The sequence below is a fragment of the Curtobacterium sp. PhB115 genome (assembly GCF_003752025.1).
GTDB lineage: Bacteria > Actinomycetota > Actinomycetes > Actinomycetales > Microbacteriaceae > Curtobacterium.
On record NZ_RJKR01000009.1, the window covers coordinates 172,010 to 287,352 of the forward strand.

The 115,343-nt window shown below is 71.6% G+C and carries 99 protein-coding genes and 1 tRNA gene (2 of these 100 running past the window's edge); 62 read left to right on the plus strand and 38 right to left on the minus strand.

The features are described from left to right. A protein-coding gene (locus EDF19_RS13750) for a polysaccharide pyruvyl transferase family protein (RefSeq protein WP_185022856.1) crosses the window boundary here: on the plus strand, positions 1-75 show its final stretch. Its footprint begins 1,149 nt before the window's first position; 75 of the gene's 1,224 nt are visible here — the last part of the coding sequence; the start codon falls outside the window, past its left edge; its stop codon occupies positions 73-75. Positions 76-235: 160 nt separating this feature from the next. Here EDF19_RS13750 and EDF19_RS13755 read toward each other — a convergent pair whose 3' ends face one another. Both EDF19_RS13755 and EDF19_RS13760 read right to left on the minus strand, forming a co-directional pair. Beyond that, complete coding sequence (locus EDF19_RS13755) at positions 236-1,300, minus strand: GH25 family lysozyme (RefSeq protein ID WP_123681439.1); 1,065 nt, start codon at positions 1,298-1,300, stop codon at positions 236-238. Positions 1,301-1,404: 104 nt separating this feature from the next. Then, positions 1,405-2,721, minus strand: a complete 1,317-nt coding sequence (locus tag EDF19_RS13760; RefSeq protein WP_185022857.1) for an acyltransferase — start codon at positions 2,719-2,721, stop codon at positions 1,405-1,407. 139 nt (positions 2,722-2,860) lie between these two features. On the opposite strand from EDF19_RS13760, the gene EDF19_RS13765 reads away from it, so the two are divergent. Further along, complete coding sequence (locus EDF19_RS13765; RefSeq protein WP_185022858.1) at positions 2,861-4,720, plus strand: glycosyltransferase family 39 protein; 1,860 nt, start codon at positions 2,861-2,863, stop codon at positions 4,718-4,720. Between the two features lie 72 nt (positions 4,721-4,792). Beyond that, positions 4,793-5,824 (plus strand): lysylphosphatidylglycerol synthase domain-containing protein, encoded by a 1,032-nt coding sequence (locus EDF19_RS13770; protein WP_185022859.1) that lies wholly within the window; start codon positions 4,793-4,795, stop codon positions 5,822-5,824. Between the two features lie 515 nt (positions 5,825-6,339). Here the strand turns inward: EDF19_RS13770 and EDF19_RS13780 are convergent. Together EDF19_RS13780 and EDF19_RS13785 are read right to left on the minus strand one after the other, a co-directional pair. Further along, positions 6,340-7,908, minus strand: coding sequence for a DUF2142 domain-containing protein (locus EDF19_RS13780; RefSeq protein ID WP_185022860.1), 1,569 nt, complete (start codon positions 7,906-7,908; stop codon positions 6,340-6,342). Positions 7,909-7,924: 16 nt separating this feature from the next. Then, on the minus strand, positions 7,925-8,377 hold the full coding sequence (locus tag EDF19_RS13785) for a GtrA family protein (protein WP_123681445.1): 453 nt from the start codon (positions 8,375-8,377) through the stop codon (positions 7,925-7,927). A gap of 112 nt (positions 8,378-8,489) precedes the next feature. Between EDF19_RS13785 and EDF19_RS13790 the strand changes: the two genes are divergently transcribed. The 5 genes from EDF19_RS13790 (at position 8,490) to EDF19_RS13810 (ending at position 14,150) form a co-directional block, all read left to right on the plus strand. Further along, positions 8,490-9,626, plus strand: a complete 1,137-nt coding sequence (locus EDF19_RS13790; protein ID WP_123681446.1) for a 5-(carboxyamino)imidazole ribonucleotide synthase — start codon at positions 8,490-8,492, stop codon at positions 9,624-9,626. Between the two features lie 449 nt (positions 9,627-10,075). Continuing rightward, positions 10,076-11,653: a glycoside hydrolase family 6 protein gene (locus EDF19_RS19300; RefSeq protein WP_260217187.1), complete on the plus strand. Its 1,578-nt coding sequence runs from the start codon at positions 10,076-10,078 to the stop codon at positions 11,651-11,653. Positions 11,654-12,207: 554 nt separating this feature from the next. After that, positions 12,208-13,305, plus strand: coding sequence for a glycosyltransferase (locus EDF19_RS13800; RefSeq protein WP_123681447.1), 1,098 nt, complete (start codon positions 12,208-12,210; stop codon positions 13,303-13,305). Between the two features lie 54 nt (positions 13,306-13,359). After that, the gene (gene purE, locus EDF19_RS13805; RefSeq protein ID WP_123681538.1) at positions 13,360-13,827 is read left to right on the plus strand and encodes a 5-(carboxyamino)imidazole ribonucleotide mutase; all 468 of its coding nucleotides are present in this window, start codon (positions 13,360-13,362) and stop codon (positions 13,825-13,827) included. Positions 13,828-13,865: 38 nt separating this feature from the next. Beyond that, on the plus strand, positions 13,866-14,150 hold the full coding sequence (locus tag EDF19_RS13810; protein ID WP_123681448.1) for a hypothetical protein: 285 nt from the start codon (positions 13,866-13,868) through the stop codon (positions 14,148-14,150). Between the two features lie 58 nt (positions 14,151-14,208). Here the strand turns inward: EDF19_RS13810 and EDF19_RS19410 are convergent, their stop codons facing one another. Continuing rightward, positions 14,209-14,340 carry a hypothetical protein gene (locus EDF19_RS19410; protein WP_260217188.1) on the minus strand — a complete coding sequence of 44 codons (132 nt, stop codon included), beginning with the start codon at positions 14,338-14,340 and terminating at the stop codon, positions 14,209-14,211. A gap of 20 nt (positions 14,341-14,360) precedes the next feature. Between EDF19_RS19410 and EDF19_RS19305 the strand changes: the two genes are divergently transcribed. Continuing rightward, entirely contained in the window at positions 14,361-14,768 is a 408-nt protein-coding gene (locus EDF19_RS19305; RefSeq protein ID WP_260217189.1) for a hypothetical protein, read from the plus strand. Between the two features lie 50 nt (positions 14,769-14,818). Here EDF19_RS19305 and EDF19_RS13820 read toward each other — a convergent pair whose 3' ends face one another. Then, positions 14,819-15,397: an NADPH-dependent FMN reductase gene (locus EDF19_RS13820; RefSeq protein ID WP_123681449.1), complete on the minus strand. Its 579-nt coding sequence runs from the start codon at positions 15,395-15,397 to the stop codon at positions 14,819-14,821. 232 nt (positions 15,398-15,629) lie between these two features. Here EDF19_RS13820 and EDF19_RS13825 point away from each other — a divergent pair, with 232 nt between their 5' ends. The 3 genes from EDF19_RS13825 to EDF19_RS13835 all read left to right on the plus strand — a co-directional run bounded on the left by EDF19_RS13825 (position 15,630) and on the right by EDF19_RS13835 (position 20,158). After that, on the plus strand, positions 15,630-17,279 hold the full coding sequence (locus EDF19_RS13825; protein WP_185022861.1) for a collagen binding domain-containing protein: 1,650 nt from the start codon (positions 15,630-15,632) through the stop codon (positions 17,277-17,279). Next, positions 17,276-19,135, plus strand: coding sequence for an O-antigen ligase family protein (locus EDF19_RS13830; protein ID WP_123681451.1), 1,860 nt, complete (start codon positions 17,276-17,278; stop codon positions 19,133-19,135). Before EDF19_RS13825 ends, EDF19_RS13830 begins: the two co-directional genes overlap by 4 nt. Positions 19,136-19,402: 267 nt before the next feature. Further along, the gene (locus EDF19_RS13835; RefSeq protein WP_123681452.1) at positions 19,403-20,158 is read left to right on the plus strand and encodes a glycoside hydrolase family 16 protein; all 756 of its coding nucleotides are present in this window, start codon (positions 19,403-19,405) and stop codon (positions 20,156-20,158) included. Positions 20,159-20,173: 15 nt separating this feature from the next. On the opposite strand, the gene EDF19_RS13840 is transcribed toward EDF19_RS13835, so the two are convergent. The 6 genes from EDF19_RS13840 to EDF19_RS13865 all read right to left on the minus strand — a co-directional run bounded on the left by EDF19_RS13840 (position 20,174) and on the right by EDF19_RS13865 (position 27,622). Then, positions 20,174-21,316: a glycosyltransferase family 1 protein gene (locus tag EDF19_RS13840; RefSeq protein ID WP_123681453.1), complete on the minus strand. Its 1,143-nt coding sequence runs from the start codon at positions 21,314-21,316 to the stop codon at positions 20,174-20,176. 165 nt (positions 21,317-21,481) lie between these two features. Next, the gene (rfbD, locus tag EDF19_RS13845; protein ID WP_123681454.1) at positions 21,482-22,333 is read right to left on the minus strand and encodes a dTDP-4-dehydrorhamnose reductase; all 852 of its coding nucleotides are present in this window, start codon (positions 22,331-22,333) and stop codon (positions 21,482-21,484) included. 10 nt (positions 22,334-22,343) lie between these two features. Further along, on the minus strand, positions 22,344-23,330 hold the full coding sequence (gene rfbB, locus EDF19_RS13850; protein ID WP_123681455.1) for a dTDP-glucose 4,6-dehydratase: 987 nt from the start codon (positions 23,328-23,330) through the stop codon (positions 22,344-22,346). After that, positions 23,327-25,129, minus strand: a complete 1,803-nt coding sequence (locus EDF19_RS13855; RefSeq protein WP_123681456.1) for a glycosyltransferase family 39 protein — start codon at positions 25,127-25,129, stop codon at positions 23,327-23,329. Before EDF19_RS13855 ends, rfbB begins: the two co-directional genes overlap by 4 nt. Continuing rightward, positions 25,126-26,691, minus strand: coding sequence for a DUF2142 domain-containing protein (locus EDF19_RS13860; RefSeq protein WP_123681457.1), 1,566 nt, complete (start codon positions 26,689-26,691; stop codon positions 25,126-25,128). Before EDF19_RS13860 ends, EDF19_RS13855 begins: the two co-directional genes overlap by 4 nt. Beyond that, positions 26,681-27,622, minus strand: coding sequence for a glycosyltransferase family 2 protein (locus EDF19_RS13865; protein ID WP_123681458.1), 942 nt, complete (start codon positions 27,620-27,622; stop codon positions 26,681-26,683). The genes EDF19_RS13860 and EDF19_RS13865 overlap by 11 nt, the downstream gene beginning before the upstream one ends. 87 nt (positions 27,623-27,709) lie before the next feature. On the opposite strand from EDF19_RS13865, the gene EDF19_RS13870 reads away from it, so the two are divergent. Genes EDF19_RS13870 through EDF19_RS13880 form a run of 3 tightly spaced genes read left to right on the plus strand, consistent with a single transcriptional unit; the run spans position 27,710 to position 31,098 of the window. Continuing rightward, a complete protein-coding gene (locus EDF19_RS13870) occupies positions 27,710-28,318 on the plus strand; it encodes a dTDP-4-dehydrorhamnose 3,5-epimerase family protein (RefSeq protein WP_123681459.1) in 609 nt (202 codons plus the stop codon). A gap of 10 nt (positions 28,319-28,328) precedes the next feature. Further along, on the plus strand, positions 28,329-29,192 hold the full coding sequence (gene rfbA, locus EDF19_RS13875; protein ID WP_123681460.1) for a glucose-1-phosphate thymidylyltransferase RfbA: 864 nt from the start codon (positions 28,329-28,331) through the stop codon (positions 29,190-29,192). A gap of 7 nt (positions 29,193-29,199) precedes the next feature. Continuing rightward, on the plus strand, positions 29,200-31,098 hold the full coding sequence (locus EDF19_RS13880) for a glycosyltransferase (protein ID WP_123681461.1): 1,899 nt from the start codon (positions 29,200-29,202) through the stop codon (positions 31,096-31,098). 403 nt (positions 31,099-31,501) lie between these two features. Here the strand turns inward: EDF19_RS13880 and EDF19_RS13885 are convergent, their stop codons facing one another. The 5 genes from EDF19_RS13885 to EDF19_RS13905 all read right to left on the minus strand — a co-directional run bounded on the left by EDF19_RS13885 (position 31,502) and on the right by EDF19_RS13905 (position 36,844). Further along, complete coding sequence (locus EDF19_RS13885) at positions 31,502-32,356, minus strand: glycosyltransferase family 2 protein (RefSeq protein ID WP_123681462.1); 855 nt, start codon at positions 32,354-32,356, stop codon at positions 31,502-31,504. Beyond that, positions 32,353-33,567, minus strand: a complete 1,215-nt coding sequence (locus EDF19_RS13890; protein ID WP_221180674.1) for a glycosyltransferase family 1 protein — start codon at positions 33,565-33,567, stop codon at positions 32,353-32,355. The genes EDF19_RS13885 and EDF19_RS13890 overlap by 4 nt, the downstream gene beginning before the upstream one ends. A gap of 86 nt (positions 33,568-33,653) precedes the next feature. Then, a complete protein-coding gene (locus tag EDF19_RS13895; RefSeq protein ID WP_123681464.1) occupies positions 33,654-34,793 on the minus strand; it encodes a glycosyltransferase family 2 protein in 1,140 nt (379 codons plus the stop codon). Next, positions 34,712-35,941 (minus strand): ABC transporter ATP-binding protein, encoded by a 1,230-nt coding sequence (locus tag EDF19_RS13900; protein ID WP_123681465.1) that lies wholly within the window; start codon positions 35,939-35,941, stop codon positions 34,712-34,714. Before EDF19_RS13900 ends, EDF19_RS13895 begins: the two co-directional genes overlap by 82 nt. A gap of 3 nt (positions 35,942-35,944) precedes the next feature. Continuing rightward, positions 35,945-36,844: an ABC transporter permease gene (locus EDF19_RS13905; RefSeq protein ID WP_123681466.1), complete on the minus strand. Its 900-nt coding sequence runs from the start codon at positions 36,842-36,844 to the stop codon at positions 35,945-35,947. Between the two features lie 205 nt (positions 36,845-37,049). Here EDF19_RS13905 and EDF19_RS13910 point away from each other — a divergent pair, with 205 nt between their 5' ends. After that, entirely contained in the window at positions 37,050-37,664 is a 615-nt protein-coding gene (locus EDF19_RS13910) for a hypothetical protein (protein ID WP_123681467.1), read from the plus strand. After that, positions 37,664-40,216, plus strand: a complete 2,553-nt coding sequence (locus EDF19_RS13915) for a hypothetical protein (protein ID WP_123681468.1) — start codon at positions 37,664-37,666, stop codon at positions 40,214-40,216. Before EDF19_RS13910 ends, EDF19_RS13915 begins: the two co-directional genes overlap by 1 nt. Before the next feature lie 173 nt (positions 40,217-40,389). On the opposite strand, the gene EDF19_RS19205 is transcribed toward EDF19_RS13915, so the two are convergent. Then, positions 40,390-41,748: a glycosyltransferase gene (locus EDF19_RS19205; RefSeq protein WP_185022862.1), complete on the minus strand. Its 1,359-nt coding sequence runs from the start codon at positions 41,746-41,748 to the stop codon at positions 40,390-40,392. Positions 41,749-41,886: 138 nt separating this feature from the next. Here EDF19_RS19205 and EDF19_RS13925 point away from each other — a divergent pair, with 138 nt between their 5' ends. Both EDF19_RS13925 and EDF19_RS13930 read left to right on the plus strand, forming a co-directional pair. Beyond that, positions 41,887-44,376, plus strand: coding sequence for a glycosyltransferase (locus EDF19_RS13925; RefSeq protein WP_123681469.1), 2,490 nt, complete (start codon positions 41,887-41,889; stop codon positions 44,374-44,376). Further along, complete coding sequence (locus EDF19_RS13930; RefSeq protein ID WP_123681470.1) at positions 44,373-45,119, plus strand: polyprenol monophosphomannose synthase; 747 nt, start codon at positions 44,373-44,375, stop codon at positions 45,117-45,119. Before EDF19_RS13925 ends, EDF19_RS13930 begins: the two co-directional genes overlap by 4 nt. Before the next feature lie 296 nt (positions 45,120-45,415). On the opposite strand, the gene EDF19_RS13935 is transcribed toward EDF19_RS13930, so the two are convergent. Beyond that, complete coding sequence (locus tag EDF19_RS13935; protein ID WP_148071107.1) at positions 45,416-46,705, minus strand: O-antigen ligase; 1,290 nt, start codon at positions 46,703-46,705, stop codon at positions 45,416-45,418. A gap of 137 nt (positions 46,706-46,842) precedes the next feature. Between EDF19_RS13935 and EDF19_RS13940 the strand changes: the two genes are divergently transcribed. Then, entirely contained in the window at positions 46,843-48,222 is a 1,380-nt protein-coding gene (locus tag EDF19_RS13940; RefSeq protein ID WP_123681472.1) for a hypothetical protein, read from the plus strand. A gap of 8 nt (positions 48,223-48,230) precedes the next feature. Here the strand turns inward: EDF19_RS13940 and EDF19_RS13945 are convergent, their stop codons facing one another. Both EDF19_RS13945 and EDF19_RS13950 read right to left on the minus strand, forming a co-directional pair. Then, complete coding sequence (locus tag EDF19_RS13945; protein ID WP_185022863.1) at positions 48,231-49,610, minus strand: O-antigen ligase; 1,380 nt, start codon at positions 49,608-49,610, stop codon at positions 48,231-48,233. Between the two features lie 50 nt (positions 49,611-49,660). Beyond that, entirely contained in the window at positions 49,661-51,793 is a 2,133-nt protein-coding gene (locus tag EDF19_RS13950; RefSeq protein ID WP_123681474.1) for an acyltransferase family protein, read from the minus strand. Positions 51,794-51,832: 39 nt separating this feature from the next. Here EDF19_RS13950 and manA point away from each other — a divergent pair, with 39 nt between their 5' ends. From manA to EDF19_RS13975, 5 genes are all read left to right on the plus strand, one after another. Further along, positions 51,833-53,041 carry a mannose-6-phosphate isomerase, class I gene (manA, locus tag EDF19_RS13955; protein ID WP_123681475.1) on the plus strand — a complete coding sequence of 403 codons (1,209 nt, stop codon included), beginning with the start codon at positions 51,833-51,835 and terminating at the stop codon, positions 53,039-53,041. A gap of 45 nt (positions 53,042-53,086) precedes the next feature. Then, complete coding sequence (galE, locus tag EDF19_RS13960; RefSeq protein WP_123681539.1) at positions 53,087-54,049, plus strand: UDP-glucose 4-epimerase GalE; 963 nt, start codon at positions 53,087-53,089, stop codon at positions 54,047-54,049. Positions 54,050-54,238: 189 nt separating this feature from the next. Further along, positions 54,239-54,571, plus strand: coding sequence for a WhiB family transcriptional regulator (locus EDF19_RS13965; RefSeq protein ID WP_395860290.1), 333 nt, complete (start codon positions 54,239-54,241; stop codon positions 54,569-54,571). A gap of 124 nt (positions 54,572-54,695) precedes the next feature. Beyond that, a complete protein-coding gene (locus EDF19_RS13970) occupies positions 54,696-57,533 on the plus strand; it encodes a glycosyltransferase family 2 protein (protein ID WP_123681476.1) in 2,838 nt (945 codons plus the stop codon). Next, the gene (locus EDF19_RS13975; protein WP_123681477.1) at positions 57,530-58,930 is read left to right on the plus strand and encodes a DUF5719 family protein; all 1,401 of its coding nucleotides are present in this window, start codon (positions 57,530-57,532) and stop codon (positions 58,928-58,930) included. The genes EDF19_RS13970 and EDF19_RS13975 overlap by 4 nt, the downstream gene beginning before the upstream one ends. A 6-nt stretch (positions 58,931-58,936) precedes the next feature. Here EDF19_RS13975 and EDF19_RS13980 read toward each other — a convergent pair whose 3' ends face one another. After that, on the minus strand, positions 58,937-59,377 hold the full coding sequence (locus EDF19_RS13980) for a metallopeptidase family protein (RefSeq protein WP_123681478.1): 441 nt from the start codon (positions 59,375-59,377) through the stop codon (positions 58,937-58,939). Between the two features lie 59 nt (positions 59,378-59,436). On the opposite strand from EDF19_RS13980, the gene EDF19_RS13985 reads away from it, so the two are divergent. Both EDF19_RS13985 and ahcY read left to right on the plus strand, forming a co-directional pair. Then, positions 59,437-59,652: a DUF3499 family protein gene (locus tag EDF19_RS13985; protein WP_123681479.1), complete on the plus strand. Its 216-nt coding sequence runs from the start codon at positions 59,437-59,439 to the stop codon at positions 59,650-59,652. 105 nt (positions 59,653-59,757) lie between these two features. Continuing rightward, a complete protein-coding gene (ahcY, locus tag EDF19_RS13990) occupies positions 59,758-61,236 on the plus strand; it encodes an adenosylhomocysteinase (RefSeq protein WP_123681541.1) in 1,479 nt (492 codons plus the stop codon). 39 nt (positions 61,237-61,275) lie between these two features. Here ahcY and EDF19_RS13995 read toward each other — a convergent pair whose 3' ends face one another. Further along, a complete protein-coding gene (locus EDF19_RS13995) occupies positions 61,276-62,145 on the minus strand; it encodes an RDD family protein (RefSeq protein ID WP_123681480.1) in 870 nt (289 codons plus the stop codon). A gap of 64 nt (positions 62,146-62,209) precedes the next feature. Here EDF19_RS13995 and EDF19_RS14000 point away from each other — a divergent pair, with 64 nt between their 5' ends. Next, positions 62,210-63,208: a stage II sporulation protein M gene (locus EDF19_RS14000; RefSeq protein ID WP_123681481.1), complete on the plus strand. Its 999-nt coding sequence runs from the start codon at positions 62,210-62,212 to the stop codon at positions 63,206-63,208. A gap of 10 nt (positions 63,209-63,218) precedes the next feature. Here EDF19_RS14000 and EDF19_RS14005 read toward each other — a convergent pair whose 3' ends face one another. The 5 genes from EDF19_RS14005 to EDF19_RS14025 are packed head-to-tail and all read right to left on the minus strand — an operon-like array spanning position 63,219 to position 68,584. Continuing rightward, complete coding sequence (locus EDF19_RS14005) at positions 63,219-64,571, minus strand: DUF58 domain-containing protein (protein ID WP_123681482.1); 1,353 nt, start codon at positions 64,569-64,571, stop codon at positions 63,219-63,221. Continuing rightward, a complete protein-coding gene (locus tag EDF19_RS14010; RefSeq protein WP_123681542.1) occupies positions 64,571-65,527 on the minus strand; it encodes a MoxR family ATPase in 957 nt (318 codons plus the stop codon). Before EDF19_RS14010 ends, EDF19_RS14005 begins: the two co-directional genes overlap by 1 nt. A gap of 56 nt (positions 65,528-65,583) precedes the next feature. Continuing rightward, positions 65,584-66,804 carry a DUF4350 domain-containing protein gene (locus EDF19_RS14015; protein WP_123681483.1) on the minus strand — a complete coding sequence of 407 codons (1,221 nt, stop codon included), beginning with the start codon at positions 66,802-66,804 and terminating at the stop codon, positions 65,584-65,586. Then, positions 66,801-67,439, minus strand: coding sequence for a DUF4129 domain-containing protein (locus EDF19_RS14020; protein ID WP_123681484.1), 639 nt, complete (start codon positions 67,437-67,439; stop codon positions 66,801-66,803). Before EDF19_RS14020 ends, EDF19_RS14015 begins: the two co-directional genes overlap by 4 nt. Continuing rightward, positions 67,436-68,584 (minus strand): glycerophosphoryl diester phosphodiesterase membrane domain-containing protein, encoded by a 1,149-nt coding sequence (locus tag EDF19_RS14025; protein WP_185022864.1) that lies wholly within the window; start codon positions 68,582-68,584, stop codon positions 67,436-67,438. The genes EDF19_RS14020 and EDF19_RS14025 overlap by 4 nt, the downstream gene beginning before the upstream one ends. A gap of 304 nt (positions 68,585-68,888) precedes the next feature. Here EDF19_RS14025 and mtrA point away from each other — a divergent pair, with 304 nt between their 5' ends. The 6 genes from mtrA (at position 68,889) to secA (ending at position 77,660) form a co-directional block, all read left to right on the plus strand. Further along, positions 68,889-69,563 carry an MtrAB system response regulator MtrA gene (gene mtrA, locus EDF19_RS14030; protein ID WP_123292246.1) on the plus strand — a complete coding sequence of 225 codons (675 nt, stop codon included), beginning with the start codon at positions 68,889-68,891 and terminating at the stop codon, positions 69,561-69,563. A 5-nt stretch (positions 69,564-69,568) separates the two neighbouring features. After that, complete coding sequence (mtrB, locus tag EDF19_RS14035) at positions 69,569-71,269, plus strand: MtrAB system histidine kinase MtrB (RefSeq protein WP_123681486.1); 1,701 nt, start codon at positions 69,569-69,571, stop codon at positions 71,267-71,269. After that, the gene (locus EDF19_RS14040; protein WP_123681487.1) at positions 71,269-72,951 is read left to right on the plus strand and encodes a GerMN domain-containing protein; all 1,683 of its coding nucleotides are present in this window, start codon (positions 71,269-71,271) and stop codon (positions 72,949-72,951) included. The genes mtrB and EDF19_RS14040 overlap by 1 nt, the downstream gene beginning before the upstream one ends. A 199-nt stretch (positions 72,952-73,150) precedes the next feature. Next, positions 73,151-73,813, plus strand: coding sequence for a ComF family protein (locus EDF19_RS14045; protein WP_123681488.1), 663 nt, complete (start codon positions 73,151-73,153; stop codon positions 73,811-73,813). A 208-nt stretch (positions 73,814-74,021) separates the two neighbouring features. Next, the gene (hpf, locus tag EDF19_RS14050) at positions 74,022-74,723 is read left to right on the plus strand and encodes a ribosome hibernation-promoting factor, HPF/YfiA family (RefSeq protein ID WP_123681489.1); all 702 of its coding nucleotides are present in this window, start codon (positions 74,022-74,024) and stop codon (positions 74,721-74,723) included. A 153-nt stretch (positions 74,724-74,876) separates the two neighbouring features. After that, entirely contained in the window at positions 74,877-77,660 is a 2,784-nt protein-coding gene (secA, locus tag EDF19_RS14055; RefSeq protein ID WP_123681490.1) for a preprotein translocase subunit SecA, read from the plus strand. A gap of 197 nt (positions 77,661-77,857) precedes the next feature. Here the strand turns inward: secA and EDF19_RS14060 are convergent, their stop codons facing one another. Beyond that, complete coding sequence (locus tag EDF19_RS14060) at positions 77,858-78,298, minus strand: Rv3235 family protein (RefSeq protein WP_148071108.1); 441 nt, start codon at positions 78,296-78,298, stop codon at positions 77,858-77,860. Between the two features lie 120 nt (positions 78,299-78,418). On the opposite strand from EDF19_RS14060, the gene EDF19_RS14065 reads away from it, so the two are divergent. Next, positions 78,419-79,918, plus strand: coding sequence for a sensor histidine kinase (locus EDF19_RS14065; RefSeq protein ID WP_123681492.1), 1,500 nt, complete (start codon positions 78,419-78,421; stop codon positions 79,916-79,918). A gap of 213 nt (positions 79,919-80,131) precedes the next feature. On the opposite strand, the gene EDF19_RS14070 is transcribed toward EDF19_RS14065, so the two are convergent. Next, a complete protein-coding gene (locus tag EDF19_RS14070) occupies positions 80,132-80,380 on the minus strand; it encodes a WhiB family transcriptional regulator (protein WP_017888820.1) in 249 nt (82 codons plus the stop codon). A gap of 263 nt (positions 80,381-80,643) precedes the next feature. Here EDF19_RS14070 and EDF19_RS14075 point away from each other — a divergent pair, with 263 nt between their 5' ends. Continuing rightward, positions 80,644-81,066 carry a hypothetical protein gene (locus EDF19_RS14075; RefSeq protein WP_123681493.1) on the plus strand — a complete coding sequence of 141 codons (423 nt, stop codon included), beginning with the start codon at positions 80,644-80,646 and terminating at the stop codon, positions 81,064-81,066. A 78-nt stretch (positions 81,067-81,144) separates the two neighbouring features. On the opposite strand, the gene bcp is transcribed toward EDF19_RS14075, so the two are convergent. Continuing rightward, positions 81,145-81,615: a thioredoxin-dependent thiol peroxidase gene (gene bcp, locus EDF19_RS14080; protein ID WP_123681543.1), complete on the minus strand. Its 471-nt coding sequence runs from the start codon at positions 81,613-81,615 to the stop codon at positions 81,145-81,147. A 94-nt stretch (positions 81,616-81,709) separates the two neighbouring features. Between bcp and EDF19_RS14085 the strand changes: the two genes are divergently transcribed. Beyond that, positions 81,710-81,785: transfer RNA gene (locus tag EDF19_RS14085), tRNA-Lys, on the plus strand. A gap of 103 nt (positions 81,786-81,888) precedes the next feature. Here EDF19_RS14085 and EDF19_RS14090 read toward each other — a convergent pair. Continuing rightward, positions 81,889-82,539, minus strand: a complete 651-nt coding sequence (locus tag EDF19_RS14090) for a YigZ family protein (protein ID WP_123681494.1) — start codon at positions 82,537-82,539, stop codon at positions 81,889-81,891. A 75-nt stretch (positions 82,540-82,614) separates the two neighbouring features. Here EDF19_RS14090 and EDF19_RS14095 point away from each other — a divergent pair, with 75 nt between their 5' ends. The 8 genes from EDF19_RS14095 (at position 82,615) to EDF19_RS14130 (ending at position 88,733) form a co-directional block, all read left to right on the plus strand. Then, a complete protein-coding gene (locus EDF19_RS14095) occupies positions 82,615-83,055 on the plus strand; it encodes a hypothetical protein (RefSeq protein WP_123681495.1) in 441 nt (146 codons plus the stop codon). After that, on the plus strand, positions 83,052-83,513 hold the full coding sequence (locus EDF19_RS14100) for an ImmA/IrrE family metallo-endopeptidase (protein ID WP_185022865.1): 462 nt from the start codon (positions 83,052-83,054) through the stop codon (positions 83,511-83,513). Before EDF19_RS14095 ends, EDF19_RS14100 begins: the two co-directional genes overlap by 4 nt. After that, entirely contained in the window at positions 83,510-84,436 is a 927-nt protein-coding gene (locus EDF19_RS14105) for a hypothetical protein (RefSeq protein ID WP_123681497.1), read from the plus strand. The genes EDF19_RS14100 and EDF19_RS14105 overlap by 4 nt, the downstream gene beginning before the upstream one ends. A 172-nt stretch (positions 84,437-84,608) precedes the next feature. Further along, positions 84,609-84,821: an SCO4848 family membrane protein gene (locus tag EDF19_RS14110; RefSeq protein WP_123681498.1), complete on the plus strand. Its 213-nt coding sequence runs from the start codon at positions 84,609-84,611 to the stop codon at positions 84,819-84,821. 201 nt (positions 84,822-85,022) lie between these two features. Further along, positions 85,023-85,700, plus strand: a complete 678-nt coding sequence (locus EDF19_RS14115; RefSeq protein WP_123681499.1) for a response regulator transcription factor — start codon at positions 85,023-85,025, stop codon at positions 85,698-85,700. Next, positions 85,693-87,111, plus strand: a complete 1,419-nt coding sequence (locus EDF19_RS14120; RefSeq protein WP_260217193.1) for a cell wall metabolism sensor histidine kinase WalK — start codon at positions 85,693-85,695, stop codon at positions 87,109-87,111. The genes EDF19_RS14115 and EDF19_RS14120 overlap by 8 nt, the downstream gene beginning before the upstream one ends. A gap of 48 nt (positions 87,112-87,159) precedes the next feature. Then, complete coding sequence (locus EDF19_RS14125; RefSeq protein ID WP_123681500.1) at positions 87,160-87,816, plus strand: PepSY domain-containing protein; 657 nt, start codon at positions 87,160-87,162, stop codon at positions 87,814-87,816. An 80-nt stretch (positions 87,817-87,896) separates the two neighbouring features. Continuing rightward, on the plus strand, positions 87,897-88,733 hold the full coding sequence (locus tag EDF19_RS14130; protein ID WP_123681501.1) for a VOC family protein: 837 nt from the start codon (positions 87,897-87,899) through the stop codon (positions 88,731-88,733). Positions 88,734-89,089: 356 nt separating this feature from the next. Here EDF19_RS14130 and EDF19_RS14140 read toward each other — a convergent pair whose 3' ends face one another. Next, a complete protein-coding gene (locus EDF19_RS14140) occupies positions 89,090-89,671 on the minus strand; it encodes a TetR/AcrR family transcriptional regulator (protein ID WP_260217194.1) in 582 nt (193 codons plus the stop codon). A gap of 92 nt (positions 89,672-89,763) precedes the next feature. Here EDF19_RS14140 and EDF19_RS14145 point away from each other — a divergent pair, with 92 nt between their 5' ends. Beyond that, on the plus strand, positions 89,764-90,705 hold the full coding sequence (locus tag EDF19_RS14145; protein WP_123681504.1) for an aldo/keto reductase: 942 nt from the start codon (positions 89,764-89,766) through the stop codon (positions 90,703-90,705). Between the two features lie 4 nt (positions 90,706-90,709). Here EDF19_RS14145 and EDF19_RS14150 read toward each other — a convergent pair whose 3' ends face one another. Both EDF19_RS14150 and EDF19_RS14155 read right to left on the minus strand, forming a co-directional pair. After that, a complete protein-coding gene (locus EDF19_RS14150) occupies positions 90,710-91,015 on the minus strand; it encodes a hypothetical protein (protein ID WP_123681505.1) in 306 nt (101 codons plus the stop codon). Between the two features lie 77 nt (positions 91,016-91,092). After that, complete coding sequence (locus EDF19_RS14155; protein ID WP_123681545.1) at positions 91,093-92,625, minus strand: amino acid permease; 1,533 nt, start codon at positions 92,623-92,625, stop codon at positions 91,093-91,095. Positions 92,626-93,054: 429 nt separating this feature from the next. Here EDF19_RS14155 and EDF19_RS14160 point away from each other — a divergent pair, with 429 nt between their 5' ends. The 4 genes from EDF19_RS14160 (at position 93,055) to EDF19_RS14175 (ending at position 97,608) form a co-directional block, all read left to right on the plus strand. Further along, positions 93,055-94,383 (plus strand): glycine betaine/L-proline ABC transporter ATP-binding protein, encoded by a 1,329-nt coding sequence (locus EDF19_RS14160; RefSeq protein ID WP_123681506.1) that lies wholly within the window; start codon positions 93,055-93,057, stop codon positions 94,381-94,383. Further along, positions 94,380-95,405, plus strand: coding sequence for a proline/glycine betaine ABC transporter permease (locus EDF19_RS14165; RefSeq protein WP_123681507.1), 1,026 nt, complete (start codon positions 94,380-94,382; stop codon positions 95,403-95,405). The genes EDF19_RS14160 and EDF19_RS14165 overlap by 4 nt, the downstream gene beginning before the upstream one ends. 14 nt (positions 95,406-95,419) lie before the next feature. Next, positions 95,420-96,334 carry a glycine betaine ABC transporter substrate-binding protein gene (locus EDF19_RS14170; RefSeq protein ID WP_123681508.1) on the plus strand — a complete coding sequence of 305 codons (915 nt, stop codon included), beginning with the start codon at positions 95,420-95,422 and terminating at the stop codon, positions 96,332-96,334. Between the two features lie 110 nt (positions 96,335-96,444). After that, positions 96,445-97,608: a mechanosensitive ion channel family protein gene (locus EDF19_RS14175; RefSeq protein ID WP_123681509.1), complete on the plus strand. Its 1,164-nt coding sequence runs from the start codon at positions 96,445-96,447 to the stop codon at positions 97,606-97,608. A gap of 114 nt (positions 97,609-97,722) precedes the next feature. Here the strand turns inward: EDF19_RS14175 and EDF19_RS14180 are convergent, their stop codons facing one another. Next, a complete protein-coding gene (locus tag EDF19_RS14180) occupies positions 97,723-97,914 on the minus strand; it encodes a hypothetical protein (protein ID WP_111085947.1) in 192 nt (63 codons plus the stop codon). A 93-nt stretch (positions 97,915-98,007) separates the two neighbouring features. On the opposite strand from EDF19_RS14180, the gene EDF19_RS14185 reads away from it, so the two are divergent. Next, positions 98,008-99,159, plus strand: a complete 1,152-nt coding sequence (locus EDF19_RS14185) for an SLC13 family permease (protein ID WP_123681510.1) — start codon at positions 98,008-98,010, stop codon at positions 99,157-99,159. Positions 99,160-99,749: 590 nt separating this feature from the next. Here the strand turns inward: EDF19_RS14185 and EDF19_RS14190 are convergent. Together EDF19_RS14190 and EDF19_RS14195 are read right to left on the minus strand one after the other, a co-directional pair. Next, on the minus strand, positions 99,750-100,721 hold the full coding sequence (locus EDF19_RS14190; RefSeq protein ID WP_123681511.1) for a magnesium transporter CorA family protein: 972 nt from the start codon (positions 100,719-100,721) through the stop codon (positions 99,750-99,752). 83 nt (positions 100,722-100,804) lie between these two features. Next, the gene (locus EDF19_RS14195; protein WP_123681512.1) at positions 100,805-103,468 is read right to left on the minus strand and encodes a hypothetical protein; all 2,664 of its coding nucleotides are present in this window, start codon (positions 103,466-103,468) and stop codon (positions 100,805-100,807) included. A gap of 135 nt (positions 103,469-103,603) precedes the next feature. Here EDF19_RS14195 and otsA point away from each other — a divergent pair, with 135 nt between their 5' ends. From otsA to EDF19_RS14250, 11 genes are all read left to right on the plus strand, one after another. After that, positions 103,604-105,196: an alpha,alpha-trehalose-phosphate synthase (UDP-forming) gene (gene otsA, locus EDF19_RS14200; protein WP_123681513.1), complete on the plus strand. Its 1,593-nt coding sequence runs from the start codon at positions 103,604-103,606 to the stop codon at positions 105,194-105,196. Beyond that, positions 105,189-105,971, plus strand: a complete 783-nt coding sequence (gene otsB / locus EDF19_RS14205; RefSeq protein ID WP_123681514.1) for a trehalose-phosphatase — start codon at positions 105,189-105,191, stop codon at positions 105,969-105,971. Before otsA ends, otsB begins: the two co-directional genes overlap by 8 nt. 93 nt (positions 105,972-106,064) lie before the next feature. Next, positions 106,065-107,759 carry a dihydroxy-acid dehydratase gene (gene ilvD / locus EDF19_RS14210; protein WP_123292267.1) on the plus strand — a complete coding sequence of 565 codons (1,695 nt, stop codon included), beginning with the start codon at positions 106,065-106,067 and terminating at the stop codon, positions 107,757-107,759. A 45-nt stretch (positions 107,760-107,804) separates the two neighbouring features. Continuing rightward, positions 107,805-109,628 carry an acetolactate synthase large subunit gene (locus EDF19_RS14215; protein WP_123681515.1) on the plus strand — a complete coding sequence of 608 codons (1,824 nt, stop codon included), beginning with the start codon at positions 107,805-107,807 and terminating at the stop codon, positions 109,626-109,628. Beyond that, positions 109,625-110,125, plus strand: a complete 501-nt coding sequence (gene ilvN, locus EDF19_RS14220) for an acetolactate synthase small subunit (RefSeq protein WP_123681516.1) — start codon at positions 109,625-109,627, stop codon at positions 110,123-110,125. Before EDF19_RS14215 ends, ilvN begins: the two co-directional genes overlap by 4 nt. A 77-nt stretch (positions 110,126-110,202) precedes the next feature. After that, positions 110,203-111,228 (plus strand): ketol-acid reductoisomerase, encoded by a 1,026-nt coding sequence (gene ilvC, locus EDF19_RS14225; RefSeq protein WP_111085939.1) that lies wholly within the window; start codon positions 110,203-110,205, stop codon positions 111,226-111,228. Positions 111,229-111,439: 211 nt separating this feature from the next. Next, complete coding sequence (locus EDF19_RS14230) at positions 111,440-112,630, plus strand: mannitol-1-phosphate 5-dehydrogenase (protein WP_123681517.1); 1,191 nt, start codon at positions 111,440-111,442, stop codon at positions 112,628-112,630. A gap of 91 nt (positions 112,631-112,721) precedes the next feature. After that, positions 112,722-113,186, plus strand: a complete 465-nt coding sequence (locus EDF19_RS14235) for a hypothetical protein (protein ID WP_123681518.1) — start codon at positions 112,722-112,724, stop codon at positions 113,184-113,186. Next, positions 113,183-113,563, plus strand: coding sequence for a hypothetical protein (locus EDF19_RS14240; RefSeq protein ID WP_123681519.1), 381 nt, complete (start codon positions 113,183-113,185; stop codon positions 113,561-113,563). The genes EDF19_RS14235 and EDF19_RS14240 overlap by 4 nt, the downstream gene beginning before the upstream one ends. Before the next feature lie 156 nt (positions 113,564-113,719). Next, complete coding sequence (serA, locus tag EDF19_RS14245) at positions 113,720-115,309, plus strand: phosphoglycerate dehydrogenase (RefSeq protein ID WP_123681520.1); 1,590 nt, start codon at positions 113,720-113,722, stop codon at positions 115,307-115,309. A gap of 9 nt (positions 115,310-115,318) precedes the next feature. Beyond that, positions 115,319-115,343, plus strand: partial view of a 3-isopropylmalate dehydrogenase gene (locus tag EDF19_RS14250; protein ID WP_123681521.1) — the beginning only. It continues 1,043 nt past the right edge of the window; the window shows 25 of its 1,068 coding nt (coding positions 1-25); the start codon lies at positions 115,319-115,321; its stop codon lies off the right edge, out of view.

Below are 115,343 nucleotides of genomic sequence, written 5' to 3' on the forward strand. Positions count from 1 at the left end.
CTCGCCGAGGGCGTCGCACGGATGGCGACCGCGCTCGACGCCGACTTCGCCGAGGCGACCCGCGACGTCCGCTGACACGAGGCGACCCGCGACGTCCGCTGACACGCGGCGACCCGCGGCGTCCGCTGGCGCCGCCGGCTCGCGTTCGTGAGCAGACGACGGACGGGAGGCCCGTGGCGGTGTCGCCACGGGCCTCCCGTCCGTCATCAGCACCGTCCGACGTGCGTGACGTGCGTCACTCGGTCTTGGACGCGAAGCGCTTCAGGTACGTGATGTCGTTGCGGTAGACGTCCTGGTCGCCCGGGAGGGTGCCGCTAGCCGCCCACTGCCAGAAGGTCCACTTCGACCAGCTGCGGCCGAGCGTGCCGGGGGTCGTGAAGTTCTTCACCGGGTAGATCGCGACGAACAGCGGGTTCTTCGAGAACTGGTTGCTGTTGTTCGTGCAGCGCTTCCACCAGTCGGTCGTCGTGTAGATCGCCGGGTAGCGGTGGACCTTCTTGTAGACCGTGTTCGAGAAGTCCTTGATCCAGCTGCGCATCTGCCCCCAGGTCTTGCCGTAGCAGGTGCCCTGCGCCGCGCTGCCGTACTCGATGTCGAGCAGGGGCGGCAGCGTCTTGCCGTCCTTGCTCCACTGGCCGCCGTGCGCGAAGAAGTAGTTCGCCGTCGCGGCGCCGCTCGCCTGGCTGGGCTGCGCGTAGACGTAGCCGCCGCGGTACAGGTTGCGCTGCTTGGCGGTGGCGTACTGCTGCTTGTAGGTCGAGCTGACGTAGGACGTGCCCTCCGTCGCCTTGACGTAGGCGAACCGGGCGCCGTTGCGGTACGCCTGCAGGAAGTTGACGCTCGGCTGCCACGCGCTGATGTCGAAGCCCTGGATGCGTCCCGGTGGTGGGCCGGACGCGGTCGCAGCGGCAGCGGCGCTGAGGGACTGGGCGCTCACGCCGCCGGCAGCGCTGTCGGGGGCGGCGACCGTGACGTGGGACTGCCCGGCGTTGGCGGCGATGCCGGCGCCCATCGTGTGGTTGCCGGTGCGGTCCATCTCGGCGATGGAGAGCTGCTCGGTGGTGGCCGTCGCGGCCGGTGTGGCCGCGGTCGTCGCCGACGCGGCTGGTGTGGCCGCGGTCGTGGCCGCGGTCGTGGCCGACGCGGCTGGTGTGGCCGCGGTCGTCGCCGTCGCGGCCGGCGTCGGTGCGGGGCTCGTGGTGCTGCTCACGGCGGCCGCCGGGCCGCTGGCGAAGGTGATGGCCCCGGCGACGGCGGCAGCGGTGCCGAGCCCGAGGAGTCTGCTGATCGGTGCGCGCATGTGGTCTCGTCTTCCCTGTCGAGATGCCGTGGGCTGATCTCCCACGCCGCGGTCCGAGCGATGCTACCTGCCGATCGGCAGCGGTGTCCGCCAGACGCAGGCCGTCAGCGCGCGGTGCTGCTGCGCTCGGTGCTGCCCGCTGCGCCGTCGTCGGTCGTGACGGTGCCGTCGGTCTCGACCTCGGGCAGGCGACCGCGCTGCGAGACCTCGGCCGTCGCGTGCTTCTGCCGGCGGTTCAGGAAGTTGCGCTCCACGAGCCACCAGAAACCGACGCAGATGGCCAGCACGATCGGGATCACCACGAAGATCATCAGCAGGAACTGCCACTTCGGGTACAGCCCCAGCGGCAGCAGGACCAGGTTGCCGAGGCCCAGCAGCGGACTGTGGAACAGGTAGATCGAGTACGAGACGAGTCCGGCCAGCACGAACGGTTTCCAGGCGAAGAACCGGGCGAGCCAGGTGTGCTTACCGGTCACCGCCTGCCGTCCCATCCAGGTGAGCAGGATGCCGGCGAAGATACCGGTGACGACCTCGGACGGCCAGGTCTGGTGCTGCCAGTAGTCGCGGTTCCGGAAGAAGACGAGCAGGGTGCCGATGGCCATCGCCGCGACGAACGCACCGCTCGCCCAGCGCGGGCCGCCGAGCTTCGTGCGCTCGCGGATCGTGCCGGCGAGGTGCTCGTCGCGGGCCTTCACCGTGAGCTCGGCGGCGAGCATGCCGACCGCGAAGAGCCCGACGAACCACGGGTGCATCCACGAGTACCGGCTCTCGGAGCCCATCCACATGCCGATCAGCACGAGCCCCGAAGCCGTCGCCCAGCCGCCGAACACGCGCCACAGCGGCAGGATCAGGAGCGGCATCAGGAAGTAGATCTGCCACTCGACCGCGACGGTCCACATCGGCCCGTTGATCTTGCCGATGTACTGCGGGAAGAAGTCGTGCACCAGGAAGAAGTGCGTGAGGAACGTGCCCCAGCCCATCGGGAGCTTCGTGTCCCACTGCGTGCCACCGGGGTTGTGCATCACCGGCACGAACATGATGATCAGCGCGAACAGCACCAGCGACGCCCAGTACGGCGGGATGATCCGTCGGGCGCGACGCCAGATGAACTTCCAGAAGCCGCCGGGCAGCCGGTACCGGTCGAAGCGGGTCAGCACGGGCAGCATCAGCACGTAGCCGGACAGCACGATGAAGAGCGGCACGCCGAGGTAGCCCCAGCCGATGTACGGGCGGAGCCACGGCAGCTCGGTCGGGCCGGTGCCGGTCGTCCCGGTGAAGAGGTAGGCGTGGTAGAACACGACCGCCAGCGCCGCCAGGCCGCGGAGGCCGTCCAGGTACGGGAACTCGAGGCGGCCGCCGGCTCGGGGAGCGGCGCCGGCACGATCGGCTGCGGTGTCGGCTGCGCGGGTGTCGGTGGCCAAAGGAGCGTCCTCGTGGTGGTCGGATCGTGGTCGCAGGCAGTCTCCCACACGCCGCCCGTGCCATCGCGATCCGGCCCGTGGTGGGTCGGGACCGCCCCGCTGCGGCCGGTGTTTGGGTTCGGATGTCATGATGAAGCACGTGACCTCGACGACCGCACCAGGACCGCAGATCACCCACGAGACCGCGGGACGGCGTTCGGGGGCGGTTCCGCGTCGGTACAAGCACATCGTCGCGCCGCTGATCCTGGCCGTCTTCGTGGTCATCGGCGTCGCGTTGAGCGCCGCCGTGGCGTACCACAACCGTCTCGGCGTCACGAACGTCGACGGCATCTCCTACATGGGGATCGCACGCGAGTACGCGAACGGCTGGCTGCCGGACGCGATCAACGCCTACTGGTCGCCGATGGTGTCGTGGATGATGGCGCCGTTCATCGCCGCCGGCCTCGGCATGCAGACCGCCTTCGGCATCGTGAACGTCTTCGCCGTCGCCGTGGTGCTCGGCATCGGCGGGTGGCTCGTCTGGTCGCAGAACCACCGCATCGTGCCCGCCGTCCTGTTCATGGTCACCGTGATCCCGGCCCTGATGAGTGCCGTGTCGGTGCAGACCCCCGACCTGCTCGTCGTGGCGTGGGTCGTCGGGTACCTCTGGGCGCTCCGCTGGGCCGACCAGGCGCTGCACGGCTCGACCCGCGCCCGGATCGCGTCCGGCGTCGTCCTCGGTGTCGTCGCGGCGCTCGGGTACTTCACGAAGCTGTTCCTGCTGCCGGTCGCCGTCGGTGCCGTTGTGTTGTGGCTCGTGCTGCGCGTCTGGTCCGCCCGTCGCCGCCGCGAGCCCGTGCTGCACTGGTGGACGGTCCCCGTCGCGACGATCGTGGTGTTCGCCGTCGTCATCGCCCCGTGGGTCGGAGCCCTGACCGCGAAGTACGGCTCGCTCACCCTCGGCTCGTCGCTGTCGGTCAACATCGGCTCGAAGTTCGACGACGGCGGCCGCGCGACCGACTGGCCGTTCCTGCCGGTCCCGCCGAACTCGCACGCGTTCTCGCCGAACGAGGACTTCACGCCCTCGGTCTACAAGCAGGGCCCGATGGACAACCCGGACCCCGCGGTCGTCCCGCCCACCGACTCCGCCTCGACGGCCACGGCGCCGACGGTGACGAAGGACTCCGGCATCGCCGCCCGCGCCGGGTACTACCTGCACGAGCGCATGCTCGCCCTGCCGTACTACCTGCAGAAGATCACCACGTTCGCGCCGTTCGCGGCCCCGATCGCCCTGCTCTTCGCCGCGGCGCTCGTCATCGGCATCGTCCGCTTCCGCCGATACGCGTTCACCTGCATCGTGGCCGCGACGACGCTCGTGTACTTCGTCGGCTACGGGATGATCACGTCGTCGTCGAGCGGCGGCGGGAACGCCCGGTACTACTGGCCGCTGTTCTACACGACGACGATGATCGGCGCGCTGATGCTCCCGGCCGCCTGGCGACTGGTCCGTCGCCGCGGGGTCGTCCGCACGATCGTGGCGTGCGTCGCGATCGCGGTGGTGCCGATCGCCTCCTACACGCAGAACTGGTTCGGGTCGCCCGCGCCGTTCTACCCGTCCGTGAACCGGACCGAGCCCCTGCGCGTCACCGGCCCCACCGACGTGCCCGAGATCGTCCGGCTCGCCGACCAGATCCGGGCGAGCGGTGCCCTGCCCGAGGACGCCACCGTCATCGGCTCGAACTACCGCTCGCTGTCCTCGTTGGCGTTCCTGACCGACACCCGTGTGTACGGTCGCTCAGGTCAGGGCTACACGTACCACTCGGACGCGATGCGCAAGCTGTTCATCGACGAGGGCGTGCAGTACTTCGTGCAGTTCGACCCCGCGAACGCGCCAGCCCGCGACTACTCGGTGGCCGGTGAGCTCGTCGGCACCTTCAACGCGACGATCGCGTGCAGCGCCGACCGGTCCACGGATCCCGAGATCCCGTGCCGCGTCCAGATCGTGAAGTTCGCGAAGTAGCCGCCGCTCCAGGGAGCGCGCCACACCAGCGTCTACGATGACCTGGTCCCGAAGCCCGGCAGGAGACCACGTTTGTCAGGAACCACCAGCGACACGCCCGCACCCGAGGGGAAGCGTCAGCCGACCTGGCGACGGTTCCTCGGCAAGGCGATCCCCATCGCCTTCTACGTGCTGCTCGCGGTCTTCCTCGTGCTGTACGTGCGGAGCGTCGACTGGCGACAGCTCGCCGGACTCGACTGGCAGTGGTCGTGGGTGGTCGTCGCGACGGTGATCAGCCTCGGGTTCCGCTACTGGGGCGTCGGCATCTGGTTCTACCTGCTGCGACGGCTCGGTGCGACCGGGCTCAAGGGCAGCGGCGTGACCCTGACGTACGTGTACGCGAAGTCCTGGATGGGCCGCTACATCCCGGGTGCCGCGACCTGGATCATCGGCAAGGTCTACTTCGCCTCGAAGCACGGTGTCTCGAAGGCCCGGCTCGGCGTCAGCGGGCTGCTCGAGGGCGCGCTGCAGATCGCCGCGACCCTGGCCCTCGCACTCGTCCTGCTGCTCATCGACCCGCGCACCCACAAGCTCGACCCGTGGCTCATCGTGCTGATGATCGCGGCGTTCGTCGGCTGCGTCGTGTGCCTGATCCCGCGCGTGTTCGTGTTCCTGATCGGGCTCGCGCTGAAGATCCTGCGCCGGAAGCCGCTCGAGGCCGACGTCCGCCCGAACCTCGGCACCGTCCTCGGTGGCGCCGGCCTGTACGTCGCCGGTGCGATCCTGTCGGGCACCGCGTACTACTTCATCACGCTCGGGGTGTACCCGTCGCTGAAGCTCAGCGACGCGGCGTTCGTCATCGGTGCCGCGAGCATGGCCTCGGCGATCAGCATGCTGGCCGTCTTCGCCCCCGGCGGGCTCGGCGTCCGCGAGGGTGTGCAGGCCCTGCTCCTCACCCTCGTCATGCCGCCGGGGATCGCCCTGGTCGTGGTCGTCGTCACCCGCGTGTGGAGCCTGGCGGTCGACGGCCTGTTCCTGCTCTGCGCCGCAGCGCCGACCTGGTTCCGCCGGGACCGCCCGACCGACGACCCCTCCGCGGTCGAGGGTGGCGTGCCCGCCGCCTGACGCGCGGCACGCGGGTCGAGCGCGGGTCGCGCGCGCACTTCGTGAGCAGAAATGGTCGAGTCGCCGTGCGCGACCCGACCATTTCTGCTCACGATCCGGCGCGAGCGGGGCACGAGACGCGCGGGACGACGGACGGGAGGCCCGGTGCCAGCTGGCACCGGGCCTCCCGTCCGTCTCGTGGGGCGCCCACCCCGTCAGCCGCTCGCCCGGCGTGTGGTCACGACATGCCGCGCGCTGCCCGCCGAGGTGTCACGAACTGTCGCTCGCGAGCCCGCGAACCGACAGTTCGTGACCCCTCGGCGGCACGCCGGCGGCGGGTCGTGACCTCTCGGCGGTGGGCGCTCGCGCGTGTCCTGCACTCTCGGTGACAGACGCCCGCGCGTGTCGTGACCCCTCGGCGGCACGCCGGCGGCGGGTCGTGACCTCTCGGCGGTGGGCGCCCGCGCGGGTCGTGACCTCTCGGCGGCGGGGGCTCGCGCGGGTCGTGACCCCTCGGCGGCGGGCGCCCGCGCGTGTCAGGGGACGGGGGCCGTCGTCGGGAGGGGGGCGTGACGGTCAGCACGGGCCACCTGCACGACCGACGCCACCAGGCCCACGGCGACGAGCACCACCACGACGCCGAGCACCGCGGGTGGCACGGGGCCGATCTCCGAGTAGCGCAGCAGCCCACGGCCGGTCACCGGGAAGAGTGCGGCGTTCCAGAACCACGCCGATGCCACCGCGAAGCCGTAGACCCCCACCGCCGGCAGCAGCACGGCCAGCGCCACGGCGACCCAAGAGCGTGCACGACCCGCGGGCACGAGACGGCGCCAGGCGATCGCGCTCAGCACGATGAGGCAGATGATCGCGGGGAAGTAGTAGCGGCCCTGGGTCGCGGCGACCTCGGTGGTGGTCAGGTACGAGTGCGCGCTCGTGCGGTTCTGGATGCCGATGAGGAGCGCCGGGAACACCGCGAGGCAGAGTGCGACCCGCAGGTCCGGCCCGCGACGGAACGCCCAGCCCACCAGGACCACGAGCGCGATGATCGTCAGGACCGCGGTGAGCAGGTCGCCCATGCTCACCTGTGCCCGACCGCCGAAGCTGCCCCAGAACGTGCGGGCGAGGGTGCCCCAGCTGACGTCGAGGAAGTGCCCGAGCGTCGGGTGCTCACCCGGCGGGAAGTCCTTCGGCGGCCGCATCGCCGTGTAGCCGTTCGGCTGGACCCGGCCGTACGCGACGAGGTTGTGGAGCCACCACCACGCGCCGATCCCACCTGCGATGACCATCGCCACGACCGTCCGAACCACTCGTTGCCCGAGCGTCAGCACGCCGGCGCCCGCGAAGAGCACCACGACGGCGACGAACGGCACGGCGGGCAACCCGGTGCCCTTGATCCAGACCAGGGCACCCAGGACGACGGCGAGCGCGATCGTGGTGCGCCACCGCGTGTCGCCGGTGAGCAGCCGGGTGGCGAGCCAGACGACGATCCCGGCGACGAGCAGGACGGGGGCGTCGTTCGAGAACGACGAGCCGATGGACGCGAGCTCCGGCGTCGCGAACACCGCGAGCCCGCCGACGAGGGCGGCACGGGGGGAGCGGGTCACCCGCCGGACGGACGCCCACGCCAGCAGGGGCAGCGCCGTCACGGCGAGGACGTCGGCGAGCCGCAGGGCGGTGAACGCGTGGTCCCACCGCAGGTCACCGAAGTGCACGGCCCGGAGTACGGCCGCACCGGCGAGGTACGCGGTCGGCGGGTGCTGGGTCATCTGGTCGACGGTGGACGAGTCACCGGGGGAGTCCTGCAGCAGTTCGCTGACCGTCGACCACTCGCTGGCCGGCTTCGTGGCCTGCTCGACCTTCGCCGCCTGCACCGCGTTCGAGATGTACAGCTCGCCGGGAGCGGCCCAACCGTCACCGAGCGCCACGTGCACGGCCGCGTCGATGTGCGCGGTCTCGTCCGGGGCCTCGAACACCGGCACCACCAGGGCCCACGCCACCAGCCACAGCCCGAAGGTCGCCGTGACGACCGCGATCGCCACGCGCTCCCAGCGGGCGGCGCGGGGGAGCGCGGTCGTGGTGCTGGTGGAGGTCTCGTGGGCCGTCACCCTCACGATCCTAGGGTCAGGCGTCGTTCGGGACGGGCTGCGCGCCGGTGCGCTCCGGGTGGTACACCCACACCTTGTAGAGCCAGAAGCGGAACACCGTGCCGAGGACCAGGCCGACGATGTTCGCGACGTTGTCGGCGAGCACCGAGGTGAGCCCCATCACGTAGTGCGAGACGCCGAGGCAGGCGAGTGCGATGACCATGCCGCCGAGGGAGACGACGACGAACTCGATGCCCTCGCGGGTGGCCACCGCTCGGCGCTGGTCGCGGAACGTCCAGTAGCGGTTGCCCATCCAGTTGACGAAGATGGCGATGACGGTCGACACGACCTTCGCCCAGAACGGGCCGGAGTGGATCTCGTCCGGGCTCAGCACCGTCACACGCAGCACGTTGAACACCGTCGTGTCGACGACGAAGCCGACCGCGCCCACGACGCCGAAGCGTGCCAGTTGGGCAATGAGGCGCCGCACGTGCCCTCCAGGATCCGTAGAGTTGTCGTGGTCGTGCACAGCGCGACCCGAAGAGCGATTGTAGACAACGCGTTCACCCCGGTCGGTGTGAACGCCGGAAGGATCACACAGCATGGCGTTGCGCGTCGGGGTCATCGGTGGAGGACAGCTGGCCCGGATGATGGTCCCCGCGGCCGTCGAGCTGGGCATCGACATCGGGGTGCTCGCCGAGGGTCCGGGCATGTCGGCCGCGATCGCCGCCACCGCCGAGGGCGACTACCACGACGCCGAGACCGTCCTGGCGTTCGCCCGCGACGTCGACGTCGTCACCTTCGACCACGAGCACGTGCCGCAGGACGTCCTCCGAGCCCTGGTCGACGCCGGCGTGGCCGTGCGCCCCGGCCCGGAGCCGCTCGCGATCGCGCAGGACAAGATCACGATGCGCCGCCGACTCAGCGAGCTCGGACTGCCGGTGCCGGACTGGGCCGCGGTGCACGACCCCGACGAGCTCCGTGCGTTCCTCGACGAGCACGGCGGGCGCGCGGTCGTGAAGACGCCCCGCGGTGGCTACGACGGCAAGGGCGTGCGTGTCGTCTCCGACGCCTCGGACGTCGACGACTGGTTCATCGCCGTCGCCGAAGCCGGTGGCGACCAGGCCCTCCTGGCCGAGGAACTCGTGCCGTTCACCCGCGAGCTCGCACAGTCCGTCGCCCGACGCCCCTCCGGACAGGTCGTGGCGTGGCCGCTCGTCGAGACCGTGCAGCGCGACGGGGTCTGCGCCGAGGTCGTCGCGCCCGCACCGGACAGCGCCGGCCGGATCGCCGACATGACCGAGTCGATCGCGGTCCGCATCGCCGAGGAGCTCGGCGTCACGGGTGTCCTCGCGGTCGAGCTGTTCCAGACCGACGACGAACGCATCCTCATCAACGAGCTCGCGATGCGCCCGCACAACACCGGGCACTGGACCATCGACGGTGCGACGACGAGCCAGTTCGAGCAGCACCTCCGGGCCGTGCTCGACCTGCCGCTCGGGTCCACCGGCTCGTTCGCACCCGCCGCCGTGATGATCAACGTGCTCGGCGGTCCGGCGGACGGCGACCTCGCGGCCCGCTACCCCGCCGCGCTCGAGGCCTTCCCCGAGGCGAAGTTCCACTTCTACGGCAAGGCCCCCCGCCCGGGTCGGAAGATCGGCCACGTCACGGTGATCGGCGACGACGTCGACGACGTCGTCTACCGGGCACGCGCGGCAGCGGCGCACTTCGACGACTGACACCGGTCCGGCTGGCGGCCGGCGGTCCGAGCAGGCGACCGGATGACGGACGGGAGGCCCGTGGCGACGCCGCCACGGGCCTCCCGTCCGTCTGGCGCACGTCCAGGGCGCGTGTCGGCAGCGTCGTTTGTCGGCACCGTCGCGCGTCGGCACCGTCGTGTGTCGGCAGCGTCGCGTGTCGGCACTGTGGCCGACACCCCCTCGGGTGCCACCCGCACTGGCGGCTGGTCGCGCGTCCCCGGGCGTGTTGCCATGGATCGGTCAGGGATCGATCGTCCAGGGGAGTGTCCATGCGCCGCCGTCCGCGCCGTACCGCTGTGTGCGGTGCCGCCGCCGCTCTCGTCGCCGTCGTCGGTGGGCTGCTGCCGGTGACGACCGTCTCCACCGCCAGTGCTGCTTCGTCGGCTTCGTCGGCTTCGTCGGCTTCGTCTGCTTCGTCTGCTTCGTCTGTGTCGTCTGCACCGTCGGCTTCGTCTGCGGCGTCGATCCGGTCGGCGTCGGCTGGGTCGCTCTACGGGGCCGGGCCGTACCGGTCGCCGACGAGTGAAGCAGCGAAGGCAGCCACGGCGCTCGCCGCCTCGGACCCCGCCGGTGCCGACGCTGCGACGACCATCGCGCTCTACCCCGTCGCGACCTGGCTCGGCGAGTGGACCCAGGGCACGCAGCTGACCAAGACCATCGCGACCGCCGTCACCGGCGCCGAGCAGTCCGGCACCACCCCGGTGTTCGTGCTCTACGCGATCCCGGACCGCGACTGCGGCGGGTACTCCGCCGGCGGGTTCTCCGAAGCGTCGTACGACGCCTGGGTCGACCAGGTCACCGCGGCCCTCGCCGGACACCGTGCGGCCGTGGTCGTCGAGCCGGACTCCCTCGCGATGCTCAGCAACGCCAAGTGCAGCACGACGCTCGACGAGCAGCGCTACCGGATCCTGTCCCGCACCGTCGCCGGCCTCACCGCAGCCGGAGTGCCCGCGTACCTCGACGCCGGCAACTCGAACTGGGTGCCGCCCGCGACCATGGCCGCACGACTGAACAGCGCCGGCGTGCAGCAGGCCCGCGGGTTCTTCACGAACGTCGCCAACTACTACCCGACCGCCCAGGAGCAGGCCTACGCGCAGAAGGTGTCCGCGGCGACCGGAGGCTCGCACTACGTCATCGACACGTCGCGGAACGGGCAGGGCTGGCGCGGCACCTGGTGCAACGGTCCCGGCGCCGGGCTCGGTACTTCGCCCCGGGTGGTGTCGGACGGCACCGCGCTCGACGCGCTGCTCTGGGTGAAGACCCCCGGTGCGAGCGACGGCACCTGCAACGGCGCCCCCGCCGCCGGCAAGTGGTGGTCGGCGTACGCCCAGGCCCTCGTCGCCAACGCGCGACTCGGAGTGCCGGCAGCCGACCTCACCCCTCGAGGCGCCCTCGAGGTCGTCGCCGGCACCGGTGGTGGAGTCCGGGTGCGCGGATGGGCCTTCGACGAGGACGACCCCACGCAGCCGGTCACGGTCCGGGCCACCGTCGACGGCACCGCGGCCGGGGCCGTCACCGCCTCGCTCCGGCGGACCGACGTCGACCGTGCCTCCGGAGCCGGCGCGACCCACGGGTTCGACGTCGTCGTGCCCGCGGCGGCCGGCGCTCGCCGGGTCTGCGTCACCGCCGTGAACATCGGCGCCGGATCGGACTCCCCGCTCGGGTGCTCGACCGTCCGCGCCTACCGGCACGACCCCTACCTCGCGCTCGAGTCCGCGAAGGCTGCCACCCGCGCGGTCAGCGTGCGCGGCTGGGCATTCGACGGGGACGCGGTGGCCGCGGCGAGCCGAGTGGCGATCACCGTCGACGGCAAACGTGTGACGTCGCTGGACGCCGGTCGGAAGCGTGCCGACGTCGACGCGACGTGGGGTTCGGGCACGCGGCACGGGTTCGCGGGCACCGTGCGGGTGGCCGCCGGCAAGCACACGGTCTGCGCGATCGCCCACAACGCGGGGAGTGGGGCGGACCGGAAGTCGTCCCCGTGCCGGACGGTGCGGGTGCGCTGAGGCGCGGGCGGCGTCGGGGGCGCTCGGGTTCGGGGCGGGGTCGCTGGGCGGAGCTGTACGGTGCGAGGTTCCGCGCAGTGTGGGAGCCGATCGGGGTCGCACCATGCGCGGGACCTCGCACCGTCGTGGGCGCGACCTCGCACGGTGCGAGGTCGGGCGCGGCGGTTCGAGCCGAGCGGTGCTCGGGTCGCACGGTGCGAGGGCGGGGCTGGTCGGAGCTGTACGGTGCGAGGTCCCGCGCAGTGTGGGAGCTGATCGGGGTCGCACCTTGCGCGGGACCTCGCACGGTCGTGGTGGCGACCTTGCACGGTGCGAGGTCGGGCGCGGCGCTGCGGGTCGTACGGTAGTCGGGTCGCACGGTGCGAGGGCGGGGCTGGTCGGAGCTGTACGGTGCGAGGTTCCGTGCAGCGTGGGAGCTGATCGGGGTCGCACCATGCGCGGGACCTCGCACCGTCGTGGGCGCGACCTCGCACGGTGCGACCCCGTGCGAGCCCCTGCGATCCCGCACGACCCCCGCGCCGCGCCGACCGCCCGCCGTGCGGGAGAATGACCCCATGCCGCGAGATCTCGTCCGCCGGGCCGCCCGACGCCTGCGCCGTGCCGTCGTCGGGACCCCTCCGCAGCCCGAGCCACTGCCCGTCCTCGGCTACGTCGTCGCCGGCGCCGACGGAGCACACCCCGCCTCCGCCCACGTCCGGGTCGTCCGCCGCACCGAGCACCTGGCGGCCACCGGCACGGCCACGGTCCAGCAGGTCGACCCGGCGTCCTTCGTCGACGGCACCGACCGGACCCCGTACACGGCGGTCCTCGTCCAGCGCGACATCCTGCCGCGCAGCACCGTGCGGCCGTTCCTCGACGCCGCAGCAGCCCGCGGGGTCCGCGTCGTCGGCGAGGTCGACGACGACTTCTTCACCGAGTCCGGCCGGGCACGCCTGGCCCGCGCCGAGTACGACCCCGACCGTCTCGCCTCCATCGACGCACTGGTCCGTGGGGCCGACACCGTCATCGTGAGCACCCCGGAGCTCGCCGAGGTCGTCCGTCCGGTCGCGCGCGACGTCACGGTCGTCCCGAACGCCCTCGACCCGGGCCTCTGGACCCCGGGCCCGACGGAGGACGACGACGATCGGCCGGACGGGGAGCACCGTGTCCTGTACATGGGCACGCTCACCCACGCCGCCGACCTCGAGCTGCTCCGCGACGTCTTCACCGACCTGACCACCGCCGACGGCACGCCCGTCCGGCTCGAGGTCATCGGCGTCACCGACGACGAGGCAGCCGACTGGTTCCGTCGCATCGAGGTGCCCGACGGCCACTACCCGGCGTTCTCGCGGTGGCTCGTCGCACACCGTGAACGCTGGAGTGCCGGGGTCGCACCGCTCCGCGACGAGGAGTTCAACCGTGCGAAGAGCGACCTGAAGTTCCTGGAGTACACCGCGCTCGGGCTGCCGGCGGTGGTCTCGGACCGGCCCTCGTACGCCGTTGCACGGAGCCACGGCGCGGTGGCCGTCGCGGACGACGTCGACGCCTGGCGGGACGCCGTCCGCGCGGCGGTGGAGTCCGGCGCACCCGACGAGCGCGCGGTCCGCTGGGTCACGGGGGAACGCACGATCGGCCGCGACGACGACGCCTGGCGCCGGGTGCTGCTCGGCTAGGCTCGTCGCGTGACCGACTCCGCCGCACCCGCACAGCCGCTCGTCTCGATCATCATGGGGTCGGACTCCGACTGGCCGACCATGCAGCCCGCGGCGGACATCCTCGGTGAACTCGGCATCCCGTTCGAGGCAGACGTGGTCTCGGCGCACCGCACCCCCGACAAGATGACCCGGTTCGCCCGTAGCGCCGCGGAGCGTGGCATCCGCGTCGTCATCGCCGGTGCCGGTGGTGCCGCGCACCTGCCGGGCATGGTCGCCTCGATGACGACCCTGCCCGTGATCGGCGTGCCCGTGCAGCTCGCGCGGCTCGACGGGCTCGACTCGCTGCTGTCGATCGTGCAGATGCCCGCCGGAATCCCGGTCGCGACGATGGCGATCAACGGCGCAGCCAACGCCGGACTGCTGGCGGCACGGATCATCGGCACGTCCGACGCAGCCGTCTCGGCACGCCTGACCGAGTACGCCGACGGGCTCGAGCGCCTGGTCGAGGAGAAGGCCGCGCGACTGCGCGATTCGCTCTAGTCGTTCGCGGAGCGACCCGGTCGCGCTACGGTGTCGCCATGCACGCTGGTCTCCGTCGTCACACCCCGGCCCTGGTCCTCGCGGCCGTGGCGGGCATCGCCGCCGTGGTCTGCGCGATCGCCGTGACGTCCGTGAATGCCGTCGTGCCGGTGCTGCCGTGGGCGCGTGAGGCGGGCCAGTCCATCGTGATGACGAAGTCGCAGTACGAGTCGATGCTCGTCGCGCAGCAGGTCGGCGAACTCGCTGCCGTCGTCGTGGTGTTGGCGGCGGTGGCCGCGATCGTCTCGGCCCTGGTCACGTCGCGCCGCAGCGCAGCCGCCTGACCCGACGAACAGCCGTCTGCGCCGCACCGCAGCCGCCTGACCCGACGAACAGCCGGCGTCAGCCCAGGGCGGCCGTCGCGCTCCGGAGTGCCTGCAGGACGTCGAGGGCGTGGCGTGCCAGCCCGTCGTCGTCGCTCCGCTCGCCCTCGGACCAGCGCGCGTAGCCCTGCTTGAACGCGAGCACGCCCATCTCGCACCTCTGCCGTCCGGATGCCCCGCACGGTCCACGAGGACGGGCACGGTGGCTTCGCCGGGCTGCTCACTCAGGCCGCGCGGCGGTCCGGCATCGCCGGGTACCCCGGCGACGGTGCGCAGCGCTGGCCCGCCGTGCACGCTCGAGATGCTGCCGTGCTGTTCCGGCTCGCGCTCGAGACGGCGCCCGGCGGCACCGCCTGGCACGCCGTCGCGGACGAGGGTGACCGGGTGATCGACATCGCCACCGTCGTCGGCCGTCGCCTCGGGCTGCCGGTCGCGTCGGTGCCGGACGAGACGTTCGGTCCCTTCGGGCCGATCTTCGCGATGGACCAGCCGTCCTCCAGCGCCCACACCCGTCAGACGCTCGGCTGGGAGCCGACGCACCCCAGCCTGCTCGAGGACCTCGAGGCGCTGCAGCCCTGACCGCGGGCCGGCCGACCCCGGGCCGACCGACCGTCGGGGGGCAGGGCTCCTCAGACCTCCCAGTCCGACGAGTAGGTCCGGTTCCGCAGCAGGCCCGCGAGTTCCGCGTGCACCGCGATCGTCTTGCCCAGGCGGGCGGACCGATCGGGTCCGAGCGCGTCACCGTCCCAGTCGCGCTCGGACACGAAGGCGCTGTACGGGTTCACCACGCACTTGAAGTCCAGCATGAGCGACTGCGCGAGTGTCCCCGTCGCCATGTAGCTGTGCGGCAGTCCGGCAGCGCAGACGAACGTGACGACCTTGTCGAACCACGCAGCGCGACGTCCGTAGCCGGTCGCGCCGGTCGCCTCGACCAACGACTTCACGGTGGACGAGGGCGCCCAGTTGTAGATCGGGAACGCGAGCACGACGCCGTCGGCTCCGCTGATCGTGCCGTGCAACGCCTCGAACGCCGCGCTGCCGTACACCTGGTCGTTGTCGAACGGTGGCAGCCCGACGTCCGCGAGGTCGATGACCTCCGACCGGTGTCCGCTGCCGACGAGCAACTCGGCGGATCGATCGGCGAGTCGTCGGCTCGCGCTGGCGGGGTCGAGGCTACACGAGATGACCGGGAGGGTGAGGGAGACCACTCGAGCACGGTACCCGGACGCGATCCGCACGTGCGGTCCTGAGACGGTCGCCGAGGCGGACGGGAGGCACGGTGCCAGCTGGCACCGTGCCTCCCGTCCGTCGGATCAGCGCTGCAGATCGCGGGAAGCGAGCGGTGCCCCCCGAACGAGGGCCTTGCACCTGTGGATGACCAAACGGTTTGCTGAGCGCACACGTCTGCACCCGAGCGGATGTCATCTAAGGGGATCAGACATGGCCGTCACCGGTTCACCCACACGCATGCGCACGCGCATCGCCGTTCCGATCATCGCGGCGGCATCGGTCGCCGCGCTCACCCTGACCGCCGTGCCCGCGTACGCGGCGACGCCGACCGGAACAGTGACGGGCAAGGTCGTCGCCGCCGACACGGGCAAGCCGATCGCCGGCGCGAACGTGAAGCTGTGGGATCCGAACGGCCCGTACGGCTACCCGTCTCCCGTCCGAGCAATCCAGACCAGGAGCGACGGGAGCTACACCCTGAACCTCTCCGGAATCCGCTCCGGCACCTACGACATCGAGGCCGGCCCGAACTACGGCAGCGGCAGCCCCTACGCAGGGCTCGAGCGCGACGTGGCCGGCACCGTCACGGCGAAGTCGAAGCTGCGCCAGGACTTCTCGCTCGTGCGGGCCGGCAAGATCTCCGGCAAGGTGTCGCCAACGGCCCCCAGCGGGCAGTGGCAGTCCGTCAAGCTGTTCGCGACCGGCGCGAACAAGACTGACGACGGCGCCCAGTTCGGGGTGGACGCTGATGGGACCTTCACGACCCCGTACGGTGTCGCACCCGGGACCTACAAGGTGCAGTTCATCGCTCCGCAGGGTTCAGGTCTCGCGAACCGCTTCTCCGGCGGGTCCTTCGCCGCAGCTTCCGCCTCGACCGTCACGGTGACGTCGGGGAAGACCACGACCGGCGTCGGCACGACCCTCGTCCGCGGCGGGTCGGTCTCGGGGACGGTGACGGCCGCCGACACTCGTGCTCCGCTCGCGGGCGTGTCCGTCGAGCTGACCTCGACCGATGCGGCGAAGTCGAACCGGTACGTCTCCTGGGGAGCCGGCTATGCGTCCCAGACCGGCACAGACGGCTCGTTCGACTTCACCGGAGTCGCGCCGGGGACGTACACCGTCCACTTCGAGACGCAACCGCTGAGCACGACGACCACGGACTCGGGCAGCGCACTGTACGTGCCGCAGTACCTCGGCAGCCGGTTCGCCTCGTCCGCCAAGGCCATCACGATCGCCGGCACAGCAGCGCAGAAGGCCGACGTCGCCCTGCAGCGCGGCGCGCGCATCACGGGCACGCTGACCGCAGCGAAGTTCTCGCTCTTCGACGTCCGCGCCTACGCGAAGGACCCGAAGACGTCGAAGTGGGTCCCGGTCGCGTCGAAGCCGGTCGGCCAGCGTGGCACGTCGAAGTCGACGACGTACTCGATCCCGGGGCTGGCTCCGGGTTCGTACAAGGTCGGCTACCGCGACTACTCCACGACGGCGACACTGCCCGACGGGTACTACAAGGACAAGACGAGCCTCGCCGGCGCCGACACGGTCACCGTCCCGGCCACCGGGTCGGTCGGCAAGGTCGACCAAGCGCTCCGCTACACGTTCGTGACCGCGGCGACACCGACGATCAGCGGATCGGCGAAGGTCGGGAGCACGCTCACGGCGAGGGCGAACACCTGGTCGCCCACGCCCACGAAATTCACCTACCAGTGGAAGCGAGCCGGGAAGGCCATCAGCAAGGCGACTGGCTCGAAGTACAAGCTCACGAAGTCGGACAAGGGCAAGGCGATCACCGTCACCGTGACGGGCACACGTTCCGGGTACACGACCGCCGCGCACACCAGCAAGTCGGTGACCCCCAAGTCGTGACCGGACTTGAACAGGGACGCTCGCAGCACCTGCTCCGGGCGTCCCTGTCGATCGCTGTCGCGTCGACCGTCGTGTTGTTGCCCGGCGCGTTCGACCGTTGGTTCCTGCCGAAGGCCGTCGTCGTCGCGGTCGCGGTCATCGTCGCGTGCACCGGTGCGCCGAACGGTCGGCTCCCGCGCTGGGCCCTGACGGTGGTCGTCGTCGGTGGCGCGGTCCTCGTCACGACCGCGCTGACCTCCGCAGCTCCCGCGGCGTCGTTCTGGGGCCGATGGCCGCGCTACGAGGGGGCCGTCATGATCCCCGTCTACTTCGCGTCGCTGTGGCTGGGTGCGCGACTGCTCGGTCCCGGAGCCGACGCCCGCGTCCATCGCCGCCTCTCCGACGCCGTCGCCGCGGTGTCCGTGCTGCTCGGTGTCGTCGCGCTGCTCGAAGCGTGCGGCCTCCGTCCGCTCGGCGGCTCCGCCGCACGGCCTGGTGCGTTGCTCGGCAACGCGAGTGACCAGGGATTGGTCGCGGCGGTCTGTGTGGTCGTCCTCGTCCTGCCCCTGCTCGACCGGACCGCCGGGAGGCGCACCCGAATGTTCCGCGGGACGGGTCTGGTGCTCGGCGTGGCAGCACTCGTGCTCTCGGGGTCGCGGGGTGCGCTGCTCGCCGCGCTCGTCGGTCTCGTCGTCCTCGTCGTGCTGGCCTGCGGACGCGAGGCGCAAGGACCACGACGGCGGGTGTTCTCGGTCGTCGCGGCCGTGGTCGGGATCTCCGGCCTCGCGTCGGCCCTGCTGCCGTCGACGATGGCCAGGATCACCGGCGCGGACCGGATGGCGGCGGCGTCCGCGAGCGATCGGCTCCTGATCTGGCACGACGCCGTCGCGACGGTGCTCGCGCGCCCGTGGCTCGGGCTCGGCCCCTCGGGCTTCGAGGACGCCGTGGCCATGCACCACGACTCGACCTGGCAACGTGCGGTCGGGTCTCAGACGACACTCGACTCGCCGCATGCCTGGCCGCTCCAGGCGGCGTCCGCAGGTGGCATCGTCCTGCTCGTGCTGGCGGTCGGGACGCTCGTCGCCGTCATGGTCACCGGCTCCGTGAACCGACGCCGAGCCGCTCGGCCGGACCGACACGAGCTGTTGGTCGTCGCGCCTGCGGTGTTGTCGGTCGCCGTCGTCGGGCTGTGCGTCACGTTCACGACACCCGGCGTCGTCGTCCTGCCGGCCTTGTTCGCCGGGGCGATGATCGCCGTTCCGCCGAGCACCACGCGGCCGGCCTCGGCGCGGCTCCGGTTCGTGTTCGTCTGCGCCTGGACGGCGTTCCTGCTCGTCACCACGGCAGCAGAGGTCCCACTCGGCGCCGCGGTGCGACACGCTGAGCAGGGCGATCTCCGTGCCGCGGAGTCCGGCTTCACCATCGCGGCCCGCATGCGTCCCTGGGACGGGGACATCGCCCTCATCGCGGCGCAGTCGATGGCGGCCGTCGCCGACGCACGTCCCGGCGAGACGGATGCGGCCGACCTCACGGTGGCGTGGTCGGAGCGGGCGCTCCATGCGGCCCCGGACTCCCTGCTGGGGGCGAAGGCACTGGCGGTGGGTCAGCAGGCCGAGGGTGATCTGCAGGGGGCAGGACGCACGCTCGTGCGGCTCGCAGACGCCTACCCCTTCGATGCGCAGGTCGCGCACCGGTACGGCGGTGTGCTCGCGTTGCAAGGTGCACTCGAACCGGCCCGGGCACAGCTCGTCCGCGCGAGCACACTGGCCCCGGACGATGCGGACGTCTGGGCGACACTGGCCTACGTCGAGGGGCAGCTCGGTGACCCGGATGCCGCGCGGACAGCAAAGGAACGGTCCGACCGGCTCGCTCGCTGACCGGTACTGGCCAGCCGACACCAGGGTGTCTCCTCGGCGCGCCGGACGCCCGCAACGGAGCGAGAACGTCCGCGCCGAACGGGCCGCTGCACACTCGTGCGCCGATTCCGCGCGCCGCGCAAGCCCCGTGTACTGGGGATAGGGCAATGAAGTCAACCCCCGGCGCGCGTTGCGGATGCCAACTACCTTGTACGGCAGGTGGCCGAGACGCGGCCGCCCGGCACCAGGGGACGGGTGCTGCACAGTCACGTCAGGGAGTGACCGCTCATGCTCAATCGCGCACCGAAGAGGGCAGCGCTCGCCGTCGTGCTCCTCAGCGCCGCACTCGTCGCCGGACCGCTCGGGCCGGTGTCGCCCGCCAACGCGACGTCGGCCCCGCGCGGCGACGTCGGCAACTTCAAGCAGACCTACCGCGAGCAGTTCAGCACCGCGGCGACGGCGAAGGGGAAGTTCGCCAAGACGTACGCCAAGTCGTGGCAGCCGTACCCGGACGGCACCGGCGGCATGTACTACTCGGGCGCGATGATCAGCGCGCACAACGGGTACATGGACGTGAAGCTCGACGGGAAGCACGGCGCTGCCGGAACCTTCGGCACCCCGACGGGTGCGTGGGGGCACAAGGGCGGCAAGTTCATCGTCCGCGCCAAGGCCACCGGTGGTGACGGGAACGGTGCCGCGTTCATGCTGTGGCCGTCGTCGGACAAGTGGTCCGACGGTGAGATCGACTACCCCGAGGCCAACTTCGAGCAGCAGCCGATGCTGCACCACCACTCGATGACGCCCGGGCAGGAAGCCACCGCGACGAGCCTGAGCACCGGCGTCTCGTGGCGCTCGTGGCACACGTACTCGATCGAGTGGATCCCCGGGAAGTCGGTGCGGTACCGGCTCGACGGCAAGGTCATCAAGACGGTCACCAAGCACGTCCCGAAGACCGCGCACCGCTACATGTTCCAGGTCGGGAACTGGGGCGACACCGGGCACCTCTACATCGACTGGGTGAGCACCTACACGTACAAGGGCTGACCCGCTCGGCGACCGTCAGAGGTCGGCGTGCAGCTGCCAGACCTCGGCCGCGGAGTCGGACCAGTCGTACATGCGTGCGCGGTCCGGCCCCGCCACGGCCAGCTGTGCCGCGAGGTGCGGGTCGTTGACCACCTGGTAGACCGCCTGCGCGATCCGCTCGGGGTAGGACTCGCTCGGACCACGGGCGACGGTCACCCCGGCGTCCGAGGCGACCTCGGCCACGGCGGGGTCGTCGGAGTGGATCACCGGGGTACCGAAGCTCATCGCCTCGATCACGGGGAGTCCGAAGCCCTCGGCCAGGCTCGGGAACACGAACACCGTCGCTCGGTCGTACGCCACGGCGAGGTCTGCGTCGTCGACCCGTCCGAGCAGCTTCACCCGGTCGCGGGCGAGCCCGGCGCGCTCGGCGGTGCCGTACACGTCGACGTCGCCCCAGCCGTCCGGGCCGGAGATGACGAGCGGGATGTCGGCGGGCGCGTCGGGGTGCGCCATCGCCTCGATCAGGGCGGAGAGGGCCTTGCGGGGTTCGAGGGTGCCGACCGCCAGCACGTACCGCTCGGGCAGTCCGAGGCGCTCGGCGCGCAGGTCGGCGTCGACGGGCAGTCGGAGCCGCCCGCTCGGCGCGCCGCCGATGACCCGGAGCCGGTCGTCGAACCGGTGGATCTCGTTCAGGGCGCTCGCGACCGCGTGGGTGGGCACCACGACGGCGTCCGCGTGCTTCCACGCACGCTTCACCATCGCCTTGTGGAAGTGGACGCCGCGCGTGGTCAGGGTCTCGGGGTTGGTCCACGGCACCGTGTCGTGCACGGTGACCACGGTCTGCCGGCCCGGGTCCTGGAACCGGTCGTGCTTCACCAGCGGCGCCAGGACGCTCGGCGCGTGCACCATGCCCTTCGCGATGCCGCCGACGAACCCGCCCTGCCACGCGAGCGAGAGCTCACGGCGCGGCAGTGGCAGACGCTGCAGGTCGGACAGGCCGGGGAGCAGGGTGCGCAGGTGGGACATCTCGTCCGAGCCCACGGCGGAGACCACACCGGCGACGTCGCAGCCGCTCGGCGCGTTCAGGACGAGGTGCCGGGTGAGTTCCTCGGCGTAGCGTCCGATGCCGCCGGGGACCGGGGCGACGACCTGGTCGACGAGGACGTGGAGGGTCGTCATGGTGCTGGTCTCCTCGTCGTGTTCAGGGGATCGTGGTCCGGTCCGGCGTCCGGCTGCCCGACACTACCAGGGCGAGTGAGCAGCCCCCTGGGGGCGTGACGGGAGGCCCGGATCACGTTCGCGACGTCGGGAACGTGATCCGGGCCTCCAGGCCGAGAGCCGTGCCTACGCGGTCAACGCGCCAGCAGCCACGGCGGCGCGCAGCGCGTCGCGCCAGTCGCGCATCGGCGCGAGTCCGGCACGCGACCAGCCGTCGTGACCGAGGACGCTGTACGCCGGGCGCGGCGCCGGGCGGACGAACGCGGCGCTGTCCGTGGGCAGCACCCGCTCGGGGTCGAGCCCGAGCTCGGTGTAGATGGCGCGGGTGAAGTCGAACCACGACCCCTGCCCGGCGTTGGTGCCGTGGTAGACGCCCGCGGGGGCGTCGCCGTCGACGAGCTCGACGATCCGTGCGGCGAGGTCCCCGGTCCACGTCGGCTGGCCGACCTGGTCGGTGACGACGCTGACGGTGTCGTGCGAACCGGCCAGCCGGAGCATCGTCGCGGCGAAGTTCGGGCCGTGCGCGCCGTAGATCCAGGCGGTGCGGACGACGTACGACGAGTCCGGTGCGATCTCGCGCACGAACGCCTCGCCTGCGGCCTTCGTGCGGCCGTAGGCGTTGATCGGGTCGGTCGGGGCGTCCTCGGCGTACGGGGCGGTGCCGTTGCCGTCGAAGACGTAGTCCGTCGACACGGTGACGAGCTTCGCACCGTGGCGGACAGCGGCCTCGGCCAGGAGCTTCGGGCCGGTCGCGTTCACGGCGAAGGCGTCGTCCTCGTGGCCTTCCGCGTCGTCGACCTTCGTGTACGCGGCGGAGTTGATGACGACGTCGTGCCCGGCGACGGCGGCGTCCACCGCGGCCGGGTCGGTGATGTCGAGTTCGGCGCGGGAGAGCGCGGTGACGTCACGACCGGCGAGTGCGGCCTGCAGGTCACGGCCGAGCATGCCGGCGGCGCCGGTGATCAGGTACTTGGTCACGGTCGACCGCTCAGCTCAGGGCCGCGCGCTGCTTGAGCGGCTCCCACCACGAACGGTTGTCGCGGTACCACTGCACGACGTCGGCCAGGCCCTGCTCGAACGGGACCTGCGGCTCGTAGCCGAGCTCGGCCCGGATCTTCGAGATGTCGACCGAGTAGCGCAGGTCGTGTCCCAGCCGGTCGGCGACGCGGTCGACGTACGACCAGTCCTTGCCGGTGGCGTCGAGGAGCAGCTGCGTGAGCTCCTTGTTGGTGAGCTCGGTGCCGCCGCCGATGTTGTAGATCTCGCCGGCGCGGCCACGGGTCAGCACCATCGCGATGCCGCGGGTGTGGTCGTCGACGTGCAGCCAGTCGCGGATGTTGTTGCCCTCGCCGTACAGCGGGACGTGCACGTCGTCGATCAGGTTCGTGACGAAGAGCGGGATGACCTTCTCGGGGAAGTGGTACGGCCCGTAGTTGTTCGAGCAGCGCGTGATCGAGAGGTTCAGCCCGTGCGTGCGGTGGTAGCTGCGGGCGAGCAGGTCGCTGCCGGCCTTCGACGCCGAGTACGGCGAGTTCGGCTCGAGCGGTCGCTCCTCGTCCCACGAGCCCTCGCTGATGGAGCCGTAGACCTCGTCGGTGGAGACGTGCACGAAGCGCTCGGTGCCGTGGCGGAGCGCGGCGTCGAGCAGGCGCTGGGTGCCGACGACGTTCGTCTCGACGAAGATGCCGGAGTCGCGGACCGAACGGTCGACGTGGGACTCGGCGGCGAAGTGCACGATCGCGTCGACGGTCGGGACGACCTCGTCGAGCTTCGCGGCGTCGCGGATGTCGCCGTGCACGAAGGTGTAGCGGGGGGAGTCGGCGACGGGGGCGAGGTTCGCCTCGTTGCCCGAGTACGTCAGCGCGTCGTAGACGACGACCTCTGCGCCCTCGAGGCCGGGGTACGCGTCCTCCAGGGTGCGGCGGACGAAGTTCGAGCCGATGAAGCCGGCCCCTCCGGTGACGAGGATCTTCACGAGGTCTCTTTCCTGACGGTCGGTTCGTGGGTCGGCGGCGATTCTAGCGGGCCGTCGTCGGGGTGGGCGCCGGGGTGGGCGGCCGTGGCGGTGGCCGTGGTGGTGGTGGTCGCGGTCGGCGCCGGGGTCGGGGCCGGGTTCGTTGTCGTCGTTGTCGTCGTGGTCGTCTTTGTCGTCGTTGTCGTCGTGTCCGTCGCGCGCCACAGCAGCACGACGGTGGTGACCGCGGCGAGGACGAAGACTCCGAGGGCGAGCGCGATCGGGTAGGGCCCCGTCAACGCCCCGCCGGCCATCGCGGAGATCCCGCCGTAGGTGACGCGGAACTGGCTGCTCTCCCACGCGCCCCGGTAGGTCAGCCCGACGCCGTACGTCGCGATCGCGAACGAGACGACGGCGGCGACCCTGGCCAGGCGACGCCGCAGCTCCGGGCGGACGATGAGCGCGTGCCAGGCGACGGCCTGCGCGAGCACGAGGGCCACGACCGCCACGAACAGGAACCGGCCCTGCAGCCCGTTGCCCTGGTGGGTGCCGAGGTAGTTCCGCCAGTTGTACGCGAGCGTCGCGGCGAGCACGAGCGCCGGCCAGACCAGCACGACGGTGCTGACACGGCGGGCCTGCGTGCGGCGGGCGTAAGACCAGCCGATGACCACGAGCGCGACGATCGCGAGGGCGTCGATGACCGTCGGCGGCAGCGGCCACTGGTCCGCGCCGAAGTCGCCGAAGAACGAGGCGGTGAGCCCGTCCCACTGTCGACCGGCGAAGGCTCCCGGGTTCGCTCCGCCCGCCGGGTAGGGCTGCACGGTGGTGACGGCACGCAGAGCATCGGGCACGAGGGTCCCGCTCACCAGGAGGGTGCGGACCCACCACCAGCCGGAGACCGCGGCGGCGGCGACGACCACGACGCCGGCGTGCAGGAGCCGCTGCCCCCGCGGTCGAGCGGTGCCGACGGTGCCACCGGTGCCGTCGGTGCTGTCGGTGCTGTCGGTTCCGTCGGTTCCGTCGGTGGCGTCGGTGCCGACGGTCCGGTGTCTTCCGCGTCCGGGCAGCAGCAGGACCAGCACGGCGAACGGCACCGCGAGCAGCCCGACCGCGTTCAGGGCGGCGAGCCCGGTCACCGCGACGGCCAGGAACACCGTGGTCCACCAGGACCGGTCGCCGGTGAGCACCCGGGTGGACGCCCACACGAGCACCGCGCCGAGCAGGATCACCGGGGCCCACACGGTCACGCCGGAGGCGACCTGGGCGAGCTGCGGCACGGCGAAGAGCAGGAGCGGGGCGACGAGCGCGGTCTTCGGGGACCGCGTGACGCGGCGGACGGTCGCCCAGACGAGCACCGGCAGTGCGGTGACGAGCAGGACGTCGAACACGCGGAGGACGAGGATCGAGGTCGCCCAGTCGTGCGCGCCGAACCGGATCAGGCGGAGGATCCCGGCGGCCACGAGCCAGTAGGTCGGCGGGTTCTGCGACATCGGGTCGATCGCGGGGGAGTCGCCCGGGACCGCGGCGAGCAGGGCGTCCACGGTGGTGCGGTCGACGGCGGGCACCGGGTGCTCGACGATCTGCCGGATCGCGGCGAGGTAGTGCATGTCGCCGGCGTGGGGCCAGCCGAGGCCGAGCGCGAGGCGGAAGGCAGCGTCGACGTGGGCCGGTTCGTCCGGCGCGCCGAAGGCCGGGGTGACGAGGGCGAAGGTGAGCAGGAGGAAGAGCCAGGCGACGGTGGTCGTACCGAGCAGCAGCCGTTCGGCCCGGCCGACGCGGGGGCGGGCGGCGGGTGCCCGGCCCGCGAGTGGCCGGGTCACGCGGCGACCTCCGTCCGGCGCATGAAGCGCACCAGCAGCACCGCGGTGCCGATCAGCGCGACCGCGGCGATCGCTGCGAGGGTGAAGTTCGCGCCGGCCGACAGCAGTCCGACCCGGTCGAACCGCGTCACCATGGCGTCGTCGATCCAGAACGCCGCGTCCTGCCCGAAGGCCCGGAGCGCGTACACGACGCCGTAGAGCCCCATCGCCATCGCCGCGATCGAGATGCCGATCGCCAACCGGGTCGCCCCGGCCGCCGTCACGGTGACCCGGCGCCAGGCCAGTGCGCTCAGCGCGATGAGGGCGACGAGCGTCGGGTAGTAGTAGCGGCCCTGGGTGCCGGCGACGATGGTGTTCCGCACGTACCCGCCCCAGCCGCTCTGCATGTGCAACGCGATGAGGATGACGGGGAACGACGCCAACACGATGGCCGGTCGGAGCGACGGCCCGCGACGGAACGCCCAGATGACGATCCCGGCGAGGCAGACCACCGTCAGTCCGTCGATGAGGACCTGCGCGATCTGGAACTGCGTCAGCCCGCCGACGCTGCCCCAGAACGTGCGGGTGACGCCGTTCCAGTAGTCACGGAGGAAGACCTCCGGGTTCGCCGAGGTCCCCTCGGGGAACGGCTTCGGCGGTCGGGCGTACGCGGCCAGGCCGTCGGGCTGGATCTCGTGGTACACGAGGATGTTCCGGAGCCACCACCAGCCGCCCACGACGGCGGCGAGGCCGAGCGTCCACAGGGTCCTGAGCACGTTCCGCCACAGGGTGGCACGGGCGAACCCGGCCGTCATCACCGCGATGCCCACGAACGGGATCGCGGGCAGGGCCGTGCCCTTGACCAGGAGCATCACGCCGAGCACGAGGCCGATCCAGAGCGTCGTGCGGACGCGCAGGTCGCCGGTGAGCAGCCGGACGACCAGGTACACCAGCGTCGCGGCGAGGGGCAGCATGAGCGCGTCGTTCGTGACCGACGCCCCGATCGATGCGACCTCGGGCACGCCGACGATGACGGCCCCACCGATCAGGGCAGCACGTGGCGACCCCGTCAGCCGTCGCACCGTGGCCCACGCCAGGAACGGCAGCGGCAGCACCAGGAGGGCGTCGAAGAGCCGCAGGACCAGCACGGCGTGGTCCCAGCGGAGGTCCTCGAAGTGCACCAGGTGGAGCACACCCGCGGCCAGTGCGTAGTAGGTCGGCGGGTGCTGCGACATCTGGTCGATGCTCGTCGGGGCGAGCCCGGGGTGCTTCCGGAGCAGTTCGCCCCAGGTCAGGTGGTCCGCGGCGGGCTCACTGAGGTTGGCGGCCAGCGACGCGTTGGTGGCGTTCAGGTAGTGCAACTGGCCGGGTGCGGCCCACGCGTCACCGATCGCCAGGTGCACGACGGCGTCGACGTGCGTCGGCTCGTCCGGGGCCTTGTACGTGGTCGTGACCACGGCCCAGACCGCGAGCACCGCCGCGAACGCGATCGTCAGGGCGATGACGACGATGCGCTCGGCCCGGCCGACGCGCGGCCGGACCACTCCTGTGCGCGAGACGGCCGGTGCCGTCTCAGTCGCCATACCGCTGCAGTTTCTGCAGGTCGAGCTGCTCCTCGGCCAGCGTGCGGTTGAGGCGGGTGAGGTCGGCGACGACGCCGATCACGATGGAGAGGAGCGCCGTGATCAGGAGGACCACGCCGAGGATGATCGACTGCAGGTGGTTGCCGCCGGTGTCCATGGCCAGCAGGACCAGGTAGCGGACCAGGGGCCAGAGCCCGAGCGCACCGAGGACCACGCTGACCCAGGCGAACAGTGCCATCGGTCGGTACATGAGGTAGACGCGGGCGATCGCCGAGCCGGACTCGAACATGTGCTGGAAGATGTTGTTGAAGAGCCGGGACTCGCGGGTCTTCGGGTTCGTGGTGATCGGCACCGACGCGATCGCCAGGCGCTTGTAGCCGGCCTGCACGATGGTCTCCATGCAGTAGCTGAAGCGCGTCACGATGTTCAGCCGGATCAGCGAGTACTTCGAGTACGCGCGGAACCCGCTCGCGGCGTCGGGCAGGTCGAGGCCGGCGGCGCGGCTGGCGACCCAGGAACCGAAGCGCTGCATGAGCTTCTTGAAGCCGGAGAAGTGCTCGATCGTGCGCGTCTGCCGGTCGCCGATGACGATCTCGGCTTCCTTCCGGAGGATCGGCTGGACGAGCTCGGCGATCTGTGCCTGCGGGTACTGGTTGTCACCGTCGGTGTTGACGACGATGTCGGCACCGTGCAGCAGGGCGTAGTCGACGCCGTCGCGGAACGACCGGGCGAGCCCCATGTTCGTGGTGTGGTGCACGAAGTGCTTGACGCCGTGCTCCTTGGCGACCTCGACCGTGCGGTCGGTGCTGCCGTCGTTGATCACCAGGATCTCGATCTCGTCGATGCCGTCGATCTCTCGCGGGATCGAGTCGATGACGCTGGCGAGGGTGTTCTCCTCGTTGAGGCAGGGGATCTGGACGAATAGCTTCACGGGCTCGCTTTGTCTCTGGTTTCGGGGGTCGGCGATGCGCAGAACCATGACAGCCTATGCGAACTCGCGCCTTGCTAGGCTTCCCCGGTGCAGATCCGCGAACTGAAGATCCCCGGCGCGTGGGAGTTCACGCCCGTCCAGCACGGCGACGCACGAGGAGCATTCCTCGAGGCGTACCGCGCCGACGTCCTCGAAGAGACGGTCGGGCACCCGCTGGACCTCCGCCAGGTGAACATGTCGATCTCGTCGGCCGGCGTCGCGCGGGGCATCCACTACGCCCTCGTCGCCCCGAGCCAGGCGAAGTACGTCACCGCCGTCCGCGGGGCGTTCATCGACTACATCGTCGACATCCGCGTCGGGTCGCCGACGTTCGGGCAGTGGGACTCGGTCCGGATCGACGACGTCGACCGCAAGGCCGTCTACCTGTCCGAGGGCCTCGGCCACGCGATCGTCGCGCTCGAGGACCAGTCGACCGTGAACTACCTCGTCAGCGCCCACTACGACCCCGAGCGTGAGAAGGGGATCACCATCCTCGACCCGACCGTGGGGCTCGAGCTGCCGGACGGCATCGGAGAGCCGGTGCTCTCCGAGAAGGACACGACCGCGCCGACGCTCGAGGAAGCCGCCGCCGCAGGGCTGCTGCCGACGTACGAGGAGTGCGTCGCGTACACCGAGTCCCTCCGCACGAAGAAGTAAGGACGGTCCGATGAAGGGCATCATCCTCGCCGGTGGATCCGGCACGCGCCTCTGGCCGATCACCAAGGGCATCAGCAAGCAGCTCATGCCGATCTACGACAAGCCGATGGTCTACTACCCGCTGTCGACGCTCATGATGGCCGGCATCCGCGAGGTCCTCGTGATCACGACGCCGGAGTACAACGAGCAGTTCAAGGCCCTGCTCGGCGACGGCTCGGCCTTCGGCATGGAGATCCAGTACGCCGTGCAGCCCTCCCCGGACGGCCTCGCGCAGGCCTTCGTCATCGGCGAGGACTTCATCGGCGACGACAGCGTCGCGCTCGTCCTCGGCGACAACATCTTCCACGGCACCGGCCTCGGCACGAACCTGCGGAAGAACACCGACGTGCAGGGCGCCACGATCTTCGCCTACCACGTGGCCGACCCGAAGGCCTACGGCGTCGTGGAGTTCGACGACGACTTCACCGCGGTCTCCATCGAGGAGAAGCCGGCAGAGCCGAAGTCGAACTACGCCGTCCCCGGCCTGTACTTCTACGACAACAAGGTCATCGAGATCGCGAAGACGATCGAGCCGAGCGCCCGTGGCGAGCTCGAGATCTCGACGGTCAACGAGCGCTACCTCGAGGCTGGCGAACTCGGCGTCCAGGTCCTCGACCGTGGCACCGCGTGGCTCGACACCGGCACGTTCGAGTCGATGATGCAGGCCTCCGAGTACGTGAAGGTCATCGAGGACCGCCAGGGCTTCAAGATCGGCTGCATCGAGGAGATCGCCTGGCGGAACGGCTGGATCGACGACGCGCAGCTCGCCGAGCTCGCCGCACCGCTCGTCAAGGGCGGGTACGGCGTCTACCTCCAGCGACTCCTCGGCGTCTAGACGCACCGTGGCGTCCGGTCCTGGCTGGTTCGGCCGTCGCCGTCGTCGCGATGCGACGGCCTCCGGCCACCCCGGCCTGGAGGCCCGACACGCGTCCGACACGGACGGCTCGGCCGAGCGGGTGGCCGGGTTGCCGGACCCCCTGCCGCTCCTCGACCGAGCGGTGACGGTGCTGCTCGTCAGCCGTTCGGACCGGTACGCGGCACTCCCGGCGATGGTCGTCGCGGCTCGGGTCGCGTTCGGTCCCGAGGTCGACGTCCGCGCGGTCGGCTACGTCGCCGACGCCTCACCCCGCGACCGCCAGCAGCGCGGCGTGCCGTGGGTGCGGGAGGACCCGGTCGACGGCATCGGTTCCGCGATCAACGCCGGGGTCGCCGCCGGGGTGGGGCGGGTACTGGTGGTGGTCGACTCGACCGTCGGGGTCACCGATCAGGACCTCCAGGTCCTCGTGCCCGCCGGCCGGGAGCGCGTGGCGCAGGCCCGGGTCTGGACGTCTGACGGAGGGGTCCGGCACGGGGTCCGCCTGCTCCGGCCGGGAGCCCTGCCGTGGACCGACGACGGCGCGCAGCAGCAGCGACCGCAGCTCGCGACCCGGGCGGACGTCGCCGACGCCGTCTCGGAGACCCGCCTCGCCGAGGGGATCGGCGTCGTGCCGGTCTTCGCGGCGGACCAACCCGTGTTGTCGATGCCGGGCGCGGCGCTGGTACCGGCACCGTGCCTCCCGGACGAACGCATGACGCTGACGGCCTGGACCCGGGCGGTCGCCGACCGGACCGGGAACGACCCGGTCGTGACCTGGGCGGTCGAGCGTTCCGCCGAGGCGGGCCGCACGGTCGACGCGGCGACCGTCGACGCGTTCACCGCCTGGCGTGACCGAGCGTCGGACGCGTCCGGCTCGGCGGTGGCCGCTGGTCCGCCGCTGCCGCCGTGGGGTGCGCGACCCGTGACGCCGGTCCCTGCCGTGGCGCGCGACGAAGACCGTGGCCTGACCTGGTCGTTGAAGATCGCGGCTCCCGCCGGGGCCGAGGGCGACGGCTGGGGGGACGTGCACTTCGCGGCGGAACTGGCCGGGGCCCTGGAGCGCCTCGGGCAGCACGTCAGCATCGACCGCCGTGACGCCCACGTGCGGGACGACGACGACGCCGCCGACGACGTGACGCTCGTGATCCGCGGACTCGACCGGGTACCGCCGAACCCGGCGTCGGTGAACCTGCTCTGGGTGATCAGCCACCCCGACGACGTGACCGACACCGAGCTGCGGTCGTTCGACGTGGCGTTCGCCGCCGGTCCGGTGTGGGCCGACGCGGCCGCTGCCCGGTCCGGGGTGCCGGTGCGCACCCTGCTGCAGGCGACGGACCCGGCGGTGTTCCGTCCCGCGTCGCTCGACCCGGGCGCTCCGGATGCCGGGCACGTGGTGTTCGTCGGGTCGACGCGCGGCGCAGCTCGCCCGGTCGTGACCGACGCGGTGGCACTCGGGGCGGACCTGCGGGTACACGGACCGGGGTGGCGGGGAGTCGTCCCCGACGCAGCGCTCGGCGCACCGTCGCTCAGCCGGGCCGAGGTCGCGCGGTCCTACGCCTCTGCCCGCGTGGTCCTCAACGACCACTGGGCGGACATGGCGGCCGGCGGGTTCGTGTCCAACCGGGTGTTCGACGTGCTGGCGTCCGGGGGAGTCGTCGTGACGGACGAGGTCGCGGGGCTGGCCGAGGTGCTCGACATCCCGACCCTGGCGGTCGCTCGGTCACGTGACGAGCTCGCCGCGCTCCTCGACCCGTCGTACGCCTGGCCGACTGCTGCCGAGCGGGCCGCGGTCGCCGAGCACGTCGCCGCCGAGCACTCCTTCGACGCCCGTGCCCGGGTGCTGCTCGAGGCAGCCCGCGCCGAGCGCGCCCGCCTGCGGCCGTAGGGGGAGCGCGGCGCCGGTGCGGCGCCTGCGCTGCGCGCTTCTGCTGCGCACTTGCGCGCACGTGCGTGGGGAGTGGTGCGGAACCGGTCGATCCCGGACCGCGCCCCGTCACGGTCGTTGCGCCCCGGTGAGTCGGGGCGCGGAGACCGTACCGGGGCGCGCGAGCGGGGACTCGGCCGCTCCGCGGCGTCCGCGCGGCGCGCGTCGCCTGCGCGTCGCCTGCGCGTCCGCGCGCACGGGGAGCTGTGCGGAACCGGTCGATCCCGGACTGCGCCCCGTCACGGTCGTTGCGCCCCGGTGAGTCGGGGCGCGGAGACCGTGCCGGGGCGCGCGAGCGGGGACCCGGCCGCTCCGCGGCGTCCGCGCGGCGCACGTTCGCGCCGCCGGCGCCCCCGGGCGCGGGCTACTTGCGCGTGACCCAGCGGGCTCGGACGGACAGGCCGGCGTGCAGCACCACGCGGAGCGGCCAGAGCCACCACGCCCGGTACTTCCGCGACAGGAAGCGGTACGCGCTGCGGTGGTGCTCGATCTCCATGCGACGCCGGTTCGACGACGTCGAGTGCGCCCCGGTGTGCGTGACCACCGACGTCGGCACGTACACGTTCGCCCGACCCGCCCGACCGACGCGCTGCCCGAGGTCGACGTCCTCGAAGTACATGAAGTACGACTCGTCGAACCCGCCGAGTTCGCGGAACAACGACGTCCGGATGAGGAAGCACGCGCCGGAGAGCCAGCCGGCCTCGCGCTCGACGACCTGCGTCGTGGACCAGTACCGCTGGCTCCACGGGTTCGCCGGCCAGAAGCGGGAGAACGCCGCGTGGCCGAGGCCGGTCCGGAGCGAGGGGAGCTGTCGGGCGGACGGGTAGGTCTCGCCCTGGTCGTCGAGGATCCGGGGTCCGAACGAGCCGCCGTCCGGAAGGCGGTCGGCCGCGGCGACGAGGGCGTCGATCGACCCCTCGCCGAGCACGACGTCGGGGTTCGTGACGAGCAGGAACTCCGGGCGGACGTCGGGCAGGACGTCGTCGAGGGCGCTCAGCGCCGCGTCGATCCCGCCGCCGTACCCACGGTTGCCGCCGGAGGACACCACGACGGCGCCGTAGGACTCACCGATCGCCCGCAGCTGGTCGAGGTCCGACGAGCCGTTGTCCGCGATGACGACGGCGACGGGGTCCTTCGACGCTCCGGCGACGCTCGCCAGGAACGGCCGGATGGTCTCGCCGGTGTTGTAGGTGACCGTGAGCACCGCGACGCGGATCACCGTGCGCCCCCGGACGTGCCTGCGCCGGCCCCGGCACGGGCCACGTCGGAGTACGCGGCGACGTGCACGGCCGCGGTCGCCTGCCAGGTGAACGACGCGGCACGCGCCAGCGCCGCAGCACGGTGCGAGGCCACGAGCGACGGATCGTCGAGCAGTGCCGTCATCGCGGCCGTGAGCGCCGGAGCCGACGGCTCGGAGTAGACCGCGGCGTCGCCGCCGACCTCGGGCAGCGACAGCCGCCGGGTGGTCAGGACGCAGGCGCCGGAGGCCATCGCCTCGACCACGGGCAGCCCGAAGCCCTCGCCGAGCGACGGGTAGACGACGAACTCCGCACCGCCGAGGTACCCGGACAGGTCCTCGAGGGGCAGGTAGCCGGCCTCGATCACGTGGTCGGTCGGCTGCAGGGCGTCGAGCCGCTCGATCGCCGACTGGTCCCAGCCGCGGGCCCCGGACAGCACGAGCCACGGGGTCTCCGAGCCGCCGTCCGACCCAGCGGCCGACCCAGCGGCCGACCCGGCAGCCGCACGCGCGGCCCGCACCGCGGCGTACGCGTCGAGCAACGCGGTGACGTTCTTCCTCGGTTCGATGGTGCCGAGGAACGCGATCCACGGAGCACCCTCGGGCAGCGTGGCCGCGATGCGGGCGTCCTCGACCTCGGCGGTGCTCGGCTCGTGGAACACGGCGCGGTCGACACCGAGCGGAGCGACCCGGACGTCGGCCCGGATACCGCTGACGACCCGGGCAGCCTCGGTCGCGGTGGCCGCGCTCGGCACGATCACGACGGGCCGGGAGCGCAGGGACCGTCGGCTCCACCACGTGAAGAACGTGCGCTTCAGGCGGGAGTGCCACTCCGGGTTGGAGAAGAACGTGGCGTCGTGCAGTGTGACGACGGACCCGCCGCGCCAGCCGAAGGGGAACGTGTAGTGCGGGGAGTGCAGGACCCGTGCGCCGAGTCGGCGGCCGAGTGCGGGCAGCCCCGTCTGCTCCCACAGGAACCGGAGCGGCACGGAGTCGGTCCAGCGCGGCGCGGTGTGCACGGTCGCGTGCGGCGCGACGGCGGCGAAGTGTGCAGCGTGCACGGGGCGGACGACCAGGTGGACGTCGAGCGTCGGGTCGGTGAGGTGCGACACGACCCCCTCGACGTAGCGGCCGACACCACCGAGGTTCTCCGGTACCGCGGTCCCGTCGACGAGGACGGTGAGCTGCGGCACGCGTGGGTCCTTCCGAGCGGGGACGCCGCGGTCGGGACCGTCGGCGGGGGTGTGAGCGGGGGAGTGACCAGGATAGCCCGCTGCGCTCATGCGCCCGGGTCCACACGACGGCGCGGGACGGACGCGCGCTGTGATTCGCGGCGTCGGCGCGCGAGGTGGACCGGCAGGGTCCGCGCGACGTCACCGAACGCTGCCAGGACGAGCCGCGCCTCCCGGCGGGTGGATCCGGCGCCCAGGCCACGGAGGCCACGGAAGAGGGTCCGGGCGCTCGCCCGCAGGACGGTGCCCCACGGCGCGTGCCAGAGCGCGACGACCATCCGGTTGCGGGCGTTGCGGAAGACGAACAGGTCGCTCTGCACGCCGGACGATGCGGAGTGGTCGTGCTCGACCACGGCGTCCGACGCGTGTTCGACCCGCCATCCGCGACGGCGGAGGCGCCAGGCGAGCTCGGTGTCCTCGTAGTACATGAAGAGCGACTCGTCGAGCAACCCGACGTCGTCGAGCGCGCTCCGACGCAGTGCGGACGCGCCGCCGGAGAACCCGAACACGTCGACGCCGGCGACCCGGTCGACGGGCGCGAACCAGTCGCGGTCCATGCCGTTGCCGTCGCGGTCGACGAGGACGCCGGTCGAGTTGAGGCGGACCTCGCCGTCCGCCGACGGCGTCCAGGCGCGGCCGCCGTGGTCGCGCAGCACGCGCTGGTCGGGTGCTGGGACCACACCTGCCGGGAGGCCCGTCCAGCGTCCGGCGAGCACGATGCGGCCCGTCACCGCCGCGACCTCGGGCGCCGCTCGCGTCAGGTGGTCGCGGAGCGCCCGGACGAAGCCCGGCGCGGGGACCGCGTCGTTGTTGAGCAGGACGACGACGTCGGCGTGCGCGTGCCGGATGCCGGCGTTCGCCCCGGCGGCGAACCCGCCGTTGTGCTCACGCGCGATGACCGTCGCGCCGGGCAGGGCACGACGGAGGACCGCGACGGAGTCGTCGGAGGACCCGTTGTCGACCACGACGACCTCGTCCGCGGTGCCCTCGGCGAGCACGGCCCGGACGGCGGCGGTCGTCAGGTCGGCGCGCTCCCAGTTGACGACGACGACCGCGGTGCGCGGGGCCTCGCTGGTCGCGGCCCCGGTGTCGCCGTCGGTCGGGCTCAGTCCAGCTCCTCGATCGAGGGCTGCGCGTAGACGGTGCCGACGGCGTTCTCGAACGCCGGGACCTCGAACGAGTCGCACTCCGGCATGTCGTGCAGGTGGCGTCCGGCGGAGTCCATCATCGACACGTTGATGAAGTACTTGCCGGTGCCGAACGCGGTGTCGGCGATGCGGAGGCGGAGCTTCCGGCGACCGTGCAGGGGCTTGAGTTCGAGGCCCATGATGCCCGTGGTGGTGCCGTAGACGACCTGGCCGGAGGCGTTGTTGATCTGCAGCGCGGCCTCCCAGTCGGAGATGCCGTCGAGGTGCTCGAACTCCATGTCCACGACGAGGTCGTCACCGGGCATGACCTCGGCGCGGGGTGCCTTGCCGTCGACGTGGACGCTGGCGCCGAGGACCTTGCCGCGGCCGACGGCCACGTCGGTGCTGAGTTCGCCGAGCCGGCGTTCCTCGAGGACCTCGCGGAACATGCTCACCGCGGCCACCGGGTCGCCGTCGTGCAGGACCTTGCCCTTGTTGAGCAGGACCACGCGGTCGCACATCTCCTGCACCTGGCTGAGGGAGTGGGTGACGATGATGATCGTCTTCCCCGCCTCTTGGAAGGTGCGGATGCGGTCGAGGCACTTGCGCTGGAAGGCCTCGTCGCCGACGGCCAGGACCTCGTCGACGAGCAGGACGTCGGGGTCGGTGTGCACGGCGACGGCGAAGGCGAGTCGCACGTACATGCCCGATGAGTAGAACTTCACCTGGGTGTCGATGAAGTCGCCGATGCCGGAGAACGCGAGGATGTCGTCGAACTTCTCGTCGGTCTGCTTCCGGCTGAGGCCGAGCAGGCTCGCGTTGAGGTAGACGTTCTCGCGGCCGGACAGGTCGGGGTGGAAGCCGGCGCCGAGCTCGAGCAGGGCAGCCAGACGACCACGGCGGGCGACCGTGCCGGACGTCGGCTGGATGATCCCGCCGATGGCCTTGAGCAGGGTGGACTTGCCGGAACCGTTCTGACCGATGAGTCCGACCGTGGAACCGGCCTGGATCGAGACGGTGACGTCGTCGAGGGCCCAGAAGTCCTGGCGGTGCTTCCGGCCGGCGCGGCCGAGCGTCACGATGCGCTCGCGGAGCGTGTTGTCCTTGCGGACGGTGAAGCGCTTCCGGACGTGGTCGATGACGATGACGTCGGGGCGCTCGGTGTCGTCCGCTGCGGTCGTCGGGGCGACGGGGGTGCTGATGGCCATGGTCTACAGCTCCTGCGCGAAGTTGCCCTGCAGACGGGAGAACACCCGCTGCGCGCCGATCAGGCAGACGACGCCGATCACGAACGCGATGCCGAGCCGGAGCATCAGGTGGTCCGGGTACTCGACCGGGGTCGGGTGCAGCCAGATCGCGTTCTGCAGGCCCAGCACCGACAGGGTCAGCGGGTTGTTCGTGTAGACGGCCAGGAGCCACCCGGCGTGCAGCTCCTTGATGACCATGGAGTACGAGTAGACGATCGGCGAGGCCCAGAGCAGCACCATGAGTCCGACGTCGATGACGAACTGCACGTCGCGCAGGTAGACGTTCAGCGCCGAGAGCACCAGGCCGATGGCGGCGCCGTAGACCAGGATCACGGCGAGCGACGGGATGAGGTAGACGAGTCCCTCGTGCCAGGGGAACACCCCGATGACGACGGTCGCTGCGAGCAGGATCGCGAACTGGATCGTGAAGTTCACCAGGGCTGCGCCGACGCTCGCGAGCGGGAAGACCTCGCGCGGGACGTAGACCTTCTTGATCAGCCCGGAGTTGCCGACGATCGATCCGGTGGACCCAGCGACGATCTCGCTGAAGAGCGTGTACGCGGTCAGCCCGGTGAAGACGTAGATCGCGAAGTTGTCGATGCCGTGGGCGGCGCCGAGGACCTGTCCGATGACGAAGTAGTAGATCATCAGCTGGGTCAGCGGGCGCACCAGCGTCCACACGAACCCGAGGGCGGAGTCCTTGTACCGCGCCTTCAGGTCGCGCCGGACGAGCATGCCGAGCATCTCGCGCTGACGGAACACGTCGCGCAGCTCGCGCCAGGTTCCTCGGAAGGCACTCGTCGGAGCGCCGATCACGACGAGGGGCTCCTTCGCGAGCGACGCCATGCGGGCTTGATCGACCATGTGTCTCTTCGTTCGTGGGGGCAGGACCGGAACAGCATACTCACCGCGACCCGGAAGAGCCGCTGCCGCTCGGTGGGCTGGACGACGGTCGTCGTGCACCCCGAGCGGGGGTGATTCCGGACCGATCCAACCCTCAACCTTCACTTTCGGGTTACCGTTGACGCAACCCGGACCCTTGTCAACATCCACAGGACGGCCCGTCAGCATGCTCCTCGCATCCAGGCCGATCGCTGCGTTCGCGGTGGTCGGTGCCCTCAGTCTCCTCCTGGCCGGTTGTTCCGGTGGTGGCGACGACGCCACCCCGTCGCCGTCGTCCTCCGAGTCCCGCACCCCGAGTGCGACCCCGACCTCCGACGACTCCGCGACCACGGAGCCCACCGACGCAGCGTCGACCGGCACCGGTACCGGCGACGACGGCAGCACCGGCGGTGACGCCACCGACGACCCCACGGGCGACGACACCCCCGGTGCCTTCCCCGGCACCGGATCGACCAACGAGCCGGACACCGACCCCTCGGACTTCCCGGCCACCGCGGTCGTCACCTACGCGGGCTGGGACACCGGCTCGAAGACCCTGCAGGCCGGCGGACTCGTCTCCGGCACCACCGTCGCGACCGGCAAGTGCACGTTCACGGCGAAGAAGGGCGGCGTCACGCGCACCGCCACGAGCGCCGCACAGGCGAGCGCCTCGTCGGTCAACTGCGCACAGGTCGCGTTCCCCGCCACCCAGGTCGGCAGCGGGACCTGGTCCGTGACCCTGACCTACGCCGTCGGCTCGCAGTCGACGACGTCCGAACCGATGCCGGCGGAGGTGCCGTGATGCAGTCCATCCAGACCGATCCGGACCGGCGACGTCGCCGGCCGTTCCGCACGTCCCTCGCGCTCGTCGCGGCGCTCGCCGTCGCCGTCAGCGGTCTGACCTTCGGGACGATGCTGACCACGACCGAGTCCGCCTCGGCTGCGACCGCCTCGGACTTCGACCCGGGCAACATCATCAGCGACGCGAACTTCTACAACGGCTCCGCGATGAGCGCCGCCGCCGTGCAGTCCTTCCTGGGGAGCGTCGCCCCGAACTGCAAGAAGGCCTCGGGTGGCCCCGCCTGCCTCAAGGACTTCTCGCAGAAGATGAGCGCGATCAGCGCCGTCTCCGGTCGGTGCAGCGCGATCGCCGGCGGCACGAAGTCCGCGGCGACGATGATCGCCCAGGTCGGTGCCGCGTGCGGCATCAGCCAGAAGGTGCTCCTCGTCCTGCTGCAGAAGGAGCAGGGGATCGTCACGACGTCCTCGCCGACGTCGTACATGTACCTGCACGCCACCGGCTTCGCGTGCCCCGACACGGCACCGTGCGACCCGGCGTACTACGGCTTCGGCCAACAGGTCTACGCCGCCGCGCTGCAGTTCAAGCGCTACCAGGCGTCCCCGACCTCGTGGGCGTACCAGGCCGGCCGGAACAACTCGATCCTGCTGAACCCGAACGCCGCCTGCGGCCGGAAGACCGTCTACATCCAGAACCAGGCGACGGCCGGACTGTACATCTACACCCCGTACACGCCGAACACCGCCGCGATGTCGAACCTCTACGGCACCGGTGACAGCTGCTCCGCGTACGGCAACCGCAACTTCTGGCGCATGTACACCGACTGGTTCGGCTCGGCGACCGGCAACGGCAGCCCCACCGGCAACGTCGACGCGGTCACCGCGACCTCGCCCTCGTCGATCACCGTCACCGGCTGGGCAGTCGACCCCGACACCACGAACGCACTGCGCGTCGCCTTCTACGTCGACGGCGCCGGCGCGAAGACGGTCACCGCGAACAAGACCAGGAGCGACCTGGCCGGGTCCCTCGGCTCGGGCAACACGGCGCACGGCTTCGCGACCGAGCTGACCGGGCTGTCCCTCGGGGCGCACTCCGTCTGCACCTACGCCATCAACCAGGGCAAGGGCGCGAACACGCTGCTCGGCTGTTACACCCGCACCATCACGAGCGCGGCACCGAAGGGCGTCCTGGACAGCGTCACCGGTGGCGTCGGCACGATCACGGCGAGCGGGTGGGTCCTCGACCCCGACTCGGCGAAGCCGGCACCGTGGAAGATCCTCGTCGACGGTGTGAGCAAGGCGACCGGCACGGCCGACCGCACCCGCACCGACGTCGCGAAGGTCTACTCGGGCGTCGGGAGCACCCTCGGGTTCTCGAAGACGATCGGCGGCATCACGCCGGGTACCCGGGCCGTGACGCTCTACACGATGGACAAGCCGGGCACGAAGTACGTCAAGGTCGCGTCGAAGTCCGTCTTCGTCGACGCCCCGACGACCGGCAAGACCGGCAAGACCGGTGCCCTCCGCGGGTCGTACGACTCCGTCACCGGCGGCGTCGGCACGGCGACCGTCCGCGGCTGGGCCATCGACCCGGACGTCTGGGACCCGGTCAAGTACAAGATCCACGTCGACGGCGTCAGCACGAACAGCGGCAGCGCGGACGCGACCCGCACCGACGTCGAGGCGCAGCACCCGACCTGGGGCTCGGACGTCGGGCTCACGCTCCGGCTCACCGGCTTGCAGGCCGGCAAGCACACCGTCCGGGTCTACTTCCAGGAGCTGCCGAGCGGCAAGTACGTCAGCTTCGGCACGAAGACCGTCACCGTCACGGCGGCGTCGACGACCGACCCGTCGGCCCCCGGCGGCACCACCGGCAAGACCGGCAAGACGGGTGCCGTCACGGGTGCCTACGAGTCGGTCACCGGTGGCGTGCACAAGGCGACCGTCCGCGGCTGGGCGATCGACCCCGACGTGTGGGACCCGGTCGCCTACAAGATCCACGTCGACGGTGTCGCGATCGACCCGGGCGTCGCGAACGCGAAGCGCACCGACGTCGAGGCAGTGCACCCCTCGTGGGGCTCCGACGTCGGCCTGTCGCTCGAGCTCACCGGCCTGAGCACCGGCACCCACACGGTGCGGGTCTACTTCCAGGACCTGCCGAGCGGGACGTACAAGAGCTTCGGCACGAAGTCCGTCACGGTCACCGACCCGCCGACGACCGGCAAGACCGGCAGCACGGGTTCGGTCAAGGGTGCGTTCGAGTCGGTCACCGGCGGCAAGGGGACCATCGTCGCCCGTGGCTGGGCGGTCGACCCCGACGTCTGGGACCCGGTCAAGTACAAGATCCACCTGGACGGCGTCGCGATCACCCCCGGCACCGTGAACTCGGCGCGGACCGACGTGCAGAAGGTCTACCCGGACTGGGGTTCGGACGTGGGGCTGTACCGGAAGCTGACCGGTCTGAAGGCCGGCAAGCACACCGTCCGCATCTACTACCAGGACCTGCCGAGCGGGACGTACAAGAGCTTCGGGACCAAGACGGTGACCGTGCAGTAGACGGTCACCACAGAACGGACGGGAGGCGCGGTGCCAGCTGGCACCGCGCCTCCCGTCCGTTCCGTGGTCGCGACCAGGGCGCACGCATCGTGAGCAGGAATGGTCGGCTCCGGTGGACGGACCCGACCATTCCTGCTCACCAAGCGAGCGCGTGAGTGAGCGCGCGCCGTCCGTCAGCGGCGTGCGCGTCGGGCCATCAGACCCACACCGTGCAGCAGCCGGTACTCGGGCGACCGCGTGAGGCCGTCGAACCGCGCCGCGATCTGGTCCCGCTCGGCCTCGGCCTGCCGCCGTGCGGTGTCGTACGCGCCGACCTTCTGCTCGGAGACGATCAACCGCTGGTTGATGTCCTGCACGCCGGCCAGGTGCACGTCACGGTCGTGCTCGGCCTGGCGCAGGACCTCTCGCTGCGCCGTCGCCCAGCGCAGGAACGCGCCGCGCTCACCGGAGCGGCCGGACGCGATGGCCACGGCGGCGTCGAGCACCGGACCGATCTGCACGGCGCGGGCACGGAACGAGTGCCGCTCGACGACCACGGCACGGAGCCGGGCGACCAGTGCGGTGCGCTCGGCACGGGGCATCGCGAGGGCACGCTCGAGCGAGGCCGCGTCCTCGAACACCGGCACGTCGGACAAGCCGAGCTCGTCCAGGCCGAGCGCGCAGTCGGTGACGGGCAGGGCGCCGGAGGCGAGCGACTCGTAGAGACGGGAGTTCAGCGTGCCGAACTCGGCGGCCGGTGCGATGACGTCGTCGACGACGAAGCCGGCGGCGCGGTAGACCTCCGGGAGGGCGAAGTAGGACACCGCCGGTCGGAGCTCGACGCCGGCGGAGGCCTCGACGTGGTCGACGTTGGCCGCGAACCAGACGATCGGTTCGGCGGGGGCGACCTCGGCGAGGACGTCCTGCACCCGGCGGCGGACACCCCAGAAGTTGACGGTGGTGACGGCGCGGTCGGTGCGGGCGGGTGCGCCGGTGGTGGTGGTCGCGGTCCCGGTCCCGGGACCGGTCCCGGTCCCCGTCCCGGTCACGGTCTCGGTCGCTTCCTCGTTGGTGGTGAACAGGTCGGTGTCGACGCCGATCGGGACGACCTCGACCGGGCCGTCGTAGTTCGCGGCCACCACGTCGCGGGCGATGCCGGACGACGTCCACACCGCGTCGAACTCGTCGAGGTACGGCAACGCCGCCCACTTGGCCGTCCAGTTCCTGACCCAGGCGACGAGGGCCGTGGACGCCGGCACGTACCCGGGGACGAACGACTCGATCATGCTCACCAGGACGGCGGTGTCCTCGGGGACCTGCTCGCCCCAGCGTGCGAGCGGCCACATCGCGACGCCCCAGCCCTCGGCACGGAGCGCCCGCGCGAGCCCGAGCGCCACGAACAGGTCGCCCTTGCCCTCGGTCGGGTCGTCGGTCGACACCGCGAACCGGATCGTCCCGCGCGGCCCCTCGGCGTGCTCGCCGGCAGCGAGGGCCGTGTACTCCTGTCGGAGCGGGGACGACATGGGGGTGTTCGGGATCACGGCGGCAGTCACGCCCGCCATTCTGCACGAATCGTCGGCCGCCACAGGGGAGTGGCGGGGCGCGCCTTGTAGGGTGTCATCGGCCCGCGGCACCCCGCGGCCGAGCCATCGACCCGCGCCCGGTGCGCGGCAGCTGCTGGAGGAACTCGCGTGACAGAGCGCAAGCCGGGAGTCGTGTCCGTCATCCTCGTGAACTACAAGGGCACGGACGACACCCTGACGAGCATCGCGGAACTCCGCAAGCAGGACTGGCCGCAGGACAAGCTCGAGGTGATCGTCGTCGAGAACGGCTCGGGGCCCGAGCACCTCGGTCGGCTGAAGGCGTCGGACCTCGACTTCACCCTCATCGACGCCGGAGCGAACCTCGGCTTCACCGGTGGGTGCAACCTCGGTGTCGAGAAGTCCTCCGGCGAGGTCGTGGCGTTCCTCAACAACGACGCCCGTCCTGACACCGGCTGGGTGCGCGAAGCGATGGCGACGTTCGCCTCCGGTGCGGACATCGGCGCCGTGGCGTCGAAGGTCCTCGACTGGGAGGGCGTCAACGTCGACTTCACCGAAGCCGCGATGACCTGGTACGGCATGGGCTACAAGCCCTTCGCCGGTTCCCCGGACACCGGCCGCTGGGAGAGCGAGACCGACGTCCTGTTCGGTACCGGCGCCGCGATGTTCATCCGCGCCGAGCTCTTCGAGCAGCTCGACGGCTTCGACGACCGCTACTTCATGTTCTACGAGGACGTCGACCTCGGCTGGCGGCTGAACCTGCTCGGCTGGCGCTTCCGGTACCAGCCGAAGTCGGTCGCGTTCCACAAGCACCACGCGTCGATGAACAAGTTCGGCGACTTCCGCGAGACCTACCTGCTCGAGCGGAACGCCCTCTTCACGCTCTACAAGAACCTCGGCGACGAGCAGCTCGCCGCCGCGCTGCCCGGTTCGCTGGCGCTCGCAGTCCGTCGTGCCGTCGGCCGGGGGGAGCTCGACTCCACGGAGCTCGACCTCCGGAACCCCGGCGACGACAGCGTCCCCACGATCCCGGTGCCGAAGACGAGCATGGCCGGCATCTACGGCGTCGACCAGTTCGTCGAGCAGCTGCCGTCGATGACCGAGTCCCGCCGGCAGATCCAGGCGACCCGCGTCCGTTCCGACCGTGAGCTCCTCCGCCTGTTCGGCAACCGCGACGAGCCGGCGTACCCGATCGAGAACTACCTGGCCGGCTACGACAAGATCGTGCACTCCCTCGGGGTGCTCGAGGTCGGTACCCGCCGTCGCGTGCTCATCATCACCGGCGACTCCATCGGCGCGAAGATGGCCGGGCCCGCGATCCGCGCGACCCAGATGGCGAAGCAGCTCGCGACCGAGCACGACGTCCGCGTGGTCAGCCTGACCCGCTCGTCGCCGATCGACCCCTCGTACGAGGTCGTCACGGTGCCGCACCGCCACCCGCGTCAGATGGTCGAGCACGAGGGCTGGGCCGACGTCATCATCGTGCAGGGCCACGCGCTCCGGCTGTTCCCGGTGCTCGAGTCGACGAGCAAGATCCTGGTCGTCGACGTGTACGACCCGCTGCACCTCGAACAGCTCGAACAGGGCCGCAGCGACGACGTCGACAAGTGGAACCGTCAGATCCTCGACGCCTCGGACACGCTCAACCACCAGCTCGAGCTCGGCGACTACTTCATCTGCGCGTCCGAGCGGCAGCGGATGTTCTGGCTCGGCCAGCTCGCCGGCTCCGGTCGGGTGAACGCCCGCACGTACTCGCGGGACGCCGACCTGCGCTCGCTCATCGGCGTCGTGCCGTTCGGCCTCTCGTCGACGCCGCCGGTCCACGACCAGCAGCGCGTCAAGGGAGTCGTGCCGGGCATCGGCAAGAACGACAAGCTCGTCGTCTGGGGCGGTGGCATCTACGACTGGTTCGATCCGATCACCCTGGTCCGCTCCATCGCGCAGCTCGCCGCCCGCCGTCCGTCGGTGAAGCTCTTCTTCATGGGCGTGCAGCACCCCAACCCGGACGTGCCCGAGATGGACATCGTCGCGAAGGTCCGTGCCGAGGCGGACGCCCTCGGGCTGACCGGCAAGCACGTGTTCTTCAACGACCAGTGGATCCCGTACGAGGAGCGCGGCGCCTACCTGCTCGAGGCCGACGCCGGTGTCTCGACGCACTACGAGCACCTCGAGACCACCTTCTCGTTCCGCACCCGCATCCTCGACTACCTCTGGGCGCGGTTGCCGATCGTGACCACCGCCGGCGACTCCTTCGGTGACCTCGTCGCCGAGCAGAAGCTCGGCATCGCGGTGCACGAGCAGGACATCGACGGCCTGGCCGCCGCACTCGAGACGGCGCTGTTCGACAAGAAGGCCCGCACCGAGTTCATCGGCAACGTCGACCGGGTGCGCGAGCAGTTCACGTGGGAGAACGTCCTGGCCCCGCTCGTGGACTTCTGCCGGAACCCCGTGCGTGCCGCCGACAAGACGGTCCGCGACACCACGTCGGCGATCGCGCCGCACGCCATGCGCGTGCGGGTGCCGGACCGCAAGAAGCTCTCCGGCGTCCGGTACGACGTCGGTCGTGCGGTGCACTACTTCCGCACCGAGGGCCCGCGGAGCGTCGCGGGGAAGATCAAGCGGCGCCTCGAGAACCGGTGACCCCAGCCGAAGCGACGGCCCTCGTCATCGTCCCGACGTACGACGAGGCCGAGAACGTCCGGTCCATCGTCGCGGCCGTCCTGACGGCGGTGCCGGGCGCGCACCTGCTCGTCGTCGACGACGGCAGCCCGGACGGCACCGGTGACATCGTGCGCTCGATCGCGGCCGACGACGACCGTGTCCACCTGCTGCAACGCTCCGGCAAGCTCGGCCTCGGCACCGCCTACGTCGCCGGGTTCCGCTGGGGACTCGAGCGCGGGTACCCGCTGCTCGTCGAGATGGACGCGGACGGCTCGCACCCCGCCGACCGGCTGCCGGCGCTCGTCGACGCGGTGACGACCTCGGACGAAGTCATGCTCGCGATCGGCTCGCGGTGGGTGCCCGGCGGTTCGGTCGTCGACTGGCCGTTCCGCCGCGAGGCCCTGAGCCGCGGCGCGAACACCTACGCGCGCCTGGTACTCGGGCTCGACGTCCGTGACATCACCGCGGGGTTCCGGGTCTACCGCTCGGACGCGATCGCACGGATGGACCTCGGGTCGATCGACTCGAAGGGGTACTGCTTCCAGGTCGACATGACGCTGCGGGTGGACGCCCTCGGAGGCCGTATCGTCGAGGTCCCGATCCGGTTCCGCGACCGCGTGCACGGGGTCTCGAAGATGAGCCGTTCCATCGTCCTCGAGGCGATGCTCCGCGTCACGCAGTGGGGCCTGCAGCGCCGCTTCGGCCGGCGCACGCGCCCGTAGCGGGCGCTCGCGCTCGCCCGCGCCCTTGCGCTCGCCCTCGCTCGCTTCGTGAGCAGAAATGGTCGGGTCGCGTCCGCAGAGGCGACCTTTCCTGCTCACGATGTGCGGGCCCGGAACGCTGGGCGCGACGGCCTGGAGGCGCGGTGCGGGCCCGCCACGGGCCTCCCGGCCGTCGGTGGGTCACGCGGGACGGCCGCTTCGTGAGCAGGAATGGTCGGGTCGCGTCCGCCAGGGCGACCATTTCTGCTCACGAAGCGCGAAGGTGCGCGTGCGCGTGCGCGTCCGCGCGCCGCGGCTCAGGGCGTGCGCGGGAGGTGCCGACGCCAGGAGCGCCGTCGCGCGGCGATCACGAGCACCGTCACGAAGACCATCAGCCCCGCACCGTGCAGCAGGTAGCTCTCCGCCGTGCTCGTGACGGCCAGCAGCACCAGCACCGCGGCCGGCCACACGTACGCGACCCCCGGGAACGTCGTCGCCGTCACCCACGCGCGGGCGAACGCGAGCAGCGCCGTCACGCCGAGGATGATCGTGCCCGCGAAGCCGATCTGCAGCCAGGCGTCGACGAAGGCGTTCAGACCCGAGGTGAACCGCACACCCGCGGGGTCGATGAGCGTCACGTAGGGCACCACGGGCTCGGTCGGCCAGGTGCCCACCCAGCCCCAGCCCTGGATCGGGTACTGCTCGACGAGCACCCGGATCTGGGACCACAGGTCGATGCGCGTCGCCGTGCCGCCGGCCGCGCCGATCTCGGCGAGCAGCCGGTGCCGTGCGAGGACCCCGACGACGAAGGTCAACAGCACCGCGGCGCCGAGCACACCGTTGACGACGGGTCTGGTCGACGGCCTCGCGTGCCGCAGTGACCAGAGCGCGAGGGCGGTGACGGCGAGGGCGATCATCGCCAGTCCGGTGATGGGGGACTGCACGAGCATCAGGGCGATGACGGCCAGTGCGGTCGAGGCGACGGCCCGCCACACGGTGACTGAACGGGTGAGGAACTCGACGACGAAGGTGACGAGCGCCATCGCGGCGATGAAGCCCATGAAGTTTCGGGTGCCGCCGATGCCCTGGATCGGGCCGCCGTACGCGATGTCGCCGCGGATGCCGAAGGCGGGGAAGGGGACGTCGAGGACCAGGCCGGACAGGACCTCGAGGCCGAGCGCCGTGACGAGCAGGATGCGGAACGCGTCACCGGAGGCCCGGATCACCTGCACCAGGTCGCGGCCGAGCGCGAGGTACAGCCCGAGGCCGATGAAGCACACCGTCGCGACGAGCCCTCGGAGCGCGACCCAGGAGTACTCACTCCACAGGACGCTCAGCGCGCAGTAGCCGACGAAGGCCAGCAGGGACAGCGGCAGGACCCCGTGCCACTCGATCCGGTAGCGCTGCCCGAGCAGGCTCAGGCCCGCCAGGACGAACAGCGTGACGAGCACCGCCCAGGTGCCGGCACGGCCGACCAGGGCCTCGACGGTGGGCTGGCCGAACCCGAACAGCACGATGACCGTCGCGAGCGCCTGGCTGAACCGTCCACCGGCCGAGAAGCCGATCCAGGCGGAGAGGTACCGGCGCCCGAGCACATGGCTGCTCACCCGACCGTCCGTCACGGGTCCATCTTGGCGCACGACCTTGTGACGAGCCCCGCGCAGCGCGGAGCGGCGGCGGTCCAGGTGCGCCGCGGGCGCGCGGCGCTATCGACGATCCGCGATGACGGACGTATCGTCAGCCGATGGAGCGCGCACGTGGTGCCGCCGGGGTCCCACTGGGCGTCGTCCTGCTGGGGGTGCTCGCCACCGCGCTCGCCTGGACCCGACTCGGACCCGTCCCGCGCAGCACGGTGTGGGCCGAGGACGGGGGAGTGTTCCTGCGCGAGCGGATCGCTCTCGGACCGCTCGACACGCTCCTGCACCCGTACGCCGGGTACGTGCACCTCGTGCCACGGCTCGTCGTCGACCTCGGCTACGCCCTGCCCGTCACCCGGTACGCGCAGGTCCTGTCCGCCACGTCCTGCCTGCTCGTCGGGCTCGTCGCCGCGCTCGTGTTCGTGCTGTCGCGCGGCGTGGTCCGGTCGTGGCCGCTCCGGGTCGTCCTGGCGGCGGCGCCCGTCGTGCTGCCGCTGGCGCCGTACGAGATCAGCGGCAACGCGGCGAACCTGCACTGGTACGCGCTGGTCCTGGTGCCGTGGGCGTTCGCACACCGCAGCCGGACGTGGCGGGGAGCGGTGGGGCTCGCGGTGGTCGTCGCGTGCGCGGTGCTGACCGAGCCGTTGACCGTGCTGTTCCTGCCGCTGCTGCTGCTCGGCTGGCGGCACGACCTGCGCGGCGGTGCGGCAGGCGGTGCGGCACGCGGCACGGCTCCTGGTGGTGGTGTCCGTGCGCTCCCCGTCACGGTCGCGGCGCTCGCCGGAGCCGTCGCGCAGCTCGTGACCACGCTGACGCACCCCCGTCCGACCGTGCCCGGCGCACCGGCGTTCCGGGACGTCGTGGCCGGCTACCTGCTCCGACCGGTCGCCGGGTCGTGGAACCCGGACGTCGGAGCGGCCGTCACCGCCGTCGTCGCGCACGGCTGGGCCGTGGTGCTCGTCCCGGCGGGCCTGCTCCTCGTCGTCCTGGTGGCCGCCGTGGTCGTCGGCCCGTGGCCCGCCCGGTGGATGGTCGTCGCCCTCGTCCTCGGCTCCGGTGCCGTCTGGTGGGCGGCCCTCGTCGCGAACGGCGGTGCCGGCATCCCGTGGGCACACCCCGTCGCGGCGATGGCCGGGCTCCCGCCGCAGCGCTACGCGGCCGCCGCAGGCATGCTGCTCGTCTCCGGAGCGGTGGTCGCCGCCGCCACGCTCCTCGACCCGGACCACTGGTCGCGTCCGGCGGGACGGCCTGGAGGCACGGCTCGGCTCCTCGGGTCGGTGGCAGCCTGCTGCGTGGTCGCCGCCGTCGTCACGTCGGCGGTGTTCGCCGTCGCGCCGGGGGAGACCCGTCGGAGTGCCGGTCCGGTCTGGGCGGCGCAGGTGCCGGCCGCCGTCGAGGCGTGTCGGACAGACCCGTCGCTCGAGGTCGTGCGGTTCCGGTCGGCCCCGTGGTCGTCACCGGTGCCGTGCTCCTGGCTCGAGCGGTGAGGTGACCCTCAGCGCGTCGCGGCCCAGCGGAACTCGCGCTTCGCGGGCGGGGTCCGGGGGCCGTCGCCGGTCGAGGCGGGTTCCTCGCCGGTGAGCACGATGCGGGCCTTGATCGCCAGGAGCGCGAAGAGCACCCAGTTGCCCTGGTAGAGCAACCTCGACTCGGCGACGGACTGCACCAGCAGCGCCACGACGACCAGGAGCGGCAGGAGCGACACCGGGTCGAACGGCCGCGGACGGAGCGCCGCGTCGTACCCGATCCGGGTCGCACACGCCCACGAGCGCCACAGCGTCGTGACGACGTACAGGCCGAAGAGCACCAGCCCGATGATCCCGGTCTGCATCCACACGTCGAGGTACGCGTCGTGCGCCTGCAGGTACGTGACCCCCTTGCGGTGCGCGAGGTCAGCGAGCGTCGGGATCCCCGGCCACCAGTACCCGATCCAGCCCCAGCCGACGACGGCGTGCTGGTCGATCAGCCCGAGGACCTTCGCCCAGATCTCGCCGCGGCCGGTGGCGTCCGACCCCTTGCCGAGGAGCTCGGAGACCGGGCCGCGCAGCAGGAACGCCGCGACCGCGACGACGACCGCGCCCACGGCGAGCACCAGGTAGCGCGGGGTCCGGCGCTCGGTCGGGACCCGGCGCACCCAGACGGCCACCAGGGCGACGACCGCCACCACGAGCGCCGCGGCGATCACGGTCGACGATCGGGTCAGGACGAAGGCGAGCGCGGCGAGGACGAGCCAGCCGGTCGCACGGGCACGGCGCATCCGGCCCTCGGCGAGCTGCACGACGACGACGATCGCGACGAGCAGCGCGACCATGGCCAGCAGGTTGGCGTTGCCCGGGAGCCCCTGGATGCGCCCACCCGTGAAGAGCTCGGCGCGGGAGAAGTAGAACGCGTCCGGGATGTCCGCGTCGCCGTAGTCCGTCCAGATCGGCGCGATCGGGTGGCGGACGAACACCGCGACGACGGCCTCGAACAGCAGTGACAGGAGCAGCACCCAGCGGAGCCCGAGGCTCAGCGCGTCGGCGATCCGGCGCCACGTCAGCGTCGACGCGATCGTGAACGCCACGGCGACGCAGATCACCTGCACGATGAGGCTGGAGATCGTCGCGAACCGCCAGTGCGACCACGCCACCGAGACGAGGCACCACGCCAGGAAGGCCCAGAGCGGCCACGGGGTCCGTACGAGCGGCGGCCGCGCCCGGACCAGGATGGTGACGCCCCACACGGCCACCAGGGCCCAGAGGATGCCCGCGCCGACCCAGGTCAGGGTGTTCGGCACCGCGTCGCCGGCGAACAGCACGAACAGCGTCGTCGCGCCGAAGGCGAAGGCCTCGCGCTCGGGTACGGGCCCGCGAGCGAGCGGCCAGGTGTTCGTCACGACGCCAGGGTACCGGCCCGACCGATCGCGTCCGTCGTTCGCCTGGCCGGTCACGACCGCATCGACGAGAGGGCCGAGGCGACGGCAGCGCCGAGGTACGGCGCGAGTGTCGTCGCGAACGTGTTCGTCAGGTGGGTCTGGTCGCGGTGGACGAGCACGCCGCCGATGACGGCAGGGCAGACCGTGTCGGTGCAGTACGAGTCCGTGAGGTCGACGAGACGGGCGGCGCCGTGCATGCGGTCGACTGCCTCGGCGGACCCGTCGAACCCCGCGAGGGCGTCGGCGCGCGAGGAGTCGCAGGCAGGGGTGGTCGGCCCGGACATCTGACCGACGCACGCGACGACGTCGGCGCGCGCCGCAGGGTTGTCCCGGAGCGCGATGATCGGGATGCCGGCATCGGCGGCGGCACCCCATGCCGTGACGAGTCCGTCGACGACCGTCTGCTCGTCCGAGCTGCCGTCCGGCACCACGACCGGGCCGTTCCCGGTCGAGTGCGTCACGATCACGCCGTCCAGGTCCGGGTGCGACCGGATGTGGTCCATCGCGTTCTGCTTCCAACCGGTGCACGAGTCGACCTGGCGCCTGGACCCGGCCTGCTGCTCGGCCGTCGTCAGGTAGCAGCTCTGGTGTCCGGCGACGTCGATGCGCCAGTTGCGCTGCTCCGCGATCCGCTCGTACGCGTCGACGAGCACGTTGTTGTGCGAGTCCCCGATCGCGATGAGGTGCTCGGAGTAGCCCGTGGTCGGGCCGAGGGAACACATCCGGAACGTGCTCGAGTCGTTCGACCAGCAGGCCGATCGGTTCGCGTCGTCGTCGATCGCGTTCGCCGCGGACGGCACCCGGACGTCGGCGAGGGCCGGGTTCACGCACGGGTCGGCCGATCCGATCTCCGCCGCGGCTCCGAAGCACGCGACGTCCCCGGTGCCGAGGCGCTCCGCCAGCCGCGCCGTCCGGACCTGTTGGACGTGGAGGGCCGAGAGCGACGTCGCGCCCAGCGCCACCACGACCAGGGTGCTCACCACCGCGTAGACCGCGACCCGGCGGGGTCGGAGCCGCCGGACGCGCGCGGAGAACCGGAGCGGCTCCTCGACGAACACGGTGGTCGCCGCACCGACGGTGAGCGCACCGACGACGATCGCCACCTTGTCCGCGGCGGTCAGCTCGTGGCGCGTCACGATCGGCAGGAGGACGACCGCCGGCCAGTGCCAGAGGTACACGGCGTAGGAGATCCGACCCGTGAAGCGGACGGGGGCGACGTGACCGACGAACTCGAGTCCCGAGTGCGAACCGAGCAGCACGACCAGCGTCGCGGACACGACCGGCAATGCCGCCGCGATGCCCGGGAACGGCGTCGCAGCGGTGATCGCGAACAGCGAGACGACCAGCCCGCCGGCGCCGACCCAGGCACCGACCGCCCGGGACGTCCGTGCCGCGCCCGACCGCGGCACACGCAGGGGGATCGTCGCCGCGAGCCCGCCGAGTGCGAACTCCCACGCTCGGGTCGCCGTCGAGAAGTAGGCGACCCCGGACGCCGTCCCGGTCTGCACGATGCTCCACGTCAGCGAGAGCACCACGACGACGCCGAGCACGACGCGGGTCACGACGACCGGGTCGGCTCCCGGTCGGCGTGCGCGGTGCGCGAACCACAGGGCCCCGAGGAGCAGCAGGGGCAGGGCGATGTAGAACTGCTCCTCGACCGACAGCGACCAGAAGTGCTGGAACGGGGACGCGCCGTTGCCCTCGGCGAGGTAGTCCACCGAGTCGGCCGCGAGCTGCCAGTTCTGGACGTACACGGCCGAGGCGATGAGCTCCCGGCCGTACTGCCCCCAGAGCGCGTTCGGTACCCAGAGGAGGACCGCGACCCCGGTGGCGACGAGCGTGAGGAACGCGCCGGGGAGCAGCCGTTTCGCACGACGGGCCCAGAACGCCGCGAGGGCGATCCGGCCGGTCGCGGAGGCCTCGCGGAGCAGGTGCCCGGTGATCAGGAAGCCCGAGATCACGAAGAAGACGTCGACGCCGATGAACCCGCCGGGCAGTCGGTTCGGCCACAGGTGGTACAGCAGGACGGCGAGGACGGCGAACGCGCGGAGCCCCTGCACGTCCCACCGCGTCCCGTCCACCACGGCGCCACGGTCGGCACGGCGCGCTCGCCGGGTCGGCGCCCCCACGGTGATCCCAGCCATCGCCAGGAGTCTACGATCACCGCCGGTAGGCTCGGGCCCATGTTCCTCGGCATCACGAACACCCCCCGCGACTACGCCTGGGGCTCGGTCACCGCGATCCCGGAGCTCCTCGGCCGCACCGTCACCGGCGCCCCGCAGGCGGAGCTCTGGCTCGGCGCCCACGCGGGCAGCCCGAGCGTCGTCGTCAACCCGGCGATGGTCGGCGGCGCCGACACCCTCCGCGACTGGATCGAGTCCGAGCCGCAGACCGCGCTCGGCGACGACCGCACCGGGCTGCCCTTCCTGCTGAAGGTGCTCGCAGCGGCAGCACCCCTGTCGCTCCAGGCGCACCCGACCCCGGAGCAGGCGAAGGAGGGCTTCGACCGCGAGGAGCGCGAGGGCATCGCGCTCGACGACCCCTCCCGGAACTACAAGGACCCGTTCCCGAAGCCCGAGCTCGTCGTCGCGCTCAGCGAGCGGTTCGAGGCCCTGAGCGGCTTCCGGTCGGTGGAGGACACCCTCGCCGAGGTCCGGCTGCTCGACGGCGGCACCGGGCGACTCGGTCCGCTCGAGGTGCACCTGCACCACGGCCTCGAGGACACCGTGCGCTGGCTCGAGACCGCGGACGACTCGGCGCTCGCCGTGGTCCAGGCCGCGAGCGACCTCGCGACCGGGCTCGACGAGGCCGCGCACACCCCGAACACCGCGACCGTCCGCGACCTCGCCGTGAGCTACCCCGGCGACCCCGGCGTCGTGGTCTCGCTCCTCATGCACCGCGTGACGCTCACCGCCGGACAGGCGATGTACCTGCCGGCCGGCAACATCCACGCGTACCTCGACGGGCTCGGCATCGAACTGATGGCGCCGTCCGACAACGTCCTGCGCGGCGGGCTCACGCCGAAGCACGTCGACGTGCCGGAGCTCCTGCGCGTGCTCGACTTCACCGCGTACCCGGCGCCCGTCCTCGAGCCGGAGCACCTCGCACCGGGCGTCGAGCGCTTCGCACCGCAGGGAGTCGGCTTCGCACTCGTCCGGGTCGCCGGCGACGGTCGTCCGGTCGGGCTGAGCACCGGCGGGATCGCACCGCTGACGGGGCCGTCGATCGCGATCTGCACCGAGGGGGTCGTCACCCTCGTCGGGGCGCAGTCCGCGACGCTGCTGCGCAAGGGCGAGTCCTGCTTCATCACGCCCGACGAGGGCGACGTCACGGTCGAGGCCGACTCCTCCGACGGCGTGACCTCGACGGTGTTCATCGCCACCGGCGCGTAGGCAGGCAGCCCCGGGGCTGCGCCATCGTCCGCTAGCGTGGCGAGCATGAGTTGGCTGGTCACCGGCGGTGCCGGGTACATCGGGTCCCACGTCGTCCGAGCACTGCGCTCGGCCGGCATCGACACGGTCGCGTTCGACGACCTCTCGAGCGGCTTCCGCGCGTTCGTCCCGGACGACGTGCCGTTCGTCGAGGGCACGATCCTCGACGGCGACCTCGTCGCCCGGACCCTCCGCGAGCACGACGTCACCGGGGTGGTGCACGTCGCGGGCTTCAAGTACGCGGGCGTCTCGGTCGAGCGGCCCCTGCACACCTACGAGCAGAACGTCACCGGCATGGCGACGCTGCTCCGTGCGATGGCGGAGAACGGTGTGACGAAGGCGGTGTTCTCGTCGAGCGCCGCCGTCTACGGCACCCCCGACGTCGAGACCGTCGTGGAGTCCACCCCGAAGAACCCGGAGTCGCCCTACGGCGAGTCGAAGCTCATCGGCGAGTGGCTCCTGCGCGACATGGAGGTCGCCGCCGGCTTCACCACGACCTCGCTCCGCTACTTCAACGTCGTCGGATCGGGGGAGCCCGACCTGTACGACGCCAGCCCCCACAACCTGTTCCCGCTGGTGTTCGACGCGCTGCTGGCCGGTCGGACCCCGCGGATCAACGGCGACGACTACGCGACCCCGGACGGCACCTGCGTCCGCGACTACGTGCACGTCGCCGACCTCGCGCACTCGCACGCGGTGGCGGCGCAGAAGCTCGAGGCGGGGGAGCCGCTCGACCGTGCGTACAACCTCGGCAGCGGCGACGGCGTGAGCGTCCGGCAGATCATGGACGCCATGGCGAAGGGCACCGGCATCGCGTTCGAGCCGGAGATCGCCCCCCGTCGCCCCGGTGACCCTGCGCGCATCGTCGCGACCGGCGAGGCCGCGGGGCGTGACCTGGAGTGGGCGATGCGGCACACGCTCGACGAGATGGTCTCGAGCGCCTGGGAAGCCCGGCGCAGCGCCTCCTGACGGCTGCTGGCGGTCCCGGTTGTCCCCCGAAACCCCGACAGAACGGGCGCGACACGCCCAGACGGGGGACATGACACGCCGAAGTGGTCAGTGCCTTCTATGATCCGCGACTTGACTCAGACGAATGACACCGCTGTAATTACAGGCAACGACTTCAATCGTTGTGGTCCCGTTATCAAGACGTCAGGGGTGATCAGGGTGAACGGATCCGACTTCCACGCCGGAGTTCCGGAGGACTGGCACGTCGACCCCGTGGCGCTCGGCGTCCCGGGTGTGCGACGGCCGGAGACGGACGACGAGGAGAACCCGCTCGCGTGGCAGGCCGACTCGCTGTGCGCACAGACCGACCCGGAGGCGTTCTTCCCCGAGAAGGGCGGCTCCACGCGCGAGGCCAAGAAGATCTGCACCTCGTGCGAGGTCCGGGCCAACTGCCTCGAGTACGCGCTCGAGAACGACGAGCGCTTCGGCATCTGGGGTGGCCTGTCCGAGCGAGAGCGCCGCAAGCTGCGGAAGAGGGCGTAAGCCCGAGCCCTGGAGGCGCGGCGTGCGCCCGTCCCGCACCGCGCGTTGAGGGCGCCCACAGGTTCACGGCGCGCCGCCGTCCGCAACGGACCCCGTGCCTCCAGACCGTAGAGTGACGCCCGTCATGCAGCCCAGAGTCACCGCGATCCTCGTCGCCGCCAACGGGGCGGACCACCTCGACCGGACCCTGGACGCGCTCGCCGCCCAGACCCGGCACCCCGAGAACCTCGTGGTCGTCGACCTCGGTTCCACCGACGGCTCCACCGCGGGCCTGTCGTTCGGCGGTTCCGCCGAACTGCTGCGCCTGCCGGCTGGCCGCCCCTTCGGCGAAGCCGTCGCCCGCGGCGAGCGGGAAGCCCCGCCGGCCGTCACGGACGAACCCGTCGACGAGTGGCTGTGGCTGCTCGGACACGACAACGCGCCCGCGCCGACCGCCCTGGCCGACCTGCTCTCCGCCGTCGAGATCGCCCCGTCCGTCGTCGTCGCCGGACCGAAGCTCGTGGCCGACGACGACCCGTCCCTGATCCGTGCCTTCGGCGAGAGCATGACCCGCTTCGGCCGGTCCATCGTGCTCGTGCAGGACGAGCTCGACCAGGGCCAGCACGACCGCCACACCGACGTCCTCGGTGTCGCGGCCGGCGGCATGCTCGTCCGCCGCTCGGTGTGGAACGAGCTCGGTGGGTTCGACCCCGGGCTGCCCGACGTCGACGCCGCACTCGACTTCTGCGTCCGCGTCCGCCTGGCGGGGCACCGCGTCGCCGTCGTCCCCGAGGCGAAGGTGTCCACCGCCGGTCCGATCGAGGAGTTCGGCCGCAAGCGCGTGTCCGAGGGCCGCCGGGTCCGGATGCACCGTCAGGCCCAGCTGCACCGTCGGATGACGTACGCGCCGGCCGGCTTGCTGTGGCTGCACTGGCTCACCCTCGTCCCGTTCGCCGTGGGCCGCGCGATCGGCCACCTCGTCGCGAAGCACCCGGCGGCCGTCGGTGCCGAGCTCGCGGCCGCGTTCGCGGTGGCGTTCGGCAGCGGCGTCGGTCGGGCGCGGAAGAACCTCGCCCGGTCCAAGAAGCTCGGGTGGGCGGCCGTCGAGCCGCTCCGGGTGAGCTGGCGCCGGGTGCACGAGCACCGCACCACCTCGCGCGACGTCGAACTCGCCCGGGTCGAGGACGCCCCGATCGCACGGGCGTCGTTCCTCGGCGACGGCGGGATCTGGGTCGTGCTCGCCGCAGCCGTGCTCAGTGTCGCGACGCTCTACCCGCTGCTCAGCTCGCCCGCCCTGACCGGCGGTGGGGTGCTGCCGCTCAGCACCAGCGTCGCCGAGCTGTGGCAGAACGTCGGGTACGGCTGGCACTCCCTCGGCACCGGCTTCACGGGGCCGTCTGACCCGTTCGCCGCGGTGCTCGCGGTCCTCGGCTCGATCGTGTTCTGGTCGCCGTCGACCTCGGTCGTCCTCGTGATGCTCGTCGCGTTCCCGGTGTCCGCCCTCGGTGCGTGGTTCGCGGTGCGCAAGGTCACCACCCGCAAGTGGGTCCCGGTCATCGGCGCGGCGCTCTACACGATCGCCCCGTCGCTCGTCGGCGCCGTCACCACCGGCCACCTCGGTGCGGTCATCGCGCACCTGCTCCTGCCGTGGCTGTTCGTCGCCGTCCTCGAGGCGCACCGGTCGTGGGCCTGGGCCTCCGGTGCCTCGCTGCTGTTCGCGGTCATCGCGGCCTCGGCGCCGTCGCTCCTGCCGGTCCTGCTCGTCGGCTGGCTCGTCGCCCTCGTCGTCGGCTGGCGCCGCGCGCACCGCCGCGTCTTCATCCCGGTGCCGACGGCCGTGCTCTTCCTGCCGCTGGTGCTCGCCCAGATCGCCCGCGGCAACGTGCTCGCGGTGTTCGCTGACCCCGGTGTCCCCTCCGCCACCCGTGCGCCGTCCGCGCTGCAGCTCGCCATCGGTCAGCCGCTGCCGGACTGGAGCGGCTGGCTCCCCGCGACCTCCGGGCTCGCCCTCGCCGCCACGGTCCTGCCGATCGTGATGGCCGTCCTGGCGCTCCCCGTGGCCGTGGCCGCGATCGGGGCGGTGCTCGGCCACCGCTGGGCCGTCGCCGGCTCGGCCCTCGTCGTCGCACTGCTCGGGTACGCCACCGCGTTCGGCGCCACCCACGTCACGGTCACGGGCGTCGGGTCGACGACCACGATCGTCTGGCCGGGCAGCGGCCTGTCGGTCTACTGGCTCGCGCTGGTCGTCGCCGCGTGCATCGGCATCGACGTGCTGCCGAAGGCCGCGCCCGTCACGGGACTCGTCGCGACGGTGCTCGCCGGCGTCGCGGTCGCACCGGCCTTCGCGGCCTTCTACCTCGGCAACGCCGCCATCCAGCCGACCACCGGCCGGGTGCTCAGCGCCTACGTGAACGCCGAGGCGCAGGCGAACCCCGACGTCGGCACGCTCGTCATCGTGCCGCAGGACGACGGCTCGCTCGCGGTCTCGCTCGAGCGCGGGCAGGGCGCCACCCTCGACGACCAGTCGACGCTCGACGCCACGGCCCTGCGGCTGAGCGAGTCCGGCGCACGGCTGACGACGCTCGCGGGCAACATCGCGAGCCGCAGCGGCTACGACCCCCGACCCGCGCTCCAGGAGCTCGGCATCAGCTTCGTGCTGCTCGACGAAGCGGGCGACGACCCCGAGGCGCAGACCGTGCACGACCGCGCCGCCGGTGCCATCGGTCAGAACGCACTCTTCACGAGCATCGGTGAGACGACGAACGGCCAGCTGTTCCACTACGAGGGCGACGTCGACCGCACGAGCACCGGTTCCGCGGCCGCGCAGGCCACGCACGTGCTCTACCTCGTCGTGCTCGGCGTGGTGTTCGGCGCCGCGGCACTGCTCGCCGTCCCGACCGCCCCGCGGCGCCGACGGGCGACCTCGAACGTCATCGAGGCCGAGGAACCCGCGACCACCTTCGACGAGGAGCGCGACGAATGAGCACCAACTCCGCCGCCGTCCGCCGGTGGGTCGTCCGCGGCACCGCCACCGCGATCGCCGTGGTCGTGGCCGCCGGCACCATCACCGCCGCGCACGCCATCGGGACCACCACCGACCCGGGGCGCCCGGCCGGCCGCACCGTCACACCCGTGCCCGCCGCAGCCGAGCGGGTCTGCGCGGGCAGCGCCCTGCGCCTGTCCGACGACTCCGGCAACGACGCCACCCAGGCCAGCACCGTCGGCACCGCGACCGTCGCCACCGCGACGACCGGGTCGACCGTCGAGCGCACGTCCCTCGACGCCTCGACCACGGGCGGCAGCGACCCGCGCCTCTTGACCGCCCCGGCTGGTGACACCACGCCGCAGGTCGCGGGCAGCAGCTACCAGAGCGTGTCGAGCGGCGACCTCGTCGGCGCCGGGGCCGCATCGTGCGACGACCCGACCCAGTCGACGTGGCTCGTCGGTGGCTCGACCGAGACCGGCCGGACGAGCCTCGTCACGCTGTCGAACCCGACCGACGTGAACGCCACGGTGGACCTCGCGATCTACGACGGCACCGGGACGGTCAGCGCACCGGGCACGACGGGCATCGTCGTCGCGCCGAACACGCAGAAGGTCGTGCCGCTCTCCGGCTTCGTCTCCGACCAGGGCTCGACGACCGTGCACGTGTCGTCGTCCGGCGGGCAGATCGTCGCGCACATGCAGGAGTCCGTCGTCCGGACGCTCACCCCCGGTGGCTACGACATCGTCTCCGGCGGCGCAGCTCCTTCCCGCTCGCAGGTGATCCCCGGTGTGGTCCTCGCCGGCGCGCAGGCTGCCCAGCGCGGTGACGACACCGCCGACGCCGCACCGATCGTCCGGCTGTTCGTCCCCGGGACGAAGTCGGCACGCGTCACGCTCGGCATCACGACCGCGGACGGCGGCGGCACCACCGTCAACGCGACCGCGGAACCCGGTGTCGTGACCGACGTCGCGCTCGACGACTTCCCGGACGGCCGCTACTCGTTCACGGTGACCTCGACGGAACCTGTCGTCGCCGGCGCCCGCACCACGACGCCGACCGACGGCGGCAGCGACCTGGGGTGGTTCGCCTCCGCCGCGCCGCTCGGCGACCGCACGATCACCGCGGTCGCGCCGGGCGAGGGCGTCCGCCTGAACCTGGTGAACCCGACCCGCGAGGACCGCGATGTCGTGATCCGGACCGGCGACGACAAGCGCACCCTGTCGCTCGTCGCGGGATCCACCGCGACCATGCCGGTGCCGACGGCCACCCAGCTCACGATCTCCGGCGCCGAGGGCATCGTCGCCGGCGTCACCTACCGCGGGGACGCCGGCATCGCCGGGTTCCCGGTGCGGCCCGCCACGCAGGTGTCGACGCCGGTGCGCGTCTACCCCTGACCCGGGTCACCAGTGCCGGTAGCGGTCCGGCGCCAGGTCCCACGGGTCCTTGTCGATGAGCTCGCCGACCGCTCGGAACACCGCGGTCTCGATGATGATGCGCCGATCGGCGTCGTCCTTCTCGGGGCTGCGGTTCACCCGCTCGACCGGGATCCGGAAGACGGTCACACGACGCGTCTCGCGGTCGATGCGCCAGCGCGGCATGGCGTCGGGCAGCGTCTGGTCGGTCGGCATGTCCGCGACCTGGAACACCACACCGGCCAGCTCCTCCGGCCACAGGCCGAGCAGGTAGTGGGCGCTGTCGCCGACGATGCGGTCGAACGCCTCGGCGCGGGTGATGATCGGCGCGAGCTCCGGCCCGGTGACGCTGGAACGGCCGCCGCGTCCGTGCCGGGACCGGCCACGACCGCGGTCGATCGGGGTGACGAGGCGGGGCTTCCGACGCATCCCCACATCGTACGCGCGCACGAGCCCGCCCCGATCGCTCCGCTAGGCTCCCAGTCGTCATGGACGTGAGGATCTGCAGCAAGGTGGCGTGCGCCGCGAGTGCCTCGGCGACCCTGACGTACGACTACGGCGACTCCATGGTCGTCGTCGGGCCGCTCTCCACCCGCGTCGAACCCCACGGCTACGACCTCTGCGCCCGTCACGCCGCCCGCCTGCGCGTACCGCGCGGCTGGCAGGTGGTGCGGCGGGAGCCGCTGCCGCGCGAGGCGGACTGACGGCTCGCGTCCGCGACGCACCAGCGGCAGGCGGACGGGAGGCACGGCTCACGTGACCGACGTCGGCTGACGACCCGCGCCTCCCGGCATGGAAGACTGATGGGCATGCCCACCGAAGCCCAGACCGCAGCACCGTACCGCGTCGCCGACCTCTCCATCGCCGAGGCGGGCCGCCACCAGATCCGCCTCGCCGAGAACGAGATGCCGGGCCTGATGTCCCTGCGCGAGGAGTTCGGGGCGTCGCAGCCGCTCGCCGGCGCGCGCATCGCCGGGTCGCTGCACATGACGGTGCAGACCGCGGTGCTCATCGAGACGCTCGTCGCCCTCGGCGCGCAGGTCCGCTGGGCCAGCTGCAACATCTTCTCCACGCAGGACGAGGCCGCGGCCGCCGTCGCCGTCGGGCCCACCGGCACCCCCGAAGCCCCCGCCGGTGTCCCGGTGTTCGCGTGGAAGGGCGAGACGCTCGAGGAGTACTGGTGGTGCACCAACCGGATCTTCGACTGGACCGCCGAGGCCGCGGCCGCCGGTGCCGACTGGATCGGCCCGAACCTCATCCTCGACGACGGCGGTGACGCGACGATGCTCGTGCACACCGGCGCCGACGCCGAAGCAGCGGGGGCCGCGCCGGTCGCCGAGGCCGACGCCAGTGCCGAGTGGAAGATCGTGCTCGACACCGTCGCCGCGTCGCTGCAGGAGTCGACCGACCGCTGGACCCGCATCGCCGCGGACATCCAGGGCGTGACCGAGGAGACCACCACCGGCGTGCACCGCCTGTACGAGCTCTTCCGGAACGGCGAACTGAAGTTCCCGGCGATCAACGTCAACGACTCCGTCACGAAGTCGAAGTTCGACAACAAGTACGGCATCCGGCACTCGCTGCCCGACGGCCTGAACCGTGCGACCGACGTCCTGATGGGCGGCAAGGTCGCGTTCGTCGTGGGCTACGGCGACGTCGGCAAGGGGGCGGCCGAGGCACTCCGTGGGCAGGGCGCGCGCGTCATCGTCAGCGAGGTCGACCCGATCTGCGCGCTGCAGGCATCGATGGACGGCTACCAGGTCGCCCGCCTCGCCGACGTCGTGGGCACGGTCGACATGGTCATCACCTGCACCGGCAACCTCGGCGTCGTCGGCGTGGACGAGATGCTCGGGCTGAAGCACCTGGCGATCGTCGCGAACGTCGGGCACTTCGACAACGAGATCGACATGGCGGGGCTCGAGTCGTTGCCCGGCGTGGAGAAGGTCGAGATCAAGCCGCAGGTGCACGAGTGGCGGCTGCCGAACGGTCGGTCGATCCTGGTGCTGTCCGAGGGGCGGCTGATGAACCTCGGCAACGCCACGGGACACCCCTCGTTCGTGATGAGCAACTCGTTCACGAACCAGGTCCTCGCGCAGATCGAGCTGCACACCCGGCGTTCGGAGTACCCGACCGGGGTCTACGTGCTGCCGAAGCACCTCGACGAGAAGGTCGCGCGGCTGCACCTCGACGCCCTCGGGGTCGTGCTGACCGAGCTCCGTCCGGAGCAGGCGGCGTACATCGGCGTGCCGGTCGAGGGCCCCTTCAAGCCGGACCACTACCGCTACTGAGGCGCGCCGCGACCGCGCGCCGCGACCGCGCGCCGCGCGTCAGCGCGGGAAGCCCGGCGGGCGCGCGGCCGCCGACGCCCCGGCGGCGGCGAGCAGCTGCGCGCGGGAGCGCAGCGCCTGTACGTCCCGCGAGCGGCGCAGCACGACGACCCCGGCGAGGAACACCTCGGCGGGTACCGGCGGCACCGGGTGCGCGAACGGAGCAACGTCCGCCGCCAGGCCCTGCGCCGCAGCCACCCGGAGCTCGGGACGCATCAGGGCGGCCCCACGGAAGAACGCCCCGAGCCGGTTCTCGAGCCGCTGCGGGAGCGCCGAGACGTCCGCCACCCCGGCCCACGCCGCGAGTTCGGCGGGGAGCAGGACCTCTGGGTCGCGCTGCTTCGGCATCCGCTCGTGCTGCACCACGGTGCCGGCCAGCAGGTCCCCGAGCCGCCGCGGCCGCGACCCGAACAACGCGACGAGGAGCGCCACCGACCCGAAGGTCATCCAGAGCTCGAACACCCCGACGAGGGCTCGGGTGAACGCGTGCCGGAAGCCGATCGCGCCGCCGTCGAGCCGCACCACCCTGGTGCCGGTGGCGAACCGGCCGACACTGCGCCCGCGGGTGACCGTCTCGACCGCCGCGGGGACGAGCACGACCACGGTGACGAGCAGTGCGATGCTGAGCGCGGCGCCCCACGCGTCGTCGAGGCCGCTCGGCCAGACCCGGGACAGCCCGATCAGGAGCAGCACCGCGAGGGCGACCAGGCAGAGGGCATCGAGCAGCGCCGCCGCGAGCCGCAGCACGATGCCGGCGGGCTGGACGTCGAGCGCGACCCCTTCGCCGACGACGAGTTCGTCGGCGGTGTCGTCGAGGGCACGGGAGAACCGGGCATCGGCGAGGTCGCGCGGCGCACGGGGCTTCGACATGGGATCATTCTGTCGGACGGACGGCACCCGACACGAGCGGCGCCGCCCGACACGAGGGGGACACGTGGACCTGGACGCCTACGCCGAGGTGCACCGCGACCGGTGGCAGGAGCTCGACCGCCTCGCCCGTGCCCGCCACACGTCCGGCGCCGACGTCGACCGCCTGGTCTCGGGGTACCAGGAAGCAGCGACGGACCTCGCCCGGATCCGCGGTGCCGCCGCCCGCACCACCACCGGCGACCGCCTCTCGCTCACCCTGTTCCGCGCCCGTCTGCGCTTCACCGGCACCCCTGTCGACCCGTTGACCGCGGTCACGCTCTTCTTCACTCGCCAGCTGCCCGCGGCCCTGTACCGGATCCGGTGGGTGACGATCTGGGTGGCCCTCGCGACGGTGGCGATCGCGGCGATCGTCGCGGTGTGGATCACGACGACTCCCGGTGCGACGGCCACGTTCGGCACGCAGGAGGCCCTGCGCCAGTACGCCACCCAGGACTTCGTCGACTACTACTCGGACCACGGCCTCGGGGCGTTCACCGCGCAGGTCTGGACGAACAACGCGTACATCGCCGCGACGATGGTGGCGTTCGGCATCACGGGCGTCTTCGTCCCCTTCTCGATCATGCAGAACGCCGTCGGCCTCGGGGTGTCCGCGGCGATCATGCACTCCCAGGGCCGTCTGGGCGACTTCTTCCTCTGGATCGCCCCGCACGGTCAGCTCGAGCTCTACTCGGTGTTCCTGGCGGGTGGCGCGGGGCTGATGATCTTCTGGTCGTGGGTCGCACCCGGTGCGCACCGCACCCGCGGGCAGGCCCTCGCCGAGGACGGCCGAGCCCTCATCACCATCGCGATCGGCCTGACGCTGACCCTGCTGCTCTCCGGACTGGTCGAGGGCGTCGTCACGCGACAGGACTGGCCGTGGCCGATCAAGATCGGGATCGGCACGGTGGCGCTCGTCGCGGTGCTCGCCTACCAGTGGGTGCTCGGCGGTCGGGCGTTCCGGGCAGGGGAGCGCGGCGACGTCGAGGAGTTCGAGCGCGGCACGTCCGCCCTGGTCGCCGGGTAGCGCGGACGGGTCAGAGCCGGCCGGTCGCCTTGGCGCGGATGTACGCGTCCGCCACGAGCGGCGGGACGTCCTCCGGTGTGCCCCGCACGACCTCGGCTCCGGCCCGACGCGCGACGTCGGCGACGCCGTCGGCATCGAGCAGGGTGCGTTCGGCTGCGGCCCGGCGGTACACGTCGCGCTCCGCGGATCCCGGGAGGCCCGCCACACGTCCGCCCCGCGCCCCGCGTCGGTCCGTGACCGCCTCGACCGCCCCGCTCGCCATCCGCTGCACCGCCGGGTCCTCGATGCTCGTCACGACGACCGCGTGCCGTCGGGTCAATCGCGGCAGCACGGCGAGCAGGTCGCCGGACGCCCCGACGGAGTCCAGGCTCGACGCGAGCACGACGAGGGCGCGCGACGTCGTGATCGAGTCGACGAGTGCGGGGACCGCTGCCCAGCCGGTGGCAGCGAGTCCGGGTTCCGCCATCGCGAGCGACTCGCCGAACCGCTGCACGACGTCGGTCCTGGTGGCACCGTGCACGCGGTCGTGGACGGTGTCGTCGAGGACCGCCAGGTCCACCCGGTCGCCGGCCGCCGCGGCCAGTGCGCCGACGAGGAGCGCCGCCTCGATGAAGGTGTCGAGCCGGGGTTCGTCGTCCACCCGTCCGGCGCCCGCGCGTCCGGCGTCGACCACGACCACGACCCGCCGGTCGCGCTCGGGGCGCCAGGTGCGGACGACGAGGTCCTGCCGTCGGGCGGTCGCTCGCCAGTCGATCGAGCGGACGTCGTCGCCGCGGACGTAGTCGCGCAGGGAGTCGAACTCGGTACCGTGGCCGCGGAGCTGCAGCGTCGTCTCACCGTCGAGTTCCCGGAGCCGGGCGAGCCGCGACGGCAGGTGCCGTCGGGAGCGGAACGGCGGCGTCACCACGAGTTCGCCCGGCACTGCGATGACCCGCTGGCGGGCAGCGAGTCCGAGCGGCCCGAACGCGCGCACCGCGACCCCGGTCGTCCGGCGGTGACCACGGCGGAACGGTGTGAACCGCATCCGCGCGGTCCGTCGTTCCCCGCCGGGCACGGTCATCCGCACACGCCGGGGAAGGTGCCCGGCGGACGGCTCCCACATGTCGCGGACGATCCCGCGGAGTGTCCGCGCACCGTCGTTCGCGAGCACGAGCGTGCCGTCGGCGGTGCTGTCGCGGCGGGCCAGCCGTGGCATCCGCCGTTCGACCCGCACCCGGCGGAGATCGGCGGCGCCGAGGACGTCGACCGCCGCGCCGAGCACGACGACGCCGACCCACGCCAGACCGGCCCACGCGCTGGCGAGCAGCACGGTGGGCACGATCGCGACCGCGAGGAGGGCGACGAACCGGCCGGAGACCGCCACTAGATCGGCACCCGCACCTGTTCGAGCACCTGCTGCAGCACCCCGTCGGCGCCGACGCCCTCGAGCTCGGCGTCCGCGGCGACCCGCAGTCGGTGTCGCCAGACGGGCAGCGTCATCGCCTGGACGTGGTCCGGGGTGATCGCGTCGTACCCGGTGAGCCAGGCCCAGGCCTTCGCCGCGGCGAGCAGTGCCGTCGCGCCGCGGGGGCTCACGCCGACCCGGACGGACGGGGCTTCACGGGTGGCGCGGGCGAGGTCGACGACGTACGCGAGCACGTCGTCGCGTGCGCCGACGGCCCGGACGGCCTGCTGGGCGGCACGGACCTCGTCGAGACCGACGACCGGGGTGATGCCGGCGGAGCGGACGTCGCGCGGCACGAACCCGTCGGCGTGCCGCCGGAGGACCTGCCACTCGACGTCGCGCGGCGGGATGTCGAGGGTGAGCTTCAGCAGGAACCGGTCGAGCTGCGCCTCGGGGAGCGTGTACGTGCCCTCGAACTCGATCGGGTTCATCGTCGCGGCGACGAAGAACGGGTCGGGCAGCGGGCGGGCGTCGCCGTCGACGCTGACCTGCCGTTCCTCCATCGCCTCGAGCAGCGCCGACTGCGTCTTCGGTGGGGTGCGGTTCACCTCGTCGGCGAGCAGCACGTTCGTGAACACCGGCCCCTCGCGGAACGGGAACGTGCCGGTGGAGGCGTCGTACACGAGCGAGCCCGTCACGTCGCCGGGCATCAGGTCCGGGGTGAACTGGATGCGCTTGGTGTCGAGCGACATCGCCGCGGCGACGCTCCTGACGAGCAGGGTCTTCGCGACGCCGGGGACGCCCTCGAGCAGCACGTGGCCCTGCGCGAGCAGCCCGACGATCATGCCGGACACCGCGCCCTCCTGGCCGACGACGGCCTTCGCGACCTCGGTGCGGACCCGGCCGAACGCATCGCGCAGGTCGGTGCCGCGCACGGCGGTGTCGGTCGTGGTGTTCGTGCCGTGCGGTGCGGCGTCGTGGGGCAGGTCGCTCACGGTCGTCCTCCTGGTCGGTCGTGGTCGGTGGTGGGGCGCTGTCCGGCGGTGGCGCGCCTGACGGCCCGTTCGAGGTCGTCGAGTGCTGCCGTCCCGGCGACGAGTGCCCGATCGTCGTCGGTGGTCCCGCCGACGAGCACGGCGCCGACGCGCGTGTCCGGCGCGCCGGTGACGCGGGCGGCGGCGCGGACGACCTCGTCGACGTGTGCGGAACGGGGCAGCCCGAGCAGCCGGGCGATCCGGCGGACGGCCGCGATCCGGAGGGTGTCGAGCGCGTGGGTGCGGTCACGGGTCCTGGCGTACATCCGGGCTCGGCCCTCGGTGGTCTCGGCGGCGCGGACCACGACGGGCATCCGTTCGACGACGAGTGGTCCGAGCCGCCGGCCGCGCCACACCCCGGCAGCCACTGCCACCAGGGCGAGCAGCGCGAGCGCGCCGGGCACCCACGGCGGTGCGAGTTCGCCGAGCGTCGGGGCAGCACCGGGGGAGCCCACCGACGGGGTGTACCAGGTCAGCCGGTCCTCGGAACCGAGCAGCCCGAGTGCGAGTGCGGCGTTCCCGGCCGTCGTGACGGTGTCGTTGCGGAACGCCGCCGTCGTGCCGAGGAGCGTGACGTCCCCGGCGGGGGTGTCCGTGCGGACCAGCCCCCACCCGCGGTCGGCACCCGAGCCGGTCGGCGCGCAGCGGTCGGCGTCGGGGTCGTCGACGGTGTAGGCGTACCCGGCGGTGGACACGCGTCCGGCCGACGCCGCCGCGGGGATCCGGCAGGACGCGGTGGAGACCGTGTCGGAGCCCTCGACCGCGGCGACGGGAGCTGCGTCGATGCCGAAGGCCTCCAACGCGGAGTCGGTGATGGTCACGAGGACGACGTGTCGGGCGCTCCGGGCGATGCGGTCAGCGACCTCGGGGTCGAGCACGCCGTCGGAGTCGTCGACCAGCACGGTGCCGCCGTCGATCCGTGCGGCGTCGTCGGTGATCGTCACGTCGGTGCCGCGCTGCTCGAGCACCCGTACCAGTGCCGCGGAACCGCTCGCCGTCGTGGAGGTCGGGTCGAGCGGTCGGCGGTCCGGCCCGCCCGATCCCTGCACGACGGCGGTCAGGACCGCGAGGACCACGGCGACGAGCACGATCGCCGTCCAGAAGACGATGCGCCCTCGGCGTCGCTCGGGCGGGGAGTCCCTCGCGGTGACCGGCGCCGGTTCGGTGACGGTCGTCATGCCGGGACCACCGGCCCCGGGGCTCGTACGGGGCGTGCCTGCCGGACGTCGCGCTCGGTGTCGATGACGGCGCGGGCGGTCGCCTCGTCAGCGTCGGCGCCGAGGTACCGCACGGCGTCGAAGGCCGCGGCGGCGGCGTCCAGCCGCGCACTCGCGGTCGGGAACGACACCGCGCCCCGGGCCGCGATGGTCCGCGCGGTGGCACCCGGCACGTCGGGAACGAGGTCGCGCTCGCCGAGCCCGCGGGCGATCGCCCGGAACCCGTCGAGCACCGCGGCCGACCAGTCCGACCGCCGGAGCGCGGACTGTGCGGCGTCCAGCAGTTCACGGGCGGAGCGCAGGTCGTCGTCGAACACACCGCCGGTGTCGTCGGCGCGGGTGCGGGCGCGGCGACGGGGGAGCCCTCGTGCGACGACGACGAGCACGATCACGGCGACCAGCACGACGATCGCGATCCACAGCGCCGTCTGCACCACCACGGGCGAGCCGAGTCCGTCCGCACGCAGTGAGCCGAGCCAGTCGAGGAAGGTCCGGGACGCACGGTCCCACCAGGTCATGTGCGCGCCGTCGTACGCGGACCGCTCGAGCTCGCGCTCGAGGAGCCGCCGGGCCTCGTCCGGGTCGACCGCCGTCATGCGCCGTCCGGCGGGAACCGACCCGGCTGCTGTTGCGGCGGCTGCGCCGGCCACTGCGGCGGCTGCTGGGTCGGCCACTGCTGCTGCGGCGGCTGCCACTGCTGCTGCCCCCACTGCTGCTGCGGCGGCCACGGCGGCCGGGACACCGGAGCGGAGGGGGCGAACGGGTCGGCGGGCTGCCCGGTGTCCAGGTGCGCCGCGATCCGCTGGTCGAGCGCCTCGGTCCGGATCCGGCGGTCGATCGCCAGGAACGTCGTCACGGAGGCGCCCAGTACGTCCGTGATGCACTGCACCGCGATCGCCAGCAGGCTGCCGACGACGATCGCCACGAGCGCGCCGGTACCGATCCCGGAGGACGCGTCGGTCTGCCCGAGCGGGTCGAGGACGCCGCCGACGAGCACGGCGCCGATGGTGAGCGGCGCCGACGCGATCGAGACCGCGAAGCCGAACACCACCCGGACGAGCAGCAGGATCCCGAAGGTGCGCCAGAACGCGCCGCGGGTGAGCCGCCAGGACTGCGCGGCGGCGGAGAAGACGGACCGTCCCTCCAACGCGATGGTCGGCACCGTGAACACGAACCGGGTGCTGAGCCAGGCCAGCAGCACGCCGAACCCGAGCATCACCACGAAGACCACGAGCACGAACCAACCCACGCCGGAGTCGCCGGCGCCGAGTGCCGCGAAGAGCCCGACGAACACGAGCACCAGGACGACCCCGACGACGATGCCCGCACCGATCTGCACGAGCATCCACGCCACGACCGGCCAGCGCCGACCGGCGAGCAGTGCCCACAGCCCGCGGAACGTGGCCCGGCGCCCGAGGACACGTTGGCCGGTGTCCGCGGCGACCGGCGCCACGAGGAACCCGCGACCGAGGTAGGCCAGGAACGGCAGCCCGACGGAGAGCAGCACCCACAGCGTCACCGACCCGGCCAGGATCGTGTCCGTCCCGCTCCCGCCGTCGAGGGCGGAGAACATCCGGGACTGCAGCGCCTGCTGCCCGAAGGTGCTCACGAGCGTCGACAGGAGTCCGAGCACGCCGCTGAGCAGGACGCTCCAGAGCAGCAGGACCCGGGCGTTGCGGCGGAAGACCGTGAACGCACCGCCGAGCACGTCGCCGAGGCCGAGCGGGCGGAGCGGGATCACCGGACGCGAGCCGGCCTTCGGACCCGGTCCGGGCAGTGGTCCCGGCCCCGGGGCGGGCGGGAGCGGGACGGAGAACTGCCTCGGGCCTCCCGGCTGTGCGTTCGGATCCTGCGGAGCAGGGCCGTGCCCACCAGGCGTGTGCCAATCGGTCATGCCGCCGGCCCCCCTCGTCGTGTGCGCCCACGCTGCGACGCGCGGTCCCTCCATCCTGGCGGAAAACGCCCGGCGGCGGGGCCTCGGCTATCGTGTGGGGACACGTGCCACCCGGCACCACCGCACGCACGCCACACGGAGTCCACATCACATGACACCGCGCATCCTCGTCGTCGACGACGACCAGGCCCTCGCCGAGATGATCGGCATCGTGCTCCGCTCGGAGGGGTACGAGCCCGAGTTCAGCGCCGACGGCAACGACGCCGTGGACGCGTTCCACAGCACCAAGCCCGACCTCGTCCTGCTCGACGTGATGCTCCCCGGCATCGACGGCATCGAGGTCTGCAAGCGCATCCGTGCCGAGAGCGGCACCCCGATCATCATGCTCACGGCGAAGAGCGACACCGCCGACGTCGTCCTGGGCCTCGAGAACGGTGCCGACGACTACGTCGTGAAGCCCTTCAACCCGAAGGAGCTCGTCGCCCGCATCCGCACCCGGCTGCGGCCGAGCGCCACCGACGCGACGGTGCTGCACGTCGGCGACGTCACCGTCGACGTCGCCGGGCACGAGGTCCGACGCGGCGACACCGTCATCGCGCTCACCCCGCTCGAGTTCGACCTGCTCCGGGCGCTCGCCGAGAAGCCGAACCAGGTGTTCACCCGCGAGATGCTGCTCGAGCAGGTCTGGGGCTACCACTACAAGGCGGACACCCGTCTGGTGAACGTGCACGTCCAGCGCCTCCGCGCGAAGATCGAGCACGACCCCGACAACCCGAAGACCGTCACGACGGTCCGCGGCGTCGGGTACCGCGCCGGAGGAGCCTGACCACCGTGCCGCCCGCCCCGCCCGCAGCGAGCTCCGGCACCGGGACCCCCACCGCGTCGATCGGTGTGGTGGACCGTGGTCGGCGTCGACTCCGCCGCTGGGCCCGTCGCGGGTGGCGGCCGATCGCGTACCTGTGGCGCCGGTCCCTGATGCTCCGGTCGGTCGCCATCACCGTGATGACGACGGGCCTCGCCATCGCGATCATCGGCACCGCGGTCATGCTCAGCATCTCGACGAACGTCTACTCGCAGCGCCGCGACCAGATCGAGTCGGAGTCCGCCCGCGCCACGATCGTCGCGCAGGGCATCTTCGACGCGGCGACGGCGGCCGAGGACAACAACCAGTCCGAGCTCGAGACCCTGCAGAACGAAGCGCAGCAGGCGATCCTGTCGAACACGACGAGTCCCGGCGGCACGAGCATCGCGATCGAGCGGAGCCCGGACCAGTCCACCCCGCAGACCCTGCAGACCATCGCCAGCCCGGACTTCCCCGATGCCGTCATCACCGACGCCCTCCGGAAGGAGGTCGGGGCGAACACCGGCAAGCTCAGCCTGCAGCCGGTGCAGCTCGACGACGACGGCCGACGTGTCCCGGGGCTCGCGGTGGGGTCGACCCTGCAGATCCCGAGCGCGGGCCAGTACGAGCTGTACCTGGTCTACGACCTCTCCGACGCCCAGCAGACCCTGGACTTCGTGTCCCAGACGCTGTCCATCGGCGGTGTCGCGCTCATGGTGCTCATCGCCCTGGTGACCTCGCTCGTCGTCCGGCTCGTCGTCGTGCCGATCCGCGCCGCCGCCGAGACCAGCCGGAAGATCGCCGCCGGACGCCTCGACGAACGCATCCCGGTGCGCGGGCAGGACGACCTCGCGACGCTCGCGCGGAGCTTCAACGGAATGGCCGAGGCTGTCAGCCGGCAGATCACGCAGCTCGCCGAGCTCTCGCGGGTCCAGCAGCGGTTCGTGTCAGACGTTTCCCACGAACTCCGCACCCCGCTCACCACGATCCGGCTCGCCGGCGACATGCTCTACGACTCCCGCCACGCCTTCGAGCCCTCGGTCGGCCGGTCCGCCGAACTCCTGCACGCCCAGGTCGAACGGTTCGAGCTGCTGCTCGCCGACCTGCTCGAGATCTCCCGGTTCGACGCCCAGGCGGTGCAACTCGACACCGTGTCCGTGCTGCCGGCAGCGCTCGCCGCCGACATCGTCGACGAGTTCCGACCCCTCGCCGAACGCGCCGGGATCGACCTGCAGCTGGCGACCCCCGGCGGCCACACCACCATGCAGCTCGACGCGAAGCGGGTCCGCCGCATCCTCCGGAACCTGGTCGGCAACGCCGTCGAGCACGGCGACGCGAAGCCCGTGCAGGTCGTCGTCGACAGCGATGCCCGGACCGTCGCCATCGCCGTGCGCGACCAAGGGATCGGGATGCCGCCGGAGGACGCCGCCCGCGTCTTCGACCGCTTCTGGCGCGCCGACCCGAGCCGCAAGCGCACCATCGGCGGGACCGGCCTCGGCCTCGCGATCAGCCTGGGCGACGCGAAGCTGCACGGCGGCCGGATCGACGTGTGGTCCCGCCCCGGCGAGGGCTCGACCTTCGTCCTCACCCTGCCCCGGAACGAGTTCGCGGCCACGGCGACGTCGGCGATCCCGCTGCCGGAGCTCGACGAGTCGTACGACGGCCCCCGCGCCGTGCGAGAGGAGTCCTGATGCGCACCCGGATCCGCCACGTGCTGGCCGTCGCCGTCGCCGCCATGGGCCTCGTCGCCCTCACCGCCTGCGCCGCCATCCCCACCGACGGTCCCGTCCGGTCCGGTCAGGCCATCAAGGACGAGTCGGTCTCCGGCGTCGACTTCCGCCCGTACAAGCCGAACGTCGGTGCCGACCAGACGGAGATCCTCCGCGGGTTCATCGCCGCCGCCACCGGCGCGCAGGACAACTACGCGATCGCCCGCGAGTTCCTCAGCGCCGACTTCTCGCAGCAGTGGAACCCGCGGCAGAGCGTCACCATCCGCGACGGCAGCGGCACCGTCGAGCGCGCCGACGACCGTGAGCTCACCTACACGATGACCGCGAGCGCCACCGTCGACTCCGAGGGGGAGTACACGCAGGCCGTCCGGCCGACCTCGTCGACGCTGACCTTCCAGTTCGTGCAGGAGGACGGTGAGTGGCGCATCGCCTACGCGCCGGACGGCATCATCCTGACGCCGGTGAGCTTCGAGTCGGTGTTCCAGCAGCACGCCCTGTACTTCTACGACCCGACGTACCGGTTCCTCGTGCCCGACGAGCGCTGGTTCCTGGCCCGCTCGTCGACGAGCACCCGGATCGCCAGCGCGCTGCTCGCCGGCCCCGCCGACTGGTTGAAGGGCGCCGTGGTGTCCTCGTTCCCCGAGGGCACGCAGCTCTCCCTGAACGCCGTGACGATCGACAGTGGCACCGCGCTCGTCGACCTGTCGAGCGGTGCCCTCCGCGCGAGCACCGTCGACAAGGTGCGGATGCGGGAGCAGCTCAGCAAGTCACTCGCATCGGTCGCCACGGTCTCGTCGGTCTCGATGACCATCGAGGGCGCGAGCCTGTCCGTGCCCGACTCCAGTGGCGCGAACGCGCAGGTCGACCCCGACATCGACCCCCGCCCACTCGTCGAGGAGGACGGCGTCGTCGGGTACGCCACGGCGGGGACCGGCAAGGTCGCGAAGCTGGGCAGCGGCGTCGGGGACACCGTCGCCGACCTCGACCCCACGTCGATCGCGCTCTCGGCGTCCGGCTCCACCGCGGCCGTCGGCAACCGGGACGGCGCGATCGTCGTCCGCGGCGAGGACCACCTCCGCGTCGACGCCCGCGAGGACCTCGTCGCCCCCTCGATCGACGACCTCGGGTTCGTCTGGGTGGGGCAGTCGTCGGACACCAGGAAGATCACGGCCTACGGGCTCGGCGGCGATCCGCACCAGGTGGACACGTCACTGCCGCGCGGCGAGCTCGTGTCGTTCCAGGTCTCCCGCGACTCCACCAGGGCGCTCGCGCTCATCGACACCGCGGACGGCCCTGGCCTGTACGTGATGGCGATCATCCGCGGGTCAGACCGCTCGCCGACGTCCTTCGGGGCGGCCGTGCGCGTGCAGGCCGCGACGGGCACCGCCGTCGGAGCCACCTGGGTGAACGACACCGACGTGGCCTCCGTCGGGCAGACGACGAACGGACCGAACATCGTCCGGACCACGATCGGTGGGCAGTCGACCACGCTGCCGAAGCCCGATGGTCGGGCGACGGCGATCAGCGGCGGGAGCGGGGGAGCGATGCTCCTCCGGATGTCCGACGGGCAGGTGCTGCAGTCCACCGGTGGGGGTTGGGACACGACCGGCGTCACGGCACGGGTGCTCGGCACGCAGCGCTGACGGGTCGCGTGCGCGGGCGTGCGGGCGGTCGCGGGCGTGCGGGCGGTCGCGTGCGTGCGTGACCGCCGCGTGCGTGCGTGGCCGCCGCGTGCGTGCGCGGCCGGCGGTCCTTCCTCCACAGGCGCCCCGGTCTGGAGGCCCGTCCACCGTCCGCCGAGCCGGTCCACGCCCGGCACCGGGTCACGACCACACTCGTGCCGTGCCTCCCGCAGACCACCAGACACCGTGGCGTGACGCCGTCCTCGCCGTGCTCGGACTGTTCCTGCCCGTGGCCTGCCTGGGCTGCGGCGCCGCCGACCGTGCGCTCTGCCCGACCTGTCGTGCGGACCTCGTCGGACGGCCCGGCCGGGTGCGGCTCGTCGCCGGGGTGCGGCTCGACGCCGCGTGGGAGTACGAGGGCCTCGTCCGCACCCTGCTGCTCGAGCTGAAGCTGCGCGGGCGCGTCGACGTCGCCCGTCCACTCGGCCTGCGGTTCGGAGCCCTCGTGCGGCAGGCGCTCGCCGGAGCCCCGCCCGGCACGGTCCTGCGCAGGATCCCGCCGTCCCGGTCGGGCGCTCGGCGGCGGGGGTTCGATCCGGTGGTGCTGCTCCTGGCGCGCGGCGGGGTCCGTCGTCCCCAGCGGCTGGTCCGGGTCCGTGCCGGTCCCACTGCCGGCGGCCCCGGCCAGAAGGAGCGCACCGCCCTCGAGCGGGTCGCCGCGACGGTCGGCACGCTCCGTGCCGTGGGCGTGGACGGCCGCGACGTCGTGCTCGTCGACGACGTGGTGACCACCGGCGTCACGATGGCCGAGGGGGTTCGGGCCGTGCGGGCGGCGGGCGGACGGGTGGTGCGGTGCGTCGCTGTGGCGAGTGTGGAGGAATGACGTGCCGCAGGCCGGTCGCGTCGACACGGTCGACGCCCGTGGCGGCCCCGCCTCGGTGAACACCCGGTGGCCACTGTGCGTCCGGTGAGTGTCCGGCGGACTCGCCGACGCACTGTGACGCCGGGTCGGCAGCGGGTCTAGCCTCGCGGCAAGGCGTTCGGGTTCGCCGGATGGAGGCGACGCGCTGAGTCTGGATGGGAGCCGCCACATGGACGTGACGATCACGGGCCGGAACGTCGGAGTAACCGACCGATTCCGCACCTACGTCGAACAGAAGTCCGAGAAGATCGACGTGCTCGCCGACCGTGCCCTCGCTTTCGAGGTGCGCATCAGCCGCCACCACGAGAAGTCGGGCGGCAGCCAGGGCGAGGACCGCATCGAGCTCACGCTGATCGGTCCTGGGCCCCTCGTGCGGGCAGAGTCCGCGGCCTCCGACAAGTACGCCGCCTTCGACCTCGCCTTCGCCCGCATCATGGAACGACTCCGCCGTGCACGCGATCGACGCAAGGTGCACCGCGGCCGCCACCGCCCCACATCGGTGGCCGAGGTCGCCGGCAGCGGCTTCGACGGCTTGGGGGTCGTCCCCGCAGACGGCCGCCTCATCGAGGACGTCGCCACCGGAGCCGTCTCCGTCGTCGACGAGCAGGGCACGGACGAGGACGACGGCGAGGTCTACAGCCCCGTCGTGATCCGCCACAAGGTGTTCGAGGCCGCCCCGATGACGGTCGACGACGCCCTGTACTACATGGAGCTCGTCGGGCACGACTTCTACCTGTTCGTGGACGCCGAGACCCATCGTCCGAGCGTCGTCTACCGCCGCAAGGGCTGGGACTACGGCGTCATCGGCATCGACGACGCGACCGGGTCCGGGTCGACGGCGGACGCCGAGCCCGCGGTCGCGATCGCCTAGCGGTCACCACCGAACCCTCCCGCACCGTGTGCGCGGCCCGTTCGCGGGTCGCGCACACCCGCGTCGCTCACAGCGCAGGGCTGTTGCGGGTTGCTAGCATGACTGGTCGATCGGGCGTGCAGGTCGCGCCCGACGACCTCGTAAGGAGCTCACGTGGCAAACGTGCTGGAGAAGGTCCTCCGCATCGGCGAAGGACGAACCCTCCGCCGGCTGAAGGCGTACGCCTCGGCGATCAACGACCTCGAGGACGACTTCTCGAGCCTCACCGACGAGGAGCTCCAGGACGAGACGAAGGAGCTCCGCGAGCGGTACGCCAACGGCGAGACCCTCGATGACCTCCTGCCCGAGGCGTTCGCAGCGGTCCGCGAAGCGGCGAAGCGCACCCTCGGCATGCGGCACTTCGACGTGCAGCTCATGGGCGGCGCGGCCCTCCACCTCGGCAACATCGCCGAGATGAAGACCGGTGAGGGCAAGACCCTCGTCGCCACCACGGCCGCGTACCTCAACGCGATCCCGTCGCGCGGCGTGCACGTCATCACCGTGAACGACTACCTCGCGTCGTACCAGTCCGAGATCATGGGCCGCGTCTTCCGCGCCCTCGGTATGACGACCGGGTGCATCGTCGCGAACCAGTCCCCGGCCGAGCGCCGTGAGCAGTACGCGGCCGACATCACGTACGGCACGAACAACGAGTTCGGCTTCGACTACCTGCGCGACAACATGGCGTGGCAGGCCTCGGACATGGTGCAGCGCGGACACTTCTTCGCCGTCGTGGACGAGGTCGACTCGATCCTCATCGACGAGGCCCGCACGCCGCTCATCATCTCCGGTCCGTCCTCGGGCGAGGCCAACCGCTGGTTCACCGAGTTCGCCTCGATCGCCAAGCGCCTCACCCCGGGCGAGGACTACGAGGTCGACGAGAAGAAGCGCACCGTCGGCGTGCTCGAGCCCGGCATCGAGAAGGTCGAGGACTACCTCGGTATCGACAACCTGTACGAGTCGGCGAACACCCCGCTGATCTCGTTCCTGAACAACTCGATCAAGGCCGTCGCGCTGTTCAAGAAGGACAAGGACTACGTCGTGATGAACGGCGAGGTGCTCATCGTCGACGAGCACACCGGCCGCATCCTGATGGGTCGTCGCTACAACGAGGGCATCCACCAGGCGATCGAGGCGAAGGAAGCGGTCGAGGTCAAGGCCGAGAACCAGACCCTCGCCACGGTCACGCTCCAGAACTACTTCCGCCTGTACCAGAAGCTCTCGGGCATGACGGGTACCGCCGAGACCGAGGCGGCGGAGTTCATGTCGACCTACAAGCTCGGCGTGGTCCCGATCCCGACGAACAAGCCGATGCAGCGCATCGACCAGACCGACCTCGTCTACAAGAACGAGAAGGCGAAGTTCGAGCAGGTCGCCGAGGACATCGCCGAGCGCCACGAGAAGGGCCAGCCCGTCCTCGTCGGCACCACGAGCGTCGAGAAGTCCGAGTACCTCTCGAAGCTCCTCGCGAAGAAGGGCGTCAAGCACGAGGTCCTCAACGCGAAGAACCACGCGCGCGAAGCAGCGATCGTGGCCCAGGCGGGTCGCCTCGGCGCCGTGACGGTCGCGACGAACATGGCCGGTCGTGGTACCGACATCATGCTCGGCGGCAACTCCGAGTTCCTCGCCGTGCAGGAGATGCACGCCAAGGGGCTCTCGCCGTCGGAGACCCCCGACGAGTACGAGGCCGAGTGGGACGACGTGTTCGCCCGCGTCAAGGCCGAGGTCAACGAAGAGGGCGACAAGGTCCGCGAGGCCGGCGGTCTCTACGTCCTCGGCACCGAGCGCCACGAGTCCCGCCGCATCGACAACCAGCTCCGCGGTCGTTCCGGCCGTCAGGGCGACCCGGGCGAGAGCCGCTTCTACCTGTCGCTCACCGACGACCTGATGCGCCTGTTCAACTCCGGTGCCGCCGAGAGCCTGATGGGCCGCTCGAACGTGCCGGACGACCTGGCCATCGAGAACAAGCTCGTCGGCCGCGCGATCCGTTCCGCCCAGGCACAGGTCGAGGGCCGGAACGCCGAGATCCGCAAGAACGTCCTCAAGTACGACGACGTCCTGAACCGCCAGCGCGAAGCGATCTACAGCGACCGCCGGCACATCCTCGAGGGCGACGACCTGCACGAGCGTGCGCAGTCGTTCCTGAAGAGCGTCGTCGACGACGTCATCGACACCCACACCGGCGAGGGCTCGCCGGACGACTGGGACCTCGACGCCATGTGGACCGAGCTCGGCACGCTCTACCCGATCTCGATCTCCATCGACGAGGTCATCACCGAGGCCGGCTCGAAGGGCAAGGCGTCCCGCGAGTTCCTCGGTCGCGAGATCCTCTCCGACGCCAAGCTCGCCTACTCCAAGCGCGAGGAGCTCCTCGGCGACGAGGCGATGCGCGAGCTCGAGCGCCGCGTGGTCCTCTCGGTGATCGACCGCCGCTGGCGCGACCACCTGTACGAGATGGACTACCTCAAGGACGGCATCGGCCTCCGCGCGATGGCACAGCGTGACCCGCTGGTCGAGTACCAGCGCGAGGGCTACGCACTGTTCCAGAGCATGATGGGGCAGATCCGCGAAGAGTCGGTCGGCTACCTCTTCAACCTCGAGGTCCAGGTGCAGTCCGACGGTGAGAACGCCGTGATCGAGGCCAAGGGCCTCGGCGAGGACGAGGTCTCCGGTCTCGAGTACTCGGCTCCGTCGATCGACGGCGAGGTCGAGGTGCGCGACGAGCGCGGGCGCCTCGAGCAGGCCGCCACGGCGCGTGCACAGCGTGCCCAGGCCGAGGCCGAAGCGGCTGCCGAGCCGGAGCAGGGTTCCGCCTTCGGCAACGCGGCGACCGCCTCCGGCCAGGCTGCCGCGGCCGGCAACCGTGCCGAGCGTCGACAGGCCGCGAAGAAGAACTAGCGCCCTGCGCGCGAGCGCATCGTGAGCAGAAATGGTCGGGTCCCACGTCGGGACCCGACCATTTCTGCTCACCAAGCGCACCCAACGCACCAAGCGCACCAAGCGTGCCCAACGCACCCAACGCACCCGACGCACGGCGGTGCGGACTGGAGGCGCGGTGCCAGCTGGCACCGCGCCTCCAGTCCGTCTCCTCGCGCCTACAGGACGCCGATCGCCGTCGCGCGCCACCGGCCCTGCCGGTCCTCGAGACGGATCGCGACCGCACGCGCGTGACTGCGGGTGTGGACGACGACCGTCGCCTCGGCGACGCCGTCGGCCGGCCGACAGACGAGGACGCTGCCGACCCGCAGCACCGGCCGTGCGCGGGACCGCCGCCCCACGGAGCGGGCGTGCGCCGCGACCGCCGAGCGCTGCTGCAGGTGCCGCTGCACGTCGTCGGTGATCCACCGTGCGATGCTGTCGACCTCGCGCGCCCCGCTGAGGATCTCGGCGACGCAGAGGCCGAGCGCCCGTGCGGTGTCCGCGGGGTCGGGTGGTCCGGTCGCCGTCTCCGTGATCGGGATCGGGTCGACGGGTGCGAGCACCGGTCTCCCCGGACTCGTCGCCACCACATCGATCAGCCGTGCCTGCTCCGCCACCCCTGCCCCTTCCGTTGCTGTGGTGAGCGTATGGGGAGTGCGACATGCAACATACGAAACTGCTCAGGTGTGTGGACAGGCGGGAGTTCTCCACAAGTCGGCCGCACCTAGACTGATCGGGTGTCGACCCTCAGTGACCTCGTCCTCGCACAAGGCCGTTCCTCGGAAGCAGACGTGGAGTGGCTCCACCTGCTGGTGGGGGACTGGCAGCTCCTGGCCGACCTGTCCTTCGCGGACATGGTCCTCTGGGTGCCGACGGCCGAGGACGGCTCGTTCGTCGCCGTCGCGCACGCCCGCCCGAGCTCCGCGGCGACGCTGTTCTACCGCGACATCGTCGGGCAGGAGATCCGCGAGGAGTGGCGCGGCCAGGTGACGGAGAGCTTCGCCGGCTCGAGGGTCGTCGACTCCGCGGAGCCGGACTGGTACGAGGACACCCCCACCCGCGTCCGCGCCATCCCGGTGCTCCGACGACTGAGCGCGAAGAGCGCCGAGACCACCGACCGGCCGATCGCCGTCGTCACCCGGCACTCGAACCAGGACGAGATGCGGACCCCGAGCCGCCAGGAGCTCAACTTCACCGCGAGCGCGAACGACCTGTTCGGGATGATCGCGACGGGTGACTTCCCGGACCTCGGCGCACCGGCGGGCCCCCGTCGCGGAGCGCCCCGAGCCAGCGACGGCCTGCTGCGGCTCGACACCGCCGGCATCGTCACCTTTGCCAGCCCGAACGGCCTGAGTGCGTTCAACCGGATGGGCTTCGAGGGTGAGCTCGAGCGCAAGTCACTGGCCGAGGTCACCACCGAGCTCATCGGCGCCCAGCTCGACGTCGACGAGTCCCTGCCCCTCGTGGTCACCGGCCGTGCCCCGTGGCGCGCCGACGTGGAGTCGAAGGGCGTCACGGTGTCCCTGCGCTCGATCCCGCTCCGCGACCACGGTGAGCGGATCGGAGCCATCGTGCTCTGCCGCGACGTCTCCGAGCTCCGGCACCAGGAGCGCGAGCTCATCACCAAGGACGCGACGATCCGCGAGATCCACCACCGCGTGAAGAACAACCTGCAGACGGTGGCGTCACTGCTCCGGATCCAGGCGCGTCGCACGCACTCCGACGAGGCACGCACGTCGCTGCAGAACGCCATGCGCCGCGTCGCCGCCATCGCCGTCGTGCACGACACCCTGTCGAGCGGCCTCAGTCAGACGGTCGACTTCGACGACGTGTTCGACTCCGTGCTCAAGCTCGTGACCGAGGTCGCCGCGTCGCACAACACCACGGTGCACCCGAAGAAGACCGGCGAGTTCGGGGTGCTGCCCTCCGAGGCTGCGACGCCGCTCGCCCTCGGCCTCACGGAGCTCGTGACGAACGCCGTCGAGCACGGGCTGGACGGCCGCGACGGTGAGGTCGAGATCGTCGCCCGCCGGTTCGACGACCACCTGGAGATCGAGGTCCGGGACAACGGCGTCGGGCTGCCGGAGGGCAAGGTCGGATCGGGTCTCGGCACCCAGATCGTCCGCACGCTCATCCAGGGGGAGCTCGGCGGCACGATCGACTGGCACACCCTGACCGGCAGCGGCACCGAGGTGACGATCACCATCCCGTTCCGCTGGCTGACCGCTCCCGCCTGACGTCCGGCCGGGTTGCGCCGTGCCCGCGGGAGTTGCGCGTCGGGTTCGCGCCCGCTCACGGGCATTGCGCCCCGGCTCTTCGGGGCGCAATGCCCCTGCGGGGGCGCGCACGGGCGCCCCGCCCCGCGGCCCCGCCCCGCGGCCCTGCCCGCGCGCACGACGACGCCCGCCGTCCCCGAGGGGACGACGGGCGTCGGTGTCGGACGGCTCCGGTCAGGAAGCCCGGCGGGCACGCGCGGCGCGACGCTTCAGCGCACGACGCTCGTCCTCGCTCAGGCCACCCCAGACTCCGGAGTCCTGGTTGTTCTCGAGCGCGTACTGCAGGCACATCTCGGTGACCGTGCAGCGAGCACAGACCGACTTGGCCTTCTCGATCTGGTCGACGGCGGGCCCGGTGTTCCCGACGGGGAAGAAGAGCTCGGGGTCCGCGGTGAGGCAGGCAGCCTTGTCACGCCAGTCCATGTGTGGTGCTCCTTGATGTCGATGCTCGAACGGCAGGCCGGGGCCGCGGTTCAGGGGATCGGAACGCTGACCATGCATGCGGCATGGAGGGGACAACTGTGGGGAGGAGTCCGCTGAGATAGCGAGTCTGACGCCCGCGTGACGCTCGGGGGAGGAGCGACGAACCACGGGAGACGCACACCACATCGTGCCGTCCAAACGACCTCCAATATCGTTCCATACTGGTAGGGGCAAATCAAGGGTTTCAATGCTGGAGGATCACTGTGCGAGATGACACCCCGACGGAGATCGACCCTCCCGAGCGACGGTCACCGGCGCTCGTCGGACTGCTGGTCGTGGTCGGACTCGAGTTCGCCGCCCTGGTCGTCGTGACGGTGGTGCTGATCGTCGAGGTCATCGTCGCACCGGCCACGAGCATCGCGTCCGGGATCGCCCTGACGGTCCTCGCGGCCATCGCCGCCCTCTGGCTCGGCGCGCTGCTGAACGGCCTGTGGAAGGGCCGCTCCTGGGTGCGTTCCGGGATCATCGTCTGGCAGGTGCTGCAGGGAGCGATCGCGATCGGTGCGTTCCAGGGCGTCTTCCGCGTGCCCGCCGTCGGGTGGGTCCTGCTCATCCCGGCGCTGCTCGGCATCACGCTGGTGCTGACGAAGTCCGTGACGGCCGCGCTCGCGCGTCCGGCCGAGTAGACGGTCTGGTCCGAACGCACTGGAGGCCCGGTGCCGGTTCTCGGAACCGGCACCGGGCCTCCAGTGCGTGGCCGGTCCTCAGACCAGGCCCAGCTTCTTCCGCAGGCTCGCGACGTGCCCCGTTGCCTTGACGTTGTACAGCGGGAGCTGCACGACGCCGTCCTCGTCGACGACGATCGTCGAGCGGATCGTGCCGGTGACGATCTTGCCGTAGTTGTTCTTCTCGCCCCACGCGGCGTACGCCTTGTGCACCGTCAGGTCCGGGTCGCTCAGCAGCGGGAACGTGAGGGCCTGCTCGTGCTGGAACGTCTTGAGCTTCGCGGGCTCGTCCTTCGAGACGCCGAGCACCTCGTACCCGGCGGCCTGCAGCGAGGACATGTTGTCGCGGAAGTCGCAGGCCTCCGTGGTGCACCCGGGGGTCGAGGCCGCCGGGTAGAAGTACACGATGACCTTCCGGCCGCGCAGGCTCGACAGGGTGTGCTCGACGCCGTCCTGGTCCGGCAGCGTGAAGTCGGGGGCGGTGTCGCCGGCGGCGAGGCGGTCGGTCATGGTGCTCCTGTTCGCGTTCGTGCCCACGAGTGGTCGTGAGCACGCAGAACCCATGCTATTGTTGATTCCCGTTGCGGCACGGAAGCCGGAACATGCACCTCTAGCTCAATTGGCAGAGCAACTGACTCTTAATCAGTGGGTTCTCGGTTCAAGTCCGAGGGGGTGCACCAGAATCACGAAGGCCCCGACTCATCGAGTCGGGGCCTTCGTGCGTTCCGGGCTCGATCACGCGTCCACGGCGAGACACGCCCGAGGTGCTCCGGACGGACGAAATCAGTCGGCGGTCACGTCGACGACGTGTTCCTCGCCGATCACGGGTTCGAGGGCCCCGGCGGACGCCGCCGCGAGGTCGGCCGTCAGCACGTCGAGCGCTGCTCGGGGGACCCGGACCTCGAAGGTGGCGACGCGGCCGTACGTCGTCGGGCCGAGGGTCGCGTGGTGGTTCCGGACCCAGTCGCGCAGGACGTTGTCGATGCGGCCGGCCTCCGCGTGGTCGACGTCGAACCGCACGTCGGTGAGTGCCTCGCGGCGGACGAGCCGGGCGGCGTCGAGCGCTTCGGAGACCGACGTCGAGTACGCCCGCACGAGTCCGCCGGCGCCGAGCTTGACCCCGCCGAAGTAGCGCGTGACGACGGCGACGAGGTCGGTCAGGTCGCGGCGGCGCAGGACCTCGAGCATCGGGACGCCCGCCGTGCCCGACGGTTCGCCGTCGTCGGAGGACCGCGCTTGGTCGCCGAGCACCCCGGTCACCATCGCCGTGCAGTTGTGCCGGGCGTCCCAGCGGCGACGACGGACGTCCGCGATCACCGCGTCGGCCTCGTCGACGCCGGCGACCGGCGCGAGGGTGGTGATGAACCGCGACTTCGTGATGACGATCTCGTGCTCGACGGCCGCGGCGATCGTCGACGGGAAGCGGCGGACCATGTCCCGAGGCTACCGGCGCGGATCGGGCGTCCCGCGCTAGCATGTCGTGCACGCACGGCTGGGGAGGAGTCCGACATGGAGACACGCGATCAGAAGGGCGGGGTCCTCGACGCCGCCGAGCTCGCCCGTCGGCTGAACCTGCTGCTCGACTTCGAGGAAGCGCAGCGCGGGACCCCGGTGCCGTTCGCCTCGATCGAGGAGTTCGTGGCACTGCGCGGCGGCTCGCTCTCGCGGGCGAAGTGGACGTACATGCTCTCCGGGGACGGCCGTCGGAACCGCGACACCGAGCTCCTGCAGATCCTCGCCGGGTTCTTCGAGGTCGATGAACGCTTCCTGCTCGAGGACAGCGACGTGCCCGAGCGGATCGGGGCGCAGCTCGCGCTCGTCCGGTCGCTGCGCTCCGCCCGGGTCAGCGGGTTCGCCGCCCGCACGTTCCCCGGTGAGCTCTCGCCCGAGGCGCTCCGGCGCATCGCCGAGGTGCTCGAGGAGGAATCACAGCGGGGGAGCGTCGCGTGACGGACTCCCTCATCCAGGCGTTCTGGGAGCGCGGTGCGGCCGAGGGGTGGTCCGACGTCGACCAGGCCGTGGCCGCCGCGGCTGACGTCGTCGGCAAGCCCGTCGTCGTCCGCGAAGAGGCGTTCCTCGCCGCCGAACCGGTGTGCGGGTTCGTCGCGACGCTCGAGCACGCGCACCTCATCATGATCTCGCCCACGGCATCGCCGACCTTCCGGGCGTTCGTCATCGGGCACGAGCTCGGCCACGTCCTGCACCGGCACCAGGAGCACGCCCCGCAGGCGGCCTACATCCGCGACGTGATCCCGGACCTGCCCGAGTACAAGGTCGAGCGCGCCCTGGCCCGCGGGCTCTTCGACAACGAGTTCGAGCGGCAGGCCGAGCTCTTCGCCGATCAGCTCGCCACCCTCATCCGCGGCCACCGCACACGTCCGAGCGCGTTCCGTGGGGTGTTCGGGTGATCTTGTCCGTCGCCCAGGCGGTGCTCTTGATCGCCGGCACGGTCGCGCTCTTCGTGCTGCAGCGCGGGAACGACCGTACGCTCGCGGTGACCTTCCTGCTGTTCTCGGCCACGATCGTCACCAACGTCGACGCCCTGTACCGGTGGGCCGATCCGCTGGTGGGCGGGTTCAACCTCGTGACGGTGGTCAGTGACTGCCTGATGATCGCGGGGACCAGCACCCTGCTCTGGGGCGTCGCGAAGGCCGTCGGGGCCGCGCGGCCGTGGCTCCGCAACGCGATCGTCGTGACGTGCGCGGTCGTCGGGGTGGTCGTGATCACGGCGTTCACGGTGCTCGACAAGCCCCCGACCACGACGACGTTCATGCTCGACGCGGGATCGTACCCCGCTGCGGCCGTCTACTCGATCGCGCAGACCCTGTACCTCGGCGTCGCACTCGGTGCCACCGGCCTGATCTGCGTGCTCCGCCTGCGCGAGGCCCGCACCACGACCGACCTGGTCGGCCTGTGGTTGCTCGTCGGCGGTGGCGTGCTCGGTGTGGTCCGGATGGTCGTCGTCGTGGTGATGGACCTCGCGCACGTCACCGGTCACGACACGGTGACCGCAGCCCTCGCGCTGCCGTACGACGTCACGACCCCCGGCGCGGTGCTGTGCGTGGCGTCGGGGATGCTCCTGCTCGTGGTCGGGCACCGCGCCTGGCGTGCGCGCGGTGACCGTCGGGTGCGGGCGGCGCTCCGGCGGCTCGAGCCCCTGCACGAGCGGCTCGGCGCGGACAACGCCTACCCGCGGACCGCGGACCCGGCGACTCGGTTGAGCCGCCTGATCGTCGAGATCAACGACGGGGTCCGGTCGTCGCGCGCGGCCCTGACGGAGGCCGAGCGGGCCGTCCTCGCCGACGCCGAAGCCGCGCTCGACGCCGCGTAGCGCCCCGTGTAGCACATCGCGGGACCTCGGTCCCACTGGGTGGCTCGACGTGTTCCGCCGAGCCGTGTACAGTCTGTAGCAAGTGCTACAGATCCTGTGGCTCGCCGGGTCGGGACTCGGCCGCGTTGGGGGCGGCCGAGCACCACCGACACCCGTTGTCTAGACTCGGACGGTGCTCGTCTTCGCCGCAGTCGTCCTGTTCATCGGTGCCGTCTTCAACGTCATCACCTGGCCGCGCTTCTTCCAGCGCGTCGCGACGGACTCCCGTGCCCGTGACGCCGCAGGCAAGCCGACCACGTTCTACACCGTGCACCTCGTGCTGCTGCTCATCGCGCTCGCGATCGCCGTGGCGGCGGTCGTCGCCGGGATCCTGCTGCTGGTCTAGCGGCTCTCGACCAGACCACCCGACGGACGGGAGGCACGGGGCGGCCCCGCCACGCGCCTCCAGGCCGTCGTCCGGTCGCCGTCGCGACCCGCTGGTCACCACGCCGCTGCAGCGCCGCTGCAGCGCTGCTGCAGCGCTGCTTCAGCGCCGCTTCAGCGCCGCTTCAGCGCCGCTTCAGCGGCGCACGGCAGGATCGTCCCCATGCGCGTGCTGGTGGTCGATGACGAGGTCCGGCTCGCCGACGGCGTCCGACGTGGCCTCGAGGCCGAGGGATGGGCGGTCGACGTCGCCCACGACGGCGTCGACGGACTCTGGCACGCCCGGGAGTTCCGGTACGACGCGATCGTCCTCGACCTGATGATGCCCGGCCTCAGCGGGTGGGCCGTGTGCGCGCAGCTCCGCGCCGACGAGGACTGGACCCCGGTGCTCATGCTCACCGCGAAGGACGGCGAGTGGGACCAGGTCGAGGCCCTCGATGCCGGAGCAGACGACTACGTCACGAAGCCGTTCTCGCACCCGGTGCTCGTCGCCCGCCTGCGTGCGCTGGTCCGTCGCGGCGCCCGGGAGCGTCCGTCCGTGCTGACCCTCGGCGACCTCGTCGTCGACCCGGCCGCCCGCACGGTGACGCGCGCCGGTACCGCGGTCGAGCTCACCAGTCGCGAGTTCGCGGTGCTCGAGTACCTCGCCCGCCGCGCCGGCGACGTGTGCTCGAAGCGCGAGGTCATCGAGAACGTCTGGGACGTCGACTTCGACGGCGACCCGAACATCGTCGAGGTGTACGTGGGACACCTCCGGCGGAAGCTCGACCGGCCCTTCGGGCGGAACGCTCTGGAGACCGTCCGCGGCGCCGGCTACCGGTTGGCGGCCGACGGTGGCTGACCGGACGTCGGAGGCTGGCCGGACGTCGGTGGTCGGCCGGACGACGGCTCGGCGTCGGCGCTTCCGGTCGGTCCGTGCCCGAACCACCCTCGGTGCCGGGCTGGTCGTGCTCGCCGCGCTCCTCGTCGGGGCGGCGGCGTTCGTCGTCGTGCTCCGGCTGGTGCTGCTGGACGGGGTCCGGACCTCTGCCGAGGCCGGGCTCGAACAGGCGTCCTCGCGGGTCGAGGCCGAGGGAGCCGCCGCGGTGAGCGGGTACGAGGACGTGCTCGTGCAGGTGGTGGGCCCCGGTGGGTCGGTGCTCGCGCACGGTGACGACGCCGATCCACCCGCACTCCCGACGGCCGACGAGAGCCGGTGGTCGCACGACGGTGAACGGTGGCTCCTGGTGGCGGACGACGTCGACCTGCCGGGCGGCGGCGAGGCGACCCTGGTCTACGGCGTCTCCCTCGAACAGACCGACTCCGCGGTCCGTGCCGCGCTGGTGCTCCTCGCCGTCGGGGTCCCGGTGCTCGTGCTCGTGCTCGGCGCCGTCACGTGGGCGGTGACCGGCCGGGCGTTGCGACCCGTCGAACGGATGCGGACCGAGGTCGAGACGATCCGTGCGGCGCGCCCGGACGCCCGCGTCGAGGTGCCGGACACCGACGACGAGGTGGCGCGGCTCGCGACGACGATGAACGCGATGCTCGACCGGCTCGATCGTGCGGCCGAGGGGCAGCGACGGTTCGTGTCCGACGCCTCGCACGAGCTGCGGTCGCCGATCGCGAGCATCCGGCAGCACGCCGAGGTGGCGGCGGCACACCCGGACTCGACCGGCGTCGAGGAGTTCTCCGACGTGGTCCGCTCCGAGGCGCTGCGCCTGCAGGACCTCGTGACGGGCCTCCTCGAGCTCTCCCGACTCGACGAGGGGGGTCTCGGTGCCCGCCGCCCGGTGGACCTCGACGACCTCGCGCTCGACGCGGTCGCCCGTGCTCGGGCATCGGCGGGTCGTGACGGTGGTGATAGTCGTGACGGTGGTGACGGTCGAGACGGTTCCCCGGTGGTCGACGGGTCCGGCATCTCGGCGGCCCGCGTGCTCGGCGACGAGCGGGTGCTCGCCGGTGTCGTCCGGAACCTCGTCGACAACGCCGTCCGGCACGCCTCGACCCGGGTCGCCGTCGGCCTCGCCGAACAGGGCGGGTCCGCGGTGCTCACCGTCGACGACGACGGGCAGGGAGTCGCCGCAGCGGACCGCGACCGGGTGTTCGAGCGGTTCGTGCGCCTCGACGAGGCCCGCAGCCGTGACGCGGGCGGCGCCGGGCTCGGACTCGCGATCGTCCGCGACGCCGTGCGGGCACACGGCGGCGAGGTCGTCGTGCTGGACTCGCCGCTCGGCGGTGCACGCTTCGAGGTACGCATCGCACTCGGTGGCTGACCAGGCGGCTTCAGGCCTGCTTCAGCACCCGCTCGGCATGCTGACGGCATGAACCTCAGCACCCAGACCTCCACCGTCACCACCGCCCGCCGTGTCCGCCGCGTCGCCGGCCTCGCCGCGCTGCCGCTGGCCGCTGCGATCGCCCTCGCCGGCTGCTCGGCCGGCGGCTCGTCCGACGGTTCGGGCGCCGGGAACGGCTCCGGCTCGTCCGACGGCACGACCACCACCACCGCGCCGTCGTCCACCGCGACGGCCGCCTCGGCCGCCTCGAACGAAGCACTGCTCGCCGCCGTCGCGACCGCCAGGAAGTCCGTCGGCTCCGGCACCGTCATCTCGGTCGAGCAGGAGCAGCAGGGCTCCGCGTTCGAGGTCCTCGTCGTGACCACCGACGGCACCGAGCACGAGGTGCACACCGACGCGGACGGCACCTCGGTCACCGGGACGCCGCAGACCGAGACCGCCGACGCCGACGACCGCGCCGAGCACGAGCGCTTCACCGCAGCCGCCGACCTCGACGTGAGCGACGCCGTCAGTGCCGTCGAGGACCTGCACGCCGGCACCATCACCGAGCTCGGTCTCGACGACCACCTCGGGAAGGTCGTCTGGGAGGGCGACGTCCGTGACGCGTCCGGCACGAAGCACAGTGTCCGGATCGACGCCGGGTCGGGCGACGTCGTCACCGACCGCGTCGACACCGACGACTGACCACTCCGCGCCGTGCCACGGTCGGTGGCCAGCGGTAGACCTGGGGCATCCGGTGGAACGCCGGCGACGTGGGAGGCACCATGACCGACCAGACACCCAGGACCTACCCGCAGGGCGTCCCGAGTTGGATCGAGGCCCGGCACCCCGACCCGGACGCTGCCGGGGCGTTCTACACCGCGCTGTTCGGCTGGGAGTCCGAGGAGCGGATGCCGCCGGGGGCGCCGGGCTCCTACCGGATCACGAGCATCGACGGCCGCGACGTCGGGGCGATCACGTCGAGCGACGATCCCGCGGCGTGGACCACGTACATCGCCGTCGACGACGCGGATGCCGTGGCCGCGCGTGTCGTCGAGCTGGGTGGCACCGCCGGTCCACCGCAGGACGCTGGCCCTGGTGGGTCCGCCGGGCGCGGCGTCGACTGCGTCGATCCCCGCGGTGCCGCGTTCTCGCTCTGGCAGGCACGCGACCGCCTGGGCTCCCAGCACATCAACGCGCCGGGCGGGTGGGTCTTCAGCGACCTGCGGTCCACCGAGCCCGAGCAGGCGATGGGCTTCTACGAGCAGCTGTTCGGCTGGCAGGTCTCCGACATGCACGAGGGACCGACCGCCATGGTCCGGCTCCCCGGGTACGGCGACCACCTCGCGGCGACGTCGGACCCCGACATCCGCGAGCGGCAGGCCGGGGCACCGGAGGGGTTCGCGGACGTCATCGGCGCTCTGGCCCGGCTGGACGAGGGCCCGGACGACTGGCACGTGTCGTTCAGCGTCGCCGACCGGGACGCCAGCGCTGCCGTGGCCGAGCGGCTCGGCGGAGCGCTCCTCGGCACGTGGGAGGGCCCGTGGACGCGTGCCGCGGAGCTGCGGGACCCGCAGGGTGCGACGTTCCGGGTGACGCAGTTCGTGCCGTCGTCCGACTGAGTCCGGCGCTCAGGGGTCAGGGCTCAGGGCTCAGGGTCGGCGTCGCCTGAGCCTGCGCCTGCGTCGTGCCATCGTGCCGACGTACGTGCCTCCGCCACCTGCGGCGATGCCGTTGGCGAGAGCACTCACCCATTGGTGGCTGGTGCCCACGGCGGTCGCGAAGTACGCCGAGCTCGCGATGAGCAAGGCGACGGCCACCAGTATCGCGAACGTCACGCTCGTGAGCGCCTTCCGCATCGACGACGACATCCTGCACCCCTCGTGGATCGTTCCGGGAGCGACAGCTCCCTCGGTGTCGTCGAGGCTAACGTCGTGTTCGGCGAACGGCAACACGTGGGATACCGGTACGCCTCATGTCAGGCGGTTCTCGCCGTGCTCGGACGGAGCCCGGCGAGCAACAGGTCGAGCAGGCGATCGGTCTGTCCGTCGTCCGGCGTGTCCTTCGTCGTCAGTAGGATGCCGACCAAGGCCGCTGTGACGTCGTCCGCCGGGACGTCCTCGCGCAGTGAGCCGTCCAGTGCGCCGGCGTCGAGGAAGCGCTGGACAGCCGCGTTCACCCGATCCCGAGTGCCCGCGGCTTCGGCTGCCCCCCGGATCGCGCCGACGCGGACCGTCTCGGCCAGGCCGCGCTTCGTGGCGACGAACGCGGCGTACCGCTGCGCGAACGCCCGGAACGCCGTCGCGGCGGGGCTGTTCTCGAGCAGCGTGTCCACCGTGCTGAGTGCATCCTCGAGCTCCGCACGGTAGACGGCGGCGACCAGGTCCTGCCGGGTCGGGAAGTTCCGGTAGAGCGTGCCGATGCCGACCCCTGCGACTCGGGCGATCCCGTCGAGCGACGTGTCCTCGCCGTGCGTGGTGAACGCGGCCCGTGCCACCTCGACGAGGCGCGCACGATTCCGGGCCGCGTCGGCTCTGGGGCGGCGCGGCTGCTCGGTCACAGGCTCCGTACTGGACAAAACGGAGGCTCCTCCGGTTATGATCGGTTGAAGCGGAGAGTCCTCCGCTTGCATCGAGGATAGCGGAGGCCAGCATGCAGGAACACGACACCGAGCGTCCGGGCGGCGCGTACCGGCTCGGCAGCCGGACGGTCGCGAGGATCGGCTACGGCGCCATGGCGCTCGAACGCTTCGCCGAGGACCGCGATGCGGGGGTCGCCCTGCTCCACCGGGGGCGAGACCTCGGCGTCGACCACGTCGACACCGCCGACTTCTACGGCGACTCCACCGCGAACGACGTGATCCGACGGGCGTTCGGCACGTCTGACGAGGTCGTGGTGGTGAGCAAGGTGGGTGCCGTCCGGGTCGACGCACCGATGCCCCTCGCCCTGGCGCAGCGGCCCGAACAGCTCCGCGCTCAGGTGCACGCGAACCTGCGCGGCCTCGGCCGCGATCGGATCGACGTGGTCAACCTCCGACGCGCGGACGTCGGCCCCGGACTCATCGCCGAAGGGGAGCAGCTCGTCGACCTCGACGACCAGCTCGCCGAGATGACGGCGATGCGCGACGAGGGCCTCATCGCCGGCATCGGCCTGAGCGCCGTGTCGGCCGGAGCGCTCGAGCGGGGGCTCGCAGCCGGGATCGTCTGCGTCCAGAACGCCTACTCGCTCGTGGCACGCGAGCACGAGCCGCTGCTCGACTTCTGTGTGCGGCACGGAGTCGCCTGGGTGCCGTACTTCCCGCTCGGCGGGGCGTTCCCGGGGCTGCCGAAGGTCGTCGACGAACCCGTCGCGGCGCGGATCGCGGCGGAGCTCGGTGTGACGACGGCGCAGCTCGGGCTGGCCTGGCTCCTCGGACACGCACCGGACGTCCTGCTCATCCCGGGGACGTCGAGCGTCGCGCACCTGGAGGAGAACGTCGCGGTGGGCACCATCCGCCCGACGCCGGAGCAGACTGCCGAGCTCGACGCCGTGTGGGACCGTCGCGACACGGCCGAGGGCGACACGGACGAGGTGGCACGACCCCGGTGGCCGTGACCCGTCAGGAGCCAGAAGGCAGCGGCGGGCCGAGCACCGACCGGATCGCGAGGCCGGCGACGCGCTCGTCGGAGGTGTCGAGCAGCACCCGGTAGGTCTCCTGCTCGGTCACGAACTCCACGCACACGGCGTCGACGTCGCACGGTCCGAGGCGCCAGCCGCGGACCGCGTCCATCGGTACCGAGGTGAGCGCGTCCCGCTCGTGGTCGGTCTCGGCCTCCACGCGGTCCGGGAAGACCCGCACCCGTCCGAAGCTGCCCCGCCAGGTCAGCTGGAGGTCGAGCGTGGGGGAGGCAGAAGGGTCCGGCACCCGCCGATCGTACCGACGAGTCCGGACCCTTCCGTGTGCCCGCGGTGTCCCTTGCGCTCTCGGGACACCGGCGGCGACTACTCCTTGCTGTCGTCCTCGCGTCGCACCTGGTTGGCGGGGTCGCGTCCGGTGACCGGGTACGGGCCGGTGACGCCGGAACGGAGCGAGGCGATGCGCAGGATCCGGTCGCGCTGCAGGAACCAGCCGAGGATCAGCAGCGGGATCACGATGATCAGCGACGCGATCGTGTAGGTGCCGATCGGGTAGTCGATGGCCATGAGCACGATGACGGTGACGAGGAACGCGAGCGTCAGCCATGCCGTGTACGGGGCGCCCGGCAGCTTGAACGAGGGCTCCTTCGCGCGCCCCTCCTTCGCCCAGGCGCGCAGGCGCATCTGGCAGAGGATGATCGTGCCCCACGCGGTGACGATGCCGAGGCTCGCGATGTTCAACGCGATCTCGAACGCCTGCTCGGGGACGAACAGGTTGAGGATGACGCCGACGAGCGTGAAGGCCGAGGTGAGCAGGATGCCCGCGAACGGCACACCGCCCTTCGACATCTTCGTCGTCCACTTCGGAGCCGAGCCGTTCATGCCCATCGAGTGCAGGGCGCGACCGGTCGAGTACAGGCCGGCGTTCAGCGAGGACAGCGCCGCGGTCAGCACGACGAAGTTCATGATCGAGCCGACCACCCGGCCGACGTCCGGGTTGCCGATCGACGAGAAGAAGGTGACGAAGGGGCTGACGCCCTCCTTGTAGGCCGTGTAGGGCAGCAGGAGCGACAGGAGCACGACCGAGCCGACGTAGAACACCGCGATGCGGAGGACGACGGAGTTGATCGCGCGCGGGATGACCTTCTCGGTGTTCTGCGTCTCACCCGAGGCCGTGCCGACCAGCTCGATCGCGGCGTAGGCGAAGACGACGCCCTGCACGACGAGGACGGTGGGCAACAGCCCGGTCGGGAACAACCCGCCGTTGTCGGCCCAGATGCCGAACCCGGTGGTGACGGCCTCGCCGCCCGCCTCGACCGGGAAGGCGAAGAAGAGCCAGATGAGCGCAACGACGAGGAAGGCGACGAGCGCGGCGACCTTGATGATCGCGAACCAGAACTCGAGCTCGCCGAACACCTTGACCGCGACGAGGTTGGCGGCCAGGACGACGACGAGCGCCGCGAGGGCGAGTGCCCACTGGGGGATCGCACGGGGACCGGCCCAGTAGTGCAGGTAGAGCGCGACGGCCGTGGTGTCGACGATCGAGGTCATCGCCCAGTTCAGGAAGTACATCCACCCGGCGGCGTACGCGAACTTCTCGCCGTAGAACTCGCGGGCGTAGGAGATGAACGAGCCCGACGACGGACGGTGGAGCACGAGCTCACCGAGAGCGCGCAGGATGAAGAACGCGAAGATGCCCGCGATCAGGTAGACGACCGCCAGGGCCGGTCCGGCGGAGTGGAGTCGACCACCGGCACCGAGGAAGAGTCCGGTCCCGATCGCACCGCCGATCGCGATCATCTGCAGTTGCCGGGGCTTCAGACCGTGCTGGTAGCCCTCCTGCTCGTGCGAGAAGTCGTTCGCGGGCGCGGGGGTCCCCGTGTCGTTCTGCGCTGTCATGCGCGCCACGCTACAGGTGTACGGAACCGGGGCGGCACACAAACCTGCGAGCGACCTGAATTGTAACGAGACGGTCACGATCGCGATCGCCGTGCCCATGGGCGACACGCCGGGGCCGGGGGACAGCGTTGCCGGACTTCCGGCGGACGTCGATTGGAACCGGGGGACAGGACCCCGCTACGTTTGAACGTCCCCACAGCCGGATGGCGGGGGACACGACGACCAGAACGCGTCCGCGGCCAGCAGCGCCGCGACCGTACGGTCGCCCGGACCGGGACCGCCCCGAGCGTGGTCCCCGCGTGCGTGATCGCTCGCCCTGCGCCTGCTGCGCGGGCTCGACGTGGCCGTGCGCACGGTGCCGGACGACCCGTTCGCAACCACACCGTCGCCGCGGGTGCGCCATGCGCCGCGGCGTCGCGAGGAGCCCAGTTGTCCACAGCACCACCCGAGACCCGGCCGGCCACGGCGCCGGACCCGACCGACGTACCAGCGGTCCGTGTCCGCGACGTCTACAAGGTGTTCGGCCGCCGCCCCGGCGAGGCCGTCCGCAGGCTCGCCGCCGGCGCCACCCGTGACGAGGTCCGTGACCAGGGATCCGCCGCGGTGATCGACGCCTCGTTCGACGTGCGCCCCGGTGAGATCTTCGTCGTGATGGGCTTGTCCGGCTCCGGCAAGTCGACGCTCATCCGCATGCTCAACGGCCTGCTCGAGCCCACTGCGGGCAGCGTCGAGATCGGCGGCCGCACCGTCACCAAGGCGAACGCCAAGGAGATCCGCGACATCCGCCGCTCGAGCGTCTCGATGGTGTTCCAGCACTTCGCCCTGCTGCCGCACCGCACCGTGCTCGAGAACGTCGCGTACGGGCTCGAGGTGAACGGCGTCGACAAGACCACCCGGCTCGCCAAGGCCCGCGAGGTCATCGACCTGGTCGGCCTCGACGTCTGGGCCGACGCGAAGCCCGACGAACTCTCCGGCGGCATGCAGCAGCGCGTCGGCATCGCCCGAGCCCTCGCCGCCGAGACCGACGTCCTGCTCATGGACGAGGCGTTCAGTGCGCTCGACCCGCTGATCCGCCGCGAGATGCAGGAGCAGCTCGTCGACCTGCAGCAGCGGCTCGGCAAGACCATCGTCTTCATCACGCACGACCTCAACGAGGCGATGTTCCTCGGGGACCGGATCGCCGTGATGCGCGACGGCCGCATCGTGCAGATCGGCTCGCCGGAGGACATCCTCACCGACCCGGCGAACGACTACGTCGCCCAGTTCGTGCAGGACGTCGACCGGGCCCGCGTGCTCACGGCCTCGAGCGTCATGGAGCCGGCCCGCGCCGTCGTGCCGCTCACCGCGGGACCGCGCGGCGCACTCCGGACCATGCGCGACCTGCAGACCGCCGCCGTGTTCGTCACCGGCCGCGGCCGGAAGCTCGAGGGCTGGGTCCGCGACCGGCACGTGATGCGTCAGGTCAAGGCGGGTGACACCAACCTCGACGCGATCGTGAACAGCGAGTACGCCCGGGTCGCCCCGGACACCGCACTCACCGACCTGTTCGAGCTGGCCGTCGAGTCGCCGCTGCCGATCGCCGTCGTCGACGCCGAGGATCGCCTGCTCGGGGTCGTCCCGCGCGTCACCCTGCTCGCCGCCCTCGGCAACGTGCCGACCGCGACGATGCCGATCCCGGTCCTCGAACCGGTGACCCGCATCTCCGACTCCGACATGGACTCGACCCTCGCCGCGACCACCGAAGGAGACCACGCATGATCACCCCCGGTACCAACTCCTTCGGCGACTTCCACCTGCCCCTCGGCACCTGGGTCGCCGCGATCGTGGACTGGATCACGACCTACCTGTCCGGCTTCTTCGACGTGGTCCGCTACGTGTTCACCTGGATGGACGCGTGGATGGAGTACTTCCTCTCCACACCGCCGTTCTGGGTCGTCGCGCTGGTCCTCGTCGCACTCGCCTTCGTCGCCAAGGGCTGGAAGCTCGCCCTCGGCGCCGCGATCGGACTGCTCTTCATCGTGAGCGTCGGTCAGTGGACGAACGCGATGGACACGCTCGCGCTCGTCGTCGTGGCCGCCGGCCTCGCGGTCGTCATCAGCATCCCGCTCGGCGTGTGGGCGGCCCGGTCCGACGGTGCCAGTCGCGTCATCCGGCCGGTGCTCGACTTCATGCAGACGACCCCGGCGTTCGTCTACCTCATCCCGGCGCTGCTGCTCTTCCGCGTCGGCGTCGTCCCCGGCATCGTCGCGACGATCGTGTTCGCGATGGCCCCGGGTGTGCGGCTCACCGAGCTCGGCATCCGTGGCGTCCCGAGCGAGGTCGTCGAGGCCGGTGCCGCGTTCGGCTCCAGCCCGTGGCGCATCCTCCGCCAGATCCAGCTGCCCCTCGCGAAGGCCAGCATCATGGCCGGCGTCAACCAGGTGATCATGCTCTCGCTGTCGATGGTCGTCATCGCCGGCATGGTCGGGGCCGGTGGCCTCGGCGAGCAGATCGTCGCCTCGCTGAACCGCATCGACGTCGGACTCGGGGCGGAGGCCGGCCTGTCGGTCGTGGTCCTGGCGATCCTGCTGGACCGACTGACCGCAGCGTTCGGCGGCGACTCGGGCCGCGCCTCCCGGCTGTTCGGACGCAGGAAGCGGACGACCGCGACCGCGACACCGAACGCCAGGACCGCCCAGACCGCCGCGTCCGCGCAGACCGCCGCGTCCGCGCAGACAGCCGCCACCACGGAGCCGCCGGCCGCGCCGGCGGACCGTGAGCCCCAGACGACCACCGCGTGAGGAAGGACCACCCCATGAAGAGCACGAAGCGCACGCTCACCGCGGCGGTCCTCGCCGTCGCCACCGCCGTCGGCCTGTCCGCCTGCATGCCGCCCGGCTACTACGGCGCCTCCGGCACGCTCGACAACGGCGACCAGAAGTCGATGCACATCGTCGTCTTCAACGGCTGGGACGAGGACACCGCCGCCAGCTACCTCTGGAAGTACGTCCTCGAGCAGAAGGGCTACGACGTCCAGCTCACCAACTCCGACGTCGCTCCCGCGTACACCGGGCTCGCGTCCGGCGACTACGACGTCGTGTTCGACACCTGGCTGCCGAACACGCACAAGGAGTACATGGACACGTACGGCAAGGACCTCACGGACCTCGGCGCCTGGAACGAGCAGGCGTCGCTCGAACTCGCCGTGCCCGAGTACTCCGACATCGACTCGATCGACGAGCTCAAGGCGAAGGCGTCCGACTTCGGCAACAAGATCGTCGGCATCGAACCGGCTGCCGGGGAGACGAAGGTCGTGCAGGACGACGTCATCCCGCAGTACGGCCTCGACGGCATGGACTTCGTGACGAGCTCCACGCCGGCGATGCTCGCCGACCTGAAGGCCGCGATCGCGAAGAAGGAAGACGTCGTCGTGACCCTCTGGCGTCCGCACTGGGCGTACGACGCCTTCCCGATCAAGGACCTGAAGGACCCGAAGGGCGCCCTCGGCAAGAACGAGGAGATCCACACGATCGCGAAGAAGGACATCGCCGACGAGTTCCCGACGGCGACGGGGTGGATGCAGCACTTCGCGATGGACTCCGACACCCTCTACTCGCTCGAGAACGCGCTCGTGAACAGCGGCGCGAAGACCAGCGAGTACCCCGCGATCACCGCGAAGTGGGCGTCCGAGCACCAGGACTACGTGGATTCGCTCACGTCGTCGAAGTAGCGGCTCTCGGAACGGCCTGGAGGCCCGGTGCGCGTCGTGCACACCGGGCCTCGTCCGTCCCGTGGTCGCGTTCCTGGACGACGACCGTCGTCCGTTGCTTGCATGGAGGGATGGACATCCTCCTCCGACTCCTCGTCGCGATCGGGTTCGCCCTCCTCATCACCGCCGTCGCCGCGATCGTCCTGCACCTGGTGCTCCGGACGATCGCGCGACGGGAACGGTGGGCCGGCGTGCTCTCCCGGCGGGCGAAGCACCCGTTCCGCACCGTCCTGCTGGTGGTCCTGCTCTGGATCGCCTTCACCTCGAGCGTCCCGCGCGACGCCGACGCGTACCCGTGGCGAGACGAGGTCGTGCACGGGTTCCTCATCGTCACGATCGCCGTCGGCTGCTGGCTGGCGTGCCAGATCGCGATCTTCCTCGAGGACCTCGGCCTGCACCGGTTCCGCATCGACGTCCCCGACAACCGGCAGGCCCGCCGCATCCGCACGCAGGTCCTCATCATCCGGCGGCTCACCGTCGCCGTGCTCGTCATCATCGCCGTCGGCGCGATCCTGCTCACCTTCGACGGGGTCGAGGCCGCCGGCGCGAGCGTCCTCGCGAGCGCCGGACTGATCTCCGTCGTCGCGGGTCTGGCAGCGCAGTCGACGCTCGGCAACGTCTTCGCGGGCATGCAGCTCGCGTTCTCCGGGTCGATCCGCGTCGACGACGTCGTCGTGGTCGAGCAGCAGTGGGGGCGCATCGAGGAGATCACCCTGACCTACGTGGTCGTGCACCTGTGGGACGACCGGCGCTTCGTGCTGCCGTCGACGTACTTCACGAGCACCCCGTTCGAGAACTGGACGCGCACCAACAGCGAACTGCTCGGCGCGGTCGAGTTCGACCTGGACTGGCGGGTGCGGCCGGGGGAGATGCGCCAGGAGCTCGACCGGATCCTCGACCGCACCGAGCTGTGGGACCGCCGCGTCAAGGTGCTGCAGGTCACCGACGCCGTGCAGGGGTACGTGCGGGTCAGGGTGCTCGCGACCTCGCACGACGCTCCGTCGCTGTTCGACCTGCGCTGCTACATCCGCGAAGAGCTCGTCGAGTGGATCCAGCGCACCCACCCCGACGCCCTGCCGATCCAGCGCGTGCTCATGGTCGACGAGACGGCGCCGCGACGACGCACGGCGTCGACCGCCGCCGACTCGGCGCTGTTCGCGCCGGGGCAGGAGGACCGCGCGGCGCTCTTCACCGGCCCGATCCAGACGTCCGACATCCCGCCGGCGGAGCGCTGACGGCCGGGTCCGCCGCTGCGGAACCCGGTGCTGTGGACGGGACTGACGACGGACGGGAGGCCCGTGGCGGATCCGCCACGGGCCTCCCGTCGTCTCGGTGGTCGCGTTCGCGACCTACGGCTGGCGCGCCTTGACGGCGCGGTCGTCCTCGACCACCGTGCCGATCGCCACGATGGTGGTCGCGATCCACGCGACCCACGTCAGGGCGAGCCGCCAGTCGCGGGGTCCCTGGCGGGTGGTCTGGAGCACGCTGTAGCCGCTGATGAGCGAACTCCACACCGCACCGTTGAACATGAACTTGCGCACAGAGGCCTCCTGTCGTCGTGCCGCCAACGCTACCGGTCAGTACATTGGAGCGCCGCCGGACACCCTGCCCGGCGCACTCGTGGAGGAACGCCCGTGCGTCAGGCCGTCATCGGAGCCGTGCTGCTCGTCATCGGCGCGGTGTGCGTCGCGCTCGGCCTGCTGCCGCTCGACGACCTGGGGGTCCTGGCCGAGCGGGTCCTGCCGGTCCTCGGGTTCGTGCTCGGACTGACGATCGTCGCCGAACTCGCCGCGGACGCCGGCGTGTTCGACCGGCTCGCCGACGTCGCCGCCCGTGTCGGCGGCGGCCGGACCATCGGGCTCTGGGGAGCCGTCGTCGTCCTCGCCGTGCTCTGCACCGTGTTCCTGTCCATCGACACCACGGCCGTGCTCCTCACCCCCATCGTGATCTCGCTCGCCCGCCGGGTCGGACTGCCGCCGATGCCGTTCGCACTCACCACCGTCTGGCTCGCGAACACCGCGTCCCTGCTGCTGCCGGTGTCGAACCTGACGAACCTGCTCGCCGTCGACCGGATGGGCCTCGGCGGGCCGCTGCCCTTCGCCGGCCTGATGGCGTGGCCGGCCGTCGCCGGGGTCGTCGTGCCCTGCGCGGTGCTCCTCGTGGTGTTCCGCGGCAAGCTGTTCGGTCGCTACACGCCGGTGTCGGTGCGCCGACCCGGCGACCCGGTGTCGTTCTGGGCGGCCTCTGGAGTGCTCGTCGCGCTCGTCGTGGCGCTCACCGCCGGGGTGACGGTCTGGATCGCAGCGGTCGCCGCCGCCGTCGTGCTCGTGGTCGTCGCGGCGTTCCGGTCCCCGGCGGAACTCCGGCCGTCGCGGGTGCCGTGGTCGACGCTGCTGTTCGCCGCCGGGCTCTTCGTCGTGGTCGAGACGCTGCACGGCACCGGGCTCACCGACCCGATCGTCCGAGCACTGGGCGACGGCACCGGGACCGGGCCGCTCCTGCTCCTCGGCGGGGCGGGTGCCCTGGCCGCGAACGCGATCGACAACCTGCCCGCGTACCTGGTGCTCGAGCCGGCCGCCGGCCACGAGGCCCTGCGGTACGCGGCGCTGCTCATCGGCGTGAACGCCGGGTGTCTCATCACGCCGTGGGCCTCGCTCGCGACACTGCTGTGGCACGCGCGGCTCTCGGCGGAGGGCGTCCGCCTGTCGTGGGGGAAGTACATGGCGCTCGGGTGCGTGGCCGCGCCGCTGACGGTGGTCGCGGGCGTGGTGGCGCTGGCGTTGTAGGGCGCTGGGCGCGCGCGGGCGCTTGCGGGCGGGCTTGCGCAGTGTGCGAGGTTCCGCCCGGTGTGCGGGGCTCGCGGGCTCGCACGGTGGTCGGTACCTCGCACCGTGCGGACGGGGGCGCGGCGCGTGGTGCGTCCAGGGCTGCGAGCCGCAGTGTGCGAGGTTCCGCTCAGTGTGCGGGGCGCGCGGGCTCGCACGGTGGTCGGTACCTCGCACCGTGCGGACGGGGGGCCCGGTGCACGCCCGGCACGGCGCCTCCGGCCTGGCGCGTGGTGCGTCCAGGGCCGCGGGCCGCAGTGTGCGAGGTTCCGCTCGGTGTGCGGGGCTCGCGGGCTCGCACGGTGGTCGGTACCTCGCACCGTGCGGACGGGAGGCCCGGCGCACGCCCGGCACGGCGCCTCCGGCCTGGCGCGTGGTGCGTCCAGGGCCGCGGGCCGCAGTGTGCGAGGTTCCGCCCGGTGTGCGGGGCTCGCGGGGTCGCACGGTGGTCGGTACCTCGCACCGTGCGGACGAGGACCTCGCACGGTGCGGGGCGCACCTCGCGCCGTGGGGACGAGGACCTCGCACGGTGCGAGGTCAGCGGGTGCGCGTCAGAGCCAGTCGCGGGCCTTGAACACGCGGTAGAGCACGAGCGACGACACCACGATCAGGGCGAGCGAGACGTAGAGCCCGCTCCAGGCGCCCTCGCCGGGGAAGGTCACGTTCTGCCCGAAGAACCCGGTGATGGCCGTGGGGATCGCGATGATCGCCGCCCAGCTCGTCACCTTCTTCATCACCGTGTTCTGCCGGTTCGAGGCGAGGTTGAGGTTGGTGTCGAGGACGCTGGACACTGCGTCGCGGAGCTGGTCGACCGAGTCCGCGATCGAGACGAGGTGGTCCTCGACGTCGCGGAAGTAGGGGCGGATGCCGTCGGCGATCGTCTCCGCGTCACCGTGCAACAGCGAGGCGACGCTGTCCCGCGTCGGCACGACCAGCCGTCGGAGCACACCGAGGGCCTTCCGCAGCCGGAACGACCGGCGCTGGATCTGCTTCTCGCGGGCGCTGCCGCGTTCGAACAGGTCGTCCTCCAGGTCGTCGATCTGTCGTTCGATGTCCTCGACCGTGTCGGTGGCGTGGTCGACGACGGCGTCGAGCAGCGCCCAGACGAGCCAGGGCACACCGTGTTCGGCGATGTCGGCGTTGGCGTCGAGTCGGTGCTCCATGGCGGTGGTGTCGACATCGGCGCCGTGGATGGTGACGAGCGCGTGCTCGGTGACGAACGCCTTGACCTCGTGGGTCACGAGCTCGCCCGACTCATCGGTGCCCCCGACGTCGTAGACGACCAGGAACAGGCTGTCCCGGTACCGGTCGAGCTTCGGTCGCTGCCCCCGTTCGACGGCGTCCTCTCCGGCCAGGGCGTGGATCCCGAGCTCGCCCTCGACCTGTTCGAGGTCTGCGCGCTCCGGGTCGGTGTAGTCGACCCACACGAAGGTGTCGTCGTGCCCGATGAAGTCGGAGATCTGGTCGACCGGGAAGTCGTGTTCCGCCGTCCTGCCGTTCCGCCACGCCCGTGTCCTGACCATGCCGGTCAGCCTAGTGAGACGGCCGGCCCCGGGGATCCGGGGCCGGCCGTCGTCCGCCGTGTTGCGGTGGTGCCGCGTCGGCGTCAGTAGGCGGAGACGAGCTTGCCGTCCTCGACGGTCAGGTACTCGTAGACGTCGAAGCTGTCCTCGCCGTGCTCCTTGTCCCCGAAGTACGACGTGTAGTCGTAGGTCACGACGCCGTCCTTCGTGCTCTGCACCATCACGGTGCCGGAACCGGAGGCCTCGACCTCGAGCTCGGGCATCGTCGTGACGTCGTACCGGACGGCGCCGTCGGCGTCGTAGGGGCCGTACCAGGGGCAGCCGCTCAGTGCGCTGAGGTCGGTCTTCGCGGCGCAGTCGTCGATCAGGTCCGACACGTACTGCTCGGCGTCCTGCTGCAGCGCCTTCGTGGCGGTCGGCTGGAAGTCGACGTAGCCGGAGGACGTGGCGCCGACGGCGAGCTCCTCGGTGCCGCCGGTGAAGTACTTCGTCCCGCCGACCTTCACCTCGTAGGTGCCCGGGTAGGCGAGCGACGAGAACTTCCCGTCGCTGATCTCGCCGACCTTCTTCCCGCCGACCGTGACCGGTGCGCCCTCGAGGACGTCCGAGGCGGTCAGGGTGACGTTCTGGGCGAGCGGCTCGGTGACACGCCACTCGTCCTTCACGAGGAAGGAGGTGCCGGTCCGGCGGAGGGTCACCTGGCCGGAGCGGTTCTTGCCGTCCTGGGTGTAGCTGACGGTGGCGGTGGCACTGTCACCGCTCGACGCGACCCGGCCGACGCGGACGTCGGTGGGGCGGTCCTTCGCGCTCTTCAGCACGGCGGAGTCGAGCATCGCCGAGTCGTCGGGGACGTCGCTGAGGCGCCCGGCGGTGGCGGCGTCCCCGTCGGCGATGGCCTGGACGTACGACTTCACCGTCGGGGCAGGACCCCAGACGTTGGCACGGAGCACGCTCGTGGTGACGGCACCGGCGATCACGACGACCACGACGGCACCACCGGCGATGAGCGAGCGGACCAGGATCTTCTTCGCACGGGGCGACATCGGGGCCGGGGCGGGAGCGCCGCCGCCGATGAAGGGTTGCGCCGGCTGGCCGTACTGGTCGGCGCCGACGCCTGGCGTGGCGGACCAGGCGGGCGCTGCGGACCATGCGGCCGCGCCAGGAGCTGCAGCACCGGGAGCGGCCGTGGTGCCGTCAGCCGGAGCAGAGGCCGGAGCTGCGGGCGAAGCTGCGGCCGGAGCTGCGGCCGGAGCAGAGGCCGGACCAGCGGCCGGAGCGTCGGACGCCGCCGCAGTGTCACCGTGGACGACCGGCGCCGCACCGGGGAAGGTCGGCGCTGCACCGGCGAACCCGGCCTCCGGGAACGCCGACTTCGGCGCGAGGACCGGCCGCGGGTCGGTGCCCACGAGCCGCGAGGTCCGCAGGACCACCCCGCCGCCGAGGCGGGGGAGCAGCACGGGTGCGAGGTACCGCGCGACGAACTCGATCGCGCCACCCCAGAGCGCGAACACGAGCGGGGTCCACGGCGCGACACCGACCGAACCGGCACCGTCCACCGCGCTGATCCCGGTGGCCTGGTACGAGACGACGCCGGTGCCGAGCACGAAGACGAGCAGCCCGAGCGCGAGCCACACCACGGGGGTGACGACCCAGTCGAGCGTCCCGCGGACCCGGTCGTTGCGCCGGACGGCGAGTGCGAGCCCCGCGGCGACCGAGGTGACGAGCACGAACAGCACGACGAGCCAGGTCCACCCGCCGGCACCGCTGAACACCGAGGCCGTGTCGCTCGCCGAGCCGAGGCCGGACACCCCGACGCCGCCGAAGAAGCCGAGCGCCGTGAGCGCCACGGCGACGTTGCCGATGAAGACCGGGAGCGCCACACCCCACGACGGCTGGGCGATGAGCGCGACGACGATCACGACGACGACGATGACGGCGACGAGGGCGACGAGCTGCGAGGCGGCGACCCGGAGGGTCCCCAGCACCCGTGCGGCGAAGACGTTCGTGCCGGTGAACACCGACGGCCGGGCGAGCAGGGCTGCGAGCGCACCGATGACGAAGGCACCGAGGATGCTGCCGACGCCGACCGCGTGCACGGGGTCGATGGACACACCGGACTGCGCGGGGAACCGGATCGCCAGGATGCCGGCGGCGGCGTTGGTGAGCACGGTGGTGACGAGTCCGGACACGACCGCGGTCACGGTCACCGACGTACGGCCGAGGCCACGGGTGCGGATGCGACGTGTGAGGACCACGGCGAGCACGACCTGCGCGGCGAGCACGAGCACGGGCACGACCGCGAGGGCGCCGGAGCCGGAGCCGAGGAACCCGATCGATCCGGAGAGGTGCAGGCGTCCGAGGTCTGCGAGCGCCACGAGCTGCGCCGGGGTGCCGAGCAGGACGCTGACGCCGGAGAGGAGCGACTGCACGTCGGGGGCGGCGGCGGACCCGAGGTCGCTGCCGGTCCCGCCGGTGGTGCCGACGCCGACGGACCCGCCGCCCCCGACCGCGGCGACGACCACGGTGAGGAGCAGGGAGATCGCCGCGACCACGTAGGCGGCGACCCAGCCGCCCACGGCGGCGAGCACGGAGGCGAGCCAGTCACGGCCGGTCAGCGAGTGCAGCGCGCGACCGAGTGCATCGGTCTGCGGCGCAGCGGGCTGCTGCCCGGAGTACGCAGCGGGCTGCTGCCCGGAGTACTGGGCCCCAGCGGGCGGGACGGGTGGGACGGGCGGGGTGTCGCTCACGGTTCGAGGGTCCTCTCCGGCCAGGAGGCCGGCGTCGCGCTCGAACGCCCGTGTCCCCCCGACACGAGCCTGCAGCGTACCGGAACCGTCGATCCGCCGTGAATCCGCTGTCCGGGCGCTGGTAGATTCCGAGCCGTGTCTGCACCTTCCAGTTCGTCCAGCAAGTACGCCTTCGTCGTCGCCTCGAACCGCCTCCCGGTGGACCGCGTCGTCGACCAGGACGGCAACGAGGGGTGGCGGCACTCGCCCGGTGGCCTCGTCACCGCGCTCGAGCCGGTGATGCGCGCGAACGACGGAGCGTGGGTCGGCTGGGTCGGCCAGCCCGAGGTCGAGGTCGCTCCGTTCGACAACGAGGGCATCCACATCGTGCCGGTCCCGCTCTCCGACGACGACGTCGAGGAGTACTACGAGGGCTTCAGCAACGACACCCTCTGGCCGCTCTACCACGACGTCATCGAGCACCCGAGCTACCACCGCGACTGGTGGAACGCGTACAAGCGCGTGAACGAGCGCTTCGCGGAGCAGATCGCCGAGATCGTCGAGCAGGACGGCATCGTCTGGGTACAGGACTACCAGCTGCAGCTCGTGCCGGCGCTCCTCCGTGCCAAGCGCCCCGACGTCACGATCGGCTTCTTCAACCACATCCCGTTCCCGCCGGTGGGCATCTACGCCCAGCTGCCGTGGCGGGCGCAGATCCTCGACGGCCTGCTCGGCGCCGACGTCATCGGCTTCCAGCGGCACGACGACGCGAGCGACTTCCTCCGCGCGGTCCGGCACATCAAGGGCTACACGACGAAGGGGTCGACGATCGACGTCCCCGTCGACGACCCGGCGGCACCGCGGAGCCGCAAGGGCATCACGGTCCGCCACGTCGAGGCCAGGCACTTCCCGATCTCGATCGACGCCGAGAGCTTCGAGGCGATCGCCCGCCGCCCCGAGGTGCAGGAGCGCGCGCGGGAGATCCGCGAGAGCCTCGGCAACCCGAAGACGGTCCTGCTCGGCGTGGACCGGCTCGACTACACCAAGGGCATCCGGCACCGCATCAAGGCGTTCGGCGAGCTCGTCGAGGACGGCCGCATCAAGGTCGAGGACGCCGCGCTCATCCAGGTCGCGAGCCCGAGCCGCGAGCGCGTCGACACGTACGCGGCACTCCGTGACGAGATCGAGCTCAGCGTGGGTCGCATCAACGGCGACCTCGGGGTCATCGGTCACCAGCCGATCTCGTACCTGCACCACGGCTACCCGCGCGAGGAGATGGTCGCGCTCTACCTGGCGGCGGACATCATGCTCGTCACGGCACTGCGCGACGGCATGAACCTCGTCGCGAAGGAGTACGTCGCGGCCCGCTTCGACACCGACGGCGTCCTGATCCTCTCCGAGTTCGCCGGTGCCGCCGACGAGCTGAAGCAGGCCCTCATCGTGAACCCGCACGACATCGGTGCGTTGAAGGACAGCATCGAGCGCGCCATCGAGATGCCGCGTCGCGAGCGTTCGACGCGCATGCGTGCGCTCCGGAAGCGCGTCCGCGACAACGACGTGGCGCGCTGGTCGCGCTCGTTCCTCGAGGCGCTCGACCGGCACGCGCCGCGGAACGCCCAGCTCGACCCGTCCGCCACGGACCCGGCGGACCGGCACCGCGAGGCGCAGACCGACAACATGTCGATCTTCGACCAGGACGCCCAGTCCGCACGTGCTGCCGAGGACACCCGGGAGGCCCGTGATGCGTGAGACCACCACCGACGAGACCGCCATCAGCGCGGCCCTCGAGACGCTCGCGGCTGCGCCGCGACTGATCGTCGCCCTCGACTTCGACGGCACGTTGGCGCCCTTCGCCGACGACCCGTCGCAGGTCGGCGCACTGCCGGGGTCGTGGGCCGCGGTCCTCACCCTGCACCGCGCGAAGGACACCGAGGTGGTGCTCGTGTCCGGTCGCCCGCTCGGCAGCCTCGCGTCGGTGACGCACGCGCCGGAGGACATGGCGCTGGTGGGCTCGCACGGCGTGGAGTGGCGCGTCGACGGCCACGACGAGGCGACGCTCACCGAGGACGAGCTCCGACGGGTCGCCCGGATCGGGGCAGCCCTCGACGAGGTCGGCGAGCGGTACCCGGGCGTCGTCATCGAGCACAAGCCGGCCGGCCACGGGGTGCACACCCGACGCGTCTCGGCCGAGGTCGCGGCACAGGCGAACGCCGACGCCAGCCGGGCCGCGCACGACGCCGACCCCGACGTGCTCGAGCGCGGCGGCAAGGACATCGTCGAGTTCGCGGTGCGCCACGTCACCAAGGGCGACGCGATCGCTCGGCTCCGCGAGCTGCACGGCGCGGACGCGGTGTTCTTCGCCGGCGACGACGTCACCGACGAGGACGCCTTCCGCGTGCTCGGTGACGGCGACGTCGGCGTGAAGATCGGTCCGGGGGAGACCCGTGCCGGGTACCGCATCGCGGACCCGGCGGCGCTCACCGGGGTCCTGAAGCAGCTCGCCAGGGCACGCGCGACGCGCTGACCAAGGTGATCCGCGCCTCCCGACCGACACGCGTAACCATGCGAACGCATGAAGGTGCGCGACTGGTATCCCAATCCGTCCTAGACTCGCTCCATGCCTGATATCGACGTCAAGCCGCGCAGCCGGGTCGTCACCGACGGGATCGAAGCAACCACCTCGCGTGGCATGCTGCGGGCCGTCGGTATGGGAGACGAGGACTGGAGCAAGCCGCAGATCGGCATCGCGTCCTCGTGGAACGAGATCACGCCCTGCAACCTGTCGCTCGACCGCCTCGCGCAGGGTGCGAAGGAAGGCGTCCACTCCGGTGGCGGCTACCCGCTCCAGTTCGGCACCATCTCCGTCTCGGACGGCATCTCGATGGGCCACGAGGGCATGCACTTCTCGCTCGTCTCGCGCGAGGTCATCGCCGACAGCGTCGAGACCGTCGTGAACGCCGAGCGCCTCGACGGCACCGTCCTGCTCGCCGGCTGCGACAAGTCCCTGCCGGGCATGCTGATGGCCGCCGCGCGACTCGACCTGGCGAGCGTCTTCCTCTACGCGGGCTCGGTCATGCCGGGCTACGTGAAGCAGGCCGACGGCACGATGAAGGAAGTCACGATCATCGACTCGTTCGAGGGCGTCGGCGCCTGCAAGGCCGGCACCATGAGCGAGGAAGAGCTCAAGAAGATCGAGTGCGCCATCGTCCCGGGCGAGGGCGCCTGCGGTGGCATGTACACGGCCAACACCATGGCGAGCGTGGCCGAGGCCCTCGGCATGTCGCTGCCGGGCTCCGCCGCCCCGCCGAGTGCCGACCGTCGCCGCGACTACTACGCGCACCGCTCCGGCGAGGCCGTCGTGAACATGCTCGAGCACGGCATCACGGCGCGCCAGATCCTGACGAAGGAAGCCTTCGAGAACGCGATCGCCGTCGCGATGGCCCTCGGTGGCTCGACGAACGTCATCCTGCACCTGCTCGCCATCGCCTACGAGGCCGAGGTCGAGCTCTCGCTGGACGACTTCAACCGCATCGGTTCGAAGGTCCCGCACCTCGCCGACATGAAGCCCTTCGGCAAGTACGTCATGGTCGACGTGGACCGCAACGGCGGCATCCCGGTGATCATGAAGGCACTGCTCGACGCCGGCCTGCTGCACGGCGACTGCCTCACCGTGACGGGCAAGACCGTCGCCGAGAACCTGGCCGAGATCGACCCGCCGGCACTCGACGGCGAGGTCTTCCGCACGCTCGACAACCCGATCCACGAGACCGGTGGCCTGACGGTCCTGCAGGGCACCTTCGCGCCAGAGGGCGCCGTCGTGAAGACCGCCGGCTTCGACGCCGAGGTGTTCGAGGGCCCCGCCCGGGTGTTCGACCGCGAGCGCGCCGCGATGGACGCCCTCACGGAGGGCAAGATCCAGAAGGGCGACGTCGTCGTCATCCGCTACGAGGGTCCGAAGGGCGGCCCCGGCATGCGCGAGATGCTCGCCATCACCGCGGCCATCAAGGGCGCGGGCCTCGGCAAGGATGTACTACTCTTGACCGACGGACGATTCTCAGGCGGCACAACCGGCCTGTGCATCGGCCACATCGCACCGGAGGCAGTGGACGCAGGTCCAGTTGCCTTCGTGCGCGATGGCGACCGCATCCGTGTCGACATCGCGGCTCGCTCGCTCGACCTACTGGTCGACCCGACCGAGCTGGAGGCCCGCCGAGACGGCTGGGCCCCGCTGCCCCCGCGCTACACCCGCGGAGTCCTCGCGAAGTACGCCAAGCTCGTGAAGTCCGCTGCCCAGGGCGCGGTCACGGGCTAGCGTCCGACACACGCCATCGCCACCTCTCCAGGCAAGGACCACCTCATGCCCACGGAAGCAACACCGCTGTCCGCGGCCGCCGGTGCACGCCGGTCGCCGGAGATCCTGACCGGCTCGGGAGCCGTCCTCCGGACGCTCGAGCACCTCGGGATCACCGACGTCTTCGGCCTGCCGGGCGGTGCCATCATCCCGTTCTACGACGAGCTGATGGCCTCCACCACGATCCGCCATATCCTCGTCCGTCACGAGCAGGGCGCCGGCCACGCCGCCGAGGGCTACGCCTCGGCGTCCGGCAAGGTCGGCGTCGCCATCGCGACGTCGGGCCCCGGTGCCACGAACCTCGTCACGGCCATCGCCGACGCCTACATGGACTCGGTGCCGTTCATCGCGATCACCGGCCAGGTGTTCTCGACGCTGATGGGCACCGACGCGTTCCAGGAAGCCGACATCGTCGGCATCACGATGCCGATCACGAAGCACTCGTTCCTCGTGACCGACCCGGCCGACGTGCCGGCGACCCTCGCCGCGGCGCACCTCATCGCGACGACCGGTCGACCCGGCCCCGTGCTGGTGGACATCACGAAGGACGCCCAGCAGAAGTCGGCTCCGTACGTCTGGCCGCCCAAGATCGACCTGCCCGGCTACCGTCCGGTCACCAAGGCGCACGGCAAGCAGATCACCGCGGCCGCGCAGCTCCTGGCCGAGGCCGAGCGTCCGGTGCTCTACGTCGGCGGTGGCGTCATCCGCTCCCGCGCGACCGCCGAGCTGCTCCGCTTCGCCGAGGCGACCGGTGCGCCGGTCGTGACGACGCTGATGGCACGAGGGGCGTTCCCCGACTCGCACCCGCAGCACCTCGGCATGCCCGGCATGCACGGCACCGTCCCGGCGGTGCTCGGCCTGCAGGACAGTGACCTCATCATCGCGCTCGGCGCCCGGTTCGACGACCGCGTGACCGGCAAGGCCGACGAGTTCGCACCCGACGCCAAGGTCGTGCACGTCGACATCGACCCCGCCGAGATCTCGAAGATCCGGTTCGCCGACGTCCCGATCGTGGGCGATGCCCGCGAGGTCCTGACCGACCTCCTCGATGCGTGGGGCGGGATCCCCGTCGACAGCCGTGCGTCGACCGCCGAGTGGTGGGCGAAGCTCGAGCAGCTCAAGGTCGACTTCCCGCTCGGCTACGCGGAACCGACCGACGGGCTCCTCGCCCCGCAGGCGATCATCAAGCGCATCGGCGAGCTCTCCGGCCCCGAGGCGGTCTACGCCTCCGGCGTCGGCCAGCACCAGATGTGGTCGGCGCAGTTCATCAAGTACGAGCGACCGAACGCCTGGCTGAACTCCGGTGGTGCCGGCACGATGGGCTACTCCGTCCCGGCCGCCATGGGCGCGAAGGTCGCCCAGCCGGACCGCGTGGTCTGGGCGATCGACGGCGACGGCTGCTTCCAGATGACGAACCAGGAGCTCGCGACCTGCGTCATCAACGACATCCCGATCAAGGTCGCGATCATCAACAACTCGTCGCTCGGGATGGTGCGGCAGTGGCAGACGCTGTTCTACGACGGCCGCCACTCCTTCACCGACCTCGAGACCGGCCACGAGTCGCGCCGAGTGCCGGACTTCGTGAAGCTCGCCGACGCGTACGGTGCCCTCGGCATCCGCGTCGAGAAGGCCGAGGACGTCGACGCCGCGATCGAGCTCGCCCTCGCGACGAACGACCGACCCGTGGTCATCGACTTCGTCGTGAGCCGTGACTCGATGGTCTGGCCGATGGTGCCGCAGGGAGTCAGCAACTCGTCCATCGAGTACGCCCAGGCCCTCGCCCCGACCTGGGACGACGAGGACGCCGACATGACGGGGGAAACCGCATGAGCCACGTCCTCTCCCTCCTCGTCGAGGACAAGCCGGGTCTGCTGACCCGCGTCGCCGGGCTGTTCGCCCGACGCGGGTTCAACATCGAGTCCCTCGCCGTCGGCAACACCGAGGTCGACGGCCTCAGCCGGATCACGGTCGTCGTCGACGTCGAGGACCTCCCGTTGGAACAGGTGACGAAGCAGCTCAACAAGCTGGTCAACGTCATCAAGATCGTCGAGCTGGACTTCTCGCAGTCCGTCCAGCGCGAGCACATGCTCGTGAAGGTCCGCGTCGACAACCAGACGCGCTCGGCGGTGCTCGAAGCAGTGAACCTGTTCCGTGCCCAGGTCGTCGACGTGGCGACCGACTCGCTCATCGTCGAGGTGACCGGTGACCCCGGCAAGATCCAGGCGATCCTCCGCGTGCTCGAGCCCTACGGCATCAAGGAGCTCGCCCGTGCGGGACTCCTCGGCATGGGCCGCGGACCGAAGAGCATCACCGACCGGGTGCGCTGAGCACCTGACGGACCCCCGGGTGGCCGACGTGCGGTCAGCCGCCCCCACAGACCACAGAACCAAGGAGACACACCCTCGTGACTGACATCGTGTACGACGCCGACGCCGACCTGACGCTCATCCAGGGCAAGAAGGTCGCCGTCATCGGCTACGGCTCGCAGGGCCACGCCCACGCCCTCAACCTCCGTGACTCGGGTGTCGAGGTCAAGATCGGCCTCAAGGAGGGCTCGAAGAGCCGCCAGAAGGCCGAAGAGGCCGGTTTCGAGGTCCTCACCCCGGCCGACGTCACCGCCTGGGCCGACGTCGTCGTCATCCTCGCGCCGGACCAGGTCCAGCGCATCGTCTACGCCGACGACATCCGTCCGAACCTCAAGCCGGGCGCGACGCTCGTCTTCGGCCACGGCTTCAACATCCGCTTCGGCTACATCGAGGCGCCGGAGGGCGTCGACGTGTCGCTCGTCGCTCCGAAGGGCCCGGGTCACACTGTCCGTCGCGAGTACGAGGCCGGCCGTGGCGTCCCCGTGATCGTCGCCGTCGAGGTCGACGCGTCGGGTTCCGCCTGGGACCTCGCGTGGTCGTACTCGAAGGCCATCGGTGGTCTGCGCTCCGGCGGCATCAAGACGACCTTCACCGAGGAGACCGAGACCGACCTGTTCGGCGAGCAGGCCGTCCTCTGCGGTGGCACCTCGCAGCTCATCCAGTACGGCTTCGAGACCCTCGTCGAGGCGGGCTACCAGCCGCAGATCGCCTACTTCGAGGTCCTGCACGAGCTCAAGCTCATCGTCGACCTCATCTGGGAGGGTGGCCTCACCAAGCAGCGCTGGTCGATCTCCGACACGGCCGAGTTCGGTGACTACGTCTCCGGCCCGCGCGTGATCTCGCCGGACGTCAAGGAGAACATGAAGGCGGTGCTCGCGGACATCCAGAACGGTGCCTTCGCGAAGCGCTTCATCGACGACCAGGACGCCGGCGCTCCCGAGTTCAAGGCGCTCCGTGCCAAGGGCGAGGGTCACCCGATCGAGGCCACCGGTCGCGAGCTCCGCGCGCTCTTCGCGTGGAAGCAGAACGACGGCGACTACGTGGACGGCTCCGCAGCGCGGTAGTCTTCCGACACCACTCGATGACGAGGCGGCGGTGCAGCCCTTGCACCGCCGCCTCGCGACGTGACCCGAACGTTATGCAACAGCACTTCTCCAGCCCCGACGCCGTGGACCGGCGTCCCGTCGGCGTGCGCCCGATCGTTGAACGACAGTCGTCGTCCGCGTCGCGCCACCGCGGTCAGGGGCGGACCGAACAGCATGGGATGATCTCCGGATGGCGGTGACGAAGCGAGCGGTCCACATCGGCGCCGGCAAGATCGGGCGTGGGTTCGTGGGCCAGTTCCTCGTGGCGAGCGGCTACGAGCTCACCTTCGTCGACGTCGACGAACGCGTGGTCTCCGCCCTCAACGAAGCCGGGCGCTTCGTGGTGCACGAGGTCGGCGAGATGCCGGTCGAGCACCTCGTCTACGGCTTCCGGGCACTGAGCAGCAAGACCGACCGCGAGCGCGTCATCCAGGCGATCGCCGAGGCCGACGTCGTGACCACCGCCGTCGGGGCCCGGACGCTCCCGCTCGTCGCGCCGATCATCGCCGAAGGGCTCGCGGCTCGTCCGCTCGAGCGCGGCGACGTCACGATCGTGGCGTGCGAGAACGCGTTCAACGCCACCGACTCCCTGCACGCGAGCATCCGCCGCGCCCCCATCCTCGAGGACCGCGACATCGCCGCCGTCTTCGCGAACTGCGCGATCGACCGCATCGTCCCCGACCAGTCCGGTGTCCTCGGGCAGTCGGGCGGCCTCGACGTCGTGCTCGAGCCCTTCTACGAGTGGGTCATCGAGCGCACCCCGTTCCTCGGCTCGGACGCCGAACCGCCGACGATCGACGGCGTCACGTGGGTCGACGACCTGCAGCCGTTCGTGGAACGCAAGCTCTACACGGTGAACACCGCCCACGCGACAGCCGCGTACCACGGGTACGTCCGGGGCATCCGGCTGATCCGCGAAGCCCTCGAGGACCAGGCCGTCCGCGCCGAGGTCGACGGCGTCCTCGCCGAGACCACCGCGCTCCTCGTCGCGAAGCACGGCTTCGACCCGGAGGAACACGCCAGGTACGTCGCCGCGAACCTCTCCCGCATCGCGAACCCGCACCTGCCGGACACGACGGTCCGCGTCGGTCGGAACCCGCTCCGGAAGCTCGGCCGCCGCGAGCGCTTCGTCGGCCCAGCGGCCCAGCTCGCCGAGCGCGGTCTGCCGGTGGAGCACCTGCTCGGCGCGGTCCGCGTCGCGCTCGCCTTCGACGACGAGAACGATCCCGAGTCGATCGAGCTGCACGCACTCCTGCGCTCCGGCGCGACGGCGCACGCGCTCACCGAGATCCTCACCGGTCTGATGGAGAGCCACCCGCTGTTCCCGGCGGTGCGTGAGGTCGTCGCTGAGGTGCTCGCAGCCCAGCCCGCCGACGTCTGACGACCGGCCCCGTCGGCCGACGACGTCCGAGCGGACGCGTCACAGGGGACGCATGGTCTCGCCGTCGCCTCGTCCCTCGTAGGATCGAGGCATGACCACGGCAGCATCCCCACCCGACGGGTCGGTCGACCCGGACGTGACGAACGCCGTCGACCACGACGACGAGGCGCTGCGCTGGGACGACGCGGACGATGCCACGCACGTCGACGCGGCGCACAACCCGGTCGCCGTCAAGGACCGCGGAGCCCGTGACCCGGAAGCGCCGGAGACCTCCGGTGCGCTCGTCGGGTTCGGCGTGTTCGGTGGCCTCTACCTGCTCTACACGGTCGCCTGGCTGCTCACGGCGTCCACCTCGTACGTCTCCGGCGTCGACACCGTCCTCACGCTCTTCGTCGAGGTCCTCCGGTTCCTGGCGATCGTCGCGCCGGCGCTCTGGTTCACGGTCGTGCTCTGGGCCGGCCGCGGTAGCCGGACGCGCTCGCGCCTGCTCTGGATGCTCCTCGGTGCCGTCGTGCTGTTCCCGTGGCCGTTCCTCCTGACCCGGAGCTTCGGGTGACGGGCGCGACGCCGGCCGTCCGCCGGGTCCCCGCGACCCTCGTGGGTCGGATCGCCGTCTGGGTCGTCTTCGGCGCGCTGTTCGCGTACATGACGGTGCAGGCCGTCGGCAACCTGTCGCAGGTCGCGCAGCGGGTGGACGCGTTCAACGCGTTCCTCGAGACGACCTCGGGCGGCGCGTCGCTCCGGAGCAGCACCCCGTGGGTGTGGCTCGTCCTCGACATCCTGATCGCGCCCGTCGCGTTCGTCGCGGCGATCGTGATCACGCGTCGCTCGCGGCTGACTGTGACGATCGGCGTCTTCCTGGTCGCCTTCGCGGCGGCGGGTGCGCTGTGGCTGGACCTGCAGCTGTTCGTCCCCACGCTGCTCGATTTCTGACGCACCGACAGTCGGCCTGGAGGCCCGTGGCGGCGTCGCCACGGGCCTCCAGTCCGTCCTGTGGTCACCCACAGGACCGCCGGTGCGGTCGTAACCGGGCGCGCACGTCGATAGCATGGTGGGATACCACCCGTCTCGTGTGAGGAAACAGCAGCTGTGTCGAAGCCGGTCGTCCTGATCGCCGAAGAACTCTCGCCCGCCACGGTCGACGCCCTCGGGCCCGACTTCGAGATCCGGAACGTGGACGGGACCGACCGCCCCGCGCTCCTGTCGGCACTCGCCGACGCGGATGCCGTGCTGGTGCGTTCCGCCACCAAGGTCGACGCCGAGGCGATCGCCGCGGCCCCGAACCTCAAGGTCGTCGCCCGCGCGGGCGTCGGTCTGGACAACGTCGACATCAAGGCGGCGACGACCGCCGGCGTCATGGTGGTGAACGCGCCGACGTCGAACATCATCTCCGCCGCCGAGCTCACCGTCGGGCACATCCTGTCGCTCGCGCGCCACATCCCGGCCGCGCACGCCTCGCTGGCCGCCGGCGCCTGGAAGCGCTCGTCGTACACGGGTGTCGAGCTCTACGAGAAGACCGTCGGCATCATCGGCCTCGGCCGGATCGGCGCGCTCATCACGCAGCGTCTGCAGGCGTTCGGCGTCCAGGTCATCGCGTACGACCCGTACGTCACGACGGCCCGCGCCCAGCAGCTCGGGGTGGAGCTCGTCTCCCTCGAGGACCTGCTGAAGCGCTCGGACTTCATCACCATCCACATGCCCCGCACGCCGGAGACGCTCGGCATGATCTCGGACGACCAGTTCGCGCTCATGAAGCCGACCGCGTTCGTCGTGAACGTCGCCCGCGGCGGTCTGATCGACGAGGACGCCCTGCACCGAGCGCTGACGTCGAACACCATCGCCGGCGCCGGCCTCGACGTGTTCGTGTCGGAGCCCCCGAAGGACTCGCCGCTCGTCGCGCTGCCGAACGTCGTCGTCACGCCGCACCTCGGCGCCTCGACCGACGAGGCCCAGGAGAAAGCGGGCGTCTCGGTCGCCAAGTCGGTGCGTCTCGCGCTCGGCGGCGAACTGGTGCCGGACGCGGTGAACGTCGCCGGTGGCGTCATCGACCCGTACGTCCGCCCGGGTATCCCGCTCGTCGAGAAGCTCGGTCAGGTCTTCACGGCCCTCGCCACCTCGCCGGTGACCAGCATCGACGTCGAGGTCCACGGCGAGCTCGCCGGGTACGACGTCAGCGTCCTGAAGCTCGCAGCGCTCAAGGGCGTGTTCACCGACGTCGTGAGCGACCAGGTCTCCTACGTCAACGCACCGCTCATCGCGGAGCAGCGCGGGGTCACGGTCCGGCTCATCACCGAGACCGACAGCCCCGAGTACCGCAACGTGCTCACGATCCGCGGCGCCCAGTCCGACGGCCCGGCGATCAGTGTCTCCGGCACGCTCACCGGCCCGAAGCAGGTCGAGAAGCTCGTCGAGATCAACGGCCACGACGTCGAGGTCCCGCTCGACCAGCACCACGTCGTGATGGAGTACACGGACCGCCCGGGCATCGTCGCGGTCTACGGCAAGGAGTTCGGCGAGGCCGGCATCAACATCGCGGCCATGCAGATCTCGCGCGAGGCCGCCGGCGGCCAGGCGCTCAGCGTCCTGACGGTCGACTCGCCGGTCCCGGCGGAGATCCTCGAGCACGTCCGCTCGGCGATCGACGCGTCCTCGCTCCGCGAGATCGACATCACGCTCTAGGGGGAACGCATGACCACGACGCTCAAGCTCGCGG

Excerpts from the sequence above, each read along its gene's own strand:
- EDF19_RS13975 (WP_123681477.1), top strand. The coding sequence starts at position 57,530 with ATGAGCACCAACTCCGCCGCCGTCCGCCGGTGGGTCGTCCGCGGCACC.
- EDF19_RS14115 (WP_123681499.1), top strand. The coding sequence starts at position 85,023 with ATGCGCGTGCTGGTGGTCGATGACGAGGTCCGGCTCGCCGACGGCGTC.
- EDF19_RS14235 (WP_123681518.1), top strand. The coding sequence starts at position 112,722 with ATGACCACGGCAGCATCCCCACCCGACGGGTCGGTCGACCCGGACGTG.
- EDF19_RS13835 (WP_123681452.1), top strand. The coding sequence starts at position 19,403 with ATGCTCAATCGCGCACCGAAGAGGGCAGCGCTCGCCGTCGTGCTCCTC.
- EDF19_RS14190 (WP_123681511.1), bottom strand. The coding sequence starts at position 100,721 with ATGGTCAGGACACGGGCGTGGCGGAACGGCAGGACGGCGGAACACGAC.
- EDF19_RS14020 (WP_123681484.1), bottom strand. The coding sequence starts at position 67,439 with ATGACGGCGGTCGACCCGGACGAGGCCCGGCGGCTCCTCGAGCGCGAG.
- EDF19_RS14090 (WP_123681494.1), bottom strand. The coding sequence starts at position 82,539 with ATGGTCCGCCGCTTCCCGTCGACGATCGCCGCGGCCGTCGAGCACGAG.
- EDF19_RS14040 (WP_123681487.1), top strand. The coding sequence starts at position 71,269 with ATGCGCACCCGGATCCGCCACGTGCTGGCCGTCGCCGTCGCCGCCATG.
- manA (WP_123681475.1), top strand. The coding sequence starts at position 51,833 with ATGTTCCTCGGCATCACGAACACCCCCCGCGACTACGCCTGGGGCTCG.
- EDF19_RS13915 (WP_123681468.1), top strand. The coding sequence starts at position 37,664 with ATGCAGTCCATCCAGACCGATCCGGACCGGCGACGTCGCCGGCCGTTC.
- EDF19_RS13950 (WP_123681474.1), bottom strand. The coding sequence starts at position 51,793 with ATGGCTGGGATCACCGTGGGGGCGCCGACCCGGCGAGCGCGCCGTGCC.
- EDF19_RS13755 (WP_123681439.1), bottom strand. The coding sequence starts at position 1,300 with ATGCGCGCACCGATCAGCAGACTCCTCGGGCTCGGCACCGCTGCCGCC.
- EDF19_RS14095 (WP_123681495.1), top strand. The coding sequence starts at position 82,615 with ATGGAGACACGCGATCAGAAGGGCGGGGTCCTCGACGCCGCCGAGCTC.
- EDF19_RS19305 (WP_260217189.1), top strand. The coding sequence starts at position 14,361 with ATGCCCCGCACGGTCCACGAGGACGGGCACGGTGGCTTCGCCGGGCTG.
- EDF19_RS14015 (WP_123681483.1), bottom strand. The coding sequence starts at position 66,804 with ATGACGACCGTCACCGAACCGGCGCCGGTCACCGCGAGGGACTCCCCG.
- EDF19_RS14230 (WP_123681517.1), top strand. The coding sequence starts at position 111,440 with ATGGCGGTGACGAAGCGAGCGGTCCACATCGGCGCCGGCAAGATCGGG.
- bcp (WP_123681543.1), bottom strand. The coding sequence starts at position 81,615 with ATGACCGACCGCCTCGCCGCCGGCGACACCGCCCCCGACTTCACGCTG.
- EDF19_RS14145 (WP_123681504.1), top strand. The coding sequence starts at position 89,764 with ATGCAGGAACACGACACCGAGCGTCCGGGCGGCGCGTACCGGCTCGGC.
- EDF19_RS14155 (WP_123681545.1), bottom strand. The coding sequence starts at position 92,625 with ATGACAGCGCAGAACGACACGGGGACCCCCGCGCCCGCGAACGACTTC.
- EDF19_RS13985 (WP_123681479.1), top strand. The coding sequence starts at position 59,437 with ATGGACGTGAGGATCTGCAGCAAGGTGGCGTGCGCCGCGAGTGCCTCG.
- rfbA (WP_123681460.1), top strand. The coding sequence starts at position 28,329 with ATGAAGGGCATCATCCTCGCCGGTGGATCCGGCACGCGCCTCTGGCCG.
- EDF19_RS14170 (WP_123681508.1), top strand. The coding sequence starts at position 95,420 with ATGAAGAGCACGAAGCGCACGCTCACCGCGGCGGTCCTCGCCGTCGCC.
- EDF19_RS13810 (WP_123681448.1), top strand. The coding sequence starts at position 13,866 with ATGCACGCTGGTCTCCGTCGTCACACCCCGGCCCTGGTCCTCGCGGCC.
- EDF19_RS13905 (WP_123681466.1), bottom strand. The coding sequence starts at position 36,844 with ATGGTCGATCAAGCCCGCATGGCGTCGCTCGCGAAGGAGCCCCTCGTC.
- EDF19_RS13790 (WP_123681446.1), top strand. The coding sequence starts at position 8,490 with ATGGCGTTGCGCGTCGGGGTCATCGGTGGAGGACAGCTGGCCCGGATG.
- EDF19_RS14125 (WP_123681500.1), top strand. The coding sequence starts at position 87,160 with ATGAACCTCAGCACCCAGACCTCCACCGTCACCACCGCCCGCCGTGTC.
- ilvN (WP_123681516.1), top strand. The coding sequence starts at position 109,625 with ATGAGCCACGTCCTCTCCCTCCTCGTCGAGGACAAGCCGGGTCTGCTG.
- EDF19_RS13800 (WP_123681447.1), top strand. The coding sequence starts at position 12,208 with ATGCCGCGAGATCTCGTCCGCCGGGCCGCCCGACGCCTGCGCCGTGCC.
- EDF19_RS13995 (WP_123681480.1), bottom strand. The coding sequence starts at position 62,145 with ATGTCGAAGCCCCGTGCGCCGCGCGACCTCGCCGATGCCCGGTTCTCC.
- EDF19_RS19410 (WP_260217188.1), bottom strand. The coding sequence starts at position 14,340 with ATGGGCGTGCTCGCGTTCAAGCAGGGCTACGCGCGCTGGTCCGAGGGC.
- EDF19_RS13900 (WP_123681465.1), bottom strand. The coding sequence starts at position 35,941 with ATGGCCATCAGCACCCCCGTCGCCCCGACGACCGCAGCGGACGACACC.
- EDF19_RS14175 (WP_123681509.1), top strand. The coding sequence starts at position 96,445 with ATGGACATCCTCCTCCGACTCCTCGTCGCGATCGGGTTCGCCCTCCTC.
- EDF19_RS13980 (WP_123681478.1), bottom strand. The coding sequence starts at position 59,377 with ATGCGTCGGAAGCCCCGCCTCGTCACCCCGATCGACCGCGGTCGTGGC.
- ilvD (WP_123292267.1), top strand. The coding sequence starts at position 106,065 with ATGCCTGATATCGACGTCAAGCCGCGCAGCCGGGTCGTCACCGACGGG.
- EDF19_RS14070 (WP_017888820.1), bottom strand. The coding sequence starts at position 80,380 with ATGGACTGGCGTGACAAGGCTGCCTGCCTCACCGCGGACCCCGAGCTC.
- otsB (WP_123681514.1), top strand. The coding sequence starts at position 105,189 with ATGCGTGAGACCACCACCGACGAGACCGCCATCAGCGCGGCCCTCGAG.
- EDF19_RS13825 (WP_185022861.1), top strand. The coding sequence starts at position 15,630 with ATGGCCGTCACCGGTTCACCCACACGCATGCGCACGCGCATCGCCGTT.
- EDF19_RS13940 (WP_123681472.1), top strand. The coding sequence starts at position 46,843 with ATGGAGCGCGCACGTGGTGCCGCCGGGGTCCCACTGGGCGTCGTCCTG.
- EDF19_RS13910 (WP_123681467.1), top strand. The coding sequence starts at position 37,050 with ATGCTCCTCGCATCCAGGCCGATCGCTGCGTTCGCGGTGGTCGGTGCC.
- EDF19_RS14215 (WP_123681515.1), top strand. The coding sequence starts at position 107,805 with ATGCCCACGGAAGCAACACCGCTGTCCGCGGCCGCCGGTGCACGCCGG.
- EDF19_RS14130 (WP_123681501.1), top strand. The coding sequence starts at position 87,897 with ATGACCGACCAGACACCCAGGACCTACCCGCAGGGCGTCCCGAGTTGG.
- ahcY (WP_123681541.1), top strand. The coding sequence starts at position 59,758 with ATGCCCACCGAAGCCCAGACCGCAGCACCGTACCGCGTCGCCGACCTC.
- hpf (WP_123681489.1), top strand. The coding sequence starts at position 74,022 with ATGGACGTGACGATCACGGGCCGGAACGTCGGAGTAACCGACCGATTC.
- EDF19_RS13860 (WP_123681457.1), bottom strand. The coding sequence starts at position 26,691 with ATGGCGACTGAGACGGCACCGGCCGTCTCGCGCACAGGAGTGGTCCGG.
- purE (WP_123681538.1), top strand. The coding sequence starts at position 13,360 with ATGGGGTCGGACTCCGACTGGCCGACCATGCAGCCCGCGGCGGACATC.
- EDF19_RS13970 (WP_123681476.1), top strand. The coding sequence starts at position 54,696 with ATGCAGCCCAGAGTCACCGCGATCCTCGTCGCCGCCAACGGGGCGGAC.
- EDF19_RS14165 (WP_123681507.1), top strand. The coding sequence starts at position 94,380 with ATGATCACCCCCGGTACCAACTCCTTCGGCGACTTCCACCTGCCCCTC.
- mtrA (WP_123292246.1), top strand. The coding sequence starts at position 68,889 with ATGACACCGCGCATCCTCGTCGTCGACGACGACCAGGCCCTCGCCGAG.
- EDF19_RS13840 (WP_123681453.1), bottom strand. The coding sequence starts at position 21,316 with ATGACGACCCTCCACGTCCTCGTCGACCAGGTCGTCGCCCCGGTCCCC.
- galE (WP_123681539.1), top strand. The coding sequence starts at position 53,087 with ATGAGTTGGCTGGTCACCGGCGGTGCCGGGTACATCGGGTCCCACGTC.